The organism is Agrobacterium sp. ES01 (assembly GCF_050320885.1).
GTDB lineage: Bacteria > Pseudomonadota > Alphaproteobacteria > Rhizobiales > Rhizobiaceae > Allorhizobium.
On sequence record NZ_JBNQTH010000004.1, the window covers coordinates 454427 to 542372 of the forward strand.

86 protein-coding genes and 1 other RNA gene (1 of these 87 only partly in view) are annotated in these 87946 nt (G+C 57.4%); 34 read left to right on the forward strand and 53 right to left on the reverse strand.

From position 1 onward, the window contains the following. Positions 1-628, reverse strand: the 5' portion of a protein-coding gene (locus tag ACQQ2Q_RS14975) for a M3 family oligoendopeptidase (protein ID WP_428187995.1). It extends 1193 nt beyond the left edge of the window; 628 of the gene's 1821 nt are visible here — the first part of the coding sequence; the start codon lies at positions 626-628; its stop codon lies off the left edge, out of view. Between the two features lie 263 nt (positions 629-891). Here ACQQ2Q_RS14975 and ACQQ2Q_RS14980 point away from each other — a divergent pair, with 263 nt between their 5' ends. Further along, positions 892-2415 (forward strand): sigma-54-dependent transcriptional regulator, encoded by a 1524-nt coding sequence (locus ACQQ2Q_RS14980; protein ID WP_428187897.1) that lies wholly within the window; start codon positions 892-894, stop codon positions 2413-2415. Between the two features lie 288 nt (positions 2416-2703). Then, on the forward strand, positions 2704-4434 hold the full coding sequence (locus ACQQ2Q_RS14985) for a DUF882 domain-containing protein (protein ID WP_428187898.1): 1731 nt from the start codon (positions 2704-2706) through the stop codon (positions 4432-4434). 80 nt (positions 4435-4514) lie between these two features. Here the strand turns inward: ACQQ2Q_RS14985 and ACQQ2Q_RS14990 are convergent, their stop codons facing one another. The 3 genes from ACQQ2Q_RS14990 to ACQQ2Q_RS15000 all read right to left on the reverse strand — a co-directional run bounded on the left by ACQQ2Q_RS14990 (position 4515) and on the right by ACQQ2Q_RS15000 (position 5993). Beyond that, the gene (locus ACQQ2Q_RS14990; protein ID WP_428187899.1) at positions 4515-4790 is read right to left on the reverse strand and encodes a DUF2312 domain-containing protein; all 276 of its coding nucleotides are present in this window, start codon (positions 4788-4790) and stop codon (positions 4515-4517) included. Positions 4791-4877: 87 nt separating this feature from the next. Beyond that, positions 4878-5186, reverse strand: coding sequence for a DUF1244 domain-containing protein (locus ACQQ2Q_RS14995; protein ID WP_428187900.1), 309 nt, complete (start codon positions 5184-5186; stop codon positions 4878-4880). Between the two features lie 12 nt (positions 5187-5198). After that, positions 5199-5993 carry an N-formylglutamate amidohydrolase gene (locus tag ACQQ2Q_RS15000; protein ID WP_428187901.1) on the reverse strand — a complete coding sequence of 265 codons (795 nt, stop codon included), beginning with the start codon at positions 5991-5993 and terminating at the stop codon, positions 5199-5201. Positions 5994-6293: 300 nt separating this feature from the next. On the opposite strand from ACQQ2Q_RS15000, the gene ACQQ2Q_RS15005 reads away from it, so the two are divergent. Both ACQQ2Q_RS15005 and pyk read left to right on the forward strand, forming a co-directional pair. Next, positions 6294-6683, forward strand: coding sequence for a DUF1036 domain-containing protein (locus tag ACQQ2Q_RS15005; protein ID WP_428187996.1), 390 nt, complete (start codon positions 6294-6296; stop codon positions 6681-6683). Beyond that, positions 6683-8122 (forward strand): pyruvate kinase, encoded by a 1440-nt coding sequence (gene pyk, locus ACQQ2Q_RS15010; protein WP_428187902.1) that lies wholly within the window; start codon positions 6683-6685, stop codon positions 8120-8122. The genes ACQQ2Q_RS15005 and pyk overlap by 1 nt, the downstream gene beginning before the upstream one ends. A 92-nt stretch (positions 8123-8214) precedes the next feature. Here the strand turns inward: pyk and ACQQ2Q_RS15015 are convergent, their stop codons facing one another. From ACQQ2Q_RS15015 to ACQQ2Q_RS15050, 8 genes are all read right to left on the reverse strand, one after another. Then, positions 8215-8562: a DUF3088 domain-containing protein gene (locus ACQQ2Q_RS15015; protein WP_428187903.1), complete on the reverse strand. Its 348-nt coding sequence runs from the start codon at positions 8560-8562 to the stop codon at positions 8215-8217. A gap of 79 nt (positions 8563-8641) precedes the next feature. Further along, positions 8642-9385: an alpha/beta fold hydrolase gene (locus ACQQ2Q_RS15020; protein WP_428187997.1), complete on the reverse strand. Its 744-nt coding sequence runs from the start codon at positions 9383-9385 to the stop codon at positions 8642-8644. Next, entirely contained in the window at positions 9292-9669 is a 378-nt protein-coding gene (locus ACQQ2Q_RS15025; protein WP_428187904.1) for a hypothetical protein, read from the reverse strand. Before ACQQ2Q_RS15025 ends, ACQQ2Q_RS15020 begins: the two co-directional genes overlap by 94 nt. A 97-nt stretch (positions 9670-9766) precedes the next feature. Then, positions 9767-10456, reverse strand: a complete 690-nt coding sequence (locus ACQQ2Q_RS15030; RefSeq protein WP_428187998.1) for a hypothetical protein — start codon at positions 10454-10456, stop codon at positions 9767-9769. Between the two features lie 89 nt (positions 10457-10545). Continuing rightward, positions 10546-10671: a type B 50S ribosomal protein L36 gene (gene ykgO / locus ACQQ2Q_RS15035; RefSeq protein ID WP_062584498.1), complete on the reverse strand. Its 126-nt coding sequence runs from the start codon at positions 10669-10671 to the stop codon at positions 10546-10548. Between the two features lie 166 nt (positions 10672-10837). Then, positions 10838-11899, reverse strand: coding sequence for a 5-(carboxyamino)imidazole ribonucleotide synthase (locus ACQQ2Q_RS15040; protein WP_428187905.1), 1062 nt, complete (start codon positions 11897-11899; stop codon positions 10838-10840). Further along, positions 11896-12396: a 5-(carboxyamino)imidazole ribonucleotide mutase gene (purE, locus tag ACQQ2Q_RS15045; protein ID WP_428187906.1), complete on the reverse strand. Its 501-nt coding sequence runs from the start codon at positions 12394-12396 to the stop codon at positions 11896-11898. The genes ACQQ2Q_RS15040 and purE overlap by 4 nt, the downstream gene beginning before the upstream one ends. A 17-nt stretch (positions 12397-12413) precedes the next feature. Further along, a complete protein-coding gene (locus tag ACQQ2Q_RS15050; protein WP_428187907.1) occupies positions 12414-12617 on the reverse strand; it encodes a YdcH family protein in 204 nt (67 codons plus the stop codon). Positions 12618-12848: 231 nt separating this feature from the next. Between ACQQ2Q_RS15050 and ACQQ2Q_RS15055 the strand changes: the two genes are divergently transcribed. Beyond that, complete coding sequence (locus ACQQ2Q_RS15055; protein WP_428187908.1) at positions 12849-13025, forward strand: YdcH family protein; 177 nt, start codon at positions 12849-12851, stop codon at positions 13023-13025. Positions 13026-13183: 158 nt separating this feature from the next. Here the strand turns inward: ACQQ2Q_RS15055 and ACQQ2Q_RS15060 are convergent, their stop codons facing one another. Further along, positions 13184-13444 carry an ArsR/SmtB family transcription factor gene (locus tag ACQQ2Q_RS15060; protein WP_428187909.1) on the reverse strand — a complete coding sequence of 87 codons (261 nt, stop codon included), beginning with the start codon at positions 13442-13444 and terminating at the stop codon, positions 13184-13186. Positions 13445-13528: 84 nt separating this feature from the next. Continuing rightward, the gene (locus ACQQ2Q_RS15065; protein WP_428187910.1) at positions 13529-14290 is read right to left on the reverse strand and encodes a sulfite exporter TauE/SafE family protein; all 762 of its coding nucleotides are present in this window, start codon (positions 14288-14290) and stop codon (positions 13529-13531) included. A 103-nt stretch (positions 14291-14393) separates the two neighbouring features. Here ACQQ2Q_RS15065 and ACQQ2Q_RS15070 point away from each other — a divergent pair, with 103 nt between their 5' ends. The 5 genes from ACQQ2Q_RS15070 (at position 14394) to ACQQ2Q_RS15090 (ending at position 19417) form a co-directional block, all read left to right on the forward strand. Continuing rightward, a complete protein-coding gene (locus tag ACQQ2Q_RS15070; protein WP_428187911.1) occupies positions 14394-15047 on the forward strand; it encodes a thiamine phosphate synthase in 654 nt (217 codons plus the stop codon). A gap of 8 nt (positions 15048-15055) precedes the next feature. After that, positions 15056-16204 carry a tetratricopeptide repeat protein gene (locus ACQQ2Q_RS15075; protein ID WP_428187912.1) on the forward strand — a complete coding sequence of 383 codons (1149 nt, stop codon included), beginning with the start codon at positions 15056-15058 and terminating at the stop codon, positions 16202-16204. A gap of 174 nt (positions 16205-16378) precedes the next feature. Further along, entirely contained in the window at positions 16379-17179 is an 801-nt protein-coding gene (locus tag ACQQ2Q_RS15080; RefSeq protein ID WP_428187913.1) for an inositol monophosphatase family protein, read from the forward strand. A gap of 103 nt (positions 17180-17282) precedes the next feature. Then, the gene (locus tag ACQQ2Q_RS15085) at positions 17283-18386 is read left to right on the forward strand and encodes a flagellar motor protein MotA (protein ID WP_428187914.1); all 1104 of its coding nucleotides are present in this window, start codon (positions 17283-17285) and stop codon (positions 18384-18386) included. Then, complete coding sequence (locus ACQQ2Q_RS15090) at positions 18386-19417, forward strand: peptidoglycan -binding protein (protein ID WP_428187915.1); 1032 nt, start codon at positions 18386-18388, stop codon at positions 19415-19417. The genes ACQQ2Q_RS15085 and ACQQ2Q_RS15090 overlap by 1 nt, the downstream gene beginning before the upstream one ends. Positions 19418-19505: 88 nt before the next feature. Here ACQQ2Q_RS15090 and ACQQ2Q_RS15095 read toward each other — a convergent pair whose 3' ends face one another. Further along, on the reverse strand, positions 19506-21308 hold the full coding sequence (locus tag ACQQ2Q_RS15095; protein ID WP_428187916.1) for an ABC transporter transmembrane domain-containing protein: 1803 nt from the start codon (positions 21306-21308) through the stop codon (positions 19506-19508). A gap of 188 nt (positions 21309-21496) precedes the next feature. On the opposite strand from ACQQ2Q_RS15095, the gene rpmE reads away from it, so the two are divergent. Next, a complete protein-coding gene (gene rpmE / locus ACQQ2Q_RS15100) occupies positions 21497-21718 on the forward strand; it encodes a 50S ribosomal protein L31 (protein ID WP_428187917.1) in 222 nt (73 codons plus the stop codon). Between the two features lie 75 nt (positions 21719-21793). On the opposite strand, the gene ACQQ2Q_RS15105 is transcribed toward rpmE, so the two are convergent. The 4 genes from ACQQ2Q_RS15105 to ACQQ2Q_RS15120 form a co-directional block, all read right to left on the reverse strand. Further along, positions 21794-22861: a patatin-like phospholipase family protein gene (locus ACQQ2Q_RS15105; protein ID WP_428187918.1), complete on the reverse strand. Its 1068-nt coding sequence runs from the start codon at positions 22859-22861 to the stop codon at positions 21794-21796. Positions 22862-23005: 144 nt separating this feature from the next. Then, on the reverse strand, positions 23006-23521 hold the full coding sequence (locus ACQQ2Q_RS15110) for a DUF1465 family protein (protein ID WP_428187919.1): 516 nt from the start codon (positions 23519-23521) through the stop codon (positions 23006-23008). Positions 23522-23889: 368 nt separating this feature from the next. Beyond that, entirely contained in the window at positions 23890-24081 is a 192-nt protein-coding gene (locus tag ACQQ2Q_RS15115) for a DUF1192 domain-containing protein (protein ID WP_428187920.1), read from the reverse strand. 15 nt (positions 24082-24096) lie between these two features. Then, positions 24097-25365, reverse strand: a complete 1269-nt coding sequence (locus ACQQ2Q_RS15120; RefSeq protein WP_428187921.1) for an MFS transporter — start codon at positions 25363-25365, stop codon at positions 24097-24099. A gap of 186 nt (positions 25366-25551) precedes the next feature. Between ACQQ2Q_RS15120 and ACQQ2Q_RS15125 the strand changes: the two genes are divergently transcribed. Continuing rightward, entirely contained in the window at positions 25552-25707 is a 156-nt protein-coding gene (locus tag ACQQ2Q_RS15125; RefSeq protein WP_428187922.1) for a hypothetical protein, read from the forward strand. Between the two features lie 5 nt (positions 25708-25712). Here the strand turns inward: ACQQ2Q_RS15125 and ACQQ2Q_RS15130 are convergent, their stop codons facing one another. From ACQQ2Q_RS15130 to tkt, 6 genes are all read right to left on the reverse strand, one after another. Next, positions 25713-26624: a PhzF family phenazine biosynthesis protein gene (locus ACQQ2Q_RS15130; protein WP_428187923.1), complete on the reverse strand. Its 912-nt coding sequence runs from the start codon at positions 26622-26624 to the stop codon at positions 25713-25715. A 104-nt stretch (positions 26625-26728) separates the two neighbouring features. Next, positions 26729-27754: a class I fructose-bisphosphate aldolase gene (locus ACQQ2Q_RS15135; RefSeq protein WP_428187924.1), complete on the reverse strand. Its 1026-nt coding sequence runs from the start codon at positions 27752-27754 to the stop codon at positions 26729-26731. Between the two features lie 174 nt (positions 27755-27928). Beyond that, positions 27929-29125: a phosphoglycerate kinase gene (locus tag ACQQ2Q_RS15140; RefSeq protein ID WP_428187925.1), complete on the reverse strand. Its 1197-nt coding sequence runs from the start codon at positions 29123-29125 to the stop codon at positions 27929-27931. Between the two features lie 84 nt (positions 29126-29209). Then, on the reverse strand, positions 29210-31045 hold the full coding sequence (locus ACQQ2Q_RS15145) for a potassium/proton antiporter (RefSeq protein ID WP_428187926.1): 1836 nt from the start codon (positions 31043-31045) through the stop codon (positions 29210-29212). A 300-nt stretch (positions 31046-31345) separates the two neighbouring features. Next, entirely contained in the window at positions 31346-32350 is a 1005-nt protein-coding gene (gap, locus tag ACQQ2Q_RS15150) for a type I glyceraldehyde-3-phosphate dehydrogenase (protein WP_428187927.1), read from the reverse strand. 80 nt (positions 32351-32430) lie between these two features. Continuing rightward, positions 32431-34413 carry a transketolase gene (tkt, locus tag ACQQ2Q_RS15155; protein WP_428187928.1) on the reverse strand — a complete coding sequence of 661 codons (1983 nt, stop codon included), beginning with the start codon at positions 34411-34413 and terminating at the stop codon, positions 32431-32433. Between the two features lie 349 nt (positions 34414-34762). Here tkt and ACQQ2Q_RS15160 point away from each other — a divergent pair, with 349 nt between their 5' ends. The 3 genes from ACQQ2Q_RS15160 to ssrS all read left to right on the forward strand — a co-directional run bounded on the left by ACQQ2Q_RS15160 (position 34763) and on the right by ssrS (position 35701). Further along, positions 34763-35035, forward strand: coding sequence for a DUF4164 domain-containing protein (locus tag ACQQ2Q_RS15160; protein WP_428187929.1), 273 nt, complete (start codon positions 34763-34765; stop codon positions 35033-35035). 34 nt (positions 35036-35069) lie between these two features. After that, entirely contained in the window at positions 35070-35462 is a 393-nt protein-coding gene (locus tag ACQQ2Q_RS15165) for a cell division protein ZapA (RefSeq protein ID WP_428187930.1), read from the forward strand. A gap of 82 nt (positions 35463-35544) precedes the next feature. Then, positions 35545-35701: non-coding RNA, 6S RNA (gene ssrS, locus ACQQ2Q_RS15170), on the forward strand. Between the two features lie 209 nt (positions 35702-35910). On the opposite strand, the gene ACQQ2Q_RS15175 is transcribed toward ssrS, so the two are convergent. After that, positions 35911-37944, reverse strand: coding sequence for a methyl-accepting chemotaxis protein (locus ACQQ2Q_RS15175; RefSeq protein ID WP_428187931.1), 2034 nt, complete (start codon positions 37942-37944; stop codon positions 35911-35913). A 180-nt stretch (positions 37945-38124) separates the two neighbouring features. Between ACQQ2Q_RS15175 and ACQQ2Q_RS15180 the strand changes: the two genes are divergently transcribed. From ACQQ2Q_RS15180 to ACQQ2Q_RS15190, 3 genes are all read left to right on the forward strand, one after another. Further along, entirely contained in the window at positions 38125-38703 is a 579-nt protein-coding gene (locus ACQQ2Q_RS15180) for a 5-formyltetrahydrofolate cyclo-ligase (protein ID WP_428187932.1), read from the forward strand. 11 nt (positions 38704-38714) lie between these two features. Beyond that, on the forward strand, positions 38715-39539 hold the full coding sequence (locus ACQQ2Q_RS15185) for a TIGR00282 family metallophosphoesterase (protein WP_428187933.1): 825 nt from the start codon (positions 38715-38717) through the stop codon (positions 39537-39539). Between the two features lie 126 nt (positions 39540-39665). Continuing rightward, positions 39666-40493 carry an MBL fold metallo-hydrolase gene (locus ACQQ2Q_RS15190; protein WP_428187934.1) on the forward strand — a complete coding sequence of 276 codons (828 nt, stop codon included), beginning with the start codon at positions 39666-39668 and terminating at the stop codon, positions 40491-40493. Positions 40494-40546: 53 nt separating this feature from the next. Here the strand turns inward: ACQQ2Q_RS15190 and ACQQ2Q_RS15195 are convergent, their stop codons facing one another. After that, the gene (locus tag ACQQ2Q_RS15195) at positions 40547-41047 is read right to left on the reverse strand and encodes a pyridoxamine 5'-phosphate oxidase family protein (protein ID WP_428187935.1); all 501 of its coding nucleotides are present in this window, start codon (positions 41045-41047) and stop codon (positions 40547-40549) included. A gap of 182 nt (positions 41048-41229) precedes the next feature. On the opposite strand from ACQQ2Q_RS15195, the gene ACQQ2Q_RS15200 reads away from it, so the two are divergent. After that, entirely contained in the window at positions 41230-41976 is a 747-nt protein-coding gene (locus ACQQ2Q_RS15200) for a YebC/PmpR family DNA-binding transcriptional regulator (protein WP_428187936.1), read from the forward strand. Positions 41977-42068: 92 nt separating this feature from the next. On the opposite strand, the gene ACQQ2Q_RS15205 is transcribed toward ACQQ2Q_RS15200, so the two are convergent. The 11 genes from ACQQ2Q_RS15205 to ybgC form a co-directional block, all read right to left on the reverse strand. Continuing rightward, positions 42069-43175: an alcohol dehydrogenase family protein gene (locus ACQQ2Q_RS15205; protein WP_428187937.1), complete on the reverse strand. Its 1107-nt coding sequence runs from the start codon at positions 43173-43175 to the stop codon at positions 42069-42071. Between the two features lie 20 nt (positions 43176-43195). After that, entirely contained in the window at positions 43196-44551 is a 1356-nt protein-coding gene (gene glmM / locus ACQQ2Q_RS15210; protein ID WP_428187938.1) for a phosphoglucosamine mutase, read from the reverse strand. A 256-nt stretch (positions 44552-44807) separates the two neighbouring features. Next, a complete protein-coding gene (gene ftsH / locus ACQQ2Q_RS15215; protein WP_428187939.1) occupies positions 44808-46742 on the reverse strand; it encodes an ATP-dependent zinc metalloprotease FtsH in 1935 nt (644 codons plus the stop codon). Positions 46743-46864: 122 nt separating this feature from the next. Then, a complete protein-coding gene (gene tilS, locus ACQQ2Q_RS15220; protein ID WP_428187940.1) occupies positions 46865-48181 on the reverse strand; it encodes a tRNA lysidine(34) synthetase TilS in 1317 nt (438 codons plus the stop codon). 19 nt (positions 48182-48200) lie between these two features. Next, positions 48201-49169, reverse strand: coding sequence for a tol-pal system protein YbgF (ybgF, locus tag ACQQ2Q_RS15225; protein ID WP_428187941.1), 969 nt, complete (start codon positions 49167-49169; stop codon positions 48201-48203). 162 nt (positions 49170-49331) lie between these two features. Beyond that, on the reverse strand, positions 49332-49868 hold the full coding sequence (pal, locus tag ACQQ2Q_RS15230) for a peptidoglycan-associated lipoprotein Pal (protein ID WP_428187942.1): 537 nt from the start codon (positions 49866-49868) through the stop codon (positions 49332-49334). A gap of 164 nt (positions 49869-50032) precedes the next feature. Continuing rightward, positions 50033-51340 carry a Tol-Pal system beta propeller repeat protein TolB gene (gene tolB / locus ACQQ2Q_RS15235; protein WP_428187943.1) on the reverse strand — a complete coding sequence of 436 codons (1308 nt, stop codon included), beginning with the start codon at positions 51338-51340 and terminating at the stop codon, positions 50033-50035. A gap of 17 nt (positions 51341-51357) precedes the next feature. Continuing rightward, a complete protein-coding gene (locus tag ACQQ2Q_RS15240) occupies positions 51358-52479 on the reverse strand; it encodes a hypothetical protein (RefSeq protein ID WP_428187999.1) in 1122 nt (373 codons plus the stop codon). Between the two features lie 8 nt (positions 52480-52487). Further along, positions 52488-52946, reverse strand: a complete 459-nt coding sequence (tolR, locus tag ACQQ2Q_RS15245) for a protein TolR (protein ID WP_428187944.1) — start codon at positions 52944-52946, stop codon at positions 52488-52490. 39 nt (positions 52947-52985) lie between these two features. Beyond that, positions 52986-53702 (reverse strand): protein TolQ, encoded by a 717-nt coding sequence (gene tolQ / locus ACQQ2Q_RS15250; RefSeq protein ID WP_428187945.1) that lies wholly within the window; start codon positions 53700-53702, stop codon positions 52986-52988. Positions 53703-53942: 240 nt separating this feature from the next. Then, positions 53943-54383 (reverse strand): tol-pal system-associated acyl-CoA thioesterase, encoded by a 441-nt coding sequence (gene ybgC / locus ACQQ2Q_RS15255; RefSeq protein WP_428187946.1) that lies wholly within the window; start codon positions 54381-54383, stop codon positions 53943-53945. Between the two features lie 124 nt (positions 54384-54507). Here ybgC and ACQQ2Q_RS15260 point away from each other — a divergent pair, with 124 nt between their 5' ends. From ACQQ2Q_RS15260 to ACQQ2Q_RS15270, 3 genes are read left to right on the forward strand one after another with little or no spacing between them, the layout of a single operon-like run. Continuing rightward, a complete protein-coding gene (locus ACQQ2Q_RS15260; RefSeq protein WP_428187947.1) occupies positions 54508-55728 on the forward strand; it encodes an NAD-dependent epimerase/dehydratase family protein in 1221 nt (406 codons plus the stop codon). Then, positions 55725-56597 (forward strand): glycosyltransferase, encoded by an 873-nt coding sequence (locus ACQQ2Q_RS15265; RefSeq protein ID WP_428187948.1) that lies wholly within the window; start codon positions 55725-55727, stop codon positions 56595-56597. The genes ACQQ2Q_RS15260 and ACQQ2Q_RS15265 overlap by 4 nt, the downstream gene beginning before the upstream one ends. Next, a complete protein-coding gene (locus ACQQ2Q_RS15270; protein ID WP_428187949.1) occupies positions 56594-57487 on the forward strand; it encodes an NAD-dependent epimerase/dehydratase family protein in 894 nt (297 codons plus the stop codon). Before ACQQ2Q_RS15265 ends, ACQQ2Q_RS15270 begins: the two co-directional genes overlap by 4 nt. Positions 57488-57523: 36 nt before the next feature. On the opposite strand, the gene ACQQ2Q_RS15275 is transcribed toward ACQQ2Q_RS15270, so the two are convergent. The 8 genes from ACQQ2Q_RS15275 to ruvC all read right to left on the reverse strand — a co-directional run bounded on the left by ACQQ2Q_RS15275 (position 57524) and on the right by ruvC (position 61893). Beyond that, on the reverse strand, positions 57524-57844 hold the full coding sequence (locus ACQQ2Q_RS15275; protein ID WP_428187950.1) for an RcnB family protein: 321 nt from the start codon (positions 57842-57844) through the stop codon (positions 57524-57526). A gap of 153 nt (positions 57845-57997) precedes the next feature. Continuing rightward, on the reverse strand, positions 57998-58567 hold the full coding sequence (locus ACQQ2Q_RS15280; RefSeq protein WP_428187951.1) for a DinB family protein: 570 nt from the start codon (positions 58565-58567) through the stop codon (positions 57998-58000). 1 nt (position 58568) lies between these two features. Beyond that, positions 58569-59609 (reverse strand): Holliday junction branch migration DNA helicase RuvB, encoded by a 1041-nt coding sequence (gene ruvB / locus ACQQ2Q_RS15285; RefSeq protein WP_428187952.1) that lies wholly within the window; start codon positions 59607-59609, stop codon positions 58569-58571. Continuing rightward, on the reverse strand, positions 59606-59857 hold the full coding sequence (locus tag ACQQ2Q_RS15290) for a hypothetical protein (RefSeq protein ID WP_428187953.1): 252 nt from the start codon (positions 59855-59857) through the stop codon (positions 59606-59608). The genes ruvB and ACQQ2Q_RS15290 overlap by 4 nt, the downstream gene beginning before the upstream one ends. Positions 59858-60036: 179 nt before the next feature. Beyond that, the gene (gene ruvA, locus ACQQ2Q_RS15295; RefSeq protein ID WP_428187954.1) at positions 60037-60654 is read right to left on the reverse strand and encodes a Holliday junction branch migration protein RuvA; all 618 of its coding nucleotides are present in this window, start codon (positions 60652-60654) and stop codon (positions 60037-60039) included. A gap of 13 nt (positions 60655-60667) precedes the next feature. After that, entirely contained in the window at positions 60668-61087 is a 420-nt protein-coding gene (locus ACQQ2Q_RS15300) for a type II toxin-antitoxin system VapC family toxin (RefSeq protein ID WP_428187955.1), read from the reverse strand. Continuing rightward, complete coding sequence (locus ACQQ2Q_RS15305; RefSeq protein ID WP_428187956.1) at positions 61065-61325, reverse strand: AbrB/MazE/SpoVT family DNA-binding domain-containing protein; 261 nt, start codon at positions 61323-61325, stop codon at positions 61065-61067. Before ACQQ2Q_RS15305 ends, ACQQ2Q_RS15300 begins: the two co-directional genes overlap by 23 nt. 55 nt (positions 61326-61380) lie before the next feature. Further along, positions 61381-61893 (reverse strand): crossover junction endodeoxyribonuclease RuvC, encoded by a 513-nt coding sequence (gene ruvC / locus ACQQ2Q_RS15310; RefSeq protein ID WP_428187957.1) that lies wholly within the window; start codon positions 61891-61893, stop codon positions 61381-61383. Positions 61894-62055: 162 nt separating this feature from the next. On the opposite strand from ruvC, the gene ACQQ2Q_RS15315 reads away from it, so the two are divergent. From ACQQ2Q_RS15315 to ACQQ2Q_RS15345, 7 genes are all read left to right on the forward strand, one after another. Continuing rightward, complete coding sequence (locus ACQQ2Q_RS15315) at positions 62056-63057, forward strand: LLM class flavin-dependent oxidoreductase (protein WP_428187958.1); 1002 nt, start codon at positions 62056-62058, stop codon at positions 63055-63057. 267 nt (positions 63058-63324) lie between these two features. Next, positions 63325-64152, forward strand: coding sequence for an outer membrane protein (locus ACQQ2Q_RS15320; RefSeq protein ID WP_428187959.1), 828 nt, complete (start codon positions 63325-63327; stop codon positions 64150-64152). 257 nt (positions 64153-64409) lie between these two features. Beyond that, positions 64410-65585, forward strand: coding sequence for a phosphoserine transaminase (locus ACQQ2Q_RS15325; RefSeq protein ID WP_428187960.1), 1176 nt, complete (start codon positions 64410-64412; stop codon positions 65583-65585). 76 nt (positions 65586-65661) lie between these two features. After that, the gene (gene serA / locus ACQQ2Q_RS15330) at positions 65662-67257 is read left to right on the forward strand and encodes a phosphoglycerate dehydrogenase (RefSeq protein WP_428187961.1); all 1596 of its coding nucleotides are present in this window, start codon (positions 65662-65664) and stop codon (positions 67255-67257) included. Positions 67258-67462: 205 nt separating this feature from the next. Then, entirely contained in the window at positions 67463-68869 is a 1407-nt protein-coding gene (locus ACQQ2Q_RS15335; protein WP_428187962.1) for a cytochrome ubiquinol oxidase subunit I, read from the forward strand. Continuing rightward, positions 68859-69863 carry a cytochrome d ubiquinol oxidase subunit II gene (gene cydB / locus ACQQ2Q_RS15340; protein WP_428187963.1) on the forward strand — a complete coding sequence of 335 codons (1005 nt, stop codon included), beginning with the start codon at positions 68859-68861 and terminating at the stop codon, positions 69861-69863. Before ACQQ2Q_RS15335 ends, cydB begins: the two co-directional genes overlap by 11 nt. A gap of 246 nt (positions 69864-70109) precedes the next feature. Continuing rightward, on the forward strand, positions 70110-71081 hold the full coding sequence (locus ACQQ2Q_RS15345; RefSeq protein ID WP_428187964.1) for a Tim44 domain-containing protein: 972 nt from the start codon (positions 70110-70112) through the stop codon (positions 71079-71081). Between the two features lie 96 nt (positions 71082-71177). On the opposite strand, the gene ACQQ2Q_RS15350 is transcribed toward ACQQ2Q_RS15345, so the two are convergent. Then, positions 71178-71756 carry a transglycosylase SLT domain-containing protein gene (locus tag ACQQ2Q_RS15350; RefSeq protein WP_428187965.1) on the reverse strand — a complete coding sequence of 193 codons (579 nt, stop codon included), beginning with the start codon at positions 71754-71756 and terminating at the stop codon, positions 71178-71180. A gap of 183 nt (positions 71757-71939) precedes the next feature. Between ACQQ2Q_RS15350 and ACQQ2Q_RS15355 the strand changes: the two genes are divergently transcribed. Both ACQQ2Q_RS15355 and ACQQ2Q_RS15360 read left to right on the forward strand, forming a co-directional pair. Beyond that, on the forward strand, positions 71940-73190 hold the full coding sequence (locus ACQQ2Q_RS15355; protein WP_428187966.1) for a capsular polysaccharide biosynthesis protein: 1251 nt from the start codon (positions 71940-71942) through the stop codon (positions 73188-73190). 9 nt (positions 73191-73199) lie between these two features. Next, a complete protein-coding gene (locus tag ACQQ2Q_RS15360; RefSeq protein ID WP_428187967.1) occupies positions 73200-73835 on the forward strand; it encodes a trimeric intracellular cation channel family protein in 636 nt (211 codons plus the stop codon). 17 nt (positions 73836-73852) lie between these two features. Here ACQQ2Q_RS15360 and ACQQ2Q_RS15365 read toward each other — a convergent pair whose 3' ends face one another. The 5 genes from ACQQ2Q_RS15365 to ACQQ2Q_RS15385 all read right to left on the reverse strand — a co-directional run bounded on the left by ACQQ2Q_RS15365 (position 73853) and on the right by ACQQ2Q_RS15385 (position 76848). Beyond that, positions 73853-74098: a hypothetical protein gene (locus ACQQ2Q_RS15365; protein WP_428187968.1), complete on the reverse strand. Its 246-nt coding sequence runs from the start codon at positions 74096-74098 to the stop codon at positions 73853-73855. Between the two features lie 439 nt (positions 74099-74537). Beyond that, positions 74538-75209 carry a hypothetical protein gene (locus tag ACQQ2Q_RS15370; RefSeq protein WP_428187969.1) on the reverse strand — a complete coding sequence of 224 codons (672 nt, stop codon included), beginning with the start codon at positions 75207-75209 and terminating at the stop codon, positions 74538-74540. After that, a complete protein-coding gene (locus ACQQ2Q_RS15375) occupies positions 75206-75613 on the reverse strand; it encodes a hypothetical protein (protein WP_428187970.1) in 408 nt (135 codons plus the stop codon). The genes ACQQ2Q_RS15370 and ACQQ2Q_RS15375 overlap by 4 nt, the downstream gene beginning before the upstream one ends. A gap of 22 nt (positions 75614-75635) precedes the next feature. After that, positions 75636-76403 (reverse strand): hypothetical protein, encoded by a 768-nt coding sequence (locus tag ACQQ2Q_RS15380; protein ID WP_428187971.1) that lies wholly within the window; start codon positions 76401-76403, stop codon positions 75636-75638. Positions 76404-76656: 253 nt separating this feature from the next. Further along, complete coding sequence (locus ACQQ2Q_RS15385; RefSeq protein ID WP_428187972.1) at positions 76657-76848, reverse strand: hypothetical protein; 192 nt, start codon at positions 76846-76848, stop codon at positions 76657-76659. 407 nt (positions 76849-77255) lie between these two features. Between ACQQ2Q_RS15385 and ACQQ2Q_RS15390 the strand changes: the two genes are divergently transcribed. Further along, positions 77256-77642 carry an Arm DNA-binding domain-containing protein gene (locus ACQQ2Q_RS15390; RefSeq protein ID WP_428187973.1) on the forward strand — a complete coding sequence of 129 codons (387 nt, stop codon included), beginning with the start codon at positions 77256-77258 and terminating at the stop codon, positions 77640-77642. Between the two features lie 607 nt (positions 77643-78249). After that, positions 78250-86382, forward strand: coding sequence for an RHS repeat-associated core domain-containing protein (locus ACQQ2Q_RS15395; RefSeq protein WP_428187974.1), 8133 nt, complete (start codon positions 78250-78252; stop codon positions 86380-86382). 152 nt (positions 86383-86534) lie between these two features. On the opposite strand, the gene ACQQ2Q_RS15400 is transcribed toward ACQQ2Q_RS15395, so the two are convergent. Beyond that, positions 86535-86687 carry a YegP family protein gene (locus ACQQ2Q_RS15400; protein ID WP_428187975.1) on the reverse strand — a complete coding sequence of 51 codons (153 nt, stop codon included), beginning with the start codon at positions 86685-86687 and terminating at the stop codon, positions 86535-86537. A 44-nt stretch (positions 86688-86731) separates the two neighbouring features. On the opposite strand from ACQQ2Q_RS15400, the gene ACQQ2Q_RS15405 reads away from it, so the two are divergent. Further along, on the forward strand, positions 86732-87865 hold the full coding sequence (locus tag ACQQ2Q_RS15405) for a tyrosine-type recombinase/integrase (RefSeq protein WP_428187976.1): 1134 nt from the start codon (positions 86732-86734) through the stop codon (positions 87863-87865). Positions 87866-87946: the final 81 nt, after the last annotated feature.

The following is an 87946-nucleotide window of genomic DNA, read 5'->3' on the forward strand; positions in this document are numbered from 1 at the left end:
GCAAGTTGAGCGTTGCTTCCAGCGGTTGTTCCTCACCATCGACATTAAAGCGCAGGCTGGCGAGCGTTTCGTCGAACAGGCGGTTGAAAGCAGCAGCGCCAGTCTGCGATTTTTCCAGAAACAGCTGCTCGATCTTGTCTTCCAGCTGATGGGGCTTGTCCTTTCTGAGGTCGACAAGAAACGGACGGTAGTGGCCGGCCAGCGGATCATTGGTCATCGCCGCATCGATCACGGCATCATCCACGCGGTTGAGTTCGAGTGTGAAGAACAGCAGATGGGACGACAGATCCGTCAGCTTTGCCTGCACATCGCCAAAGAACTTGGCGTTGGCGCCGTCGGTCATGTCGGAATAATAAGTCAGCCCTGCAAAGGAGCCGATGCGGCCGATCAGGTCGTCCAGTGCATCCATTTCCTTGAGTGCTTGACCTAGCCCGGCATCGCCCGTTTTGGTGGCGGCGTCCGCGAGCTTGCCCTTCCATTTCGTCTCGAAGGCCAGGCTTTCTTCCTGGGCCGTCTTCATGGCTTCGGCAAATTCTGGCGAGTCGGCAGAAGGATAGAGGTCGGAGAGCTTCCATACCGGCAGGTCGGCCAAGCCGGCGGCACCGGCACTTGCTTCCGGTTGCTGCATTGCCGGTGCCGGGTTGTTTCCTGGGCTGAAGCGCATCGCGAATTTCCTTATGCTGGTCTCTGGTTGAGGCCTAGATTTAGTGAAGGCCATACCGCGCGGCAAGCATTGCGCGTGCGCTATCGTCATTTCGGGACAGATCCTACCTATTCGTTAAAATCCGAGCGTTTCTCAAAAGAAGTTATTCAAACGTGCATGTCAGGTTCAATGGCTAGAGCGCGGTTGCATGTTTGCCCGCGCGGCATATTGGTCATGGGAGTGTTTACGTGACTGCGCATATTCTCGTCGTCATCGACGATCCGGCACAGCGGCGGCAGATCAAAGCCACGGTGGAAGCTTTGGGACATTTTGTCGAGCTCGCCGATGGCGGCAGGGCCGCACTTGATTTCCTCAGACATCGGGGACGCGAGGTGAAGGCGATCATCCTCGACCTCAATGCTTCGGGCATGGAGACCGGGGAATTTCTCGCCGCCCTTTCCGCAATGGATGCAGATGTCCCTGTCATCGTGGAAACAGGGCAGGATTCGATTGATGCGGCTGTCGAGGCCATGCGGGCCGGTGCTTACGACTTCGTGCTAAAGCCTGCCTCGCAGGAGCGCATTTCGAGCGCGATTGCCAATGCGCTGAAATCGCACCGGGGCGAGGGGACGGCCGCGCGGATCTCCAGACGTTCGCGTGCCGGCAATGTGTCATTCAATGACATCATCGCTGCCAGTTCCGCCATGGAACGGGTCATCGATCTTGCCCGACGTGCCGCACAGTCGACCATCCCGGTTGTGCTGGAAGGCGAGGCGGGCGTGGGCAAGGAAATGGTGGCGCGCGCCATCCATTCCGCTAGCGACCGTTCGAGCAAACCCTTTGTCATCGTCAACTGCGATGCCGTTGGCGTAGAGGCCATCGAGGAGCATCTGTTCGGCGATACTGACGGTGAAGCCGACACAAGTCACAATGGCGGGAAATACCGCGCCGCCGATGGTGGAACGCTGTTCCTCAATGAAATCGGGGCCTTGCCGATCGGTGTTCAGGCGCGGTTGCTGCAGGTGATGGAACACGGCGAAACGGATCGCGGTGGTTCGGCAAAACGCCGGAAAAACGACGTGCGGCTGATTTCGGCCACGCACAAGAACCTGATCGAGGAAGTGAAGCTGCAGCGCTTCCGCGAGGATCTCTATTACCGATTGAACGTCTATCCGATCATGGTCCCGGCGCTTCGTCGCCGCAAGGACGATGTTCCGTATCTGGCGCGCGCCTTTGTCGAACGTTTTTCGCAGGAGCAGAGGCTGCCCAGATCGCTCACCATCAGTCCAGCGGCACTGGCATTGCTGACATCTGCCGATTGGCCCGGAAATGTGCGCGAGCTTGAAAACGTGATTTTCCGTGCCGTTATCCTTGCCAGTGGCTCCGAGCTGAACGAGGTTGATTTCCCTCAGATTGCGGCCTTCGTGGACCACGCTCCTGCACCCGTCTCGCGGTCCGCCAGCTATCGCAGTTCCAATTCATCCGCACCATCGAGGCCGCTTGACAGTTACATCCGCGAAACGGCGCGATCGGAGGCGCTCGAGACGGGTGAACCGGGCATGGCCGCCAATATGATTGTCAGCACGGATCAAAGCGGCAATGTTCGCAAACTGTCGGATGTCGAAGAGGAGTTGATCCGCTTCGCTCTGAAGTTCTATCGCGGCCAGATGAGCCAGGTCGCGCGCAAGCTCGGCATCGGGCGTTCGACGCTCTACCGAAAGCTCAAGGATTACGGCATCGATCCCGAAAACCCCCAGAAAAAAGTTGCCTGATTACTGCTCGGTCCCGTGCATTGTTAACCTTGACACAATCTTGGTAGGATAGATTCTTATAACGACTTGTTAGAATTTTATTCACTATGTAGAAAAGGTGTGGTGAAGTGTGGCGATAATGCCATGGTGTTACCGCATTTTGCATTCATCTGAGGGACGGGACGTCATCTTCAGACAACGGGGACTGAATTGCAGGGACGGCATGAGACTAGAGCGCCATTTGTATCATTTCGGCGCGATGATCTGGCTGTGAAGCGATGCGCTGCCGCAAGGCTGCTGTGTGGCTTCATGTTTGCGTTGTTTGCGTTTGCCACCGTTTTCGGCAATCCCACGCAGGCTTCCGCTGCCGAAACCCGCTCCTTGAAAATCCTGTTCGTGCATACCGGCGAAAAGGCCAATATCGTCTTCAAGCGCAACGGTCGCTACGACGCCAAGGGCCTCAAGCAGCTCAGCAATCTTTTGCGCGACTGGCGCCGCAACGAGCCGACCAAGATGGATCCGCGACTGTTCGATCTGTTGTGGGAAGTCTACCGTCAGTCCGGCGCACGTGATTATATCTATGCCGTGTCCGGATATCGTTCGCCGCAGACCAATGCGATGCTTCGTTCCCGCTCCAAGGGTGTTGCGAAGGAAAGCCAGCATATGAAGGGGACGGCGGTCGATTTCTACATTCCCGGCGTGCCTTTGAAACGCCTTCGTGAAATCGGCATGAAGATGCAAGCTGGCGGCGTTGGCTACTACCCTAATTCGGGATCTCCATTCGTGCATATGGATGTTGCAGGCGTGCGCGCCTGGCCGCGCATGTCGCGGTCGGAGCTGTCGCGTCTTTTCCCTGATGGCAAGACGCTGCACATTCCGTCTGACGGCAGGCCACTGCCGGGTTATCAGCAGGCAATGGCCGAATATAAGAGGCGCGTCGCGTCGAACACAGTCGTGATTGCCGACGGCGGTGGCCGTTCCAAGCCGAAAAACCTCTTTGCCATGCTGTTTGGGGGTGGTGACGAGGATGAAGAAGAAGATGTCGTGACGCCGGCAGAACGTCCGACCTTTGTCTCGAACAACCCGCCGGGTGTCGCGGCACCGCCGCCGCCAGTGCTGGCACCCGCGCCGCCGGCCCAGGCCATGGTTGCCTCGCTCGATGCGCCAGTGCCTTTGTCGCGCCCGTCGCTCGGGTCGTCCAATGGGGAAAGCCTTGCCGTTGCGCTCTATTCGCCGGCACGTAGCGCCGCCGAAGATGCCTTGACCCAGGTCGCTGCCGCAAGTCCGGTTGAGCAAAAGGGCGACGATTTCACCGATCTGTCGAGCTATCAGATTCCGGTGCCCACGCTTCTTGGTCCACGCGGCATGCGCGGCGATGCACAGCCTGAGGTCATGACCGCGTCTGTCGCGTCCGATATGATCGTGCCGCAGAAGGAAGAGATGCTCGGTATTCCAGTACCAAGCGACCGTCCGTCTGTTGCCGAAGCGCTTGAGACCGCCAATGTCGGCGCAGAAGAAGCCGAGGCCGATGCGGTCGAGCAGGCCATTCTGTCGCCGGAAGCCGCTGAAGCCATGGCCATGGCCGAAACCGGTTCGCAAGCCTCTGTTGCGACCTATGTCGTGGTGCCACCGGAACCGCGTCCGGATCGCAAGGCCGAAAAAGTTCAAACGCAGATGGCGTCGCTGACACCGCCTGTGCCTGCCAAGCGCGCAGTGGAGTTCGGGGACGGGTTCGATACGCCGAAGCCTTCGTCAGCCGGTCTTCAGGCCGGGCTGCCGACCAAGGGTGCGCGTCCGACCGAGAACGAGGCCGATGTGGCGCGCATGGCAATGTATGGCGGCACGTCGCTTACCAAGAAAATGATCTCGGAATGGGCGCTGAACAACTCTCATAATGTGAGCAGCAGCAAAGCCTTCAAGGCGCCACGCGTGGTCACGCGTTCGCTGACGGCAGCTCCGGCTGAAACCTATTCGGTCGGCTTCGAGAGCGAGCCCGTCGAAATCGATCCCGGTCGTTTCGGTTCGATCAAGAAGAACTGACCCCTTCGAAATTCAGTTTGAAGACAAAAAAAGACCCGCGAAAGCGGGTCTTTTGACATCGTGTAACCTTCGGACTGCAATCAGGCAGAGGGATCTTCCGGCGGGCTTTCGATCATGCCGAGAGCATGCAGGTAAGTATCGAGGATCAGGTCCTCTTCCATGCGCTCCTGATCGTCCTTCTTGCGCAGCGCGATCACCTTTTTCATGATCTTGGTGTCGAAGCCCATGGCCTTGGCTTCGCCGTAGACGTCCTTGATGTCGTCGGCAATGGTCTTCTTTTCTTCTTCGAGGCGTTCGACGCGCTCTACAAAAGCGCGAAGTTGGTCGCGAGCGACGCCATGAGCAGCATCTGACATTCGGTTCTCCTGTACGTGGATAAAATTTGTGGCCGTGACCTGCCGTGAAGCGGGGGCCGCGTCAAGCCTTTAGCATGGGAAAGATGGCTATTCTTCGCGCGGCGCGTTTTTTTCGAAGGCGGCCTTCTGGTCACTCGAGGCCTCGCTCTGATGGATTGCCTTCCATTCCTCATAGGGCATTCCGTAGACCATGGTGCGGGATTCCTCGCGGGTGATCTCCACACCCTCGACCTTTGCTGCATCCATATACCAGTTGGAGAGACAGTTGCGGCAAAAGCCGGCGAGGTTCATGAGGTCGATATTCTGCACATCGGTGCGCTCGCGCAGATGACCGAGCAGACGCCGGAAGGCCGCCGCTTCGAATTCGATCTGCTGTTGTTTGGTAAGGTCGGTCATGGGTTTGTCCAATCAGTCTGTGTAGGGGCCCGTCCGTGAAGGATGAACCTCATATCGATGCAAGGCTTCCTCAGCATTGAGCGCGGCAAAAATCGGGTACAGGCGGTCAGCCCAGGCGGCAATGCCAGCCTCATCGCCGATCAGGTCCTGCCGCACTTCCAAAAGTGCATGCGGTATGCCCTTGATCATGCAGTGTCGATACATTGTATCGCCCTTCAGGGCGCCGTCATAGGGCTCGTTGTCGCCGACCACGATGTCGCCCGGCGCGCTCAGCAGATCGAGAAAGCGGTGAGCGACCCGGCCATCACTGTCCCACAGTACTGTGGCATGCCAGGGGCGGGCTTGCCCTTTCCAGGCGGGCGTGAAGGAATGCACCGACAGCACCAGAGGTGCCTTGCCTGTGGCGGCGGCTACGGCGTCGATGGTGTCTGCGACCGCGTTATGATAGGGGCGGTGATAGGACTCGATCCGATGTTTCCACTCGGTCTCGGTGATCGGATGGTTTGCCGGGATGACCGCGCCGTCTGAAATCTTCATGATGAGGGTCGGATCATCCTCGCCGCGATTCGGGTCGATCAGCAGGCGGGAGAAGCAGCTTAACACTGCTGGCACGCCCAGTCTGGCTGCGAGCGCACGGGTCAGCCCCTCCACGCCGATGTCATAGGCTATGTGGCGTGAAAAGGCGGTGTCGGGCAGTCCGAGTTTACCGTAGGCTGGCGGCACGGCGTTCATGGCATGGTCTGCGAGCAGGACCAAACCTCTGTCACAATCGCCGGGTACCAGTTCGAAGGGAACGAAATCTTGCATGGGAATCTGGGGTTTTCGCCAAATGGAATGAGCCTCTGTCTGATCGCATGCAGGATCGTGTCGCGCAAGCAGTGTGGAGGCCGCGATTATGACAATATCGGGCGTCAAGCATCTGTGTAGCATTATAATCGATTAGACTTACGTTGACTTTCTTGGCCTATCGTCGCAAGAAAGCTCATGACGAACAACCGGGGAGCCCCTTCGGAAACCGTGTCGAAGCAATCATCAAAACACTCGTTTTTTTCGCCGAAGCGCCTGCTCAAAGGCGGCCTGTTTGCCGCTGTTGCAGCTGTTGCTCCTATGTTTTTTGCCGATTCCGCCTTTGCTGAATTCAGGGTCTGCAATGGTACCCAGAATTTGGTCGGCGTAGCCATTGGCTACCGCGCATCGGAGGGTTGGGTCACGGAAGGGTGGTGGCAGGTTCCCGCCTCGACCTGTGCGACACTGATCGAAGGGGAGCTGCAGTCCCGCTACTACTATCTGTACGCAGAGGATGCGGCCCGTGGTGGCCGCTGGACTGGCGACGTTAATATGTGCGTGGCCGAAAACGAATTCAAAATCGCTGGTGTGCAGGATTGTTTCGCACGCGGATATCAGCAGATGGGATTCAAGGAATATGACACCGGACGCCAGGGAAGCTGGATGGTCCAATTGTCCGACACACCAGGCACCCAAGAAGGCCAAAATTGATGAAGCGTAACCGCAAAGTAAAAATCCTGGCCACACTCGGCCCGGCATCCTCCGAAGAGGAGATGATCCGGAAACTGCATGAGGCCGGCGCGGATCTTTTCCGCATCAACATGAGCCATGCCAGTCACGACATGATGCGCACCCTGATCAAGCGCATTCGCTCTGTCGAAGAGCAGTGCGGCCGTCCGATCGGCATTCTGGCCGACCTGCAGGGTCCCAAGCTGCGCGTTGGCAAGTTCAAGGACACGACTGTCGAACTGACGCCCGGCCAGACATTCACGCTCGACAACAAGGATGAGCCCGGCGACAACAAGCGCGTTTTCCTGCCGCACCCGGAAATTCTGGAAGCCGTCAATGTGGGTGACCGTCTGCTGATCGACGATGGCAAGCTCGCTTTGCGCGCAGAAAAATGCGACGGCAAGAGCATTGTCACGACGGTTGTTTCCGGCACCAAGATCTCCGACCGCAAGGGCGTGAGCCTTCCAGACACCATCCTCTCCACCGGCGTTTTGACCGACAAGGACCGCGCTGACCTCGACGCGGTTCTGGCCACCAATGACGTCGATTGGGTGGCCCTGTCCTTTATCCAGCGCCCGGAAGATCTGGCTGAAGTGCGCAAGATTGCCCGCGGTCGCGTTGGCCTCATGTCCAAGATCGAAAAGCCGCAGGCGCTCGAGCAGATCGAAGAGATCATTGCATTGTCCGACGCGCTGATGGTTGCCCGTGGCGACCTTGGCGTTGAAATGCCGCTGGAGCGGGTTCCCGGTATCCAGAAGCAGCTGATCCGCGCCTGCCGCCGCGAAGGCAAGCCGGTTGTTGTTGCAACGCAGATGCTGGAATCGATGATCACTGCGCCGGTTCCGACCCGTGCGGAAGTCTCTGACGTTGCAACCGCCGTGTTCGAAGGCGCCGATGCCATCATGCTGTCCGCTGAATCGGCCTCCGGTCAGTATCCGGTTGAAGCCGTCTCGACGATGGCGTCGATTGCGGCGACCGTCGAGCGCGAGCCGCATTATCCGGGCATCATCTATGCGCAGCGCGCCCAGCCGGAGGCAACGGGCGCCGACGCGATTTCGCTGGCTGCCCGCCAGATTGCCGAAACGCTCAAGCTGCAGGCTATCGTCTGTTACACCTCGTCTGGCACGACCGGCCTTCGTTCGGCGCGCGAGCGTCCTGAGGTTCCAATCCTGGCGCTGTCGCCCATCATCCAGACGGCACGCCGTCTCTCGGTTGTCTGGGGCCTGCATTGCGTCGTGGCCAAGGAGCCGACCGATCTCGACGATATGGTCAATCGCGCCTGCCGGATTGTTGTCGAAGAAGGTTTTGGCAAGCCCGGCGACCGCGTGATCATGTCGGCAGGTGTTCCGCTTGGCACACCCGGTGCGACCAATATGCTGCGCATCGCCTATATCAGTGCAGACGGCCAAAGCGGCGTCTGACAAATTCAATTCAGGCGGCATGGCCGATCAGTCGTGCCGCCGAAGTTTGTTCATAATCCCACTTAAAATTAGATGGCCTTGCCAGCCTCCCTTCAGGGGTGGGGTGCTGGAAAGCCATGGCGTTCGGACAGAGCGGCCAGGATCTTGTCCTTGTCATCGATGAAGGCGATGCCCTCATGCGTTCCAGTCTGGTGTGGCGATGTCTCGCCTTTCGCCAGGATCAGCAGGGGAAGCACCTGATGTGCTTCGCCAAGGAGGGCGACGACCTCCAGCCGTGGTCTCGGCCAGGCAATACGCTGGACATCTAATCTGGATGCCAGTTCGGGAAACGAGACCAGAACCCCTTCCATCAATGCACAGTGCCAGCAGTAAAAGCGTTGGCCGGGATAGGCCGGATCTTCGAAATCCGGACGCAATAGGAACAGTTTGTCTCTGGTCACAGGCAAGTCTCCCGATAACTCCGTATTGAGGAAGCCTATGCCCACACAATGACCGGCATGGCAACTGCGCTTGGGTGCCTTATGGCTGCGAAGTGACCTGCACTTCCAGCTCAGCTTCGCGTGCCAGGGTCTGAAGATCGCGTGGCTTTCCAGCGATGCTTTCGATTGCCCCTATGGCGAGCCCTGTCACGGCGTAATCGGGTTTGTGACCGACATTGTGGATCCAGAGCAGTTGCGCGCCTTCTATGTCGTCGGCAAGGCCCTTGGAGTGGATGTTGGCGAGAACCACATCGTCACTGTCTCCGGTAATGATGACGGTGGGTGTCTTGATCTCCTTGTAGCGTGGCGAGAACCGCGTGACATAATCGTTCAGATTTACGACATCAGCTGAATTGGCAAGGAATGCCGACGGCCTCAAAACGAGTGCTGGACCAGCCTCATCAATGTAATCAACCGGCATGGGATTGGGCGAAAACACACTGACGGTTGCCGGCTTCAACATCGTCATGCCGGCGTTCAGCGCCACCGTGTAGCGAAACAGCGGGCCGATCACGGGTGCGGTGGCCACATGATAGTACCAGGCAACACCGCCCGGCCAGGGATGGGTGGCTGGCGACAGAAAGAGCAGGCCTGTTGTTTTTTCCGGATGAAGCACGGCGAAACTCGCCGCAATGGCGCCGCCGAAGGAATGGCCGACGATGATTGCGCGCTTTATACCCTTCTCGTCCATCAGTTTGGCGATAGCAGCCGCCTGACCGTCGGGATAATCGTTTTGCGGCCCGCCGCGCTCCGAGTAACCATGGCCGGGGCGGTCGACAAACAGGAGTTCGGCACGCCCCCCCCCAGGGGCTTCCTGAACGCGAGCGCCTGGTCTCTCAGATTGCCGCTGGCACCGTGAATGAAAACGATGGGCGGCAGATCGGCATCCGGGCCGGCGGGGATGTGAAGCGCGTTCATCTGCATATCGCCCAGATCGGTCAGAGTGCCGATATTGGGGTAGCGCGCTTCAATCGCATGGGCACGCCAGATGGTCAGGATGATGCTTCCGATGATGAGGAGAATGAGGGCAGATACTGCCCATAGAAGATAAGTGGTCATTTTTGCCATACGCACTCGCAAGGTTACTTATCGTCTACGCAACCGCGCGCCTTCTGGATCTGTCATCGGGTTGAGGGAGCCAGAAGGGGGAGGGGCAAATGGGAGGTCAGGTGCGGTTTCCGGCCAGTTTTTCCGAAAGTTTGGTGACGACATTCTGTGCGTCGCGGTCTGCCGGATAGATTTCCAGATATCGCTGCCAGGCGCGCAATGCCATTTCGTCCCGGTCGGTCTCGACGAGAATGGCCGCCATGCCGGCCAGGGCACCGAAGTGACGCGGCTCGATCGCCAGGACCTGGTTAATGTCTTCCATGGATTTGCGGTATTCGCCCATCGTGTAATGCAGCGTTGCACGCCTGTTCCATGAACCGGCAAAATCGGGCTTCAGCACGATGGCCTGATTGAGGAAATCGAGTGCGGCGGCGTTGCGGTTTTCCTGGATAGCCTCAACCGCCCATTTCATCAGCAGATTGACGGTTGCACTGTCTGAGTCGGCCCAGCGGGTGAAGATACGCTTTGCCAGGGCCTGCGCCGATTCGGGGTCGCGGTCGCGCTTGAGTTCGACGAGCATCTTGTCGATGCCCTCGACTGCATCGCTTTCAACGTCGACCTCGGCCTGCTGCTCGATGACCGGTGCCTGCTGCGGTTTCGGCATGTCCTGCATGGGCCCGTCGCGCTCAAGCGGCAGCTCAGGCACGGTCTCCGGTTCCACAGGCTGGAATTGCGCCAAGGCAGCGAAGGCGGGAAGGGCGAGGCAGAGTGTGAAAGTGGTCAAACGAAAATAGCGCATGTGGGATATGGTAATCCACATGCGCTATCTTGCAATTCAATTTTACGCGTTCACCACAACCAATCCTCTGATTGGCTGAAGCATTCGCCCTTTGCCAATCAGCCCTGACGAGCCTTGAAGCGTGGGTTCAGCTTGTTGATGATGTAAACACGACCCTTGCGGCGAACCAGACGATTGTCGCGGTGACGGGCCTTAAGTGCTTTCAGCGAATTCTTGATCTTCATTTTACTGATCCGCAATGGTTGCCGGCGAAATCATTGTCGAAAACGCCAGGGGTCATAGACATTCAAAAGCGCGCCGTAGCGCGCTCGTTTGAGGTTGCAGGCAATTACCCCGGTCTTGCCCTCCGTGTCAACCGGGGGCGGCGGATTTCCCGCCGAAAGCCGGGATTTATGCCTGTTTCAGGGCCGTCACATGGCCCATCTTGCGGCCGGGCCGCGCTTCCGCCTTGCCGTAAAGATGAACAAGGACATTCTTTTGGGCGAGCCAGGCAGGCACTGATTCCATATCGTCGCCAATGAGGTTGGTCATCACGCAGTCGGAGTGCCGGGACGGATCGCCGAGCGCAAGGCCCATAACGGCACGTATATGCTGCTCGAACTGAGAGACTACACAGGCGGCTTCCGTCCAGTGGCCGGAATTGTGAACCCGCGGAGCGATCTCGTTGGTGATCAGGCTGCCGTCTGCCAGAACGAAGAACTCGATCCCGATGACGCCGACGTAATCGAGTGCTGCAAGAAGCTTCTCCGCTGCGGATGCTGCCGTCTGGGCTGTGGCGGCCGTTATAGTGGCGGGAACGGTCGAGGTGTCGAGGATGCCGTCCCTGTGGACATTTTCCGCAGGGTCGTAGCATGCCACTGTGCCATCCGGCGCACGGGCGGCGATGATCGACATCTCGCGCTCGAAGGCGACAAAGCTTTCGAGAATGAGTGGGACGCTTCCAAGAGCGTCGAAGGCACCGGCAGGACTGTCCGATGCGGAGCGGAAAACACGCTGCCCCTTGCCGTCATAGCCAAGCCGCCTTGTCTTCAGCACGCCCTGTCCGCCGAAATCGGCAAGAGCTGCTTCCAGATCTGCCTGACTGTCGACGGCGTGGAAACGTGCGGTCGGAAGACCGCTGGCATTGAGGAAGCGTTTTTCGACGAGCCGGTCCTGGGCGACTTCCAGCGCCTTCGGGGGCGGGTAGACCGGCACCAGATTCGCAAGCGTTGTTGCGGCTTCCACCGGTACGTTTTCAAATTCATAGGTGATCACGTCGCAGGCCTCGGCCAGTTCCCGCAATGCGGCGGGATCGTCATAGGCGGCCGTAATCTGGCTATTGGCCGCTTGTGCTGCAGGGCAATCGACCTGCGGTTCCAGAATGATCGTGCGGACGCTGAGGCGGGCAGCGGCCATTGCCAGCATGCGGCCAAGCTGACCGCCGCCGATAATGCCCAGTGTCTTGATTGTCATAGGGTATCGTCCACCGGATAATCTGCGACCGAAGAGCTTTGCCTGTCGATCCAGTCGTCGAGGCGCTCGGCGATATCCGTGTCATTGAGGGCCAGGACGCGGGTTGCCAGCAAGGCCGCATTGATCGCGCCTGCCTTGCCGATTGCAAGCGTGCCGACGGGTATGCCGGCCGGCATCTGCACGATCGAATACAGGCTGTCCATGCCAGACATGGTTTTCGATTGAATGGGCACACCGAAAACCGGAAGAGGAGTCAGCGAGGCCGTCATGCCGGGAAGGTGAGCCGCGCCACCGGCGCCGGCGATGATGACCTTGAAGCCTTCTTCGCGCGCAGTCTTGGCAAAGGCATACATACGGTCCGGAGTGCGGTGGGCAGAGACAATGCGCGTCTCGTAATCAACACCCAGCGCGTCCAGCGTATCGGCGGCATGTTTCATGGTTTCCCAGTCGGACTGGCTTCCCATGATAATGGATACTGGCGGCTGCTCTTCGTTCATGCTTGGCCCTTCTTCGGTCATGCGATGATGTCGGGGATGATCTGGTCCTCGAGCTGCGAAAGCTTGTCCTTGATGACGAGTTTCTTCTTTTTCATGCGCTGTATGCGCAAGGCCTCGCAGCCAACCTTGATCATTGCGTTGATCGCGGCGTCGTAATCTTCATGCTCCTGGCGTAGCTTCGCTAGCGCCAAACGCGAATCCGCCTGTTCCTGATCGGACATCTTTCCTGTTCCCATTCCAGCTTCACGTCTGTTTTCAGGCGTGCCGAATATTTGCGCAAGCTCCTATCATCAAATAGCGGTAACGGGAAGTTATCCTTGTTCGCGAATTTGGGGCCTCGAATCCACTGTTTGGCCTTCGACAAAACACATTCTTCGTGTCACATTACATTCGCAAACCCTGAAACTCCCGCGATGGATTGCGGGAGGAATATAGAAGGAAGGATGTGTCGAATGACAATTCACGCTCACATTGCATCTCTAGAGAAAAAGCATGGTGCTCTTGAGGAAAAACTCAACGATGTTCTTGCGTCACCCTCCGCCGATGATACCGAGATTGCCTACCTCAAGCGTATGAAATTGCGTATCAAAGATGAAATGCAGCGTTTGAAGACGTCTACGCGTCACTAGTCGAGTTTTGCGGCCGGCCTATGTTTGGCCGCATGAGATGATCGTTAAGCGCCCCGGTTGCCAATGCGGCTTCCGGGGCTTTGTTTTGTCTGGAAAGCTGAACGTGATTCGCAGGTATGATTCGCTGTTCGCAGAATTTCGTCCGCCGCAACGGGACGTCAGGCCCAGAACTGATCGAGCCAGATGTTCATCTTGTCGAAGCCCTTCGCATTCACGGAATAGATGCGGCGTGTGCCGTCGGCCTCGACGGTGACGAGGTCACATTCCAGCAGTGCCTTGAGGTGCTGGGACACCGCCGGACGGCTGATCGGCAGGCCCCTGGCGAGGTCATTGACCGTTTTCGGCGCGCGACGAAGCTCCTCCAACAGATGGCGGCGGTTCGGGTCGGCAATGGCCGAGAAGGGGTCCGTGTTCGTCATCCCCCAAATCTAGGGTAAAGAGGGATTTTCAGCAAGCGTATTTGTGCGTCGCAGCATCGTTGGAGCAGACGAAAGAATGCGCGACTAAAAGCCGGCGCCATCCCAAATCAGCTTGATGGCTGTGAGCGACACCATTCCGTACATAAGCGGGTAAAACGTCGTCGGCTTCATCCACTTGACTACCTGTGCGCCCATCAAGGTGGAAACCAGCGCGACCGGAAAAAGAAAAGCCGACAGGGTGATATTCTGGGTGTCCAGTTCGCCCAGGGCGAAATAGGGGATAACCTTGATCAGATTGACGATCGCAAAGAAGCGGACACTGCAGCCAGTATAGGTCTTTGGATCCAGCTTCAGTGGCAAAGTGTAGATCTGGAAGGGCGGTCCGCCGGCATGAGCGACAAAGCTGGTATAGCCGCAGATCGTGCTCCAGAAGGTTGCCAGCACCGGCTTGTGTTCGCTTGGCGGAGCCTGACCCTTTTGCGGGCCAAAGGTCTCGATCAGATAGCGCAGCACAAAGATCAGCGTGATCAGTCCCAGAACGAGGCGCATGGCATTGGCCGAGATCATGTTGGATGTTGCCCAGCCAAGGGTGATGCCGATCAAGGCGCCCGGCAACAATATCAAAAGTGTCTTGCGGTCGTTGTAGTGACGCCAGGCGAACAGCGCGACACCATCCATCACCAGAAGGATCGGCAAGAAGATGGCTGCGGCCTGCATTGGCGGCACCGCCATGGCGAGAATCGGCACGCCCATCAGGCCAAAAGCGCCGCCAAGGCCGCCCTTTGACAGGCCGACGAGAGCGACAGCGGGGATGGCTGCAAGGAAGAATGCGAGGTCAGGAAGCATTTGTTTCTGTTGATCCGTTTGCCGGACCGGTCTATCGGAAATGTTTGAACGACACGAGAGTAGTTTTCGCAATGTGCGAAACGAATAAGGGCAGGAGCACAGAATGACCAGACCAGACAAGCGCTGCCGACTGGTGCTGATCACGCCTGATGTGACGGACGCCAAGGAAATTGGGACTGTTGTCGCAGAGGCATTGAAGGGCGGAGACGTCGCATCGGTGATCATCCCGCGCTACGGTTTGAACGATCAGGAGTTCCAGAAGCATGCGGAAGCTCTGGTGCCCTTGATTCAGGAAGCCGGCGCTGCGGCGCTGGTCGTTGACGACAGCCGGGTCGCCGGACGGGCAAAGGCCGATGGTATGCATGTCTCGGGCAATGCGGCGGCGCTTGCCGAGGCCGTCGAAGCTCATACGCCGAAGATGATTGTCGGCGGTGGCAATGCCAAGGAGCGTCATGTCGCGCTTGAAATGGGCGAGGCACAGCCGGATTACATCTTCTTTGGCAAGCTCGACGGTGACATCAAGCCTGAGGCGCATTCGAAGAATCTCGCCCTTGCCGAGTGGTGGGCCGACATGATCGAGATTCCGTGTATCGTCATGGGCGGGACCGATCTGTCTTCCGCCGTGGCGGTGGCCGAGACGGGCGCGGAGTTCGTTGCCATGCGGCTGGCTGTCTTTGCCGACGCATCCAAAGCTTCGATGGCGGTTGCCGAGATTAATGCCGCGCTTGACGAAAAAGCGCCACGGTTTGGCGCTTGAACCGGCGTATGATCATACGCACTGCTCCCAGAATTGCCTTTTTTGTCGCAGCCCTTGCCTTGCAGGGAGTTTTGTCCGGATCGGCTGTGTCGGCACAAGAGGCCGATCCGGCGATTACGCGTGGCGCAGATGACGCTGTTCCGCTGGAGCGAAGTGGCCGGGCGAGCAGACCTGCGGGAGACGTGACTTCCGAGACCAAGGCTGGGCCAGTTCTGAATGAAAGCAACGGCGGTACTGGCGGGGAGGCGCCTGCATCGGGCATTACGCTGTTTGAGCGCATGGGCGCGCCCTTGCCTGATCTGCCGCCGGAAAAGACCTATGAAGGTCCAGTCGACGACGCCTATGGCGCCTATCAGCGCGGTCTGTATCTGACGGCAATCGACAAGGCACTTCCGCGAGCGCAGCTCGGCGATCCGGCGGCACAAACCTTGATTGCAGAACTGATGTCGCAAGGGCTTGGCGTCAAGCGCGATACCAAGGGTGCCGCCTTCTGGTATTCTCAGGCAGCAGCCGGCGGGTATCCCGCCGCCATGTTCAAATATGCCATGCTCCTGATGCAAGGCCGTGACGTCAAGCGCGACAAGGCCAAGGCCGACGAATACATGAAAAAGGCTGCCGATGCCGGTAATGCCTCGGCGCAGTTCAACTGGGCGCAGACGCTTGTCACCGACAATCCGGGCCAGAAGGGGCTTGAGCTCGCCTTGCCCTATTATGAAAAATCCGCCGATCAGGGTATTGCCGATGCACAATATGCTGTGTCGCAGCTCTATCGCACGATTATCGACCTTCCCGAGGAAAAGAGAGCCCAGGCGCGCAGCTATCTCGCGCGCGCGGCCAAGGCCGGATTCGACACAGCCCAGCTCGACATGGGCATCTGGCTGGTCAACGGCATTGGCGGGGAGAAAGACTATGATGAAGGATTTCGCTGGCTGAGTATTGCTGCCAACCGGGGCAATGTGGTCGCGCAAAACCGGCTTTCGCATCTCTATATCAATGCGCTTGGCACACGGCCCGATCCGGTCGAGGCTGCGAAATGGTATGTGCTGTCGCGCCGGGCCGGCTTGAAGGATACCTCGCTTGAGGACTTTTATCTGGGCCTGACCGACGATCAGCAGAAGCAGGCGATTGATCGCGCAAACCGCTTTCGCGTCAGCTAAGTCAGGCTAATTGCCGACCCCATATGCCTGTTCAGGCAATGCGCATAGCCTTGCCCCTTGAATTGCAGCGGATTTTGTGGTCTTGAACCCGCCGACCAAGCGGCTCGACCGCTATTATTTTGTCCGGGATCAAAAGACCGGACCGCTCGCCGAAAATCCAGGGATATTTGCCAGATGGCCCGCTCAGCTCTTCTTAACGTTATGGTTCAGGCCGCCCTCAAGGCCGGCAAGTCACTCGCACGCGATTTTGGCGAGGTGCAGAACCTGCAGGTTTCCGTCAAGGGACCAAGCGATTTCGTCTCTCAGGCCGATCTGCGTGCCGAACGTATTGTCATGGAAGAATTGCTGAAGGCTCGTCCGACCTATGGTTTCCTCGGTGAGGAGAGCGAAGAGATCCAGGGGACCGATGGCGCGCATCGCTGGATCGTCGATCCGCTGGATGGCACCACCAACTTCCTGCACGGCATTCCCATGTTTGCGGTTTCCATTGCGCTTGAACGCAATGGCGAACTGGTCGCTGGCGTGATCTTCAATCCGGCAACCGATGAACTCTACACCGCCGAGCGTGGCGGTGGGGCCTTCCTCAATGACCGTCGCATTCGTGTGGCAGCCCGCAAGGTTTTGTCAGACTGTGTCGTCGGTTGCGGCGTTCCGCATCTGGGGCGCGGCCATCACGGCAAGTTCTTGGTCGAGCTTCGCCATGTCATGGGCGAAGTCGCGGGCATGCGTCGCATGGGTGCGGCGGCTCTCGATCTGGCCTATGTTGCAGCCGGCCGCCTGGACGGTTTCTGGGAAACCGGCCTGTCGCCATGGGATATGGCAGCCGGCATTCTGTTGATTCGTGAAGCGGGCGGTTTTGCCAGCGATATGAACGGCGGCAGCGATATGTTCACCAGCGGTAATGTGCTCGCAGGCAATGAATATATCCAGAAAGCCCTGATGGAAGTGCTGCATCGGCCTGTTCCCAAGGCCTGAGCAGCAAATCTGTACGAAGCTTCGGTGAGCCCGGCTTACCTCTTCAAATCTTCGCAATTTTCCACTAGCCTCCGTGTCGCGCATACCGGAGGTTAAGGACAATATGGCGAAAGTGAAGCTCGCGGACCTGGAAGTAGCTGGGGAGGAAAGCGGCGGATACGGATACAAGCTTTCAAGCCCGATCCCTTTTTTCTCGACGATGCTGATCTTTTTGATCATTGTCGGATTTATTACAGCCATTCTTTACCGGCAGGCGCATGCCGCCTTCGTCACCAATCCGGGCCTTAACGGCCTGATTCTGGGTGTGCTGGTTGTCGGTATCATTCTTGTTTTCAATCACGTGCTGGCGCTCATTCCCGAGGTACGGTGGTTCAATTCGTTCCGTGCTGCCGGCAGTGCTGAAAAGGTCGGTCGCGATCCGAAACTGCTGGCGCCGATGCGTTCGCTGATCGGAAATCGCAACACCGTCAACATTTCAACGGCCGCATTGCGCTCCATTCTCGATTCGATTGCAACACGTCTGGATGAATCGCGCGACACATCGCGCTATCTGATCGGGCTTCTGGTGTTTCTCGGTCTGCTCGGCACCTTCTGGGGCCTGCTTGGCACCATCGGTTCGATCAGCACGGTCATCCAGTCGCTCAATCCAGCCTCCAATGACAACAGCGACGTTTTGCAGGCGCTCAAGAACGGCCTCAGCGGCCCGTTGAGCGGCATGGGAACGGCATTCTCGTCCTCGCTCCTCGGTCTGTCGGGATCGCTGATCCTGGGCTTCCTCGACCTGCAGGCGGGCAGGGCGCAGAACCGTTTCTATACCGAGCTGGAAAACTGGCTGTCGTCGGTAACGGATGTCGGTTCGGAGATCGGCTCGACGAATGGCGGCGGCATCAGTTCTGCCGACCTGCAGACGCTTCTGGACAAGATGTCTGCAATGGCGGATCAGTCCGGCGGCGCTGGCTCCAGGTCTTCTCCCTCGATGGCGGGGCTTGCCGAAGGCATTCAGGGACTGGTCAAGAACATGCGCAATGAACAGCAGATGCTGCGCGACTGGATCGAAGCCCAGCAGGAAGATGCGCGCGCGATGCGCAAGACGCTGGATCGCCTGAACGACAAGCTGAATGACAAGGCGATGGACAAACTGGTCGAGAAGCCGGCGGATAGGCCAGCTGAAAAACCCGTCAGGAAGCCAGCTGGAGATGCCAAATAATGGCACTTTCGCGAAATCGCCGCCGCGACAGGAGTGTTGACTACTGGCCAGGCTTCGTGGATGCGCTGTCCACACTTTTGCTGGCCATCATGTTCCTGCTCATCGTGTTCGTGCTCGGGCAGTTCATCCTCAGTCGGGAAATCAGCGGCAAGGATGAAGTGCTCAATCGGCTGAACAGCCAGATTGCGGAACTGACGCAGCTTCTGGCACTGGAAAAGAGCGGCAAGCAGGATCTGGAAGACAATCTGGCCAACCTGCAAAGCTCGCTCGCTTCGTCTGAAAGCGAGCGGACGCGCTTGCAGCAATTGCTGGCATCGGGCGCCGGATCCGCCGATGCAGCCAATGCCCGCGTGGGTGCGCTGACCGATCAACTGGAAGCGGAGCAGCAGGTGAGTGCACGGGCGATGAGCCAGATCGATCTGCTGAACCAGCAGATCGCGGCTCTGCGCGCGCAGATCGCGGCCGTCGAAGATGCCCTGCAGGCGTCGGAGGCCAAGGACAAGTCTTCGCAGACCAAAATTGCGGATCTTGGCCGCCGGCTGAATGTCGCGCTTGCGCAGCGCGTGCAGGAACTGAACCGCTACAGGTCCGATTTCTTTGGACGCCTGCGCGAAATTTTGTCCGACCGGCAGAATATCCGCATCGTCGGTGATCGGTTCGTATTCCAGTCCGAAGTTCTGTTTTCCTCCGGTGCCAGCGACATCAATCCTGCAGGCCAGCAGGAAATGGCAAAACTTGCCAGTGCCCTGCTGGACGTGGCCAAGGAAATTCCGCCTGAAATCAATTGGGTCCTGCGTGTCGATGGCCACACTGACAATGTCCCGCTATCCGGCACCGGCCGTTATGCCGACAACTGGGAGCTTTCGGCCGCGCGCGCCATCGCGGTCGTCAAGTATCTGATCTCGCAGGGCGTGCCAGCCAATCGTCTGGTTGCTGCGGGATTTGGAGAGTTCCAGCCAATCGTGGCGGGCGACACGCCTGAAGCGCGCGATCAGAACCGACGCATCGAACTCAAGTTGACCGAGCGCTGATCCGGTAAGCTGCAATCACATGCCGTTTCTCTTCCGCGCTAAAGCAGCGGTTGAGAGTTGCGGAATGACGTCCTGTGCACACACCCTGTCATTGCGCCGGGGTGAGGAAATCCCGGGCACCGGTTTCGAATTGGAGGCGGGCCAGCTTTTCGTAAAGGCCGCCTTGCTGAATGAGGCTTTGATGCGTGCCTTCTTCGGCGATACGGCCATTTTCCAGGACCAGAATTCGATCAGCCTTGAGAATCGTTGCAAGACGGTGGGCGATGACGATGGTTGTGCGGTCGGTCATCAACTCGTCGAGCGCCTTTTGCACCAGGGTTTCGCTTTCAGCGTCCAGAGCCGAGGTCGCTTCATCGAGGAGCAGGACGGGGGCGTCTTTCAGGATTGCGCGGGCGATGGCGATGCGCTGGCGCTGACCGCCTGAGAGCGTGACACCACGTTCCCCGGCCTGGGTCTCATAGCCCTCAGGCAAGCGGTCGATGAATTCATCGGCGCGGGCGGCCTTTGCGGCGCGTTGCACCGCTTCGCGGCTGGCATGCGGCATGCTGAAGGCGATGTTGTCGTGAATGGAGGCTGCGAAAATGGTGGTATCCTGAGGGACGATGGCAAGGCGTTCGCGCACCGACAGGGGATCGGTATCGCGAATGTCGATACCGTCAAGGCGGACTGCGCCCGATACCGGATCGTAAAAGCGCAGCATGAGTGAAAAAATCGTGCTCTTGCCGGCTCCCGACGGTCCGACGATGGCCACGGTTTCACCGGGCGCGATCTTGAAGGAGAGGCCGTTCAGCGCGGACCTCGTGGGGGCAGACGGGTAGGAAAAGCGAATATTGTCGAACTCGACCTCGCCGCGGGCCGGCGCGGGCAGGGCGACTGGCTTATCCGGGGCACGGATGGCGGGGACTTCCTGCAGGAGTTCGCTCAGGCGCTCCGCGGCACCGCCGGCCTGTGCCAGTTCACCCCAGACTTCGGAGAGAGCGCCAAGGCCGCCTGCGGCAATCACGGAATAGAGCAGGAACTGGCCAAGCGTTCCCGCGGTCATGGTGCCGGACAGAACACTCTGTGCGCCGACCCAGAGGATGGCGACAACGCTTCCGAAGACGAGGGTGATGGCCACGCCTGTCAGCAGTGCACGGGAGCGTATGGCGGCGCGCGCGGCATTGTAGGCGGTCTCCACTGCGCCGCCGTAACGGGCTGCGGCGACTTTCTCGCCATTGAAGGCCTGGATCGTACGGGTGGCGGCAATCGTCTCGCTGGCGAAGGCAGAAGCATCGGCCAGCATGTCCTGTGCAATGCGCGAGCGCTGGCGGACCTTGCGACCGAAGGCGATGATCGGAAACAGGATGAGGGGAATTGCAACCAGAACCAGGACGGCAAGGCGCGGGCTGGTATAGATCATCATGCCGATGGCGCCGAGACAGAGGATGGAATTGCGCAGCGCCAGCGAGGCCGTGGCGCCGACCGCCGATTTGATCTGGGTTGTGTCTGCGGTCAACCGCGAGACAATTTCGCCCGACTGATTGACGTCAAAGAACTCCGGCGACAGCGAGGCGACATGGGAGAAGACATCCTGACGCAGATCCGAGACAATTCGCTCGCCGATGCTGATGACAAAGTAGTAGCGCATGGCGCTGGCGATGGCCAAAATGATGGCGATGACGATCAGCATGGCGAAATAGGCGTTGATGAAGGCGCTGTCGGCTGCGTTGAAGCCGTGATCGACCATGCGGCGTATGGCAAGCGGCAGCGTCAGAGTGGCGGCGGCTGCCAGAACCAGAAAGAAAAGCGCGCCGCCGACCATGCCGCGATAGCGCATGATGAAGGGTATCAGATGCGAGAGTGGCTTGAGAGAGCGCTTTTTTGTGGTTTCTTTGCCATCTTGTTCGCTCACTTCAATACCTCTGTTCATATCGGCCGCGCTTGTCGTTCATCGGCTCTTGTTATCCTCGCGACCTTCATGTATAGGCACCGCATCGAATTGGGAAGCCGTGGCCTGATCGGACTGCGGCTTCATTTATTGAATAAGGTCCCGTGACGCAATTGCGTCAAATGGACCCTGGCAAGATCAGGAAGATCGTTATGAAGGCTGATATCCATCCCGACTACCACAAGATCAAAGTGGTCATGACCGACGGCACCGAGTACGAAACATTTTCGACTTGGGGCGCTGAAGGCGGCGTCATGAACCTCGAAATCGACCCGACCTCGCATCCGGCATGGACCGGCGGCAACCAGCAGATGCTGGACCGTGGTGGTCGCGTGTCGAAGTTCAACAAGCGCTTCGGCGGCCTCGGCCTCTGATATCGCCTGTCGATACGGTTTACGAAAAAAGAGCCCGGTTCGCCGGGCTTTTTTTATGGCTGACCGTCCGGGGTTTCAGGTTGCCGATAAACGTTCGGCGATCTCGTCAAGCGCCATATCATAGGTCCTGGCCAGCGTTTTGGCGAAGCTTTCAAGCTTGTCAATGTTGTCCCGCGTCGCATCGTCCAGCGCGTCGCTAACACCTGTGAGTGGCGCATCTATCCGAAAATAATGCAGGTCCGCCCGGTTGTCCTTGGTGACCGTGGTGCCTCCAAGCCGAAAACCGCCCTGATCGCCGTTCAGCAGTTTGTTGAGCTGGTAGGAGGCGGTGCTGGCCTGTCCCTGCATGAGGACCGAAATGAGCGGCGTGTTGTTGAAGGGGTTTATCCAGCCGGCAGCGCCCCAGTTCCTGGCTTCCTGATAGGGGATCGGCCGGTTGGCCGAGCCGGTGCCGATGGACAGAATCACCATCTTGTTGCCATTGTCGCGCCAACCGAGCTTGCTGCCCTCCACATAGGCTGCAATGCCTGGATCATTGGCAAAGACGCCGCCATCGATCATGGCGATCAGGCGGTCCGCGCTGCTTTTTGGAACCGAAAGGTCCTCAACCAGAGCCGGCTCGAAATATGTGGGCGCTGCCGATGAACCGCGCACGGCCTGCCAGAAGCGGAAGCGCTCGTTTTTCTTGTCGGCATTGGTCATGAACACCGCAGAACGGTTCTTGATATCATAGCCGGTTATCAGGACGGTGCTGAGCGCATGGCCGATCTCGGTGTTCTTGCCAAGCATTTCGATCAGGATGTTCTCCAGCGGGCGCGCGTCATAGCGCTCTTCGACAATCCCACCGAGATTGGCGAGCTTGCGAAAGATCGATGTGTCGAAGATCTCCTTTCCCCTGTTGCGGTAAACCTCAACCAGCGTATCGGGATCTGCAGCACTTTCCTCCGGTTTTCCAGGCTTGGGGCAGGTGAGGCCGGCGCTAATGATCGCGCCGGTCGATGTGCCGGCAATCATGTGGAAGTAGCGGTGAAGCGGTAGTTTCTTGTTCTTGTCAGCAAGCTTCTGTTGCAAGACACGGAGAATGACGGCTGGAATGATTCCGCGTATGCCGCCGCCGTCGATCGACAGAATGAACTTCGTCATGGTTCCCTCCCTCTGATGGAGAGAAGATAACACACTCAATAATTGTGGATAAATAACTTTTCGCGCGAAAACAGTGCCAAAATGGCGAAAGCCCGGCTTGCGAATCAGCAGGCCGGGCTTTCGAAAAACAATTATCCTAGGCGATCAGATGCCACTGAAAGCGGTTCGCAGCAGATCAAGCTGGGCCTGAACTCGGTTCTCGGTATTGGCCGCCACCAGGTCATCCGAAGGACGATAGATTTCGCGGTCGAGAAGGGCGATGCGGTTTTGCAGGCGCAGCGAGCGTTCGACAAGATCGCGGAAGCCTTCTGGAAGATCGTTCCAACCGGGAGCCGAGCGGTCGACGTTGAAGCCGTCGAGGCGCACCTTGCTCTTTTCGGAAATGACCTGATCCCGGCTCATTTCGCCATTGTTTACAGCGCGTTGCAGCAACAGCCACGAGGCCATCTGCATCAAACGGGTTGTCAGGCGCATCGATTCAGCAGCGTATAGAACGGAAGCCATGCGGGGCAGAACTTTCGCAGCTGCACGACCGGGGCCGTCCAGGTAAGCTGCGGTTTCTTCCACCAGGCCCATACCTTCAGCGTAGGTCGCCTTGAACTGGGATGATGCGGCGGCGTGGCCGGCAAAATTGATCGTGTTCATTCCAAGTTCCGACATCGAGATTGATTCCCTGTTCTACGCAAAACTTAATACATTAACGGACGATGATATGTCCGGGTTCCATTCGTTGATAAATACGATGATATCAATACCTGAAATGCGCAAGCCGATTCTTAAGAAAGGGTTAATTCCCACAATTTCATGTAAGCATTGTGGCGACGAAAAAAAGAGCCGCAAAAGCGGCTCTCAAGGTAAAACAGGGAGAAAAATCAGACCAATTCGCCAGAAGGTGAAACTGCCTGAGTCCAGAAAGATCCGGACATGCACATCATGGTTTTAAACAGTTAACGGCAAGTTAACGAAGTCCTTAAAAGACGCGATAAACAGGCGATATGGCTGATTCCCAAGTAATATTTATGTATCAATTAGGAACGAAACAGACTTTCAGCTGCGCTGCGGCCTGCCTGCTTTCGCACATACTCTGCTTCCAGTCTCTGGATTTCCTCTTGCAATAGAGAAATCCGGATCTGCAACTCATCTGCCGAGATCATGGAGAGGTCGCAGCCCAGTTCGTGGGCTGCCGGCTTCTTGGGCCGTTCTTCATCCATAAATGCCATAGTGTCCTCCCGATGCTATTCCGCTGCCTGTTTGGCAGGATCCTGCTTCGGCATAGAGCGCGGGTCAAGCTGGAGGCTTTCTGGCGTGCTGTATTGAGTGCCATTCGTCATCGCAGGGCGGAGTTCGCGATCTTCCACGGGGATCGCTGCGCGGACGCGGCTTCTGAAGATGGCATAGGCAGCCAAGGATATATGGGCAACAGCCGTCACCGCAAACAGCATATAGGGTCCCAGTATCGTCATCACGGGACCGCCAACCGTCGGGCCAATGATTGTACCAATACCGAACAAGAGCAGCAGGCCACCGGATACTTTAACGAATTCGTCCGAGGAGGCGAAGTCGTTGGCGTGGGCAACCGCGATCGGATAGAGCGCGTTTGCAGCTGTTCCGTATAGGGCCACCAACACAATCATCATGATGACATTGGACGGCTCGATGGCGACAATCAGCAGGGCGGCGACTGCCGATACGGTGGCGAGCGCTGCCAGCACATAACGACGGTCGGTCATATCCGAGACCTTGCCGGCCGGCATTTGTGCCAGTGCACCCATGGCAATGGTGATGCCGAGCATGATGGCGATCTGAGCCGGTGTCAGGCCCGCCCGTGAGGCGAATACCGCGCCAAGCGTGCCATAGGCGCCATTGGCGATGCCGATGAGCAGGATGCCGACGCAAGAGACGGGCGAATTGCGATAGAGACTACGAAGGTCGAGCTTCACGGATTTGAGCGGCTGCGGGGAGGCTGCATTCGACAGCGTGGTCGGCAGCATGGCGAAGCAGTAGAGAATGCCGCAGATCATGAAGAGGATCGTTGTCGACGGATTGCCCAATCCGACCAGCATCTGGCCGCCGACGACGCCAACGAGCGTCACGGTCGTATAAAATGAGAAAATGGTGCCGCGGCTTTCATTGGTCGCGCGCTCGTTCAGCCAGCTCTCAATGATCATCGTCGTACCGGCGGTGCAGAAGCCGGTCAGTGCGCGCAATAGAACCCAGGAATACTCGTCGATCAGGACACCCGTTGTCAGGGCGATGATGGCGATCATGGCGATGAAGCAGGAGAATGCCCTGACATGGCCTATGCGGCGAACAAGTTTTGGCGCAAAGAAACAGCCCGCAACGAAGCCCGATGCCCAGGATGTACCGAGAAGACCGAGGACTTCGTTGGAATAGCCCTCAAGCGAACCGCGAACGGGGAGCAGAAGGCTGTGAAGACCGTTGCCCAGAAACAGGAACAAGACGCCTGACAGAAGGGCGAGAACAGGTAGAAGATTTCGTTTCATGAAGGATTTTTTCGTCTATTCGATGTGGGAAGAAGTGACGGAGGCTACCGGTGAAACGTCTATGCGCATGTTTTGTTGCAGTGCGATTGTTGCACTATAGGATCGATTTGGCGAATCTTTTGCGGGGTTCATTTTGACCCGGGACTGTATCCGGTCTACGGGAAAGGCCAAGAGCGAAGGACATTCATGACCAAAGTAATAGGCCTGTTTCTTATCCTTGCCATGGCCGTGCAGATTATAAAACCGCTCGGGTTTCCCGGGCTTAGACGGCGAAGCGACTTCTGGAAAATCGCGTTGATCGCCTTTTTGATCTGGTCACTGACACTGCTGCTGCGGCCCTGATGCCTTCACACTTCAATCGTCCCGGACATCACGTACACGCTGTTGCCGGAGATGCGCACATCGCGATCTCCGTCTTCGCGCTTGCGAACAGATAGTCGGATTTCGCTCGGTCGTCCCATTTCCACACCCTGTTCGATCAGAATGTCCATGCACTCTTTTCCGGGCTCGCGAAGCGTTGAGAGGAAGGCGGCAAGCGCAGCCGAGGCGCTTCCGGTCGCGGGATCTTCGCTCACGTTGTCGAGCGGTGCAAACATGCGGGCGCGTAAATGGCTGTCGCCCTTTAGTCTCGTGTAGAGGAAAAGGGCGAAATCGCTTTCTTCATGAGGATAGCGCTGTACGCCCTCCAGAAAGACCGATTTTACCGGCTGTGCCCTGCCGAGTGCATCCAGATCGGTCACCTCGGCCACCACAAATTTAAGACCCACAGAGAGGAAGAGGGGCGCATGATTGCTCAAGTCGATGTCGCCGACCGCCAATGATGCGCAGCGCGCAACAAGATCGACATCAACGCTGCTGCCGAGGGAAAGCTGTCTTGGCGCACGAATGCTGCTGCTCAACCTGCCGCCTTCACGGACAAGGTCGATCTCCACCAGTCCGGCAGCCTCCTCGAAGATCAGTCGTTCGCCGGGAGGCTTGCCGAAGATGTCCTTCTGATGGCCGAGGACGAATGAAGTTCCGACATTGGGGTGACCTGCAAAGGGGACTTCCGTCACTGGCGTAAAAATGCGTATTTGAGCGGAATGCGCTGGGTTTTCCGGTGGCAAGACGAAGGTGGTTTCCGCATAGCCGAATTCCGCTGCGATTGCCTGCATCGCCTTGCTGGTCAAACCACGGGCATCGGTGATGACCGCCAGCGGATTGCCGCCGAAGCGCTTGGTGGTGAAGACATCGACAGTTGTGAAGGGATAATGCGGCATCGGCTCTTTCCTGGGATCAGGCTTTCCACGCTACAATGAAAAAAGCCCCGTTCGAACGGGGCTTTTTGTCATCACAACAATAAATCCGGACCGGACTGGTGCGTTCAGGCAGCCTTTTCCAGTTCCTTCTTCCAGTTCCCCTTGGCAGCCAGGCTGTTCATGTGGGCGCGGTGGTTAAAGGCGCGCTGTCCAGCGGCGACGTTTTCCGTCTTGCCGCCCCAGGCTTTCAGTGCATCTTCCTGCAGAGCACGGCCATAGGAATAGGTCAGCGCCCAGGGAAGATCATAGCCGGAATTCATGGCGGAGAGATGCGCCGTCGCTTCTTCCGAGCTCTGGCCGCCGGAGAGGAAGGCAATGCCGGGTACGGCAGAGGGGACGTTGCGCTTCAGCAGCTTTACCGTCATTTCGGCAACCTGATCGACAGATGCCTTGCGGGCATTTTTGCCGTCGATGACCATGTTGGGCTTCAGGATCATCCCTTCGAGCATGACACGTGCATCAAAAAGATCGGCAAAGACCGTCTGCAACACCTTTTCGGTGACTTCGTAGCAGGTCTCGATGGAGTGGGTGCCGGGCTTGCCGTCCATCAGGACTTCCGGTTCGACGATCGGCACGATGCCGGCTTCCTGGCAGAGCGCCGCATAGCGGGCCAGTGCCTGGGAGTTCGCCTTGATCGATCCCCAGGTCGGAAGGCCTTCGGAGATGGTGATCACGCCGCGCCATTTGGCAAAGCGGGCGCCGGCCTTGTAATAGTCGCCAAGACGCTCGCGCAGACCGTCGAGGCCTTCCGTGATGGTCTCTCCGGGAAAGGCTGCCATGGGCTTTGCGCCGGTATCGACCTTGATGCCGGGGACCGCGCCGGCTGCCTTGATGAGATCGACGAAGGGAGTGCCGTCGGCTGCCTTTTGAAACAGCGTCTCTTCAAACATGATGACGCCTGAGATGCACTTCTTCATCGCTTCGTCCGTACGAAACAGCATCTCGCGATAGTCGCGACGCGAGGTTTCGGTGGATTCAAGGTCGATGCTGTCGAAACGTTTCTTAATCGTCGAGGTGGACTCGTCTGCGGCCAGCAATCCCTTGCCGTCGGCCATCATCTTTTCGGCAATGTCTTCGAGACGTTCACTCATAGCTTTCTCCACATCCAAGATACAAGCGCGATACCAGAAGTTTAGCGGCAGGAAAATGGCGGGCTAAGTTATTGAAACGATTGAAATCGTTTCAATCGTTTGAAAGTCTACAAGTATTTTTCAAGCTTGGTGTGAGGCAGGCCGAAAACATGTCCAACCCGCCTCAAAACCCTGTCAGCCGTGGAGGACGGCGACGCCTGGAAGTTCCTTGCCTTCCATCCATTCGAGGAAGGCACCACCGGCAGTCGAGACATAGGTAAAGTCGTCTGCGACGCCTGCATGGTTGAGTGCAGAGACAGTGTCACCGCCGCCGGCGACGGACACCAGATTACCGGCCCTTGTCTGTTCTGCTGCGTGTTTGGCGGCTGAGACCGTTGCCCTGTCGAAGGGGGAAATCTCGAATGCGCCGAGCGGACCGTTCCAGACGAGTGTTGCTGCCTTGGAGATCCATTCGTTGACGGCGTCTACCGATTTCGGTCCGACATCCAGCATCATGGCGTCGGCCGGGATGGCGTGAATGTCGACGATTTCATTGTCGGCGTCTGCCTTGAACTCGCGCGCGACAACGCCGTCCAGCGGCAGAACAATGGCGCAGCCGGATTTCTCGGCTTCGGCCATGATTGCCTTTGCGGTGTCTGCCAGATCGTGTTCGCAGAGCGACTTGCCGACATCAATGCCCTGTGCGGCGATAAAGGTATTGGCCATGCCGCCACCGATCACGAGCGCATCGACCCGCGTGACGAGGTTTTGCAGCAGGTCGATCTTGGTTGAAACCTTGGCGCCGCCGACAATGGCCACAACCGGATGCTCAGGTTTGCCGAGGCCCTTTTCCAGGGCTTCAAGCTCAGCCTGCATGGTGCGCCCTGCATAGGCTGGCAAATGATGCGCAAGCCCCTCGGTCGAGGCGTGGGCACGGTGGGCTGCGGAGAAGGCGTCATTCACATAGAGGTCGCCATTTTCTGCCAGACGGGCTGTGAATTCAGGCGTGTTCTTTTCTTCGCCCTTGTGGAAGCGGGTGTTTTCCAGCAGCAGGATATCGCCATTGCCCATTTTCGCGATGGCCTCAGTGGCGGGAGCGCCAATGCAATCGCTGGCGAAGGCGACGTGCTGGTCGAGCACTTCCTCGACGGCTGGCGCAACCAGTTTCAACGACATATCGGCGACGACTTCACCCTTCGGGCGGCCGAAATGAGCAAGCAGGATGACCTTTGCGCCCTTGTTCGACAGTTCCTGAATGGTGGGGGCCACGCGCTCTATGCGGGTTGCATCGGTCACCTTTCCGTCTTTCATCGGAACATTGAGGTCCACACGGACGAGCACGCGCTTGCCCGCGATGTCGGAGAGGTCGTCAAGTGTCTTGAAAGCCGGCATGAAAATACCCGTCGTTATGATGGTTGCTCTGTATTGGTCGAAACGGGGCGGACCTTACACCGCTCATATTCCGGTGCAAGGCAATCAGGAGGATTTTTCGTCCGGCACATCCCTATGACGGCGGGCGCGGTAGCGGCGTACTGCGTCACGAAAACTGTGTACCAGTTCGCGCATGTTGAGGAATATCGGCACGTTGGTCGACCGGGTCACGGCCTCGAGCGATATGCCGACGGAGGCGACATGGCCATTTTCATCGGTATCGCGCACGATGAGGATCACATTGCCAACGCGCAGCCGATCCGCATATTCCGGGCGTCCGCCAAGCTTGGCTTCAAAGAACTCCCCGACAGTCTTGCCCTTGTCGCCTTCGCTGATCAGGCCCGGTCCATAGGCTGCTTCAAGCTCCTCGACAGGTCTTGCCGGCGAGATTGCAAACATGCCGAAAAACTCGTTGTCGTCCGCGTTGAGGTTTGCCTTTTCGGCAAACAGACGGTCGAGCAGATGGGAATAGCCGGGGGCGACGAACAGATAGACCTGGTCGTTTTCGCGCAGCCGACCGGCATATTGGTAGCGCATGGACTTGCCGTCGCGAATGACAAGCGAGGGCATGGACCAGCGCGGAATGCGGCCACCACTCAAGATCGGGCTGTTGGGCGCAACGCGGTAGGAGATCAGTTCGTGATTGGCGGCACCTGGAAGGTCGAGCTCGTATTTCTCCACCGCGCCCATGCGCGGCGGGATGATGAGGCGCAGGGCCTTGGCCAGTGGCTTGATGGTCCAGCCCTGGATCGCCAGTGACATCATCACCACAATGAAGGTGATGTTGAAGTATAGTTGGCCATTTTCGAGGCCGCCGAGGATGGGCAGGATCGCAAGTAGGATTGAGACCGCGCCGCGCAGGCCCACCCAGGCTATGAAGGTCGTTTCCTTCTGGGTGAAGTCGTAAGGCAAAAGGCAGAGCCAGACGGCAAGAGGGCGAGCGATGAAGACGAGGAACAGGGCCAGCAGCACTGCGGGCAAGAGGATCACGGTGAATTGTGACGGCGTTGCCAGAAGCCCCAGAATGAGGAACATGACGATCTGTGCAAGCCAGGTCATGCCATCCTGAAATCGCGAGATCGACGAGTTTGCGGGGATCTTCTTGTTGCCGGTGAAAATGCCCGCGACATAGACCGCCAGGAAGCCACTGCCGCCGACTGCACCGGTGTATGAGAACACTGCGAGCGAGAGTGCCAGCACGATGATCGGCAGCAGACCGCGCTCTATGCGCAGGTGACGGACGATGAAAACGATAATGTAGCCGCCGATCAGCCCCAGCAGCAGGCCCATGCCCATCTGCTGGATGAACAGCTTTACCAGGCCGAAGTTCAAGTCTGCTTCAGCCCCGCCTTCAGACAGAAGCGACACGATGGCAATCGTCAGGAAGATCGCCATAGGGTCGTTGGTGCCGGATTCCACCTCCAGCGTGGATCGCACTTTCTCACGAATATGAATGCCGCCGATACGCAGCAGAAAGAACACAGCCGCCGCATCGGTGGACGAGACGATGGCACCCAGCAGCATGCCTTCGAGTAGCGAGAAGCCAATCAGATAGCTTGCCAACAGGCCAAAAAGGCCAGTCGTCAAAAGGACCCCGACACTCGACATGGTGATTGCCGGGAAGGCTGCAATCCTGAAGGACTGCAGCGAGGTTCTGAACCCGGAATCGAACAGGATGACGGAGAGAGCGATGGAGCCGACCGCATAGGCCGTCTCGTTGCTGGAAAAATCAATGCCCAGCCCATCCACCCCGGCCAGAAGGCCGATCAGCAGGAAAAGAAGCAGCAAAGGTGCGCCAAAACGAAAGGCGAGCAGGCTTGAAAAGGCGGCAAGCAGGATCAGCGCGGTCAACACAAGTGTGATGAGATAAAATGCGTCCAATCCGGTAACCTCTGCAGTATGGGGTGGAAGTGCTCCGCCTCTCCCGAACAGGGGGCGCGAGTCACATCAAGGCGGGTAAGTGTCGTTTCCGTACCCTTAGACGTCAAGCTTGGCAGTGTTGAGGCAGCTGTCAACAATACGTTATTTCCAACGCATTTTTTCAATGCCTGCCGCTATCGGACTTGGTCCGGCGTGTCGTTCCGGTTCTCCCCTGTCTTGAGACGATAAAAAGGCGGCGCGAAGTTTTCCGCGCCGCCTTCCGATCTTTTTAAGATACCGACCTTTTCAGGCCAGAAACAATTAGATGAGCTTGCTCATGGCGACAGCTGTGTCGGCCATGCGGTTGGAAAAGCCCCACTCGTTGTCATACCAGGACAGGATGCGCACGAAGTTGCCGTCCAGCACCTTGGTCTGGGCGGAGGCGAAGCTCGACGAGTGAGCGTCATGGTTGAAGTCGACGGACACCAGCGGCTCGTCGGAATAGGCCAGGATGCCCTTCAACTCGCCTTCGGCAGCGGTCTTGATGGCAGCATTGACTTCTTCGGCGGTGACATTGCGCGATGGCACGAACTTCAGGTCAACGACCGAGACGTTCGGCGTTGGCACGCGAATCGAGGAACCGTCGAGCTTGCCCTTCAGTTCCGGCAGCACGAGACCGACAGCCTTGGCGGCGCCAGTCGATGTCGGGATCATGGAGAGCGCTGCGGCGCGGGCTCGGTAGAGATCCTTGTGCATCGTATCCAGCGTTGGCTGGTCACCCGTGTAGGAATGAATGGTCGTCATGTAGCCTTTTTCGATGCCGAATGCCTTGTGCAAGACATAGGCGACCGGTGCCAGGCAGTTGGTGGTGCAAGACGCGTTGGAGACAACGAGGTCGTCCTTGGTCAGCGACTGGTGGTTTACGCCGAACACGATGGTCTTGTCGGCGCCATCAGACGGAGCCGAGACGAGAACACGCTTGGAACCGTTGGAAAGATGCAGCGATGCCTTTTCCTTGGAGGTGAAGATGCCTGTGCATTCCATCGCGATATCGACGTCGGCCCATGGCAGGTCCTTGGGGTCGCGGATCGCCGTTACCTTGATCGGCTTGCCGCCGTCGATGACGATGCTTTCGCCTTCGACCTTGACCGTGGCCGGGAACTTGCCGTGGACACTGTCATGACGCAGCAGGTGAGCATTGGTCTCGACCGGGCCGAGGTCGTTGATGGCCACGACTTCGATGTCGGTACGACCCGACTCGATGATGGCGCGCAGGACGTTACGGCCGATACGGCCAAAACCGTTGATGGCAACTTTTACAGTCATTGCAGTGTCTCCCGGAATAGACGGATACTTGTTTATGAATAAGGGCCGCAAGGACATCAGTCCTTGCGGCAGATCAACAATCAAGCCAGCTTGGCTTGAGCTGCTTCGACAGCAGCCTCGGCGGTGATGCCGAAATGCTTGTAGAGTTCCTTGGCGGGGCCAGAGGCGCCGAAGGACTTCATGCCGATGAAGATGCCATCGCGACCGATGATCTGATCCCAGCCTTCGCGCACAGCCGCTTCGATGCCGATATTGACCGGTGCGGTGCCGATGATGGCTTCCTGATACTTCTTGGACTGTTCAAAGAACAGTTCGAAGCTTGGTACCGAGACGACACGGGCAGCGATGCCCTTTTGCGACAGCATTTCCTGCGCCTTGACCGCGATTTCCACTTCCGATCCGGAGGCGAAGATCGAGACCTTGGCATCGCTTGCCGATACAAGCTCGTAGGCGCCGTAGGAGCAAAGGTTCTTTTCTTCGTAGACCTTGCGTACCGGTGTCAGGTTCTGGCGGGTGAGCGCCAGGCCCGAGGGACGGTCATGCTGCTTCAGCGCCAGCTGCCAGCACTCGGCCGTTTCGGTTTCGTCGGCCGGACGGAACATCACCAGCCCCGGAATGGCGCGCAGCGATGCCATCTGCTCAACCGGTTCGTGGGTCGGGCCATCTTCGCCAACGCCGATGGAGTCATGAGTCCAGACATGGATGACACGAATACCCATCAGGGCCGCCAGACGAACGGATGGACGGCAGTAATCGGAGAAGATCAGGAAGCCACCGGCGTAAGGAATGAGGCCGCCGTGAAGGGCGACGCCGTTCATGGCCGCCGCCATGGCGTGTTCGCGAATGCCCCAATGCATATAGCGACCGGAGAAATCCGTCGGGGTGATCGAGTCCATCTGGCTTGTCTTGGTGTTGTTGGACGGTGTCAGGTCGGCAGAACCACCCAGCGTTTCCGCCAGAAGACCGTTGACGAGTTCGAGAACATTCTCCGACGCCTTGCGGGTTGCAACAGTCGGATTGTCTTCGGCAATCTTCTTCTTGAGCGTGTCGATGGCGGTATCGAAACCGCCGGGCAGATCACCGGCAAAGCGGCGCTGGAATTCTGCCTTGGTCTCCGAAGGTGTGGCGGCCAGGCGCTCTTCCCACTCCTTGTGGGCCTTGGTCGAGCGAAGGCCCGCCAGACGCCAGGCGTCGAGAACGTCAGCTGGAACGACGAAGGCTTCTGCGTCCCAGTCCAGCGCCTTGCGGGCGGCTGTAATTTCGTCTGCGCCCAGCGGTGAACCATGCACCTTGTGCGTGCCGGCCTTGTTGGGTGCGCCAAAACCGATCGTGGTCTTGGCAGCAATGAATGTCGGGCGGTCGGACTTCTGAGCAGTTTCGATCGCGGATGCGATCTCGTCCTGATCGTGGCCGTCGATTTCGATGGTGTTCCAGTTTGCCGCTTTGAAACGGGCGATCTGGTTGGTCGAATCGGAAAGGCTGACAGCGCCATCGATGGTGATGGAGTTGTTGTCCCAGATGAGCACCAGCTTGTTGAGCTTCAGGTGACCGGCGAGCGTGATCGCTTCGTGGCTGATGCCTTCCATAAGGCAGCCGTCACCGCAGATCGCATAGGTATAATGGTTCTGCAGGTCGCTACCGAATTCGGCTTCGAGCTTGCGCTCGGCAATGGCCATGCCGACAGCATTGCCGATACCCTGGCCCAGAGGGCCTGTGGTGGTTTCGATGCCGGATGCGTGGCCGTATTCGGGGTGTCCGGCTGTCTTGGAGCCGAGCTGACGGAACTGCTTGATGTCCTCGATCGTCATATCCTCATAACCCGTAAGGTAGAGGAGAGAATAGAGAAGCATGGAGCCATGGCCTGCCGACAGCACGAAACGGTCGCGGTCTGGCCAGTTGGGCGCCTTGGGGTCAAATTTCAGGTATCGAGTAAAGAGAACCGTCGCGATGTCTGCACACCCCATTGGCATGCCCGGGTGGCCAGAATTGGCCTTTTCCACTGCATCCATTGAGAGGAAACGGATCGCATTCGCCATCCTTTGGTATTTTTCAGGAGAAATCATGGCTTTTCCGCTTGTTTCTGATCGTAGAATGGCGGCCCCAACCGTGGACCGTCTAAGGCGGCTGATCCATAGCAGGTAGGGCAGCCAAGTCAATAAAAGGGCGCGTCGCGGCGCTGTGCCGGTTCGATATGATGCACCTCCTGTTAGAGGTAGGTTAGATTATGGAAATGTGAATACCGCCGCCTGAATTTGTCGTTTGCCACTTTCCGGCCTCCGTCCACAGATAACACACCCGAATGGACCTCTGGTTTTGTTGACGCACGCGGTTGGCCACAGCTACTCTTATATACCACCACACCATCATTACGGGTCGATTCGGTGACCTTTTTCACGAGGGCCGGGCTAACGAATGCCGACACAGAGCAAGGTTGACGCGGCGCTTGGCGCCTTGGCACAGGCCATTTCAGGTCTGGAAAACGCAATAGATATGCGCGCTGAGATCCGCCGTGAAAACGGTGAGGCCGAAGGCGAGATCAAACGTGTGCATGTCGATCGCGCCCGGCTTGCCCAGGAACTGGATCAATCCGAGTTTCGGGCCAACCGACTGGAAGAGGTCAATCGCGAGGTTTCGCGGCGACTGGTGACCGCGATGGAAACAATCCGGGCGGTTCTCGACAAGTAAATCGGCCGTGCGGCGGCGGAATGCGGATGGAAGAATGGCGCAAGTTACAGTCACGATCGATGAAAAAGCCTATCGAATGGCTTGCGAGGAGGGCCAGGAAGATCACCTGATCTCTCTGGCAACCGATTTCGATCGCTATGTCGGCCATCTGAAAAGCCAGTTTGGCGAGATTGGCGATCTGCGCATTACCGTCATGGCCGGCATCATGGTCATGGACGAGCTGTCTGAAGTCACCAGAAAGGTTTCAGGGCTTGAAACGGAACTGGCAAGCTTGCGCAGCGGTCAGGACGGCGCTGCCGAAGAATATGCGCGCAAGGAAGAGGCGCTGACACAAGCGGTAACAGAACTCACCGCACGACTGAACAGCCTGACGCGCAAGCTTAACGGTCAGGCAAGTGTCGACAAGGCGGAAACGGTGGAAAGCTGACGCCCGCTCTCGGCGCGAATTTATTATCGCGCTCAGTGGGGCCGCCTCTGGTATGCGGCTTCGAATAAGCCTATATCGGTTATGCGGTCTGCGCCTCTCGACAGGAAAAACAATCCCTGGGGCCATACTCGATCCATTGGGAGCTGTCCCTGATCAGGCCCGTGGGCTTGGTTACACGGCGCCCACCTACTTTGTAGGCACCCAGGATCGTAAAACTCCATCGGTTGCGTGGATCGTACTTCCCTTGTTTTTTGCATCGACCTGGCAGGCCGGTGCCGCGCGTCGCGACAGGCCGCTGCATTCCGGCGCCGTCGCCATAATAGCTTGGCTCGCTCTTCGGATGAGAATTTTCAGTCTGTCGGGCTTGTGCTCGAAGACCCATAACAAAGGCCCCATATCGTGGATACGGGGCCTTTGTTATGAGAGGTTCAAATGGTGGTTTACGGGATCAGAATTCTTCCCAGTCGGCTGCAGCGCTACCGCCGGAACTCTTGGCGGGGGTGAAAGCCTTGGCGAGGCTGTTGACCATGTTGCGCGCCGGAGAGGATTTCGGCTTTGCATTGACCGGAGCTGCGACCGGACCGCGTGCAGCCGGGGCAGAGCGGTAGACAGGGGCCGGTGCCGGGCGAGAAGGTGCGAAGCCCGCGCTCGGTGCGGTCGTTCCGCCCGTCGTGGAGAACTGATTGACCAGTGTCGCAAGCGCTGTTGCGCTGTCGGCCAGACGGTGGGTCACGGCTGTTGTCTCTTCAACCATGGCTGCGTTCTTCTGGGTGAACTGATCCATCTGATTGACCGCGGTGTTGACTTCCTGCAGGCCGGTTGCCTGTTCGCGGGCAGCGCGGGCGATGGAGCCGATATGGTCGTTGATGCTGGCCACCTGCTGGGAGATTGTGCCAAGGGCTTCGCCGGTGGCGCGCACAAGCGAGACGCCGCCTGACACTTCCTCACCGGATTTGGTGATGAGCGCCTTGATGTCCTTGGCCGCGTTGGCAGAGCGTTGAGCCAGTTCGCGAACTTCCTGGGCGACGACTGCAAATCCCTTGCCGGCTTCGCCAGCGCGGGCAGCTTCGACACCGGCATTCAGGGCCAGAAGGTTGGTCTGAAACGCGATTTCGTCGATCACGTTGATAATCTTGGAAATCTCGTTGGAGGCGTTTTCGATGCGGCCCATGGCCTCGACGGCGTCGGATACCACCTTGCTCGAGTTTTCGGTGCTCTTGCGGGCAGCCTGCGCCATTTCAGAGGCTTCTTCGGCACGTTCGGACGAACTCTTCACGGTAGACGTGATTTCGTCGAGCGCTGCGGATGTTTCCTCAAGAGATGCAGCCTGCTGTTCTGTGCGCTTGGAAAGATCCTCGGTTGCAGAGCGCATTTCCGACGCATTGGCCTGAATGCCGCTGCTTTCCTGATTGAGCTGGGCCAGTGTGTCGTTGAGCTTTTCGACCGAGTTGTTGAAGTCGATGCGCAGCTTTTCGAGACCGCCGCTGAAAGGATCATTGATGCGGACGGTCAAATCGCCTTCGCTCAGACGGTTAAGACCGTTTGCCAGCACAGAAACAGCTGCCTCCGTGCGGCTTGCTTCTTCAGCCTTTTCGGCCTCACGGTCGCGTGCAGCCTGTTCGTTTTCGTCACGGCTGGTGGCGGCCTGTTCTTCAAGCTGCTTCTTTTGCAGCGTGTTTTCATGCAGGACCGACAGGGCACGCGCCAGCGCACCGATTTCGTTGCGGTAGTCCTGATGCGGAATTTCGATGTCGAGACGGCCATCCGCCAGCTTGCTGGCAACACCGGTCAGCTTCGGCAATGGGCCCATGACCTTGCGGGCGACGAAGGTCATGATCCCGGCAGCGACGATCAGCGTGATCAGCGCGGTCACCCCGATGACCAGGGCCATCTGGTGGGCAACACTGTCGATTTCGGCTGCGCCGACACCGGCGTAGAGAATGCCGATGACCTTGCCGGCCGGCGAGAAGATGGGCTCATATACTGTATAATAAGGTGTGCCCAGAATGACGGCCTGACCGCGGAATGTCTTGCCCTGCGTCAGGACCGGGTAAACGGCACCCGTCTGGCCGAGCGGCGTGCCGACGGCGCGTTTTCCGTCCGGCTTGACGATGTTGGTGGTGCGGCGCCAGAAATCCTTGCTCTCTTCGTCCCAACCGAAGATCGTGGCGGTCTGACCGGTCATACGGCCAACCGTGTCGATCATGTCGTGGTTTTCGAAGGATGCCGGAATGCTTTCGGCAACGATCTTCTCCACATTGCCGTCCTGACCCCAGGTCACCTTGGTGCCCGGCAGGTCGCGTTCGGCGATCGTCGCGGCTGTGCGCAAGCTGGCATTCTGCCCGTCAATCGCCTGCTGGGCAATGCGGTCGTCGATGCTGCCTGAAATGGCGATCGCGACCGCGCCAAGTGCGGCCATCAAAATGATGATTGCGGTGGCCGTAATGGTGCTGACCAGTCCGAAGCGGGAGAAAACCCTCATCTGCAAAAACCCCAACGTTGAATTCGATGTCCGAATAATAAATCTCATTCGTTAAATTTGAGTGTGCGTACATATTAATTACACGGCCCTGTTGCATCGCATTGGCCTTTCGTTCGTCGCATCCTTGCAAAGAAATGTGCGCCATTGGATAAGGGCACCAGTCTTTCAGGGAATGATGAGATGGACAACAGGCAAGCCAAGGCTCTGATCCGCACCGAACGGTTGGCGCTCAGAGATGCAATCAATGCGGAAGTCCGCATCGAGGCCAGCCTTGCCATGGCCGATCACGCGGGCGACGCAATCACGTTCGATCCCGGTGCCATCATTTCCGGTTTTTTCCCGATTCGCTCTGAAGTCGATGTGCGGCCATTGATGGGCAAGCTCAAGGCGCGGGGCGCGCGCCTTTGTTTACCGGTTGTCATTGACCGGGAGACGATTGTGTTTCGCGCGTTGTTGCCGGGTGCAGAACTGGTGTCCACCGGCTTCGGGACGCGTGGTCCGGGACCGGAGGCTGAGGTTCTCGATCCCGAGATCATGCTGATGCCGCTTGCCGCATTCGACGCGAGGGGCAATCGAATTGGCTATGGAGCCGGTCATTATGACCGCGCCATTGCCCGTTTAAGAGCAAAAGGTGCCAATCCGGTGCTGATCGGCGTTGCATTTGACTGCCAGGAAGTGCCAGAAGTGCCGTTTGAACCGCATGACGTTGGCCTCGACGCGATCCTGACCGAAAGCGGATTGCGCAATCTTTCGATTTAACGGGGCTGAAAATGAGGCTGCTATTCCTGGGTGACATGGTTGGAAAGACCGGACGTACAGCGGTTTGGAACCGTCTGCCGGGTCTGGTGTCCGACCTGAAGCTCGATTTCGTGATCGTCAATGGTGAGAATGCCGCTGGTGGCTTTGGTATCACCGAGGATATTTTTCTCGAAACGATCAATGCCGGTGCCGATGTGGTGACCACGGGAAATCACGTCTGGGACCAGAAGGAAGCGATTTCCTATTGCGAACGCCATGACCAGTTCCTGCGTCCGGCCAATTATCCCGCAGGCACGCCCGGCCGCGGCTCCAGCGTGTATTACGCCCGCAACGGTGCGCGGGTCCTGGTGGCCAATATCATGGGCCGCGTCTTCATGCATCCGGAACTGGACGACCCCTTCAAATCAGCAGAAGCCATTCTGGCCGCATGCCCGCTGAAGGAACAGGCCGATGCCATCGTGTTCGATTTTCATGCGGAAGCCACGAGTGAAAAGCAGTGCTTCGGCCATTTCGTCGATGGCCGTGCGAGCTTCGTCGTTGGAACCCATACGCATGTTCCAACGGCAGATCACCAGATCCTGAACGGCGGCACGGCCTATATGTCGGATGCCGGCATGTGCGGCGATTATGACTCGTCGCTGGGGATGGACAAGGAAGAGCCGCTCAACCGCTTTATCTCGAAAATGCCGAAAGGTCGGTTCGAGGCGGCCAATGGGCCTGCCACCATTTGCGGTGTCGGCGTGGAGATCTCCGACAGGACAGGTCTGGCCGAGAAAATCGAGCCGCTCCGGATCGGGCCGAGGCTCGCGGAGAACATTCCCTCTTTCTGGCGCTGATCCATCTTCGCAAACGTCATGCGATGCGGATGACAAAAATGTGAGGATAACTTTCCGCATCGCACCTTTACCGATGTGCGCCGCTCCCGCATCCTGTAGTCCATTGGTTGACGGCGCGGGAGCGGCATGATGCTGCGGATACTTGCCTTGGCTTTTACGGGTCTGATGATACTGACTGTCCCAGTGGCAGCTCAGGAGGACCGTCCGCCCGTCAGCCAATGTCAGCTTATTGCGCAAAACCTGCCGAAGGTGATGTTTGCGAACTTCACGCCGAAGACGTCTGCGCTGCCCGCGGACTTCGCTGAAGATGTGACGATTTCCTTTCTCGGGCATTCGACGTTTTTGATTGAAAGTCCGGGCGGAGTATCCATTGCCACCGACTATAATGGCTGGCTCCGTTCACCGCTCAGACCCGATGTGGTCACCATGAACAAGGCGCATTCCAGCCATTTCACGCTCAACCCCGATCCGGGTATCCGTCATGTGCTGCATGGCTGGGCCGATGTGCCGGGCGAGAAGGTAAGTCATCATCTGACACTTGGCGACACCTATATCCGGAATGTCTCCACAGACATCCGCTCCTATGGCGGGTTCGAGGAGAACGGAAACTCGATCTTCATATTCGAGATTGCCGGATTATGTATCGGTCATCTCGGCCATCTGCACCACGAACTGACGGATGCGCATTATGCCGAAATTGGCCGTCTGGACATCGTGATGGTTCCGGTCGATGGCGGTCTGACGATGGGCGCGCAAAGCATGAGCCTTGTCATTCAGCGTCTGCGTTCAGCGCTGATCCTGCCCATGCACAGACCGGGACCGCCGCTTGCAAGCTTTCTTGCCATGTTCGACGGCAAGTTCGATGTGAGCATTTCCGACAGCGCTGCGGTCACTGTGTCCATGCGGAACTTGCCGGACAAGCCACTTATCCTCGTCCTGCGCGGCATGATGTAGAAAAGCCCGCGCGGAACTTCCACGCGGGCCTTGTTGATGGATCGGTTTCGATGTCAGGCGAAGGACAGCTTGCTGTGGACGCCGACATCGGGCGCTTCGTCCTTGAGATTGGCCTTGGCGATTTCCCAACCGAAGCGCAACGGGTTTCCGGTCGAAGCCCAGAATTCGCAATCGTCAATGTGAAGCGCGATCATCGTGAGCGTCGGATCTTGCTTGCCGCCTTCAAACCAGGCGTCAACGACCGAACTCCAGTATTCATCGATCTTGTCCTTGGACTTGCGCTCGGTCAGGGTGCCGCTCAGGCAGGCGTGATAGTCGTGGTCCTTCCCGATGACGCAAAAATGCGCGCGGGCGCCGGGGCGCAGCTTCTGCATCAGATCGGAATCTTTCTTGACGTAGAACCAGATCGTATTGGCCTGAGGATCGGCAAACGGCGCCATGGGTTGCATGTGCATGTCGGTGCCTGACAGACCCAACATACCGGCATGAACGCCGTCGATCTCTTCCCAGAGCTGCTTTACCGGTTCTTCGCGTGCCTTTGACAGACTGACCATTTCAAATTCCTTCTTCTTGCGGAGTTTCACCACAAAAACGGAAGCGGGCCGTCTATGTTCCACGGATGGGACAAGTAACTTTGCACCATTCCAAATCGACCGATTTGCCCGATGCCCTTGAATGAAGGCTCCATCACTTCTATAAGGCGCTCATTCAAAACAGAGACGTGATCAGGGGTGCCATGGCTGGCCATTCACAGTTTAAAAATATCATGCATCGCAAGGGGAAGCAGGACGGTATCCGTTCCAAAATGTTCTCCAAGCTTGCGCGCGAAATCACCGTTGCTGCGAAGTCAGGCTTGCCCGACCCGTCCATGAACGCGGCGCTGCGTCTGGCCGTCCAGAACGCCAAGGCGCAGTCCATGCCCAAGGACAACATCGACCGTGCCATCAAGAAGGCGTCGGGTGCGGATGCCGAGACTTATGATGCGATCCGCTACGAAGGCTATGGACCGGGCGGCGTTGCCGTCATCGTTGAGGCGCTGACGGACAACCGCAACCGGACCGCATCCTCGGTGCGCTCGACCTTTTCCAAGGCCGGCGGTGCGTTGGGCGAAACCGGATCTGTTTCCTTCTCCTTCGACCATGTGGGAGAAATCGTCTACAAGGAAGAGGTTGGCGATGCTGATGCTGTCATGGAAGCTGCCATCATGGCCGGTGCCGAAGACGTTGCCTCCAGCGAGGACGGCCACAGCATCTATTGCGCGTTTGAGGATATCGGAGAGGTTTCCAAGGCGCTTGAAGAAGCTCTTGGTGAAGCTGAGTCGGTGAAGGCCATCTGGCGTCCCCAGAACACTATTCCTGTCGACGAGGAAAAAGCGATTTCGCTGATGAAGCTCATCGATACGCTGGAAGACGATGATGACGTGCAGAACGTCTATTCGAACTTCGAAGTCGACGATGAAGTCATGGCCAAGCTTTCGGCTTAAGCCTTGATATGACGTGAATGCCGAAGCCCGGTGTCTCAGGATGCCGGGCTTTTTCGTGTCTGCCTGACTGCTTTCACAGTCACCCGTCCCTGTCAGGCTGGCGGAATGAGAACGATCTTGCCGACATGGCGTTTCTGCAGGAAGTCGCGCTGGGCATCGGCGATCTGCTCGAGCGGATAGGTGCGCTCCAGCAGAGGACGGATCTCTCCGCGCTCGATGTAGGAGACAAGGTTGGGAAAGACCGCTTCGTCCCAGGCCGTGCAACCGATCAGCATCAGGTTCTTCAGATAGAAGGTCCGCATATCCAACTCGACCAGCGGACCGGCGATTGCGCCCGAAGACACATAGGTGCCGCCGCGCTTCAACAGCTTGAGCATGGCACCGAAACCGGAGCCGGCGACATTGTCGATGACGACGTCGATGCTTTCTTCGCCCAGAAGCTCAACAGCATCCGCATTGCGATCAATCATGCGATCGGCACCGATTGCCCGGATCGCATCGTGCTTGGCCTTGGTGGAGATGGCGACCACCTCCGCACCGCGACGTTTGACCAGTTGAACCGCAGCCGAGCCCACGCCGCCGGAGGCGCCGGTGATCAGCACGCGCATATCTTTGGAGATGCCGGCGCGGTGAACCATGTTTTCAGCGGTGCCATAGGCGCAGGGAATGGTCGCGAGCTCGGCATCCGTCCACGGACACTCGATGGGAAATACTTCCTGCGCCGGCACTTTCACGAATTGCGCGAAGGCTCCGTCGAAATCGGACCCCATCCAGATGTTGTCCATGGAGGCAAAACCTTTCGGGCGCATGCAGGCGCGCACCAGCACTCTTGCGCCGATCAGGCTCTTGTCACCGTCTGCGGCGACCTTGACGACTTCGCCGCAGCAATCGGTTCCCTGGATGAAGGGAAAGGGCGTGGTCTTGTTCCAACCGCCATCGTCGCGGGGTGTCGGTGGATCTTCACCTGCGCCCTCCGTACCGGTGCGCACCGATGCGGAATACCAGCCCAGGCGCGTATTGATTTCGGTGTTGTTGACCCCGGCTGCCAGAACCCGCAGCAAGACTTCGCCCCTTGCCGGCTCAGGGATCGGCACGGTCTGAAGTTCAAGCTTGTCGTAGCCGCCGGTGCCGGTCGTGACGATGGCTTGCATGGTCGCTGGCAGATCTGGAGGGGAGGGGCGCTTCGTTTGACAGCTCATGCTGCGCACCTCCTTTTTTGTCAGGCTGCCGCGCTTTTGGCACCTGCAATAACGCCGACAAGATCGTTGACGATCCGCTCGATCTGGCTGCGATCGTCACCTTCGGCCATCACGCGGATCAGCGGCTCCGTGCCGGATGGACGGATGACGAGGCGACCGGAGGTTGCCAGTTCGGCTTCAGCATCCTTGATCGCCTGTTTGACCCGCTTGTCTTCCAGCGGCTTTCCGCCGGCATAGCGTACATTGCGCAAGAGCTGCGGAACGGGCTCGAAGCGGTTGCAGATTTCGCTGACTGTCTTGCCCGTGCGCTTGACGGCTGCCAGGATCTGCAGCGCTGCCACGAGACCGTCGCCGGTGGTGCCAAAGTCCGACAGCACGATATGGCCGGACTGCTCGCCGCCGACATTGAAATTGTTGCGACGCATATGTTCAACGACATAACGGTCGCCCACCTTGGTGCGCGCCAGCGACAGGCCCTTGTCGCCGAGGAAGCGTTCGAGGCCGAGATTGGACATCACCGTCGCAACGATCCCGTCGCCTTTCAGCAACTGGTCATTGGCCCAGAATTCGGCAATCACGGCCATCAACTGGTCGCCATCGATGATGGCACCGTTCTCATCGACGATGATCACGCGGTCGGCGTCGCCGTCCAGCGCAATGCCGATATCGGCGCGGGTTTCATGGACCTTCTTCTGCAGCGCGGAGGGATGGGTGGAGCCGCATTCGAAATTGATATTGGTACCATTCGGCTCATTGCCGATGGTGACCACTTCGGCACCCAGTTCCCACAGGGCCAGCGGGGCGACCTTGTAGGCTGCACCATTGGCGCAGTCGAGCGCCACGCGCAGGCCATGCAGCGTCACGTCGCGCGGCAGCGTGCGCTTTACGAATTCGATATAGCGATAGATGTCGCCTTCCACGCGCTTGGCCCGGCCGATTTCGTGGGCAGGGGCGAGCTGCGCCTGGAAGTCCTGGTCGAGCAGGTCCTCGATTGTCGTCTCGATTTCGTCCGACAGCTTGTAACCATCTGGGCCGAAAAGCTTGATGCCGTTGTCGGCAAAGGGATTGTGCGAGGCGGAGATCATAACGCCCACATCGGCGCGCAGCGAACGGGTGAGCATGGCGACGGCCGGTGTCGGGATCGGGCCGAGAAGGAAGACATCAAGCCCGGCTGCGGTAAAACCGGCCACGAGCGCATTTTCCAGCATGTAGCCGGACAGGCGGGTGTCCTTGCCGATGACAACGCGATGGCGGTGTTCGCCGCGCCTGAAAATCGTGCCAACGGCGATGCCGACCCGCATGGCAATATCCGGCGTCATCGGAAACAGGTTGGACTCTCCGCGAATACCGTCGGTTCCGAAATAGCGACGTGTCATGTGCACTCCCGTTATTGTCTTGTCTGCGCTGCCGCGGCCCTGTCGAGCGGCAGCGTGTGTTGTTCCGCCTATATAGCAGGCTTTTATAAGGCCGCTCATGCCACAAATTGTACTCGTCGGCACGTAAATTCGCGCAAACTCTGCTTACATCCCGTTACTGAGGACGACTGGTTTCTGGATGAGATGACCGCTGTCAAGAAAAAGGCCGCCCGTCGGTAAACGACGGACGGCCTCGATTGTGGCGTGAAGCTTAGGCTCAGTGCGGCTGGGGTTCCAGACCACCTTCGGCTTCGCCACCCTTTGGCGTATCGTTCTTGGCACCGGCAGACGGGACAGCTGAACCACGGGTCGGCGTGGAATCGTCGCCGTTGTCGCGCGTTGGCTTTTCGCCAGCGATCAGCTTCTTGATCTCGTCACCGGACAGCGTTTCGTATTCGAGCAGGCCTTCGGCCAGAATGACGAATTCGTCGTGCTTTTCGGTGATGATGCGGGTCGCTTCCGTATAGGCCTCATCGATCAGGCGGCGAACCTCGCTGTCGATCTTCTGAGCGGTCGATTCCGACACGTTCTTCGACTGCGAGACCGAGTGACCGAGGAACACTTCCTGCTGGTTTTCACCATAGGAAACGTGACCGAGGATATCGGAGAAGCCCCACTGGGTGACCATGGCGCGTGCGAGCTTGGTCGCCTGCTCGATATCCGAGGATGCACCGGACGTGATGTTTTCCTTGCCGAAGGTCTGCTCTTCCGCAACACGTCCACCCATCATGATGACGAGGCGCGATACCATCCACTTGTAGCTCATCGAGTAGCGGTCGCCCTCAGGCAACTGCATGACCATGCCGAGTGCACGGCCGCGTGGAATGATGGTCGCCTTGTGAAGCGGATCGGCAACCGGCACGTGGAGTGCGGTGATTGCGTGGCCGGCTTCGTGATAGGCAGTCAGCTTCTTTTCGGCTTCGGTCATGGCGGACGAGCGGCGCTCCGCACCCATCATGATCTTGTCCTTGGCATCTTCGAATTCGGCCATGGTGACAACACGCTTGTTGCGGCGGGCGGCCATCAGGGCTGCTTCGTTGACGAGGTTCATCAGATCCGCACCGGAGAAGCCGGGGGTGCCGCGTGCCAGAACCTTGAGGTCGACATTCGGTGCCAGCGGCACGTTGCGGGCATGGACCTTGAGGATGCGCTCGCGTCCAACGATATCCGGGTTCGGCACGACGACCTGACGGTCGAAGCGGCCCGGACGCAAAAGCGCTGGGTCGAGCACGTCGGGACGGTTGGTGGCTGCGATCAGGATGATGCCTTCATTGGCCTCGAAGCCATCCATCTCGACCAGCAACTGGTTGAGCGTCTGTTCGCGCTCGTCATTGCCGCCGCCAAGACCGGCGCCACGATGGCGACCGACAGCATCGATTTCGTCGATGAAGATGATGCAAGGTGCGTTCTTCTTGGCCTGTTCGAACATGTCGCGGACACGGCTTGCGCCGACACCGACGAACATTTCAACGAAGTCCGAACCGGAAATCGTGAAGAAGGGCACATTGGCTTCGCCGGCAACGGAGCGGGCCAGAAGCGTCTTACCGGTACCGGGAGGGCCAACCAGAAGAACACCGCGTGGAATGCGGCCGCCAAGGCGCTGGAACTTCTGCGGGTCGCGCAGAAATTCCACGATTTCTTCCAGGTCCTGCTTGGCTTCATCCACGCCTGCGACGTCTTCAAACGTCACACGGCCATGCGCTTCGGTCAGAAGCTTGGCCTTGGATTTTCCAAAGCCCATGGCACCGCGGGATCCACCCTGCATCTGGCGCATGAAGAACAGCCAGACACCGAGGATCAGCAGCATCGGCAGAAGCGTGCCGACATAGCTCAGGAAGCCTGAGGAACCGTCAGTTTCCGGACGTGCGACAATCATCACATCCTTGGACTGAAGGCGTTCCAGCAGGCTGTCATCCACGACCGGTGAATAGGTCTGGAAAGCGGTGCCGTTTTCCGAATAGGTGCCGGCGATCTTGTTGCCGGTTACAGTGACGTCGCGAACGCGACCGGAATCCACTTCGCGCAGGAACTGCGAATACGGAATCTCACGGGAGCTGGACGTGGACGGTGTCGTCTGGAACATGCTGAAAAGTGCAATCAGCAGGAGCGCGATTATCGCCCAGAGCGCGAAGTTTCTAAAATTTGGGTTCATTGAACTCCCCGGAGCATGCGCGGCATGCAGTAATGCGCCGCTGATATCGTCCCTAACATAGGTTCGCACTGTCGCCTTGCCAAGGTAAACAGCAACACGAATGTGTTTTCCGTCAATAACCTCTAAAGAGGCGGCGTCAAACAGCTTTCCACACCGATCAACTGCGCCAGGGCATTGGCGAGTTCGAGCTCGAAAACAGGCATGAAACGATCATAAGCACCGAGCACCGGGCGGCACGCGATATCGACATTCAACGATGCGCTTGAGGTTGAAAGTGCAGCCGTATGCGAGAAATGCGGCAGAATGCCGGTAATATGGGCTTTTATGCCCGGCGGCAGCGTGTCGCAGTCGTCCGGGATCTCCGCTGTGCGGTCGGCGGAGACCGTGGCCGGCTCTGACCCCTTATTGGTGATGTGAAAGCGCCCATCCCAGATGGCGTTCTCCCCGGGTTGCAAGACCAGCGACTTTACGCCGCGCCTCTCGCGCATCAGGAACAGCCCGCTCTTGTGGCGAACCAGCAATGTTCTGGCGGCGGTCATCCGTCCGCTCTTAGTGGAGGCGATGAAACGCATGACTTGATCCATCGCTTCGCGGCCGGGCAGATAGGCGCGTCCACCCGCCACAGAAAGCAGGGCCGCAAGGGCGTGGCGTAGAGCGGTTGCGTCGGATTGCAGCGTGTCAGGCGACAGGTGGAAGACGGTCTGGGCATAAGCAGTCACATGACGGCGCAAAAGTTCGGCCGCAGATTTTCCCAGCATCCTGCGCCGTTCGCCGGCGTTTTGATCGATGTTGGTGTCGGTGTCGGCAGCGATTGCCTGGCGGGTGCGCACGCGTTCGTAATGGCGATCGTCATTGCTCGGATCGTCGATCCAGCCCATGCCGTCCGCGCGCAGCACATTCCTGATGTCGACGCGACGGCAGTTGAGCAGGGGACGCAGGATCCAGATGCTGCGGTTATACAGCATGGCGTCTGCCATTCCGGCCAGACCGGTATCGTCTTGCCTGCTGCTGCGGGTCGCGCGCATCGCAATGGTTTCGATCTGGTCATCCAGGGTGTGGCCGGTAACAATGGCATCTGCCTGCAGTTCGCGGGCCGCATCGGCAAGCAGAGCATATCGCGCTTCGCGCGCCGCAGCAGAAATGCCGGTCGTTGGCTTATCCGCGTCCCACCGGCGAATGACATGGGAAATACCGCGTGTGCGGCAGAGACTGGCGACCTCAAGCGCTTCGTCAGCGGCTTCGGGGCGCAGCGCATGGTCAACCGTGGCAGCGGCCAGGGACACATGGGGAAATGGTGCTTGGGAAATCTCTTTGTGGAGAATGTGAAGAAGGCCGGTGGAGTCGCTTCCGCCTGATATGGCGACAAGAAGCCGGGTGGGCTTTTCTAGCTTGTCGAGGAAGTGCCGGATTGCAAGGTTGGGCGCAAGTGCGTCAGTCATCTAAGACGTCGCGCCGCGATCAGCAGCTCAGACGCTTGCGCTCGCTTGCAACCTTGTTGGTGATGGCGCGCGAGGCCTGGGGATAGCGTTTGCCGACTTCGGTATAAATCGCGCAAGCCGTATCCTTGTTGTCGAGCTGTGCCATCGACATGCCGAGCTTCAAGAGCATTTCCGGTGCCTTTGGCGACATGCTATAGGCCTGATGCGCGTTCAGGAAGGTCTTGGCCGCGGCGTTGAAGTCGCCCTGGGAATACTGGGCTTCGCCGAGCCAGAAATGGGCGTCGGCGATTTTCTTGCTATCGGGATATTCGCCGATGAACTTGGTGAACTCTTTTTCCGCGACGCCGTAATCGCCGGAGAGGACGTGGCTATAGGCTGCCTGATAAATGTCATCGCCGCCGGAGAGTGAGGCGGTATGTGCCTCCGGTCCGGCGTCGACACCGGGCAGGGTGCTGCTGTCGATCGCTGCTTCCTGGTTCTCCGTCTGAAGCGAGCCCTCGTTCAAGGTGGTGCCGACGGGCATGCCGTTGGCATCCAATTCGATCGAGCCCAGCGTTTGCTCCGGCATGCCAAGGCCGGAGTCGCCAGAATTGGGTAGGGAGCCTGCGTCTGCCACGGAACTCTGGGTCTGCCCGCCGTCTACGGGCTTATCCAGGGCGCCGCTTTTCTTTACGCCGCCACCTTCCAGTTCCTGAAAGCGGAATTCGTTATCTTCCTGATATTTACGCAACTGTTCCTGCATTTGCAGCAACTGGAAGCTCATTTCCTCGATCCGGCCATTGAGGCTGCGGATCTCTTCCTGAAGCTGGGTCACGCTTGCAGGATCGGCTGCCTGGGCCAGATGAACCGTCGGCTGCTCAGCGGCCGGCCTTGTCTCGTGATGCCCGCCAAACAGACCGTGCGGAAACAGCTGAAATGCGGCCGCGGCACTATAGCTTCCTGCCAGCGGGGCCAACGAGATCAACGCTGCCATGACAAGTCTTTTCATGTCTCTCAAATCCTGTCGTTCCTTGAGTCGTGGCGCAAATGGCGCTCTCGCCAGAGTTTTTCAAATTGTTGGCAAAAAGCAACCGAAGTTCGGCCAAAGTGTGGAGAAATGCAAAAAGGCGGCCTTTGAAGACCGCCTTTTCGTCATAGACTATGCCGGGTGTCAGAGACCGGCGCCACCGCCGATAACGGTAACGGCGCGGCGGTTCTGCGACCAGCAGGAAATATCGTCGCAAACGGCGACCGGACGTTCCTTGCCGTAGGAGATCGTCTTGATGCGGTTGGCCGGAATGCCACGCGAAACAAGGTAGTCGCGGGTTGTCGCTGCGCGGCGGGCACCAAGCGCAAGGTTATACTCGCGGGTACCGCGCTCGTCGGCGTGGCCTTCGACCGTGATCGGATACTGCGGATACTTCATCAGCCACTGGGCCTGACGATCAAGTGTCTGCTGGGCATCGGCGCGAACCGACGAACTGTCGGTGTCGAAGAAGATGCGGTCGCCAACATTGACGGTGAAGTCCTGGGTTGAACCAGGCGTTGCCGAACCCGCGCCGCCAAGGCCAAGCTCGGATGCGCTGTTGGGCAGGTTTTTCTTGGATGCGCAGCCCGCCAGAGCCAATGTCATGGCCAGGGCGACGATGGCTGGATTGGTCGCCAGCTTCTGCATACGGCTTTTTGCCGGGGAAATAGTGCGGCTCATGGCCGGTCTCCTTGATATCGTCGGGGCATTATCGTCAGGGTTTCCGGAGAGTAACCGTACTCGGTTAATCGACCGCGAAGAAACATGGTTAACAGATCGTGAAATGAACCCTCAAACCCCTTGATTCGCCGCATTTTGCGGCGAAAAAGCGGCGATCTTGAGGCCTATTCGAGGAGCGGTGACCAGGCCGGGTCGGAAGCATATGCCGGGGTGCGGATCAGCTGTTCGTTATAGCCCGTCAGATCGATGGAATAGAGCTGCGGACCACCGGCGCCGGCGGCCTGGCGGAAGAACATGATGACGCGACCATTGGGTGCCCAGGTCGGACCTTCGTTATGGAAGCCGGTTGTCAGGATACGCTCACCAGAGCCGTCCGGCTTCATCACGCCGATGGAGAATTTGCCACCCGACTGCTTGGTAAAGGCGATAAGGTCGCCGCGTGGTGACCAGACCGGGGTCGAATAGGAGCCATCGCCGAAGGAGATGCGCTTCTGGCCGGAGCCGTCTGCGTTCATCGTGTAAAGCTGCTGGCGGCCGCCGCGGTCGCTTTCGAAAACGATCCGTGTGCCATCCGGTGCATAGGAAGGCGAGGTGTCGATGGCGGCTGTATTGGTCAGACGCGTGGTCGTGCGCGAACGCAGGTCCATGGTGTAGATATTGGCGTTTCCATCCTGCTGCAGGCTCATGATGACACGCTGGCCATCGGGCGAGAAGCGTGGCGAGAAGGTCATGCCGGGGAAGTTGCCGACCACTTCGCGCTGGCCTGTCTCAAGCTGGAGCAGGTAGACGCGCGGTTGCTGGCCTTCGAAGGACATGTAGGTGACTTCCTGACGGCTCGGCGAGAAACGCGGCGTCAAGACGATGTATTTGCTGTCGGTCAGCATGCGAACGTTTTCGCCGTCCTGGTCCATGATGGCGAGCTGGCGTTTGCGGTCGAGCTTGGTGCCCTGCTCGGAGACGAAGACGATGCGGGTGTCGAAATAGCCCTTTTCGCCGGTAATGCGTTCGTAGATGGCGTCGGCAATGATATGGGCGACCCGGCGCCAGTTTTCCGGCTGGGTGAAAAACTGCTGACCGGTCATCTGCTGGGCTGCGACCGTGTCCCACAGACGAAACTCGGCGCGCAGGCGGCCATCCGATTCCTGGGTGACGCGACCGACGACAAGTGCCTGGGCGTTGATGACCTTCCAGTCCTCAAGGCGCGGTGCCTGGTCCGGATTGGAAATCTTTTCGATGAAAGCCTGGTGGCCGATGGGCGCAAACAGGCCGGAGCGTTTCAGGTCGGCCTCGATGACCGCCGAGATCTTTGCGCCAACATCGCCGTTGGAGACGAAATCCGTCACCGCAATCGGTAGAGGCTCGACATTACCCTTGTTGATGTTGATCTCCACCAGGGCGAAAGCCGGAGTGGCAAACACCCCCGCCAGCGCTGCGGCTGCAACGAGAATGCGAATGAGGGCTGATTTGATCATCTTGAGGCCTTTCAGCATTAAAGAGCCAGGTCACTGGGATCGAAATTGACGACGACTTCCGACCAGGCATCATATTTATCGCGCGGAAGGTTTTTGAATGGCGAGGATTTGAGAACGGCGCGACGTGCACCGCCCATAAGAACCTGACGAGCCGAGTCCGAGCCGCCACTGGCGGTCACCACGGGTTCGCCGACAATGGCGCCGGACTCGTCCAGCTGGAACTTCACCTGGATACGAACGTCCGCACTGTCGGCAATGCCGGGGATGATCGTCCAGTTGTTCTGGATCTGGCCGCGCAGGGCATCCATCTCGCTCTGGCTGAGCTTGGAACCGGATGTGGTCTTCTTGCCGCCAAGTGCTGCTTCGTCCGTCGACCGCTTGGCACCGCCATTGGCCGGTGCCTGCTTGTTGAGGATAGCTGCAACCTCACTGTCGAGGTTGAAGTCACTGTCCTTCGACGTCTTCGACTCCGCGGTTTCCTGCTTCTTTTCATCCAGCTTGCGGTCGGGCGTCTTGGCAGTCTGGGCCTCGGCCTTTTCAGGCTCGGGTTTCTTTTGCTCTTCCGGCTTCGGCTTGGGTGCAGGCTTCGGCTTGGCTTGTGGCACCGGAACGGAATCGGGTAGCGGGATTTCCTCGGCGGTCTCCTGCTCGGCAGGCGCTTCCGGTGCGGCGTCAGCCGTCGGCTGCGGCGTCACTTCGCGTGGCGGTTCGGCCTTCGCTGCCACTTCGGTTGCCGGAGCGGTGTCGGTTTCTTCCTTGATGATCTGCTCGATATCGTTGGTCTCGTTGTCGACCTTCGGTGTCGGCTTTTCGACCTTTTCAGGGGCGGCGGCGATCTCGACACTGTCCGGGCGCTTGTCCGGTGTCGGCGGTGCCTCGACGTCGACCTTGTTGTCACCGACGTTCTGGGCGTTCTCGACTATGTCAGGTCGCGTGGTCGGGACGGGTGCTGCGAATTCGCGTGCGGTTGCCTTCTTGTCGCCCTGCTGGATCTGGGTGATTTCCTCGATCGGCACAATGTCGACCGGCAAAGCCTCGACGTCAGCGACATCGAAGGATTTGGGCGCACTGATGCTCACCAGTGCCCCGACGAGCACGAGGGTGTGCAGGATAGCAGATGTGACAAGACTGCCCTTCATCTGACGGATCAATTGCCCTGTTCTTGCAGCGTTACCAGACCGATATTCTTGAAGCCCGCAGACGAAATGCGGGCCATGACTTTCATCACGGTACCGTAGGCAGCAGCGGTGTCGCCGCGCACATAGATGCGTTCATTATAGCCGGTTGTGGCAATGGCTTCGAGTTTCGGCACGATGTCGTCGAGCGCGATGGCCGTTTCCTGCAGGTAGATTTCACCGGCAGGATTGACCGAGATCGTGATCGGCTGCGTATCGGCGTTCATTGCCTTTGCCTGCGTTTCCGGCAGGTCGATCGGAACGCCAACGGTCATCATGGGGGCCGCAACCATGAAGATGATCAGCAGCACGAGCATGACGTCGACGAGCGGCGTAACGTTGATTTCACTGACAAGGCCACGATTGCCGCGACGCGACCGACGACCGCGCCGTCCGCCTCCGCTACCCTGTGACCCAGCTGACATTCCCATGGACTTGCTCCGGTGTGTCGTTTGCGACGGGCAAAGCTGTTACTGCGCGGCCTGGCGCGGCTGCAGCTTTTCGTCGATCTGGCGCGAAAGGATGGCGGAAAATTCGTCCGCGAAGCCTTCCATACGGGCGGACAGCTTGCCGGCCTCGCCAGAGAATTTGTTGTAGGCAATGACCGCCGGAATAGCGGCGACAAGACCGATTGCCGTTGCCAGAAGTGCCTCGGCAATACCGGGAGCCACGACGGCAAGGTTTGTCGACTTCGATCCGGCGATTGCCTGGAAGGAGGTCATGATACCGACAACCGTACCGAAAAGGCCGATAAAGGGTGCGGCAGAGCCGATGGTGGCAAGAGAACCCAGACGCGATTCAAGCTGTTCGGCTTCTCGCGCCAGCGTCACATCCATGGCGCGGTCGATACGCATCTGCAGGCCGATCGGAGAGCGGGCGCCGCGTTCGAAGCTCTTCTTCCACTCGCGCATGGCGGCAACGAAGATCGCGCCGAGGCCCTTGTTGGAGCGCTCGGCAAGCGTGCGATACAGCTCCTCGAGCGACTGCCCGGACCAGAACACCTGTTCGAACTGGTCGAACTGGCGACGAATGCGACCGTAACTGACGGCTTTGTCGATGACGATTGCCCAGGTCCAGATCGACGCGCCGATCAGACCGAGCATGACCAGTTTTACGACGATGCCAGCCTGTAGAAACAGGGACCAAAGGCTAACCTCTGTCGCTGCGGCCAATCCAACTTGTTCCATGCTTACCTGCCCCCGAAATCCAAACGCCCGGCACAAGACCGGGCGGTTTACGGCTTACCTGCTCGATTTGTGCGTTTTGATGACCAACGCCCACTTCGCCTCAAGCTACTTATCCAGCCTTCTTGCCTTCAATTTTGGTGAAAGGAAGGCGTGCGCCGCACAAAAAAGCGTTAGTAGAGTAAGACTACATTATGGTTAACGAAGTGTTAGGATAAAGGTGCTGCCTACGGAAAGACTGTCCTACGCCAGCAGTTTTTCGGCCAGACCATCCGGCAGACGGCGGGGGCGACCCTCGCGATTTATGAAGGCGATAACAACTCTGGCGGAGACAATGGGTTGATCGCCCCGGAAAATCTCCTGCACCATGATCGTTCGTGCGCCGCCTGCCTGTTCCGTCGTGGTCCGGATCGTCAAAATGTCGTCCATTCGGGCAGGGCGCTTGAAGTCGATCTCGATGCGATGAACGACGAAGGACAGGCTCTCTTCGGGTGAGGCGTAGAGGGTGCTCTGATTGATGCCCAGGCAGCGTAGATAGTCGGTACGGGCGCGCTCCATAAAGTGCAGGTAGCGGGCATGATAGACGGCGCCTGAAAAGTCAGTATCTTCATAATAGACCCGCTGGACGAGTTCATGACCCCGTTGTGCCAGTCGGCCTGAAATTGAAAACTGAATATCCGTCATATGCTTGCCTTGGTTTACTTGTGCGTTGAATGTCGGGGAACGGCCCCAGTCATGCCACGTTGTCGTACTGTCATATAGTGGCATTATCACGTGTTGAAGGTTTCAAAGACCAGGAGTTGATTCCATGAAGATAGCCATTATGGGTGGTGACGGGTTTGTCGGCTGGCCGACATCGCTCCATCTCTCCGATGCTGGACATGAAGTCCATATCCTCGACAATCTCTCCCGACGCTGGATCGATACCGAGCTTGGCGTGCAATCGCTGACGCCGATGGACTCGATCCAGGAACGGACCCGTATCTGGCATGCTGAAACCGGACGGCGCATCCATTTCCACCTGATCGACCTTGCCAAGGACTACGAGCTCTTAAAGAACTGGCTGGCAGACGAGCGTCCGGATGCGATCGTGCATTTTGCAGAGCAGCGCGCCGCCCCCTATTCGATGAAGAGCGACCGTCACAAGAATTACACCGTCAACAACAATGTCAGTGCCACGCATAATCTGTTGAACGCGGTGGTCGAACTGGGTCTCGATGCACACCTTGTCCATCTCGGCACAATGGGTGTCTACGGGTATTCGACTGTGGGTGCTGCGATCCCGGAAGGCTATCTGCCGGTCGGGATCGAAACCACCTCGGGTGAGACGGCAAGCCAGGAAATCCTCTACCCGGCCAATCCCGGTTCGATCTACCACATGACCAAGTGCCTGGATCAGTTGCTGTTCCAGTTCTATGCCAAGAATGACGGCATGCGCATCACCGATCTGCATCAGGGCATTGTCTGGGGGACCCATACCGAACAGACCCGCCGTCACCCGCAACTGGTCAACCGTTTCGATTATGATGGCGATTACGGCACGGTGCTCAACCGCTTTCTCATCCAGTCGGCGATCGACTATCCGCTGACAGTACACGGGACTGGCGGTCAGACGCGCGCCTTCATCCATATTCAGGATTCCGTGCGCTGCATCGAAATCGCGCTCAAGAACCCGCCCGAGAGGGGATCCCGCGTCGAGATCTTTAACCAGATGACCGAAACACACCGGGTGCGGGATCTGGCCGAAATGATCTCCAGACTGACGGGAGCACAGATCGCCTGGCTGCCGAACCCGCGCAAGGAGGCCGCCGAAAACGAGCTGGTGGTGAAGAACGAGAAATTCCTCGGCCTTGGTCTTGAGCCAATAACCTTGAAAGAGGGATTGCTGGACGAGATCGTCGAGGTGGCGAAGAAGTTTGCCTATCGCGTGGATCGCTCTCGCGTGCCGTGCGTCTCGGCATGGACCAAGGACATTGCCCAGACAATCGACCGGGACCCGGAAGGCAAGAGGTTGAAATCGGTGTCATGATCTTTGGCTCTGAGACATTGAAGGGCATCAGGCCCGCGACGACCGCCCGTTCGCGACAGGCCTTTGTGACGCTTGTGACCAATGCCGATTATGCCATGGGTGCGACAGCGCTCGCGCGTTCGATCATGCACAGCTACACCTCTGCCGATATCGTCGTGCTGCATACGGGGGGCGTGGACGAAGCGGTGCTGGCGCCGCTGTCGGAACTCGGTTGCCGGCTGGTCGAGGTGGAACACCTGCCCATGTCCGATGGTTTCAACGAGCGCCATGCGCGCGGCAATCTCCATTCGGCGGCACCTTTTACCAAGGGTCGAAAGCCGGATTTCCACTCGCCACTCGACAATTTCTGCAAGCTCCGGCTGTGGCAGCTGATCGATTACGAAACCTGCGTCTTCATCGATGCCGATGCGATCGTACTGCGCAATATCGACAAGCTGTTTGACTATCCCGAATTCTCTGCGGCGCCCAATGTCTATGAGAGCCTTGCCGATTTTCACCGACTGAATTCCGGTGTCTTTGTCGCCAAGCCATCGCTTCGAACTTACAACGCCATGCTGGAGCGCCTTGACGAGCATGGCACGTTCTGGCGGCGTACGGATCAGACATTTCTGGAGAACTTTTTCCCCGACTGGCAGGGCCTGCCGGTGTTCATGAACATGCTGCAATATGTGTGGTTCAACCTGCCGGAGCTGTGGGACTGGAACCAGATTGGCGTTCTCCATTACCAGTATGAAAAGCCTTGGGAGAAAGACCATCCGAAGGCCGCAAAGCTGAAGCCGCTGATCGATCTTTGGTACGCCTTTCATGACGGGCGGGACATCCCCGATATCGCATCGCTGCACAATCCCGGCAAAGCAGAGGCCGCATGAAGGTCCTTGTTTCCGGGGGAACGGGGCTTGTCGGGCGCTATCTGGTCGAAGGGCTGCTGACCGCCGGCTATCAGGTGACCGTGGGTGGCAGAACAGCGCCGCATGACACGCTCTTTCCCTTGCCTGTCGACTTCATACCGCTGTCGCTCGATCCCGATGCAGACCACTCCTGCGCCTTCGACGACGCCTACCATTTCGTCCACGCAGCCTTCGATCATGTGCCGGGGCGCTATCGTGGCGGGGAGGGCGATGATCCCCAAGGGTTTCGTCGCCGCAATCTGGATGGAACGGTCAGGTTATTCGAAAGTGCCAAGCGGGCTGGCGTTCGGCGTTGTGTGTTTGTCTCCAGCCGCGCCGTCTATGACGGATTGCCGGATGGCACCGTGCTTCACGAAGAGGCTGCCGCCAAGCCGACATCGCTCTATGGAGAAGTGAAGCTTATGGCCGAGCAGGTGCTGGCTGAACTGTCATCGCCGGGATTTGCCGGCGTTAGTCTCAGAGCGACCGGCGTCTATGGCAATCTCTTTCCGAACAAATGGGACGGTATGTTTCGCGACTATCTTGCAGGCCGTCCTGTTACAGCACGCGCTGGCTCCGAAGTTCATGGGCAAGACGTCGCGGCCGCTTTGCGGCTGGTGCTAGAGGCTGACACCGCAAGGGTCAGTGGACAGGCTTTCAATATCTCCGACATCGTCACGGATAACCGCGATATCCTGTCTCATTTTCGCGATGCGATCGGCTCGAAGCAACCGTTGCCGGAGCCTGCTGCCAAGAGCCGGATTGCCCGGATGACAACCGACAAAATCTCTGCGCTAGGCTGGCAACCGGGCGGAACGGCTTTACTGCACGACACAATTGACGACTTGTCGGCGCGCTATCTGCAAAAATAGATCTCCCCCGCTCGCGGCAAGGGAGATCAGCAGAACCTAATGCGCGGCAACTATGCCGGCAATCACACCGGATGCGATGCTGATCAGCACATAGTCATTATCGACCTTGACCCAGCGCTGATCGGGACCCGGCTTGCGCAGGCCGTGACGCTTGTAGTCTGTGACCTTGGAATGCTTGTTCCAATTGCTCATGTGCTGGCCTTTTTGCCAGTGCTTCTTCACCACGACCTTCTTGGCCGGGTGCTTGTTGATCAGATACTGCTGCTGCGGCTGTTTGTGATCGCCATGCGTTTGCGCCTGCGCCATCGGCGCGGCCATCAACATTGCTGCAATCGAGATCAAGAGTGCTTTTTTCATGACGATTCCTTTTTGTTGTCTGTGATAACAACGTAGGGCGCGTCACATGAATGGGAAGTGAACGTATTGGTTACGATTTTGTAATGAATTCAATTATTTGAAAGTGTTTTCTTTGTGGCCGTTTCTCGGTCGCAGACGTTATCCTAAGCCCAATCAGCGCATCAATTCGTCTTCGTGCCAGCCGAGCATTGCCATGTCATCGGCCCGTGCCGATGCATCGTCGCCAACGACAAATTCATCGAGCTGTGGCGGTTTGATGCCTGTGCCGGACAGCATGGCATGTACTTGTCCTCTGTGATGCGTCTGATGCTGGAAGAGGTGGGTGAGGATATCGTCCCTGCGCTCTGTCTGAATGCGATTGCCGCGATGGACTTGGCATGGTCTGCCAAGATCGCTCGCACTGGCGCTGTCGCAGAGAGCCAGAAGGCGTATATCGACCTCGGCCTGTGCGCGCGTCAGGTTGTTCAGTTCGAGATATGGCTCCTCGTTTGTCCATGCCTTCGGTCCCAGTGTGCCACCTTCTAGTGCGTCGACATAGAACCAGTCGACCACGAGAATGTGGTTCAGGGTCGCCCGAATGGAGGGGAAGAAGCCAGTGCGCGGGGCTTCAAATTCCCCGACGCCACGTTTTGCGCAGGCCGCGTGAAGGCGCAGATTGGCAAGGCGGTTGTTGCGGGCGAGTTTGCGAAAAACACGGGTTGGGTCGTAACCGTCACCGGACATTCTATTCGTCCTCCAGCGTCAGCCTGAACTGAGCCGCCTCCAGATCCTTGGGCGGCTGCATGCCGAGATGCTTCCAGGCATTGCCGGTGAGAACGCGGCCGCGCGGGGTTCGCTGGATGAAGCCCTGCTGGATCATATAGGGTTCGATGATGTCTTCGATCGCGTCGCGGGGTTCCGAAAGTCCGGCGGCGATGGTTTCGATGCCGACCGGGCCGCCGCCGAAATTGACGGCGATCATGTTGAGATAACGCTTGTCCAACTGGTCGAGACCCATGTTGTCGACCAGCAGGCGGGTCAGAGCCTCATCTGCGATTTCGCGGGTGACCGCGTCGGCGCGCGCGACTTCGGCAAAGTCGCGAACGCGGCGCAGCAGGCGACCGGCGATGCGCGGTGTACCACGGGCGCGGCGGGCAATTTCGCGGGCACCCTCATCGGTCATGCCAAGGCCCATCAGCCTTGCACCGCGACGGACAATCAATTCCAGTTCCTCGACGGTGTAGAAGGCGAGGCGGACCGGAATGCCGAAGCGGTCGCGCAACGGCGTCGTCAGAAGCCCCAGGCGTGTGGTTGCCGCCACCAGCGTGAACTTGGACAGGTCGATCTTGACCGAGCGGGCAGCAGGGCCTTCGCCGATGATGAGGTCGAGCTGGAAATCCTCCATCGCCGGGTAGAGAATTTCCTCGACCGCCGGGCTTAAGCGGTGGATCTCGTCGATGAAAAGGACGTCACGCTCTTCAAGATTGGTCAGAAGGGCAGCGAGGTCACCAGCCTTGGCGATCACCGGGCCTGAGGTCGAGCGGAAATTCACGCCCAGTTCCTTGGCCATGATCTGCGCGAGCGTGGTCTTGCCAAGGCCCGGTGGGCCAACGAACAGGACATGATCCAAGGCCTCGCCACGGTTTTTGGCGGCTTCGATGAAAATCTTCAGGTTCGCGCGCGCTTCTGCCTGGCCGGTGAACTCGTCCAGCGACTGCGGGCGCAGCGTGGCGTCGATGTCCTCGCCCTTCTTTTCCGGCGACAGAATGGGATTGGGTGTATTCATGCAAGCAGTTCCATGCCGGGCGGGCGGGCCGCGGCTTTGTGGTCAAAGGTCTTTGTCACGCTGCATCCTGCCCCGGTGGCCATATCGGCAATTATGCAGTCCAAGAGATCTGCGGTGGCGGCACGACCGCTTTCCGGCAGGTCGTCGAGAAAGTCTCCATCTTCGACCAAAAATCGCTCTGCGGGAAGACGCTTCTGCAATGTCTGGGCAAAGATCTCGTTTTGGCAACGGGATCGACGTTCCAACACCGATGCTGTCTCTGCGCCCCCCTTAAAGGGTGCGTATGAAGAGACATTCAAAGAGCGGGCGGCGATGAACGTTTTCGCCAGTGCGACTTGCTCCGGGTTGTGCAGAAATCCTGCCAAATCCAGGGCATTTTTGTGTTTCACCCGGCGATAAATCCTGTCGCCCTGGGGTCGATACGAGTTCACCTGGACAACTCCTTCAGCCCCAGGCGGATCAGCTTGGCGCTGTCGGCGTCCTCGCCTGCAGTCTTCATGGCCGCGGAGACGGCATTGGCGGCCTGGTCGCGCGAATAGCCAAGATTGGTGAGCGCCGACACCGCGTCGGACACAGGAGCGGAGGCCACGCCTTCGCCCAGTTCCTGTTTGAGGCCGATAGAGCCTGAGGCTTCCCCCGCAAAGGCCGGCGCCTTGTTCTTCAGCTCGGTCACGATCCGCACTGCCACTTTGGGGCCGACACCCGGTGCGCGGGAGACGGCGGTCTTGTCCTGAAGCGCGATGGCATTGGCCAATTCCGATGGGGTGAGCGTGGAGAGCACAGCAAGTGCGACCCTGGCGCCCACACCTTGCACGCTTTGCAACAGGTTGAACCATTCACGCTCCAGCGCGCTCGTGAAACCGAACAGTTTCAACTGGTCTTCCCGTACATAGGTCTCGATGAAGAGCACGACGGCTTCGCCAACGGATCCCATGCGCGACAGTGTTCGGGCGGAACAATAGGCGACGTAGCAGACGCCGTGTACATCGACGAGCACATAGTCATCGCCGATTTCCTCGATAGTGCCTTTCAGCTTGCCGATCATGGTGTTGATTCCGTCAGGGATGGGTTTCGGGAGTGATCATAACGAGAGACGGGAAGTAGCTGCGATAGCGTGCTGCATCCCGCGTTAAAAGTCTGTGGGCGTTGATATTGGCATGGGCGCCGATCAGAAAATCCGGCAAGGTGCGTTCTTTCAATCCGCCAGTCCTGCAGTAATCGAAGTGCGCTTTTCCCGCACGATAGGCTGCCTCGTAAGAGACTTGCTCTCGCTTGAAGCTGAGCCAGCCAATCGCCCGGTTGATATCGTTTTCGCTTAAAGGGGAGGCTGATATTTCCGACCAGATGATCGGATTCAAAATCAGGTCGCCTTCGTCTCGACAACGCTTCAATGCCGCAAGTGACCAGTTTCGAAACGGTGACGCCGGTCCAAGCACGTCGATCAGGATATTGGTATCAACGACGGTCGAGGTCATCACGGGCCCCCCTTAGCCAATCCATATACTGGTCTGTCGTCATGCCTTGAGTATCGAGGGTGCCCTCTACGCTTTTGGCCCAGTCATCGAAACTTTCGAAGTCCGGCTTGAAATCTCCGGTCTTTACCAGAAGTACGCCATGATCCGAGGGAACGAATTCCACCTCCGAACCTGGACCGATCTTTAAATGGTCGCGGATTTCCTTCGGGATTGTGACTTGGCCCTTGATGGTGACGCGCATTGTAATACCTCTGCGGTATTACTTAGATCGACGATGAGAACAAGTCAAGAACGAATTAGCTGGCGGCCAGCAGCTTGCGCATGCGATCGCCACCGCGATTATGGGCATGGCAAATGGCAATGGCCAGTGCGTCAGCGGCATCGTTGCCCTTGAATTCAGCCTTGGGCATCAGGATTTTCAGCATCATGTGGATCTGCTTCTTGTCACCGTGGCCGACGCCGATCACGGATTTCTTGACGGCATTCGGCGCATATTCGGCAACCTGCAATCCTGCGCGGGCAGGGACCAGCATGGCGATGCCGCGGGCCTGACCGAGTTTGAGCGTGGCGACGGCGTCCTTGTTGACGAAGGTCTGTTCGACGGCTGCCTCATGCGGTTGATAGCTGTGCACCACCTCTGCCAGACCATCATGAAGCTGGCAAAGGCGGGAGGCGAGATCCATATCGCCGTCGGATGTCACCGTGCCCGAGGCGACGAAGCGCAGCGTGTTTCCCAGGGTTTCGATAATGCCCCAGCCGCAGCGTCTGAGGCCCGGATCTATGCCGATGATACGAATCGTGTTGGTCATGAGTCATCCTAGCTTTCGGGCTTGAAACCTGCCAGCGATAAGTGAACAAAACAAAAACAAAACTGTGAAGGTGGCAATTCGATTTTACCGCACCGCTGGCACTGGGCAGATCAGCGCCTATATGAGTGAAAAGATCATCAAAGCCCGAAAGTGACGTTCCCCATGGTTCCGTTTTCCATTCTTGACCTATCCCCGATTTGCGACGGACAGACGGTGTCGGAAGCATTGGAAGCCACCCGCCTGATGGCGCAGAAGGCAGAAGCCTGTGGCTACAACCGCTTCTGGCTTGCCGAGCATCACGGCATGCCGGGAATTGCCAGTGCCGCGACCTCTGTGCTGATCGGTCATGTCGGTGCTGCCACCAAGACGATCCGCATCGGCTCCGGCGGCATCATGCTGCCCAATCATTCGCCCATGGTGATCGCCGAACAGTTCGGCACGCTTGCCGCGCTCTATCCGGGACGTGTCGATCTTGGGGTCGGCAGGGCGCCGGGCACAGACATGCGCACTGCCATGGCGTTGAGACGCAATCTGGAGGCCGGCGCGGAGAACTTCCCGCGCGATATCATGGAATTGCAGATCCTGATGGGAGATGCCGATCCCGAGCAGCCGATCCGCGCCTATCCCGGCACGGGCAGTCATGTGCCTGTCTGGCTTTTGGGCTCAAGCCACTACAGCGCTCATCTGGCAGCGGCACTCGGGCTGCCATACGCCTTTGCCTCGCATTTCGCACCGGATTCTCTGATGGATGCGATTGCCATTTATCGCGATCGCTTTCAGCCGTCGGAACGGTTGCAAAAGCCGAAGGTCATGGCGGGTGTCATGGCGGTTCTCGCCGATAGCGATGAAGAGGCTCAGTATCTGTCCACCTCGCTCACCCAGCAATTCCTCAACCTGCGACGAGATGTTCGTGTGCCGTTCCCGCGCCCGGTCGACAATGTCGATGAGCTGGGGACGCCGATGGAGCGGATGGGTGTGGAGCACACGCTTCGCTATGCCATCATCGGTTCGCCCGAGACGGCGCGCAAGACGTTATCCAGCTTCCTCGCCGAGACGGAAGCCGACGAGGTCATCGTCTCGATGCCGATCCACGATGTGAAGGCGCGGCTCCATTCGGTCGAGTTGTTCTCGGGCCTTGGCCAGATGGCGCAGGCGGCGGAATAGCAATAGCGCCACATCACGAACCTGGGTCGGGTGTTTCTACTCAGTTGCGATTACTTTCAAGTGCCCCGTTTCGGGGCATTTTTTGTACTCGAAATCAGTATAGTCACTTGATTTCGTTGATGTCAGACCCGGCCCCGCGGGATGAAACTTGGTAAAGATACGTGGTTAAGCGCTACTTAACCTTTCCCTTCTATTATCCAAGACGGATCATAACAGCGCCTTCTGTTGGGGCGGCCGGGATCACAACGGATTTTGGAGTTTCAAATCATGAAGATGAGCCTTTTCGGTGCAGCCGCCGTATTATTTGCAAGCACGTCCGCTTTTGCGGCCGACGTTTATCAGCCGGAGCCGGCACCATTTATCGATGCACCGGAAGTCACCGTCAGCGAAGCCTCTGGCTGGTATCTGCGCGGCGATCTTGGCTATTCGTTCAACGATTTGCGGGGCGCTGAATATTTCCAGGGGAGCAATAGCAACCTTGTCGATTTCGGCAGTGCCAAGTTGAAGAACGGCTACACGGTCGGGGCCGGTGTCGGTTACCAGATGAACAATTATCTGCGCGGCGACCTGACATTCGATTACATGACAAAGAGCGACTTCCGCGGTTCGACAAACGGTGAGTGCGGTGCCGGGCCGGTTGCTTGTACATCCTCGGACTATTCATCACTGACCGCCTACACGCTGATGGCCAATGCCTATGTGGATCTTGGCACCTATGGCTACTTTACACCCTATGTCGGTGGCGGCCTCGGCGGCTCCTACGTCAAGTGGAAAAACCTGAACAACACCGCATGCCCAGACGCCGGTGGTGCCTGCGATGATACCGTTACCCATGGCGGTCGTGGCAACTGGCGCTTTGCCTATCAGCTGATGGCCGGTGCTTCCGTCGACCTGACCTGCAACGTCAAGGCCGATGTCGGCTATCGCTTCCGTCATACGCTGGCCGGCGGCATGTTCGGTTACGCCGAGAATGGCGGTCCGGGTCGTGACAAGGGTTTCTACAGCCACGAAATTCACGCCGGCGCACGTTATTCGTTCGGCGGTTGCGATCAGCCTGTCTACACGCCTGAGCCGGAACCACTCGTCTACAAGTAATCCCTCTCCAGTCGGGATCTTGAAAGGTCGTCCTTCGGGGCGGCCTTTTTTGTTTTCAGGTCAACGGGATAGGAGACTCTGCATCTGTCTCGGTCGTGTTTGCTGATGCTTCAATGCCGGTATTCAACGGTTCGGATGCGTCACAAGATTTTCCGAGAGCGACGTGAAATTCGCTTGACGGAAAATTCGGACAGGCATATTCACGACGGCGGGACACCTCTCCCCAACGAGAGGCTAACTATCTGGAAGGATAGATCATGACAGAGCTCGCTAAGCCGGCATTGCGTCCGGCCAATCCCCATTTTTCTTCTGGCCCTTGCTCGAAGCGTCCCGGTTGGTCGCTCGAAGCGCTTTCCGATGCCGCACTGGGACGGTCTCACCGCGCCAAAATCGGTAAGACCAAGCTGCAGCAGGCCATCGACCTTACCCGTGAAGTCTTGAACGTGCCGGCGGATTACCGCATCGGCATCGTGCCTGCCTCCGACACCGGCGCTGTCGAAATGGCGCTTTGGTCGCTGTTGGGCGAGCGCGGTGTGGATATGCTGGCCTGGGAAAGCTTCGGCGCTGGCTGGGTCACCGATGTGATCAAGCAGTTGAAGATCGACGCTCGCAAGTTCGAAGCGCCTTATGGCGAACTGCCCGACCTTTTCGCTGTCGATTTCGACCGTGACGTGGTCTTTACCTGGAACGGCACCACCTCCGGTGTGCGTGTTCCCAATGCCGACTTCATTCCGGCAGACCGCAAGGGTCTCACCATCTGCGACGCGACATCTGCTGCCTTTGCGCAGGATCTCGACTTCGCCAAGCTCGATGTCGTCACCTTCTCCTGGCAGAAGGTACTGGGCGGCGAGGGTGGTCACGGCATGCTGATCCTGTCGCCCCGCGCCGTCGAGCGGCTGGAAAGCTACACACCGGCCTGGCCCATGCCGAAGATCTTCCGCATGACCAAGGGCGGCAAGCTGATCGAAGGCATCTTCAAGGGCGAGACCATCAATACGCCGTCGATGCTGTGTGTCGAAGACTATCTCGATGCGCTGCTGTGGGCCAAGCAGATCGGTGGCCTCAAAGCCTTGATGGCGCGCGCCGATGCCAATGCAAAGGTCATCTTCGACTTTGCAGCCAAGACAGACTGGCTGGCCAATCTTGCAAAGGTTGAGGCCACGCGCTCGAATACGTCCGTTTGCCTCACCATCGTCGACAAGGACGTGGCAGCACTCGATAACGATGCGCAGGCGGCCTTCGCCAAGGGCATGGTCTCCGCGCTCGACAAGGAAGGCATTGCCTTCGACATCGGCGCTTACCGTGACGCGCCTTCGGGCTTGCGGATCTGGGCCGGCGCCACGGTCGAGACGTCCGACATGGAAGCGCTGATGCCTTGGCTTGCCTGGGCGTTTGAGGCGCAGAAGGCAACGCTTGCCAAGGCTGCTGCCTGAGGCTTATTGCGGCTCCGCCCAAGGGCGGGGTCCCTTTCCCTGATCATACCTGTTCATCTCTTGAAGGAGGCCTCCCATGGCACCTCGCGTACTCGTATCCGACGAACTGTCGGAAACCGCCGTCCAGATCTTCCGTGACCGTGGCGTCGAAGTCGATTTCCAGCCGAAGCTCGGCAAGGACAAGGAAAAGCTTGCCGAAATCATCGGTAATTATGATGGTCTGGCGATCCGTTCGGCCACCAAGGCAACCGAAAAGCTGATCGCGGCTGCGACCAATCTGAAGGTTATCGGCCGCGCCGGTATCGGCGTCGACAATGTCGATATTCCTGCCGCTTCCAAGCGCGGTATCATTGTCATGAACACGCCCTTCGGCAATTCCATCACCACGGCCGAACACGCCATTGCGCTGATGTTTGCCGTAGCCCGCCAGTTGCCCGCCGCCGATGCCTCCACCCAGGCCGGCAAGTGGGAAAAGTCGAAGTTCATGGGTGTCGAAATCACCGGCAAGACGCTCGGTGTGATCGGTGCCGGCAATATCGGTTCGATCGTTTGCTCGCGGGCCATTGGCCTCAGAATGAATGTCATTGCCTATGACCCCTTCCTGTCGAAGGAACGGGCCGAAGAAATGGGTGTGACCAAGGTCGAGCTCGACGAGCTGTTGGCCCAAGCCGATTTCATCACGCTTCACGTGCCCATGACCGACAAGACCCGCGGCATCCTCAACAAGGATGCGCTGGCCAAGACTAAGAAGGGCGTACGTATCATCAACTGTGCCCGTGGCGGTCTGGTGGATGAAGCAGCTCTTGCCGAGGCGCTGAAGTCGGGTCATGTCGCCGGTGCCGGTTTCGACGTGTTCGAAGTCGAACCTGCCACAGAGAGCCCGCTGTTTGGCCTCGACAATGTCGTGTGCACGCCGCATCTGGGTGCTGCCACCACGGAAGCCCAGGAAAACGTGGCGCTCCAGGTTGCCGAACAGATGTCGGACTATCTGGTAAAGGGTGCTGTTTCCAACGCGATCAACATGCCCTCGATCACGGCGGAAGAAGCGCCGATCCTGAAGCCCTTCATCCGCCTCGCCGATGTTCTGGGCTCCTTTGCCGGTCAGGTGACGGAAAGCCCGATCAAGGAAATCGAGATCCTCTACGACGGTGCGACGGCCAACATGAACACGAGGGCGCTCACCTCGGCTCTTCTGGCCGGCTTGATCCGCAACCAGGTGGCCGACGTCAACATGGTGTCTGCCCCGATCATGATTAAGGAAAAGGGCATCGTGCTCTCCGAGGTCAAGCGCGACAAGACCGGTGTCTATGACGGCTATATCAAGCTGACCATCACCACGCAGAACCAGACACGTTCCGTTGCCGGTACGGTCTTTTCCGACGGCAAGCCGCGCTTCATCCAGATCAAGGGCATCAACATGGACGCAGAAGTCGGTGCCAACATGGTCTATATCGCCAATACCGACGTTCCCGGCATGATCGGCTTCATGGGCACGACGCTGGGTGCTGCCGGCGTCAACATCGCCAACTTCCAGCTTGGTCGCGGTACCGAAGGTGGAGATGCCATCGCACTTCTCTATGTCGACGAGAAGTTGAAGCAGAATGTGCTTGATGACCTTCTGGCCAATGCGGCGATCCGCCAGGCCAAGCCACTGGTCTTCAACGTCGACTGATCACTCAATACGGCTAAAAGTTGCAAGGCCCGGTGCGGATTGTTCGCGCCGGGCCTTCTCGTTTAAGGTTGCCATGATGGACATTAGGCCGCACTGTGCGCTCCTGACGCAGCGAAAGGACGCAATGTCGCATTGATCATGCAGCGCTTGGGTCTATTTCCATAAGCAGATATTCAACTTCGGTTTCAACCGGGAAATGCAGATCATGTTTGACACCTTCGACGCCGAGATACTGGCGCGAGCGCAATTCGCGTTCACCGTGAGCTTCCACATCATCTTCCCAGCGTTTTCGATCGGACTTGCCAGTTATCTGTTCGTGCTGGAGGGGCTGTATCTGTGGAAGAAGGACAAGGTCTATCTGGAACTGTTCGATTTCTGGAAGACGATCTTTGCCGTGGCGTTCGGCATGGGCGTCGTCTCCGGTCTGGTCATGGCCTATCAGTTCGGAACCAACTGGAGCGTTTTTTCGGACAAGGCAGGCCCCGTGATCGGGCCATTGATGGGATATGAGGTTCTGACCGCCTTCTTCCTGGAAGCCGGCTTCCTTGGGGTGATGCTGTTCGGCCGCAACCGGGTCGGCGCCGGTCTGCACTTCCTGGCCACATCCATGGTGGCGCTGGGCACGCTGATTTCAGCGACCTGGATTCTCGCTGTGAATTCGTGGATGCAGACGCCGGCCGGCTTTGCCATCAACGATGTCGGCCAGTTCATTCCTGTCGACTGGTGGGCGGTGATCTTCAATCCGTCTTTCCCTTATCGCCTCGTCCACATGGTCATAGCCGCCTACCTTACCACCGCATTTGTCGTGGGCGCTGTCGGTGCCTGGCATCTGTTGAAGCGGACGGCTCCGTTGCGGGCAGGAAAGATGTTTTCCATGGCCATGTGGATGGCCGCCATCGTTGCGCCAATCCAGATCTTTGCCGGTGACATGCATGGTCTCAACACGCTTGAGCACCAGCCTGCCAAAGTGATGGCCATGGAGGGCCATTTCGAAAGTCATCCCGATGGCGCACCGTTGATCCTGTTCGGCATTCCCAATGAGAAGGAAAAGCGGGTCGATTATGCAATCCAGATACCCAAGCTATCGAGCCTGATTCTCAAGCACGACATCAATGCACCTCTGGCCGGTCTCGACACGATCCCCGAAGAGCTGCAGCCGCCGGTGTTCATCGTGTTCTGGTCCTTCCGCGTGATGGTCGCGCTCGGCTTTGCCATGCTGGGTGTCGGGTTGTGGAGTTTGTGGGCGCGCTCGCGAGGGACACTTTACACCAGTTCCTGGCTGCACCGGGTGGCGGTCGTCATGGGGCCGGCCGGTTTCGTTGCCGTGCTTGCCGGCTGGGTCACGACAGAAGTCGGGCGTCAGCCCTATACGGTCTATGGCCATCTGTTGACATCGCAATCCATGTCGGCGATCGGCGCGCCGGCAGTTGCCGCGTCGCTGATTGCCTTTGTCATCGTCTACTTCCTGGTGTTCGGGGCAGGCACGTTCTACCTGCTGCGTCTCATGGCACGCCTGCCGAGAGATCCGACGCCGGAACTCGACGAGGGGCCGATCCGGACATCCGGCATCACACCAGCCACACCGCATCACGGAGCCCATCATGGACATTGATCTCGCATTTATCTGGGCAGCTCTGATTGCCTTTGCCGTGCTGGCCTATGTCATTCTCGATGGCTTCGATCTGGGTGTGGGCATCCTGTTTCCCTTCTTTCCGCAGAAGCGTGACCGGGACGTCATGATGAACTCGGTGGCCCCTGTCTGGGACGGTAACGAGACCTGGCTGGTGCTGGGCGGCGGCGGTTTGCTGGCAGTCTTTCCGCTTGCCTATGCCACCATATTGCCTGCGCTTTACGCGCCGATCATCGCCATGCTGCTGGGACTGATCTTTCGAGGGGTTGCCTTCGAATATCGCTGGCGCACAAAGCGCGGCAAATTTCTGTGGGACTATGCCTTTGCCGGCGGGTCGTTTCTGGCAGCATTTTCGCAAGGCATTGCGCTTGGGGCCCTGGTTCAGGGCATCCACGTCGTTGACCGTGCCTATGCCGGCGGCTGGTGGGACTGGCTGACGCCATTTTCGATTGCGACGGGCGTCGCGATGGTCATCGGCTACACGCTTTTGGGTTCAACCTGGCTGGTGATGAAAACGACTGGCGATCTGCACGACAAGGCGAAGCGTCTGGCGCTGCCGCTGACATTTGCAACGATTGCCGCCATGGGCGTGTTCAGCCTTTGGACACCGTTCCTCAAGCCTGTCTATCTGGAGCGCTGGTTCGGCTATCCGACCATTGTCTTTTCCGTCATCGTGCCGCTCATGGTTCTGGCCTGCCTTTACCTGATCCTGACGGGGCTGAAACGCGGTCATCAGGTGCAGCCCTTTGTGGCCGCACTCGGTCTGTTCGTGCTGGGCTATGTCGGTATCGGTATCAGCTTTTACCCCTATATCGTGCCGGGTTCGCTGACGATCTGGGAGGCAGCCGCTCCGGATGAAAGCCTGGCATTCCTGCTGGTCGGCGCGGCCGTGCTGGTGCCGATCATTCTCATTTATACCGGCTATGCTTACTGGGTGTTCCGCGGCAAGGTCGATCCAGAGGAGGGCTACCATTGACAGGTCGTGTCGCGCAAACCGCCAAACGGCTTATGTGGTTCGTCGGCTTGTGGGTGGCCGGCGTGGCGACAGTTGCCATTGTCGGCGGTATCATCAAATTCTGGCTCGGCGCATAAGCGCCGGCCAGCCACAATCACCAATCATTGACCGAACTCTTCGCTATTTCCTCTTTCAATCCGGTCTCAGCGTCCTCATATGAAGGCCAAAGCCGGTCACCAAGGACAGGCAAAGATATGGGATGGAAAGATGCAGCGATTGGGTAAGGTGTTTTCGATTTTGGCGGTCGGCCTCATTGTGATGATGGCAACGGTCGATTTTGCCGAGGCGAGACGGGCCGGCGGATTTTCAAGCTTTGGCAGTCGTGGAACGCGCACTTTCAGTTCGCCATCGGTAACGCGCACGGCGCCGAACGCTGCAACCGGCATTCAGCGCAGCATGACACCGCAGAGCACTGCGGCGCGTCAAAACAGTAGCGGTTTTCAGCGCAATGGCCTGTTCGGCGGTCTGGGTGGCGGCATTCTGGGTGGCCTGTTGATGGGTGGCCTGTTCGGTATGTTGCTCGGTAGCGGCTTCGGCGGCGGTTTCGGCTTTATCGGCATGCTGTTGCAGATCATTCTGCTGGTGATGCTGGGCTCCTGGCTTTTGCGCCGCTTTGGCGGGCAGCAGGCAACAGCGACCGGTGGCGCTGCCGGTTCGCGTGGCAACGCAAGTGGCGACAATACCGCCATGCGCAGCGGCGGCGGTTTCGGCATTCCCAAGATGGGCAGCGGGATGGGCAGCGGCTTTGGTGGCTCAGCGCCGGCGATCAAGGATATTGAAGTCGGCGAGGGCGACCTCGACCGGTTCGAGGTGATGCTGAAGGATGTGCAGGCAGCCTATGCCGATGAGGATTATTCCGCCCTTCGCGAGCTGACCACGCCAGAGGCGATGTCCTATCTCGCGGAAGAACTGAGCGACAGTGCCACCCAGGGACAAAAGAATGTGGTGCGCGATGTCAGGCTTGTTGAGGGCGATATTTCCGAGGCCTGGAGCGAGGGCAATACCGATTATGCCACCGTTGCCATGCGCTATGAGAGCATCGACTACATGATCGACCGGACAAGTGGTGCCGTGGTGAGCGGCAATCCCGATAGTGTGAGCGATTCCGTCGAGGTCTGGACCTTTACCCGCCAGAACGGCGGCGCATGGAAAGTCTCCGCCATCCAGAACGCTGGCTGATCGCGCTTTATCCCGGCGTTCACGCCGGGATAGGCTTTGCCTGGGCGGTGCCGGCAATCCGCATGGATCGATCCGCCTGCAGCTCAGGCTGCCCGCTCAAGGGCATTGCTGGAGCTGGCGTGCGTAATTGTAGGTGATTTCGGTAAAGCGCTTGGCGCCGCGCGTTGCCTCGGGGCGCGCGCGCCAGGCGCCACGTTCATAGCCCTTGTGGCCGGAATGATAGGCCAGATACATGTTATAGGGGTCGTTGTAGTCGATGCCGTTCTTGATATGGCTCTGCTGGTGATACCAGCCGATGAAACGGATCGCATCGGCAAAATTGGTACGGCGCGCGGTATAACGACCTGTGCTGCGCTGATACCCTTCCCAGGTGCCGTCCAGCGCCTGCGAATAGCCATAGGCGGTCGATGGCCGTTTCCAGGGAATAAAGCCCAGCAGTTTCTTGCGGGGCGGTCGCGCCCGTTGCTCGAACCCTGACTCGGTATACATGGTGGCCATCAGAATCGGAACCGGCACGCCGTATTCGCGCTCCGTCTTTTCCGCCGCCCGGCGCCAGTTATTAAACAGTCCATCCTTCTGCTCGAAGATCGCGCATGCATTGCGCGTATTGCTGGGTGCAGTGGCGCAACCGGCAAGACCAACAGCGAGAAGGGCTACGACAAATACGCTACGCATCGCAAAACCTCATACTCACGATCAGAGTATTGATTAAAATTTAACGAAACCTTTTTTGAATGTGACCTTTTCGGGGCGATTGCATGCGGATTCGGTGGTAGGCACAGGCATGCATCTGTGGCATTTTCCGCCCGCCCGGCGGTTTCCAGCCGGATGAGCTGAAAGGATGACCCGCTTTTGCCCGTGCCCACCTTCACGTTTCATATGAATGGCTGGAAACGGCCGTTTCTGGAGGCGGCATTTCCCGGGCGTCAATTTCGCTATATGCCCTTCTTCCTGTCGGCCAGAGGCTTCAGGCGGGACTGGGCGCGGCGCATCCTGCAGGCGACGGATCCGGAGTTCTTCGTCTGGAGCCTGAACCTGTCGGAAGAGGCCGACTGGTTTGCCCGAGAACACAACATTCCCGTCCATTACATCGAGGACGGTTTCTTGCGGTCTCTTCGCCCCAGTGCCGGCTACAGCGTTCCCTTCTCGCTGACCATCGACCGCCAGCGCCCATATTTCGACAGTCGCGGTCCGTCCGATCTCGAGGATCTGCTGAACAGCCATGACTTCACCGATGCGGAGCTTGGTCGCGCCAGAACCGGCATCGACAGGCTGCTTTCCACCCGTATCAGCAAATACAACGACCAGGACCCGAACCATGGCGATCGGGCGGTGGAGGAGGGGCGTCGGCGCGTTCTTGTGATCGGTCAGGTGGAAGAGGATGCCTCCATCCGCTACGGCTGCGATCGGCCTTTCACCAACAACGATCTGGTGCGGCTGGCGGCTTTGGAAAACCCCGATGCCGAGATTGTCTACAAGCCCCATCCGGATGTGTTGAAGGGCGTGCGCCGGCGCTTGTCCGATCCGGGCGAGATTGCGCATCTGGCCACCATCGTCACCCGGCCGCAGCCGCTGCCGGATGCACTCGACGGTGCGGACCAGGTCTACACCATCACCTCGCTTGCCGGGTTCGAGGCGTTGATGCGGGGCATCAAGGTCACCACGCTTGGATGCCCCTTCTATGCCGGCTGGGGCCTCACCGACGACCGTCAGCCGAACCCGCGCCGTACACGCAAGCTCAGCATCGAAGAGCTCTTTGCCGGTGCCTATCTCCTCTATCCGCAATATTTCGATCCGCTGACCGGCAAGGCCTCGACCTTCGAGGAGGCGTTGACGCAAATGGCCGCGTGGCGGCAGGCCGGCGTGCCTGCGGATGCCGACCGTCTGCTCGGCATTCATGGCAGGGCCACTCGCTGGGCCCCGCTTGGGCCTTACGGCCTGCTCGGCTGGCGGCATTTGCTGACGCCTGTTGTGGCGCGGGTGATCGGGCATATGGGCAATGCCGAGGATGTCAGCTATTACCGTCGCGATCCGATCGGTTTTTTTCGCGAGCTCTCCAATCCGAGGTTGAGACGCATCGGACGCTGGCTCTACCCGTTCACCCTCTGAGGAGGCGCAATGCCCATTCTTGAGATGCTCGATTATGCCGGCGTTGCCGTCTTTGCCGCTACAGGCGCGCTGTCGGCCTCGCGCAAGCAGCTGGATATCATCGGCTATATCTTTCTGGCCTGCGTGACCGGCATCGGTGGCGGCACGATGCGCGATCTGGTGCTGGGCACGACGCCGGTCTTCTGGATTGCCAATCCGGCCTATCTGCTGGTGTCCACCGCGGTTGCCATCACGCTCTTCTTCACCGCCCATCTGTTCGGCTCGCGCTACCGGGTGCTGGTCTGGCTCGATGCCGTGGGCATGTCGGCCTATTGCGTCATGGGGGCTGCCAAGGGATATGAGGCAAGCGGATCGATGACGGTGGCGCTGGTCACCGGCGCGCTCACGGCAACCTTCGGCGGCATATTGCGCGATGTCATGGCCGGCGAGCCTTCGGTGCTGCTGCGCCCGGAAATCTATGTGACCGCAGCCCTTGCCGGCTCTTTCGTCTATGTGGTTGCAACTGAGTTCGCGCTGGAACTCCCCGCCGCTTCCACCCTCGGCCTGCTGGCCGCCTTCACCGTCCGCGGCGGCGCACTGCGCTATGGCTGGACACTGCCCCGTGGCAAGGCATTGCCGGGACGCGATCCGGATGATGTGATGTGAGGGGGCGTGCGCTGGCGTCAACCGCCTTGCGTGCCGCTGTCGATGGCATCTTTGAGCATCCCTTTATGGGGTGCAACATGCGTATCGCTGACCGGGGGATGCTCCGGCTTTGCCGCGTCATGAACATGGGCGGCATCCACGTGCCTGACGTCGCTTGCCGATGCAGGCGTGGGCGTTTCGGCATATGCACCACATGTTGAGGCCAACACGGCGAGCGGGAGCAGAATGGTCGACAAGCGGTTCTTGAGGCGGGGGAATGACATAAGGACTCCGGATATGAAGCTACAATACACGAGCTCTACACGCCATCGGTTTCGACGGGCTTTCTCATTTCCTGGGCTTTTTAGGAAACAGGGTGCTATTCGTTCGGCACGAGGTTGTCACCCATGTCTTAGATACGCGATGTTACCTATGTCTTCGGTATGGACAAGTAAGATAATGGTAGCGGGAGAGGGACTTGAACCCCCGACACGCGGATTATGATTTGTCCAAGGTGTCCACTCGACCTCGCTCAGGTGTGAGCAGGTTGCTTCGGTAGACCATTGAATTGGTTGAGCTCGGGCTTCTCGATCTGTTCCGACTGTTTTCAAATGCGTTCATTCAAGCGCAGCACTTTTGGCTCCCTCGTGGCACCCCAATAGTTATATAGAACTCTAGCTTTGCGGCCTTGATTCGGCATTGCCCGGAAGTTTGCTACAGTCCTCAGGGTCGAAGAAGTTTGAACTCAATACCAAAGGCCGCCGGACTGAGTGCGTAGTGGTCACCGTCAGAATCAACATAGCAAACGAAATATTCAGAAGGAGGTGTTGACGGAACTGTCGGATGCTTACTTCCTGCCGCGCTTGCCAGCGAAGACGGTTGTATGTCACTCAAAAGTCCCATTTCCCGTTTTACGCCCAACGCTTCCTTCAAAATTGACTTTCGGAACTTCACGTTGGATTTGCACTCTACTCCTAACGCCAATTCGGTATGGGCCGGTCGTCCGCTCGCGGTGTCGGCGACCACAACAATGTCGATTTCGTGATAGCTGCACAATTGCGCGGTGCCTGTAAGCGAGCTTCCCAACGTTCTCACTTCAATGTCGGTGTAAAGTCTAAACTGCTTTCCCGTTGCTGGATGCTGGAGCTCAAAATAAGTGTCACCAGATTTAATGACACCGGGGGATTGCTTGAGGGAAAGGACTGTTCCATGTAACGAAATATAAAAGCCACGGCTTCTAAGTTCACGAAGAAGCCAAGCTAGCACAAACAGTTCATAGAGTTTTCCGCGTGTAAGCTTGACGATTGCCGGATCAGCAGCGGCCCTTTGCCCTTGAAATTGGCGAATGACATTCCTCACAGCGTCTCGAGCATCATCAAGGTCAATGTCGCTCATTTGTCGAAACCCGAGGTATAATCCAGCCCGTCTCTGCGAATCTTATCGATAAGCTCTCGAAGGTCTGAACGTGCGTCAGATTGGTTCTGTAGTTCAAAGGTCCGAGCTTCAGAATCTGCTGTTCCTTCATCTGGAGTCGCCAAAATTCGAAAACTAGGTACCGCGCCGTCGGTCGCCTCTGCAATTTGCCCAACAGTCCATTTGAAAGTCGCCTCGTCTTCCAAAGCTATTACGACTTCAAATGCATCAAGCATTTTCAACAAACGTGTTCTCGGTTCAGCGCGGAACCGTCCCTTTGCAGACTCGATTGTATAGTCTGCGAAGTCAGCGAGCTCAGGCTCTCCCATTTCGTAGAACTCACCTCGCAAAAACTCGATAAGCTCCTCACGCTCTCCATCTGTCATTCATTCGCCTCAAAATACTGGCTCACGCCTGCTCTTCGTTGTCGGCAAATATTTGTTGCCAACGGGTTGTTATCTGCTGAATTCCTGCATTTACCAGTGGCCCAAGAAACTCAGCGGAGTTGTCAACGATACCTTCTGCCACCTGATCAGCGGCCTCACCTATAACCTTGCGGCCAAGGGTTTTTAGCGCCCCCTTTATTACCGCCTTCACGCTGTTATCTGGAGCACCAGCAGCAACCAGCGCATCCTTGATAGCCGTATGCTTTCCCTCAGGAATAATGCTAAGCATCAAGTCAGTTATTGTATCAAGCGGTGCACGGACCAATGCAGAATTAAACGAAGTGTCCGAGAAATGTCCTATCTCCCTAATCCGTTGGCGCATATGTGCCAGGGTCAAGGGGTTCTCAATCTCCATAACAAAATAGTCACCGTCCTTTGCAAATTTCGCATCAATCAGCGACTGCCTAATTAGATCATCGAGTCGGTTCCGGTCGCTGCCATAGCGACGTATTTCGAGGTCAAATATTAATTGTGAGGCTTTTGCTCGGGTGACCTTCAAGTCTGTCATTAAGCTGTAGATGGTTGCTTCCGTCCGCAATACTCCCAAGTTTCTCAACAGATCGAATACTCGCAGCTCAATCTCTCGTTTAGGGAGAGAACCAAAGGCCGGAATCATGAAATCCGTCAGAAAACTGGCAATCTCTGATCTCAGAGCATCTTCTCCAACCTCTTCTAAAGATTGCTCAATATCCATCGCATGTCCTCCAACATTGAGGGCAGCAATCGGCAAACTCTACTCCCCCTCTCAAATTATACCCTGACAATCGGAAGTTGCAATCTTGTTTTGCGCGTCATTAAGAAGAAACTGACGCCCAAACTGATCGAACATTTGCCGCCCGCCTCAGGGCAAGCGCTACGAGGTCCGCGATGAATTGCTGACCGGACTCATGCTGCGCGTGTTAGCCACAGGTGCAAAGGTCTGGTATCTGGCAACACGCATTGATGGGCGATCACGGCGCGATGACGTTGATTTGCTCTCAGGATCAACCATCCAGAAAGTAGTCCGGATCATCTAACCAAGGTTGATAATTAGGATCGATACCTTTTGCCCGCATTTCAGCATCGATTTTACTATTGAGTCTTTTTGCAAAATTGCGCGTTTCACTACGCTTATTTGCTATAAAGCCGGTACCCGGCGTGAACGCCATCAAGAATAACGCTTCAAAATTTACCACATCCTCTCCGCGGCATGCCACAAACCAAAGCTCTTGGCCGTTACATATCAACTCGAATACACTCTTATTTCCTCTTCCCTTGAATGAGAGCGCAAACGCCGACGTATGCCTTCCCCATTGCTTTCTGATATACCTACATACAATGGCTCCAAATTGTCCGGCCAATTGAACATGTACGCATCAAACTCATGCGTTGGCTCCACCGATATCGCTTTGTTCCGAGCTCGCCCTATCGCGTATATACCCTGCCCTTTCGGGCACGCCCTGTATTGGGAAAGGGGTTTTGGATCAGACCAAACAATCGAATGGCTTTTTTTAGGTAAGTTCATTTCGAAATAGTAGCTTTACATTACGCCCTCTCAAACCATACTCTGACAATCTGACGTTGCAATCTTATTTTGCACGTCATGAAGAAGAAACTGACGCCCAAACTGATTGAACATTTGCCGCCTGCCTCTGGCAAGCGCTACGAGGTCCGCGATGAATTGCTGACCGGGCTGCTGCTGCGTGTGTCAGCCACAGGTGCAAAGGTCTGGTATCTGGCAACGCGCATCGATGGCCGATCACGGCGCATCAAGCTTGGGTCATGGCCGATCCTGTCGCTGAAGGATGCGCGTGAGAAGGCGCAAATGATCCTGCGCGACATTCAATTGGGATTGTTTCGTGGGCGTCAGGACGAGCCAGCGCCGAAGTTCTTGTCGCTTGGCGATGTCACAGCCCTCAGTTCATCTAAAAGCTCGCTAAACGGCACACCAAGGACAGGAGGGGAACCGAGGGTGTGTTGCTGCGAATGAACAAGCTGGATGGGTTAAAGCTCGACGCCATCAAACATGGCGATCTCATCCGTGAGCTTGAGCGCATGACATCTGACGTTGAGGGCAATGGTAGACGACGCACGTATAAAACCCGTGATCGTGCGAAACCACAAATCAAAGTAAGATAAATGGTAGCGGGAGAGGGACTTGAACCCCCGACACGCGGATTATGATTGAGGCTAACATCTCAATCACTTAGCTACGAATTGACCCAAACTTTTTAACGGACCATTTGATCGCGTTCAGGAATAGATCTCCAAACTTTCTCAAGTCATTTCAGGGCGTGGCATTCAAGCCCACCAGTAAATGCACCCCCATTGCAACCCAGCGGAAAATTGATCCTCGGACGCTTTCTCCGCGTGTCAATCATTTCACCTTTATTCATTCCAACGTGCGGGGTTCGGCTATCATACGAAACCCAAACTTCGAGAATGGCGATCGGTCCATATATTATGGATATTGAATAGGAGGGGCATTCAACCCAAATCGGCAAACTCTTGAAAAGGTCAAACAGTAACAACTCCCACGGCAATTGACTCTTTTTTACACGCAACGCATTCTAAACGAGTAATTGGGGAAAGAGTAGTTGCGCCTCACGCGGATCTTTTGGCCTCTGATAATAATTATAGCGCTGGTTTCCACTAGCGCTACCGCTGATATCATACCCGGCAAATCGGCCGGACAAGTCTCAGTCACCCTTTCTGGCTCTTCACAATTTTCAATGCCGCTTGCATTTCCAAAAGGGACTGCTGGCATGGAGCCAACGTTATTTGTCTCTTATGATAGCAATTCCGGCCCGGGCAATCTTGGGTTGGGTTGGTCGCTTACGGGATTAACCCAGATCACGCGAATTAATCGCAACAAGCTTATTGATGGGTTTCCTGCGGCAATTGATTTTGATGATCCGATAGACGGGTTCTCTGACGATGGACTTGCTTTAGACGGAGCGAGGCTCATCGCAGCACCTGAAGGCGCAAACTATTTCTCCAAATCAATTGATGATCAAACGCGAGTTTGGCGGGAGGGTCTGCATTTTGTAGCAAAGACAAAGGCCGGCTTGACGCTCTTTTTTGGAGAAAGCGAAAACTCGCGCATCAAGACAGTCGGCGGTCGAACACACACTTGGGCTGTTAGTAGAATTCTTGACACTTTTGGAAACCAGATCGTTTTCTTTTATTTCTCGAAAGATGGCGATTGGGGCCCCGAATCTATCTATTGGACCTTGCACGACTCACAAATCGCAGCTCCGGCAATTTACGACAAAACAACCGTCGAAGGCCTTGCTTTCGCAAGTGCCGTTTTCCAATGGGAAGTGCCGAGTAGCGGACCGATTTCTGTCAGTTTCTTTGGTGGCCAGGAGACTCGAAAAAGTGCGATCATAGACTCGATATCCAGTTTTTCCGGGGGTCGCGAATTCAGAAGATACGACTTCGAATACGAACAGACTGCGCGCTTGGGTGGTCGACGACTGACGGCAATAGCGGAAACTGGTGCTATTCTAGCGTCAGGCAAACAGGATAGCTTCGGAAAGACGGTATTTTCGTACACGAACTTCGATCCTCAGTGGAATGAGGCAAAACTCTATCAGCTTCCCGAAAACTTTGGTGATCTGGACACAGTTGGATCCGGTTTTCGTCTGGCGGATATTCAAAAAGCTGGGGAGACGGATATCCTCTATTCCGCCTATGTGAATGGCAAAGCCGTTCGGCGGTCGTTTCGGAAGAAGTCTCCAGGCTGGGGTGAAGATTCGACACTACCCCCGCCGCCAATTGATACAGATTTTTCAACTGGATCGTTGGAAGTCGATCCCGTCATGTTCTTTGATCTCGATGCCGACGGAACAAAGGACCTGCTCTACAGCCGTATGAGCCAATCGGGCGATCAGCGCCTTGCTTATCTGCTGAAAGGCAATCAATGGACACCAACACCCAACTTGGCGCCGCCATTTGTTTTGGTCGAAGGTGACGCACGAGCTGCTCACGTCGTCCCAGTTTCCGAAAACGGAATCAATAAACTGCTGGTCTGGCAATCGTCGGGCGACATCAAAGTTGTGTGGGTGGAGAATGGTAGCTGGCAAGAGGAAATACTCGGAAATATATCATCGCCCAATGCTGAGTTTGATCTCGCAGCGGGGGACTTCAGTTGTGATGGAAAGTTGCAAATTGTTTCGATCGCCAAGGACGGGAGCACACTTCGCTTTCATGAAATCGATCGAACCGGTGCGAATGCATCATTCATCCAAGTTGCAGCGTATTCACCGGGGCAAGGGATACGTTCCGTTGCTGAGATATCTTCCGGAAAATGCTCGAAGGTCGCGATGCTTGTTGGGCAGACTGCGCCTAGTGACCTTCATGTAGCTTACCTTTCCGGAAACTCAGTCGCTGTCGAAACAAACGATATAGATCAGCCTGTAATCGGACTGACATCTGAGCTCTTTGCGATTGACCTTTCTTCAAGCGGGAACGAAGCGATCGGCCTGCATCTTAATGCCAGTATCGGGCAGACCAATCTGGTCTTTGCCGAGCATGACGGAGCAACGAATTCCTGGGTTCGGAATTCAAACTACGATTACGTCCCACAAAGTGCCCTGGAACTGATCGACGCTTCCTACCGGCTCGAACCTATAGAGATAGATGGTCAAGGTGGCGAAGACATTTTGCTGCTCCCCAATGGCAAAGGCCTGATCTCCCGCGCCCTCATCAACAATGGTGCAGGCTTCGTCGTAAGTACCAACCTTGTTCCGAGCATCGAGTTCGCTCAAGAGGAGAAGGTTGGGGCAAGTCCTCAGTTCGTGGACATCAATGCCGACGGCCTGACGGATCTGTTGGCACATCACGTAGACAAGGACGGCAAGACAGTTATCAGGGTCGCGCGCATCAATACGGCTAATGGCTGGGCGCCCGTGTCCGACGAGTTAATCCCTCCTCGACCTCTGACAAATGAAAAGAGCGGCACGGTTGGCCAATTCGTGGATTTCAATTCAGACGGCATTGCCGACCTTCTCTATGCCGATGGCAAACACGAAGATTGGGGCGCTTGGACAATCGAGTTTGACGCCGTCGGTAATCCATTGAGATGGAAACCGGCCCCAAACTATATACTTCCACCTGAGGCCAAATTTTCGGACTCGACAGCCGGCGATCTTGGGGTCCGGTTTTTCGATGTCAATGGCGACGGTCTCGTAGACGTTATCGTCTCTCGCAGAGAAAGGGAGGCCAACAGGCCTGATTTTCACTTTGTGGCCCTGAATACCGGCTCTGGATGGAGCGGCGACACACCAAAATATCATCCGCCGGTTCCGTTCGTATCGAGATATCGTCCGGATTTGGAATATGAAGCGAAGAGCGCTCAAGCGGATTACTATCGTGACCTGAATATTCAAACTGCCGATTTGAATGGCGACGGCACAACGGACTTGCTGTTTCGCTTTGGCTACAAAACGATAGGCTCGCCACTCGGAGGCATATCGATACTTCCGAAACGCGATGGCTGTCTAAATGATCCTGTGACGGTAACAGGCTCTAACGGAACTCCTCAAACATATGAGCACCCTATTTCATCGGAAACCACCTGCGCTGGGGCTTATTATCTCACAGATCCCAAAAAAACGGGACGTGTCTGGGTGCCAAGCCCAAACAGCCACCTGTTTTCAGGAGGCAACTGGACACCAAATCCATCCAGTCATTTCCCGCCGCTTTCACTGGATTTGAATCTTGAACAGAACAAAGAAAATGCATCCATCGAATTCGTTGATATCAATGGTGATGGTCTGGTTGATCTTATACCTGCACACCGCGTTGGAAACGAAAACAGGGAAAAAAACGCCTTCCTGAATACCGGCAAGTCCTGGTCCGCCTACACAAATTACGCGCTCCCGTACGAAGCATTAACCGTAGACAAGAAACTTACAGGCCACAGATTGGTCGACGTAAATGGCGACGGGCTTATAGACCTACTCTACTCGCGGCCGGATAGTGCTCAACGTGGCGCATATCTCAACACCGGGAACGGTTTCGCCAGTGCACCAGCCGCGTTCAAGCCACAAAAGCCTTTCTTCAATGACAAAGGAGAAGATCTCGGTATTCGACTCGTCGACGTCGATGGCAACGGCATGCCGGACATGCTCGAGAGCTACCGCAAGAAAGACGGTACATTCGACCAGTCAGCCTATCTGAACAGCGGTGCTCCGGATGCAGGTGGTTTCAATTCGCTCGAAGATCGAGCCGATATGCTGAAAACCGTCACTAACGGCATGGGGCTCATGACCACAATTGAATACCGATCACTGTTGACCCCGCGAGGCAGCATCAATGTTTCCCGGTATGATTTCTACACACCGAGCCCGATCTCGGCACCGCCTGCAATTAGCCATGTGCCGACCATGTATGCGGTCCGGAGCATGCATTACGAAGATACAGACGGCAGCCTGATAGGCACCGACTACCAATACAAGGGCTTTCGGTTTGATGTCCAAGCATCCTCGCCGCTTGGTTTCGAGAGCAGGATCGCAAAGAGTTTCGTCAAGGGCGTTGGTGGCACAAAGGCTGAGACCGGAATCGTTGAAGTGGTCGAACTCTACCAAGACTATTTCTTGAACGGAAAGTCGAAACATGAAAAAGCGATCATCAATGCGATCGTCACCGCTGATACCAAAACAGAATATCTGGTTGAGGGCGGGTCAGGATGGCCCAAGCGGGTTGTAACCGCAAAAACCGAGACCGTGACACGAGACCTGTCTACGACTATTGATCCAAGCGGTGACCCCACCGGCAAGACCACGCAGTTCTTTGCATACGATCAATTCAACAATGCAAAGCAGGTTTGTGTCGAATATGGAGATGGGTCGCGGACGCTTACGGACAACAGTTATGATTTGTCGCCGGACCTGCTTGCTCCATCGGTGTGGTTCCTTGGTAGATTGGATAACGCCACCGTTACACATTTTCGGACCACGGCGGCCATCTCGTGTTCGGATTTCATGCAAGGGTTCTCCGGTGTGCCGCCTGATGAACGGCTCACCAATACTGCCGAATTCCGATATGACATCCGGCGCGATGAAGCCGGAAAGCTTCTTCCCGAAAGCACCGGCGTCCTTATTTCAGAAACCGCTAACGCCGGTCACCCGTTGCAGGTTACCAAGAGCTATAAGCATGACAAGTTTGGTAACGTGGTTGAGGAGCGTGCCGAAACGGCTGATTTCCCCGTACGCAGCAAATCAATGCGTTACACGGATGATGGACGCTTTATGCGGTCCGAATCCAACGCGCTTGGACATACAGTCACGCTTGAATACGATTTGGTTCTGGGCCTCGTAACCAAATCTACTGATCCAATCGGTATTCCGACACGGACCAACTACGACAGCTTCGGTCGGGCAATTGAAACCATCTCAGCGACTGGTGTCAGCTCCGTCGAAGAACGCGACTTTGACAGCTCAGTCACGATTGGTGGACGCACGAGCAGCTTTTTCACGCTGCAACGCACAGGGATTGTATCCGACAAAAAGTTCCTCGCAGAAACGAAAACCTACTACGACAAACAGGGCCGCGTCTTGCGCGTCGATCAGGAGGGTTTCGGCGGCAAACGTATCTATCAAGATACGGAATACGATGCCCGAGGGCGCGCGATAAGGACAAGCCTGCCCTATTTCATTTCCGATGCTTGTGTGACTGATACGGTCGATCCCTGCGTCTATTGGTCAAACAATGAATACGACAATCTGGACCGGGTGACGAAGGTAACTGCGCCTGATAGCGGAACCTCTACTACAGACTACCGCGGCCTCGAGACGGTTGTTTCCGATGCGAATGGAAAGACATCAACCAAGATCGTCAACGAGAAAGGCCTTACGCTCAAGACTATCGACAATGGCAAAGGCGAACTTCAATTCGTCTATGGGCCGGGTGATCGCCTTCTACAAACGATCCAGGTCGATGGCCTCAAACTCGTGCATGAGTATGACACGGTAGGAAACAAGGTCCGAAGCATCGATCCTGATCTGGGGGAATGGAACTATCGCTACAATGGATTTGGCGAAATCATCTGGCAGCGAGATGCCAAAGGCCAGGTGACGACTATTGCCTATGACCTGCTTGGCCGACCTTTGCGCCGCCATATGCCAGACAAGTTAGACGAGTTTGCCTACGACACGTCAGCCTTTGGTATTGGTAAGCCGGCTACAGTTTCCAATTCAGAAGGCTTCGAAGAAACGTACACCTACGACCGTTTTGGCCGGCTCGAGCGCAAAGCAACCCGGATCCACAACGAGCTCTATTCCACCTATGTCGAATATGACGAATTCGATCGTGTGGCGCACGCCAATCACCCTGGTAACTTCACAGTGACGAACGAGTATGATCCACAAGGGTTTCTCGCTCGCGTTCTTGCCAATGATCCACTCGGTGCGATCAGCTCAATGCCAAAAGAGTATTGGCTCGCCGAGGAGCGCGACCAATACGGCCGGGTAACCAGCGAGCGCTTGGGCAACGGCATTGTTAGCACACACGCCTATGACCCAAGGAAAGGCAATCTTGCCGAAACAGCTTCGGCAAAGGACGGCGAAGGCATCACGAACCTCGCCTTTGAATATGACTTCGTAGGCAATCTGCTCAAAAAGGATGACAACGTCGCCAAGCGTTTCGAACGGTATGACTACGACAATCTTGACCGGCTCACCGGATGGAAGGTCAATGGGAAGACTGAAGGCCGGTATGAGTTCGATCCCTCCGGTCGCATCCTCTCGAAATCCGACATCGGCAAATATGTCTATGACGGTAACGGTCCCGCCCACGGTGTCTCCCGGATCATCGCTCCGGATGGCAAGGAGATGGAGTATGCCTATGATGCAAATGGCAACATGGTCTCCAGTCCCAAGGGGCATTTCGGCTATTACGCCAACAATTCGGTGCAGCTGATCTATGCTTCGGAAGGCCGCTGGTCACGTTTCCAATATGCTCCCGATGGCAGCCGGATTTTCCAGCACTATTCGGAAACCCGGAAAATCGGCAAGAAACAGACCGTAACAAACATCGTCACGACGGTTTCTGTTGGTGCCTATGAGCGCATCAGCGACCATGGCGGCGCTTTCATCGTCAAGCCGGGCGGGTTCCAGCGGCACCGGCTCTACCTTTCGTCGGACACGGGCGTTGTCGCGGTTCTTGAGCATTCTACAGAATTCGATCCGCTATTCAGCGAGCCCGAGTTCAAGAAACTCAAGGCGGGAGCCGCGCTTGCCTCGGCAGTCGCTGGTTTCTCCGCCCACTATCTCCATACAGATCATCTAGGCTCGATCATCAAGGTGACGGACGAGGAAGGCTTTGAGGTCGCTGGTTACCAGTACGATCCCTGGGGCAAAAAGATCCAGACGCAATGGATGGCAAAAGGCAGGGAGGATTTTGCTAACAACACTTTCAGGCGCGGGTTCACCGGTCACGAGCACCTCGACAATCTCGACCTGATTCACATGAACGGTCGAGTTTACGATCCGGATATAGCGCGGTTTGTGTCGGCCGACCCATTTGTCCAAGGGCCAGGGTTTACCCAAGGATACGACCGATACAACTACGTGTATGGAAATCCCATTAGGTTTACGGATCCTTCGGGTTACTTTTCATTTGGGGGCGTAGTTGGTGCGATTGCGGGGTTCATAGTGGGCGGTCCGGCTGGTGCCGTCGCTGGGTATGCTTTAGGCGACGATAAGGCTCGCAAATGGGTTAAGGAAAATTGGCGGGAGTTGGTAGTCGTTGGAGTGATGGTAGCAGTTACTGTTGTGACAGCAGGTGCAGCTTGTGCAGCTACTTGTTCGGCGACAGCTTCGATATTGGTGGGAATGGCAGCAGGTGCAGCTGGAGGCGCCACAAGCGCAGCCCTCTACGGCGGCGATTGGGATGATGTATTCATGGCGACTGGAAGGGGAGCTGTGTTTGGCGGATTGGGAGCCGCTTTCGGCGGCGCGCTTGGGGCTCAAATTGGAGCAGAGTATGGCTACATTGCGGGAGAAGTTGCCGGTGCTGCTGGTCAAGGGACTGTGTATGGATTGCAGTCTGAAGTCTCCGGCGGAAATTTCTGGAGCGGATTTGCGAGCGGCGCAATCACCCGAGCGTTCATGCCGCACGTCAAAGCGATAGACAACTTTGGTTGGCGAAATATCGCGAGGGCAGCGGTAGGTGGAACATCTTCTGCAGTTGGTGGCGGAAAATTTGCGAACGGGGCGATATTTGCCACCTACCGCGCAATGGTCCATTCTGCTGCCACGACGCCAACCGGACTGAAGATCCTGAAGGAACTTTACAGTCTCCCGAATACCATTGTTGGCCTTAGCTTAGGTGCTGCCGGTTATGCAATTGGATGGGGAGCGTACGCGGTCGGTCTGCAAAGTCATGCGCCCCAAGTCTCAATTGTAGCTGGAGCCATACACTTTGAGTACAATCCGATTATGTCACTCCTATCTCAATTGCCCGGAGGCCCCCCAGCAATTACGTTTGGAAGTGCGATAAATTATCGGAGTTGGATGTGGGAAAGGGGTGGTGACGGACACATGTTGAACGTGCACGAAATACAACATGTTCCCCAAGGTCATGCTCTAGGCCCGTGGTACATCCCTTCCAATATCTTGGGGGGGGCTGCAGGCCTTTTGATTGACGGTAGCTGGCATGGGCCGTCGAATTGGAATGAGGTGGGGCCGCAAGAGAGGCAACCGAAGCCTTGGCCCAGTCGATGAACAGGGCATCCTATATTTGCCCTGTGTGCGTTTGTGCTTGATATGTTGATCATCGCTCCGCTCTGCTGAGAGAGCTAATCATGGTGACATTCATGTGGCAAAACACCCCGCGACCTTGCGATCGCGGGGTGTCATTGTTGTGCCGGTTGCCGTTAGGTGCGGTCGATGACGCTTGCGGCCGGTGCGATGCGCTTGGCAGTTTCCGCCCCGCGCTCGGCCGACTGCTTGGTCGTGTTTACCTCGGAATGGCAGAGGATCTCCCCGTTGCCACCCTTCAGAAGCCACTTGTTACTAAACTGCCCCAAACCATACCCTGACACGCGGACGTTGCAATCTTATTGTGCACGTCATGAAAAAGAAGCTGACGACCAAATCGATTGATGCCCTGCCGCCTGCCACTGGCAAGCGATACGAAGTGTATGACCAATCGCTGCCCGGCCTGCACCTGCGTGTGTCAGCCACAGGTGGGAAGGTGTTCGGCGTCTCGCGCCGTGTCGATGGACGCATGAAGCGCATTCGCATTGGCGCGTATCCTATCGTGTCACTGGCTGATGCGCGCGAGAAGGCACGAGACATCCTTCGCGATATCGAACTTGGACAATACGATCTATCCTCCTCTTCTGTGGCTGATAACGCCCCACGCCTGACCCTTGGCGAAGTCGTGCCTCAGTTTATCGAGCTTTACGCCAAGCCACGCAACAAGGACTGGCGCGGCACCGAGCGCGTGTTGCAGAAGTTCGCGCTCCTTTTCCCTCGCACTATCGATCAGATCAAACGCGCTGACATTGTGCGCGTACTCGACACCATCATTGCCGGTGGCGCACCGACGCGGGCGAACCGGGCGCTGGCTGCGATCAAAAAGCTGATGAACTGGTGCATTGACCGCGGCATGATCGAAACATCGCCTGTGGCTGCTCTCAGAGCACCTACGAAGGAAGTTGCGCGTGATCGTGTGCTCACTGATGACGAAATGATCGCCTGCTGGCATGCTGGCGCATCTGAGGGCTTCCCGTTTGCGCACTTTGTGCAATTGCTCATCCTGACAGGTCAACGCCGTGGTGAGGTCGCTGGCATGCGCTGGTCAGAGCTTGATCTCGACAAGGGCATTTGGACGCTTCCTGCCAAGCGCGCCAAGAACGCCACGTCGCACATCGTACCGTTGGCGCCCATGGCGATCTTTATCCTCAAATCGGTACCAAGGTTTCTGGGTAGCGATCTGGTGTTCACGACTACCGGCACCTCGCCCATTTCCGGCTTTGGCAGATTGAAGGAACGCCTCGATATTGCCGTTGGCGTAGACGCCGAAGATTGGCGCTTCCATGACCTGCGCCGCACGATGGCAACCAACATGGCAATGATGCGCATCCAGCCGCATATCATCGAAGCCGTCCTCAACCACAAAACGGGTATAGTCTCAGGCGTCGCTGCAACCTATAATCGCCATGTGTCCGACATCAGCGCCTATGAGACAGAATTGGTTTAATTGAGAAGAGAGGATTTTCGGCTCATCGTAGCTCAATCAAAGGAAGCGAATATGAGACAGAAATCCGGGCCGCAGACATCG

What these genes read in the sequence shown, in the direction of transcription:
- ACQQ2Q_RS14985 (WP_428187898.1), top strand. Translation starts at nt 2,704, where the DNA reads ATGTTTGCGTTGTTTGCGTTTGCCACCGTTTTCGGCAATCCCACGCAG.
- ACQQ2Q_RS14990 (WP_428187899.1), bottom strand. Translation starts at nt 4,790, where the DNA reads ATGTCAGATGCTGCTCATGGCGTCGCTCGCGACCAACTTCGCGCTTTT.
- ACQQ2Q_RS14995 (WP_428187900.1), bottom strand. Translation starts at nt 5,186, where the DNA reads ATGACCGACCTTACCAAACAACAGCAGATCGAATTCGAAGCGGCGGCC.
- ACQQ2Q_RS15000 (WP_428187901.1), bottom strand. Translation starts at nt 5,993, where the DNA reads ATGCAAGATTTCGTTCCCTTCGAACTGGTACCCGGCGATTGTGACAGA.
- ACQQ2Q_RS15005 (WP_428187996.1), top strand. Translation starts at nt 6,294, where the DNA reads ATGTTTTTTGCCGATTCCGCCTTTGCTGAATTCAGGGTCTGCAATGGT.
- pyk (WP_428187902.1), top strand. Translation starts at nt 6,683, where the DNA reads ATGAAGCGTAACCGCAAAGTAAAAATCCTGGCCACACTCGGCCCGGCA.
- ACQQ2Q_RS15025 (WP_428187904.1), bottom strand. Translation starts at nt 9,669, where the DNA reads ATGGCAAAAATGACCACTTATCTTCTATGGGCAGTATCTGCCCTCATT.
- ykgO (WP_062584498.1), bottom strand. Translation starts at nt 10,671, where the DNA reads ATGAAGATCAAGAATTCGCTGAAAGCACTTAAGGCCCGTCACCGCGAC.
- ACQQ2Q_RS15040 (WP_428187905.1), bottom strand. Translation starts at nt 11,899, where the DNA reads ATGACAATCAAGACACTGGGCATTATCGGCGGCGGTCAGCTTGGCCGC.
- purE (WP_428187906.1), bottom strand. Translation starts at nt 12,396, where the DNA reads ATGAACGAAGAGCAGCCGCCAGTATCCATTATCATGGGAAGCCAGTCC.
- ACQQ2Q_RS15050 (WP_428187907.1), bottom strand. Translation starts at nt 12,617, where the DNA reads ATGTCCGATCAGGAACAGGCGGATTCGCGTTTGGCGCTAGCGAAGCTA.
- ACQQ2Q_RS15055 (WP_428187908.1), top strand. Translation starts at nt 12,849, where the DNA reads ATGACAATTCACGCTCACATTGCATCTCTAGAGAAAAAGCATGGTGCT.
- ACQQ2Q_RS15060 (WP_428187909.1), bottom strand. Translation starts at nt 13,444, where the DNA reads ATGACGAACACGGACCCCTTCTCGGCCATTGCCGACCCGAACCGCCGC.
- ACQQ2Q_RS15065 (WP_428187910.1), bottom strand. Translation starts at nt 14,290, where the DNA reads ATGCTTCCTGACCTCGCATTCTTCCTTGCAGCCATCCCCGCTGTCGCT.
- ACQQ2Q_RS15070 (WP_428187911.1), top strand. Translation starts at nt 14,394, where the DNA reads ATGACCAGACCAGACAAGCGCTGCCGACTGGTGCTGATCACGCCTGAT.
- ACQQ2Q_RS15075 (WP_428187912.1), top strand. Translation starts at nt 15,056, where the DNA reads ATGATCATACGCACTGCTCCCAGAATTGCCTTTTTTGTCGCAGCCCTT.
- ACQQ2Q_RS15080 (WP_428187913.1), top strand. Translation starts at nt 16,379, where the DNA reads ATGGCCCGCTCAGCTCTTCTTAACGTTATGGTTCAGGCCGCCCTCAAG.
- ACQQ2Q_RS15085 (WP_428187914.1), top strand. Translation starts at nt 17,283, where the DNA reads ATGGCGAAAGTGAAGCTCGCGGACCTGGAAGTAGCTGGGGAGGAAAGC.
- ACQQ2Q_RS15090 (WP_428187915.1), top strand. Translation starts at nt 18,386, where the DNA reads ATGGCACTTTCGCGAAATCGCCGCCGCGACAGGAGTGTTGACTACTGG.
- rpmE (WP_428187917.1), top strand. Translation starts at nt 21,497, where the DNA reads ATGAAGGCTGATATCCATCCCGACTACCACAAGATCAAAGTGGTCATG.
- ACQQ2Q_RS15105 (WP_428187918.1), bottom strand. Translation starts at nt 22,861, where the DNA reads ATGACGAAGTTCATTCTGTCGATCGACGGCGGCGGCATACGCGGAATC.
- ACQQ2Q_RS15110 (WP_428187919.1), bottom strand. Translation starts at nt 23,521, where the DNA reads ATGTCGGAACTTGGAATGAACACGATCAATTTTGCCGGCCACGCCGCC.
- ACQQ2Q_RS15115 (WP_428187920.1), bottom strand. Translation starts at nt 24,081, where the DNA reads ATGGCATTTATGGATGAAGAACGGCCCAAGAAGCCGGCAGCCCACGAA.
- ACQQ2Q_RS15120 (WP_428187921.1), bottom strand. Translation starts at nt 25,365, where the DNA reads ATGAAACGAAATCTTCTACCTGTTCTCGCCCTTCTGTCAGGCGTCTTG.
- ACQQ2Q_RS15125 (WP_428187922.1), top strand. Translation starts at nt 25,552, where the DNA reads ATGACCAAAGTAATAGGCCTGTTTCTTATCCTTGCCATGGCCGTGCAG.
- ACQQ2Q_RS15130 (WP_428187923.1), bottom strand. Translation starts at nt 26,624, where the DNA reads ATGCCGCATTATCCCTTCACAACTGTCGATGTCTTCACCACCAAGCGC.
- ACQQ2Q_RS15135 (WP_428187924.1), bottom strand. Translation starts at nt 27,754, where the DNA reads ATGAGTGAACGTCTCGAAGACATTGCCGAAAAGATGATGGCCGACGGC.
- ACQQ2Q_RS15140 (WP_428187925.1), bottom strand. Translation starts at nt 29,125, where the DNA reads ATGCCGGCTTTCAAGACACTTGACGACCTCTCCGACATCGCGGGCAAG.
- gap (WP_428187927.1), bottom strand. Translation starts at nt 32,350, where the DNA reads ATGACTGTAAAAGTTGCCATCAACGGTTTTGGCCGTATCGGCCGTAAC.
- tkt (WP_428187928.1), bottom strand. Translation starts at nt 34,413, where the DNA reads ATGATTTCTCCTGAAAAATACCAAAGGATGGCGAATGCGATCCGTTTC.
- ACQQ2Q_RS15160 (WP_428187929.1), top strand. Translation starts at nt 34,763, where the DNA reads ATGCCGACACAGAGCAAGGTTGACGCGGCGCTTGGCGCCTTGGCACAG.
- ACQQ2Q_RS15165 (WP_428187930.1), top strand. Translation starts at nt 35,070, where the DNA reads ATGGCGCAAGTTACAGTCACGATCGATGAAAAAGCCTATCGAATGGCT.
- ACQQ2Q_RS15175 (WP_428187931.1), bottom strand. Translation starts at nt 37,944, where the DNA reads ATGAGGGTTTTCTCCCGCTTCGGACTGGTCAGCACCATTACGGCCACC.
- ACQQ2Q_RS15180 (WP_428187932.1), top strand. Translation starts at nt 38,125, where the DNA reads ATGGACAACAGGCAAGCCAAGGCTCTGATCCGCACCGAACGGTTGGCG.
- ACQQ2Q_RS15185 (WP_428187933.1), top strand. Translation starts at nt 38,715, where the DNA reads ATGAGGCTGCTATTCCTGGGTGACATGGTTGGAAAGACCGGACGTACA.
- ACQQ2Q_RS15190 (WP_428187934.1), top strand. Translation starts at nt 39,666, where the DNA reads ATGATGCTGCGGATACTTGCCTTGGCTTTTACGGGTCTGATGATACTG.
- ACQQ2Q_RS15195 (WP_428187935.1), bottom strand. Translation starts at nt 41,047, where the DNA reads ATGGTCAGTCTGTCAAAGGCACGCGAAGAACCGGTAAAGCAGCTCTGG.
- ACQQ2Q_RS15200 (WP_428187936.1), top strand. Translation starts at nt 41,230, where the DNA reads ATGGCTGGCCATTCACAGTTTAAAAATATCATGCATCGCAAGGGGAAG.
- ACQQ2Q_RS15205 (WP_428187937.1), bottom strand. Translation starts at nt 43,175, where the DNA reads ATGAGCTGTCAAACGAAGCGCCCCTCCCCTCCAGATCTGCCAGCGACC.
- glmM (WP_428187938.1), bottom strand. Translation starts at nt 44,551, where the DNA reads ATGACACGTCGCTATTTCGGAACCGACGGTATTCGCGGAGAGTCCAAC.
- ftsH (WP_428187939.1), bottom strand. Translation starts at nt 46,742, where the DNA reads ATGAACCCAAATTTTAGAAACTTCGCGCTCTGGGCGATAATCGCGCTC.
- tilS (WP_428187940.1), bottom strand. Translation starts at nt 48,181, where the DNA reads ATGACTGACGCACTTGCGCCCAACCTTGCAATCCGGCACTTCCTCGAC.
- ybgF (WP_428187941.1), bottom strand. Translation starts at nt 49,169, where the DNA reads ATGAAAAGACTTGTCATGGCAGCGTTGATCTCGTTGGCCCCGCTGGCA.
- pal (WP_428187942.1), bottom strand. Translation starts at nt 49,868, where the DNA reads ATGAGCCGCACTATTTCCCCGGCAAAAAGCCGTATGCAGAAGCTGGCG.
- tolB (WP_428187943.1), bottom strand. Translation starts at nt 51,340, where the DNA reads ATGATCAAATCAGCCCTCATTCGCATTCTCGTTGCAGCCGCAGCGCTG.
- ACQQ2Q_RS15240 (WP_428187999.1), bottom strand. Translation starts at nt 52,479, where the DNA reads ATGAAGGGCAGTCTTGTCACATCTGCTATCCTGCACACCCTCGTGCTC.
- tolR (WP_428187944.1), bottom strand. Translation starts at nt 52,946, where the DNA reads ATGGGAATGTCAGCTGGGTCACAGGGTAGCGGAGGCGGACGGCGCGGT.
- tolQ (WP_428187945.1), bottom strand. Translation starts at nt 53,702, where the DNA reads ATGGAACAAGTTGGATTGGCCGCAGCGACAGAGGTTAGCCTTTGGTCC.
- ybgC (WP_428187946.1), bottom strand. Translation starts at nt 54,383, where the DNA reads ATGACGGATATTCAGTTTTCAATTTCAGGCCGACTGGCACAACGGGGT.
- ACQQ2Q_RS15260 (WP_428187947.1), top strand. Translation starts at nt 54,508, where the DNA reads ATGAAGATAGCCATTATGGGTGGTGACGGGTTTGTCGGCTGGCCGACA.
- ACQQ2Q_RS15265 (WP_428187948.1), top strand. Translation starts at nt 55,725, where the DNA reads ATGATCTTTGGCTCTGAGACATTGAAGGGCATCAGGCCCGCGACGACC.
- ACQQ2Q_RS15270 (WP_428187949.1), top strand. Translation starts at nt 56,594, where the DNA reads ATGAAGGTCCTTGTTTCCGGGGGAACGGGGCTTGTCGGGCGCTATCTG.
- ACQQ2Q_RS15275 (WP_428187950.1), bottom strand. Translation starts at nt 57,844, where the DNA reads ATGAAAAAAGCACTCTTGATCTCGATTGCAGCAATGTTGATGGCCGCG.
- ACQQ2Q_RS15280 (WP_428187951.1), bottom strand. Translation starts at nt 58,567, where the DNA reads ATGTCCGGTGACGGTTACGACCCAACCCGTGTTTTTCGCAAACTCGCC.
- ruvB (WP_428187952.1), bottom strand. Translation starts at nt 59,609, where the DNA reads ATGAATACACCCAATCCCATTCTGTCGCCGGAAAAGAAGGGCGAGGAC.
- ruvA (WP_428187954.1), bottom strand. Translation starts at nt 60,654, where the DNA reads ATGATCGGCAAGCTGAAAGGCACTATCGAGGAAATCGGCGATGACTAT.
- ACQQ2Q_RS15305 (WP_428187956.1), bottom strand. Translation starts at nt 61,325, where the DNA reads ATGCGCGTCACCATCAAGGGCCAAGTCACAATCCCGAAGGAAATCCGC.
- ruvC (WP_428187957.1), bottom strand. Translation starts at nt 61,893, where the DNA reads ATGACCAACACGATTCGTATCATCGGCATAGATCCGGGCCTCAGACGC.
- ACQQ2Q_RS15315 (WP_428187958.1), top strand. Translation starts at nt 62,056, where the DNA reads ATGGTTCCGTTTTCCATTCTTGACCTATCCCCGATTTGCGACGGACAG.
- ACQQ2Q_RS15320 (WP_428187959.1), top strand. Translation starts at nt 63,325, where the DNA reads ATGAAGATGAGCCTTTTCGGTGCAGCCGCCGTATTATTTGCAAGCACG.
- ACQQ2Q_RS15325 (WP_428187960.1), top strand. Translation starts at nt 64,410, where the DNA reads ATGACAGAGCTCGCTAAGCCGGCATTGCGTCCGGCCAATCCCCATTTT.
- serA (WP_428187961.1), top strand. Translation starts at nt 65,662, where the DNA reads ATGGCACCTCGCGTACTCGTATCCGACGAACTGTCGGAAACCGCCGTC.
- ACQQ2Q_RS15335 (WP_428187962.1), top strand. Translation starts at nt 67,463, where the DNA reads ATGTTTGACACCTTCGACGCCGAGATACTGGCGCGAGCGCAATTCGCG.
- cydB (WP_428187963.1), top strand. Translation starts at nt 68,859, where the DNA reads ATGGACATTGATCTCGCATTTATCTGGGCAGCTCTGATTGCCTTTGCC.
- ACQQ2Q_RS15345 (WP_428187964.1), top strand. Translation starts at nt 70,110, where the DNA reads ATGCAGCGATTGGGTAAGGTGTTTTCGATTTTGGCGGTCGGCCTCATT.
- ACQQ2Q_RS15350 (WP_428187965.1), bottom strand. Translation starts at nt 71,756, where the DNA reads ATGCGTAGCGTATTTGTCGTAGCCCTTCTCGCTGTTGGTCTTGCCGGT.
- ACQQ2Q_RS15360 (WP_428187967.1), top strand. Translation starts at nt 73,200, where the DNA reads ATGCCCATTCTTGAGATGCTCGATTATGCCGGCGTTGCCGTCTTTGCC.
- ACQQ2Q_RS15365 (WP_428187968.1), bottom strand. Translation starts at nt 74,098, where the DNA reads ATGTCATTCCCCCGCCTCAAGAACCGCTTGTCGACCATTCTGCTCCCG.
- ACQQ2Q_RS15370 (WP_428187969.1), bottom strand. Translation starts at nt 75,209, where the DNA reads ATGAGCGACATTGACCTTGATGATGCTCGAGACGCTGTGAGGAATGTC.
- ACQQ2Q_RS15375 (WP_428187970.1), bottom strand. Translation starts at nt 75,613, where the DNA reads ATGACAGATGGAGAGCGTGAGGAGCTTATCGAGTTTTTGCGAGGTGAG.
- ACQQ2Q_RS15390 (WP_428187973.1), top strand. Translation starts at nt 77,256, where the DNA reads ATGAAGAAGAAACTGACGCCCAAACTGATTGAACATTTGCCGCCTGCC.
- ACQQ2Q_RS15405 (WP_428187976.1), top strand. Translation starts at nt 86,732, where the DNA reads ATGAAAAAGAAGCTGACGACCAAATCGATTGATGCCCTGCCGCCTGCC.